The following is a 115,343-nucleotide window of genomic DNA, read 5'->3' on the forward strand; positions in this document are numbered from 1 at the left end:
ATTACGTTATTCCTCTGAAGAGTCAAGAGTTTTTTCAAACTTTTTTCTTTTCTCTTCGCTGTCCTTCGTGGCTGTTGTCAGCTCATCGTCGGTCAGTGGATGCGCATTATAGGGAGTTCCCGGATTAGCGCAAGTGTTTTTTTTAAAATAATTTTCTGTTCGTTCAAAACTCCAACAAGACGTATAAAAACCCCACAGTAAAGTTTAAATATCACTCAATTTTGGCAAAATACGTCGCAAATTCGCTTACTTTATTCCAATCCGTATATTCAATTTCTTTTGTTGGATCAGTTTCGCCTTTAGTCATCTTCATAATTAACTGGATCATGACTCTATCAATCCATTTATAACGAGGATAATAAAGAGCACCGGCAAATACACCTGTTAAGGTTGGCTTCCAAGGCGTCTTATCTAAGAACTTACGTATATAGGAATTAGTCTCTGGTGTATTCTTCTCAGCTTTTCTTGCCGTAAGATTAACGCCAAAGAATGCTGACGGCATATTATTTAACTGTGTAAGATGGCGAGTAATAAATTTATCGAGGACTTTATTAAAATAACCATAGCGGACAGAAGCGCCGACTAAGACTTTACTATAAGCAGACAAATTTAAACTCTGCTGAACAGAGGTTAAATCTCTCACATCACATTCATGACCATGTTGCCTTAATTCATTCGCAATTTGCATCATTATCTTTTTAGTTTGACCATCGGTACTACAATACAGCAATAGTGCGCTCATACATTACTCCTTGTATTAGGTTAATCACGCCAAAACGTTGGGGTAAATAAAACCAATAGTGTGAAAACTTCTAGTCGTCCAAATAGCATTGTCACGACAAGTATCCATTTTGCAGCTGGATTCATTGTCGTGAAGTTGTCAGCGACAATACCTAATCCAGGGCCAAGATTATTTAATGTGGTTGCAATAGCAGAAAATGCAGAAAATTCATCAACACCTGTCGCTATCAACAACATTAAGCTAATAATAAATACCAACGCATAAGCAGAGAAGAATCCCCACACGGCTTCAATAATGCGTTCAGGTAATGCTCGATGACCAAGTTTGATGGTATAAACCGCATTGGGGTGAACAAGACGTTTTAATTCACGATTCCCTTGTAGGAATAAAAGCAAGATACGAATGACTTTCAGCCCCCCACCCGTTGATCCTGCACAGCCACCAATAAATGCCGAGCATAATAATAGAAGAGGTAAAAATGCAGGCCATTGTGCAAAGCTATCCGTGGCAAAACCTGCCGTTGTCGCCATAGAGACAACTTGGAAAAAAGCCTGATTTATAGTTATCCACCCTGTGTCATATACAGAATAAAGCCATAGAATACCGCTACAGATAATGACTAATCCTAATTGAATTGAGATAAACATACGAAATTCAGGATCACGCCAATAGATATTTAAGCTTCTTCCCGTTAATACGGCAAAGTGCAAACCAAAGTTACAACCAGAGATCAAAAGGAATATACCAATAATGATATTAATGGTTGGGCTGTTAAAATAACCGATACTGGCATCGTGAGTAGAAAACCCACCAATTGCAATAGTTGAAAAGCTATGAGAAATAGCATCAAACACATCCATACCTGCAATCCATAATGCTAAGGCACAAATGATGGTTAATAAGACATAGATAAGCCAAAGTGCTTTCGCTGTTTCTGCAATTCGAGGGCGCATTTTATTATCTTTCAATGGCCCTGGCATTTCTGCGCGATATAACTGCATGCCCCCAACACCTAAAAGTGGAAGAATAGCGACAGCTAATACAATGATCCCCATCCCGCCTAACCATTGGAGCATTTGGCGGTAAAACAAAATAGCTTTAGGTAATGAATCTAGCCCCACAAGCGTCGTGGCACCAGTCGTAGTCAGTCCAGAGAAAGACTCAAAAAAGGCATCAGTAATAGAAAGGTGAGGTTGTTCAGAAAAGATAAACGGCAATGCCCCTACACTACCCAGTACCGTCCAAAATAAGACAACAATAAGAAAGCCTTCTTTAGGCTTAAGCTCACTTTTTTTCTGTCGATTGGGGATCCACAGCATTAATCCAATGATCAATGCAACAATAAATGTTTGGCTAAATGCACGCCCTGCACCATCTCGATATATTAATGCGACAATACCGGGAATGATCATCGTGACAGAAAATAAGATAACAAGCAGTCCGACAATACGGGTTATTGAACGAAAATGCATTTAGCGATTTCCTTGGTAGCAAAGATTATTCATTTTTATCTAACGGGATTAATTGCATACTGCCACGACTTATATCTCGTAGTTTAACTTCAACTTCACCGCTATGCACAGCAGGCAATGAAAGTATAAAAGTGACTTTATCAGTATATTCACTTGAAAGTACTTGCCCATGATATTGTTCAACGACTTGTTCAAGTAATGAAACAAGTGAATATTCACACGCTACACAAAAACGCAACTGTGGCACTTTCGTTTTTGTTGGCAAAAGCTTTAATGCTTGTTGAACGCCACTGCCATAAGCCCTAACTAACCCGCCGGTTCCTAATTTGATCCCACCGAAATACCGAACAACCACTGCGGTAACCTCTCCCATTTCACTCCCTAAAAGAGGTGCAAGAATAGGTTTTCCCGCAGTACCTGCTGGCTCACCATCATCAGAAAAACCTAACTGTTGTGAGTCATCGGGTCTTCCTGCAACAAAAGCCCAACAGTGGTGTCGGGCATCAGGAAATTGCTCTTTAATAGACTGGATATAAGCTTTTGCTGCATCAATACCTTCAGTGTGAGCAATAAATGTAATAAAACGACTCTTCTTTATTTCTTCACTGAATTCTACGGTTTCAGCGGGGATCAAATATGCTTTCATCAGGCTAAGTGTAAATCTCTGGTCATATTTTCAATTTTGTTATCGTGGATAATAATATTATCTTCAATACGAATACCACCAAATGGTTTGAAATGTTCAATCAGTTTCCAATTGAAATGAGTACTGTATTTCCCTTCTTTCCAAGGCGCTAGCAGAGAGTCGATAAAGTAAAACCCAGGTTCAATTGTTAATACCATGCTCGGTTCAACAATACGTGTGCAACGTAAAAATGGATACATTGCAGGAGCTGCTAAATGGGTTCCTTTATCATCTTGCATAAAACCAGCCGCATCATGAACTTGCAGACCTAAAGCGTGCCCTAAACCATGAGGTAAAAATGGTGTAGTTAATCCAGCGCTCACCATCTCTTCTTCACTAACACCTTTAACAATGCCGTACTTATTAAGTAATCCAGCAATACGTTGATGCATTTGAACATGATATTCAGTATAACGCACACCTGCTTTCATCGTTGCAATCAACGCTTGTTGTGCATCATTCATATCTTTAACTAAAGAAGTAAATTCATGATTTTCTTTTGCGCTATAAGTACGAGTGATATCGGCTGCGTAACCATTATACTCTGCCCCCGCATCAATAAGGAAACTACGATATTCATCTGGTGATTCATGATCTAACTTTGTGTAATGCAAAACAGCAGCGTGTTCATTTAAGGCGACAATATTGCCATAAGGTACATCGATATCACGATGACCTGTTGCCATTAAATACGCCATATTAATATCAAACTCACTTAATCCAGCTTGGAATGCTTCGCGAGCAGCAATATGTCCGTTGACGGCCATTTTTTGTGCTTCACGCATACAAGCTAATTCATAACCTGTTTTATAGGCACGATAGTAATGATAATAATTAAGAAGAGATTGATTGTTGATATTATCAATACTCACACCTAATGATTCTGCTCGCTGCGTATTTGGGCCAATATAAGCAGTATTTTTATTAATATAAGGTGCAAGCTCTTTTTGAATATCATCAACATTTTTAAGATGAATTAACTCAATTTCATGAGTCCAATAGCTATTTGGTAAAGCTTCAACACTGTGCCAATAGTCAACTGGGGAATAGAACCATAATTTAGGTTTATTAACACCATCCGCTAATAACCAGCAATGTGGTACATCGGTCACAGGTACCCATGCTTTAAAATGCGCATTCACTTTAAAAGGATAATCACTGTCATCAAGGAAAACTCGAATAGGTTCACCAGAATGAATTAATACAGAATCAAGATGGTGTCTGGATAAAGCATCACGAGTACGATTTTGTAGAGTTTTGATATGTTCTTGGTACAGAGAGAGCAATTTTTCCATTATTAATTACCTTATCTTATTCATTGTTAATGATTCAGCTTAACACGCCAACTCTTTTAGTGGCTAACCCCATAACAAAAATAGATTATTACCGATTTATCTCCCTTCTTTTTAACAAACTAAGCAACAACATAAAATTCAATAAGTTGAATAATTTCACTGTGATCACCCTTGCAGTTTTTTAATCAAATATTTGCATTTATTTAACATAGTATTCACACTCTTAATATCTGGTCATACCAGTCTATATATTTAGGGAGAATACAAATGCTCTATCAAAGCGAAAATATTCAAGCCGATTGGGTGAAACAAGGTATTGTTGAACTCATTTTTAACGCCAAAGGTTCTATTAATAAATTAGATACCAAAACGGTTGCGATGCTAAACGAGGCTTTAACGGTATTAGAAGTAATACCAGGCCTAAAAGGCGTTATCTTGCGTTCAGAAAAACCGGCTTTTATTGTCGGTGCTGATATTACTGAGTTTTTATCCCTTTTTGATGCCCCTGAAGAAGAATTATCTCAGTGGCTACATTTCTCTAATCAGATTTTTAGTCGACTTGAAGACTTACCTGTTCCTACCGTTTCCGCGATTAATGGCTATGCACTTGGCGGTGGCTGCGAGTGCGTACTTGCTACTGATTTTCGTATTGCTTCTCCTGATTTACGTATCGGTTTACCAGAAACGAAACTTGGGATCATGCCGGGCTTTGGTGGTTCCGTACGCCTTCCTCGTTTGATTGGTGTTGATAACGCATTAGAAATTATTACTGCGGGTAAAGATGTTGATGCTCAAACAGCACTTCAAAATGGATTAATCCAAGCAATTGTTCCTCTAGAAAATTTAAAAGAAAGTGCTATTTCATTAATTGAGCAAGCAATTGAAGGCAAAATTGATTGGAAAGCGGCACGTCATCCAAAAATAGCACCATTAAGGCTAACAGAACTTGAACATAAAATGTCTTTCAGTGTAGCTAAAGGTATGGTGATGAAAGTGGCTGGCCCTCACTATCCTGCACCTATCACCGCTGTAAAAACTATTGAAAAAGCAGCCTTCCTAAATAGAGATGAGGCACTGGCTCTCGAAACTGAAAACTTTGTTAAGCTCACACGCACTGATGTTGCAAAAGCCTTAGTCGGTATTTTCCTTAATGATCAGTACGTCAAAAATATCACGAAAAAACGTCATGCCGAATTACCTAAACAGGCCGCCGTATTAGGTGCTGGGATCATGGGAGGAGGAATATCCTATCAATCAGCCTTAAAAGGTATTCCTGTTGTAATGAAAGACATTAACCCCAAATCCCTTGAATTGGGTATGAATGAAGCGTTAAGCCTGTTACAAAAACGCCAAGAAAAAGGCCGAATGAGTGCCGTAGATATGGCGAAAACTCTCGCCTCTATTCAACCAACACTAAATTATGCCTCTGTTAGTGATGCGGATGTTGTTGTCGAAGCAGTTGTTGAAAATCCCAAAGTAAAGGCAACTGTGCTTGCAGAAACAGAAGCACTATTAGCTGATAACGCGATCCTTGCTTCCAATACTTCAACCATTCCCATTTCATTACTCGCAAAATCCTTAAAGCGTCCTGAGAATTTCTGTGGAATGCACTTCTTTAACCCTGTTCATCGCATGCCATTAGTTGAAATTATTAAAGGCGAAAAAACCAGTGAAGAAACCATTAATCGGATTGTCAGTTACGCCAGTAAAATGGGCAAAACACCGATTATTGTTAATGATTGTCCCGGCTTCTTTGTAAACCGAGTTCTCTTTCCTTACTTTGCAGGATTCTCTCTCTTACTAAGAGATGGTGCTGATTTTATTGCTGTTGATAAAGTGATGGAAAAGATATTTGGCTGGCCTATGGGACCTGCATACCTACTTGATGTTGTTGGTATTGATACGGCAAATCACGCTCAAGCCGTAATGGCTCAAGGTTTCCCTGATAGAATGGGCGCAATTGAGCGAGATACGATTGCCCTTTTATATGAGCAACAGCGATATGGCCAGAAAAATAATCATGGTTTCTATAATTACTCTGTTGATAAACGAGGTAAAAAACAGAAATCGGTTGATGGTCAAATTCAAACACTTATCCAACAAAATGCAGGCAAAACGCAAGAGTTTAGCCAAGACGCAATTATCGCTCGCATGATGATCCCAATGATCAATGAAGTTATCCGTTGTTTAGATGAAGGTATTATTGCCTCACCAGCAGAAGCTGATATTGCATTAGTTTATGGTTTAGGCTTCCCTCCTTTCCGCGGTGGTGTATTCCGTTACCTTGATACTGTTGGATTAGCGCAATTTGTTGCAGATGCACAGCAATACGCATCATTAGGGCCACTTTATCAAATCCCTGAAAGCTTAAAACAAAAAGCACAACGCAATGAAACCTATTATCCAAAACCCGCAAAAGTAGATGTTAACATCAGAGAACTCGCTTAAGGAGATATGAAATGGAAAAGGTTGTCATAATTGATGGTATTCGTACTCCAATGGGACGCTCAAAAGGTGGTGCATTTCGCCATGTCAGAGCGGAAAACCTCTCTGCTCACCTGATGCAAGCACTACTAAAACGTAATCCTAATATTAATCCTAATGATATCGGCGATGTGATTTGGGGTTGCGTACAACAAACTTTAGAGCAAGGTTTTAATATTGCTCGTAATGCGGCGTTATTGGCTGAACTTCCACACAAGATTCCTGCAGTTACAGTTAACCGGTTATGTGGCTCATCAATGCAAGCACTACATGATGGTGCACGCCAAATTATGTTGGGTGATAGTCAAGTAGCATTAATCGGTGGTGTTGAGCATATGGGTCATGTACCAATGACTTATAATGCGGATTTTAATCCATCACTTAATCTTTCTGTTGCTAAGGCCTCATTTTCAATGGGATTAACAGCAGAAATGCTAGCAAAATCATTCCAAATTTCACGCGAAGAACAAGATAAATTTGCTTATCGCTCGCACCATTTAGCAGCTCTTGCAACACAGCAAGGCTATTTTGATCATGAAATAGTGGCTATCAATGGCCACGATGCAACGGGTAATTTTATCAATGTAAAAAGTGACGAAGTTATTCGTTATAACCCAAGCCTTGAGGAATTAGCGCAACTTAAGCCTGTATTTGATCCCGCGACTGGTTCTGTCACAGCAGGTAATTCATCTGCGGTCTCTGATGGTGCATCCGCCATGTTTATCACCAGTGAACGTTACGCCAAAGAGCATAATTTAAAACCTCGCGCCGTTATTCGTGCTATGGCAGTGACAGGATGTGATCCAGCAATTATGGGTTACGGCCCTGTTCCTGCAACAGAAATTGCGTTGAAAAAAGCAGGATTAACATTAGGTGATATTGATATTTTTGAACTAAATGAAGCTTTTGCAGCACAATCATTAGCTTGCATGAAGAAGATGAATTTACTCGATAGTATCGATGACAAAATTAATCTAAATGGCGGAGCAATTGCCTTAGGACATCCTTTAGGTTGTTCAGGATCTCGAATAACCACTTCATTATTAAATATTATGGAGCGTAAAGATGCGCAATTTGGCTTAGCCACAATGTGTATTGGATTAGGGCAAGGTATTGCAACGATTATAGAACGTGTTTAACTCGGTATCTGTATATCCACGTTCTTATCGTTAGGAAAGTATTCTTTTCGATTGCATGGTTAAAAACCATTTTCCCGCCGTCAGGGGCGGGTTTTTTTTATGGTTTTAAAAACAAAATCGATAATAACGAGGTAAAACGTTATCAGATAAATTCAAAAGCATCGCTAAATAGGCGTGTTTTATCTGCATTGCGTTCATTACAAAAACGATCTCTGGCGATTTTGGCCATTTCAAATCGTCCTGCGATGTAAATATCATATTCTGATAAATCACCAAAATCTTCGCTTATTGCCGTTAATACTGTACCTTTTCGGCCTCGCCATGCTTCATCAGGTTGTTCAACCACGGGGACAACTGTTAAAGAAGTATACAATTCTGATAATTCTTGTAATTCATTAAGATCATAGAGATGAACGCTTTCTCTTCCGCCCCAATAAATCGTAATAGGTCGCTGTGGATTTTCAGCTAGTGCAGCCAATAAAATTGAGTGGGTATAAGAAAATCCGGTACCGCCAGCAATTAATAATAGAGGCCGTTGACTCTCTTTTTGAAACCACGCATTTCCATGAGGGATATCAATGGTAAGCTGCTGTTTTTCTAATATCACATCAAGCACAGCCATCGCATAAAGATTGAGTTCAGACGCACCAATATGAAGTTCAATAAAGTCTTTATTTTCAGGTATAGATGCAATAGAAAAAGGACGTTTATCACGTTCATCCATAACCGCTAAAAGATATTGCCCAGCCTGAAAATCAAATTCGCCATCGGGTAATAGTCTTACCCGATAAACCGTATCTGTCATCGGCTCAACAAGTGAGACTTTACAATTCAGTATTGCCATGTTGTTCCTCTGTTATTATTTAAGAATATCGAGCTGTTCCCAAATAGTATCGACTCGTTGCTTAACTTCATCTGACATCACAATAGGTCTACCCCATTCTCTATCTGTCTCACCCGGCCATTTGTTGGTAGCATCAAGGCCCATTTTTGATCCTAATCCAGAAACAGGTGAAGCGAAATCGAGATAATCAATAGGTGTATTTTCCATCATAATGGTATCTCTCGCAGGATCCATTCTTGTTGTGATTGCCCAAATCACATCTTTCCAATCTCTTGCATTGACATCATCATCGCAAACAATCACAAATTTGGTGTACATAAATTGCCGTAAATAAGACCAAACTCCCATCATTACGCGTTTAGCATGACCTGCATACTGTTTCTTCATTGTCACAACCGCTAAACGGTAAGAACACCCTTCAGGAGGTAGATAAAAATCTACAATTTCAGGAAACTGTTTTTGTAAAATCGGAACAAGTACTTCATTTAACGCAACACCTAATACTGCGGGTTCATCAGGCGGACGTCCGGTATATGTTGAATGATAAATTGCATCTTTACGGCGTGTTAAATGCGTAATGGTAAACACAGGGAAAGAGTCAATCTCATTATAATATCCTGTGTGGTCACCATATGGTCCTTCTGGGGCTAATTCTCCGGGTTCAATGTAACCTTCAAGAATAATTTCAGCACTTGCTGGTACTTCAAGATCATTTGAAAGACATTTTACAACTTCTGATTTATTACCACGCAATAAACCAGCGAATGCATATTCAGATAAGGTATCTGGCACAGGTGTTACCGCACCTAAAATAGTGGCAGGATCTGCCCCTAATGCTACGGAAACTGGGAACCGTTCGCCGGGGTGTTTTTGGCACCACTCTTGAAAATCTAAAGCACCACCACGATGCGATAACCAGCGCATAATCACTTTATTTTTACCCAGCACTTGCTGACGATAAATGCCTAGGTTTTGGCGCTCTTTCAATGGACCGCGAGTCACCGTTAATCCCCAAGTAATCAAAGGCGCCGCATCTTCAGGCCAACAATGCATAACAGGGATCTTTGTTAAATCAACATCATCACCTGTTAAAACCACCTCCTGACAAGGGGCTTTATTCAAGCGTTTTGTTGGCATATTTAAAACTTGCTTAAATTTAGGTAACTTATCAAAGAGATCACGAAAACCTTTCGGAGGATCAGGCTCTTTTAGAAAAGCTAATAGCTTTCCAACCTCGTGTAGGGCTTTAACATCATCTTGCCCCATCCCCATTGCTACACGCTCTGGTGTACCAAATAAGTTACAAAGCACTGGCATATCAAACCCTTTAGGGTTTTCAAACAACAGCGCTGGCCCACCAGCACGTAAAGTTCTGTCCGCTATTTCGGTCATTTCAAGGTAGGGATCTATTTCATAGGTGATACGTTTTAATTCACCTTTTTCTTCTAATAATGAAAGGAAATCTCTTAAATCGCGGTATTTCATCATAATCTTACGAGCCAGTGAGTGAAAGAAAAGAGGGCCAATGCCCTCTTTGAGACGCTATAAGCTAAACGCATAACTCACTAAAATGCAATGCTTTTTATTTAGTAGCGTTCACTATGGTTATAAACAGCGGAATGGAACCCACTCTGAAAGCAATTTAGTATCAAACTGTTCAGGGAATGTTTTTCCATGTTGGAAGATTTTAAAACCTTCATTTTTAGCGCTGTAATAATGTAATTCTTCACCTTGAATATATAAGTAACTACCTTCACGGATAGCCACAACAATCTCTTCAGGGTTAATGGCGCAAAACTCTGCAATACGCTCATCGCGAGTTTCACCCATATGACCACTGATAGAAGCATCAATATAATGTGGGTTAATTTGAACAGGGAATAAACCTAATGAAGGCATAATAACAGAAGAGCGTACTGGCATATCATTAGTGGTACGAATTGTTGGTGTTGCAACGTTACAACCTGCACTCCAACCAATATAAGGAATATTGCGCTCACGTACTGCACGTTGAATTGGAACAACCAATCCTTTTTCATGCAACATTTGGTTTAATAACCAAGTATTACCACCACTGACTAAAATACATTCTGCATTGTTGATTGCATCAACTTCTGAATCAAAATGTTCAATACAAGTAACTTCAATACCTAACACTTCAGATAAATCACGAGCACGTTGATCATGATCGGAACGAATAACGGCATAGGCAATTAATACAGCAGAACGAATACCGCGTTTTTTAATCATGCTATCGATATTATCTTTTGCATAACTTAACCAACGTGGATCCCCGGCAATTTTTCCGTTACTTAATAAAAAAACTTCCATTACAGAACCTCTTTATAATTATAAACAAAATTCTAAGATAATTATCTTGAAAGCTTTTTCTTGTTTTTACCATCACTTTTTTGTCAACTTGTTACCTCTATCCGAGATCCAATTGAAAGTCACAAAAACAAGCCTTTTTATTGCGTATAAACACGGCTTTTTTGTTCTTTTTTCAGTATAAAACCACGTTACTCTATTTTTTATTTAATCCTTGATAGATACTGTTACCTTAATTATAAATTTGCTATCATCACTTAAATTAAATTTAACTAACCTATTGTCTCTATTATGAAAAACTGGCACTTGCTGTATTGTAAACGAGGGCAAATCCCTCGAGCTATCGAACACTTAGAACGTCAGCAAGTGGGCTGTTTTACACCTATGGTAACCATAGAAAAAGTATTAAGAGGAAAGCGCACTACCGTAACAGAACCGCTTTTCCCTAATTACCTTTTCATTGAGTTTGATCCTGAAGTGATCCATACCACGACCATTAACTCAACGCGTGGGGTAAATTCATTTGTTCGCTTTGGGCAATATCCTGTCACTGTTCCACAAGATGTAATTGACACACTGCAAATACCGCAGCTTTCTTCGCTAATTTATAGTGAAGAAAATGTGCCTCATAGTGGTGACAGTGTGTTAATTACAGATGGTATTTTTCAAGGGATCAAAGCCATATACCAAGAGCCAGATGGTGAGGCCCGTTCAATTTTGCTTTTAAATATATTAAATAGTGAAGTGAAAAAATCGGTGGGAAATAAAGAATTTAAAAAAGAGTCGCTCTAGATAAAGTTAACCCAGCAATTGCTGGGTTAATATCATATTATTTTAGAAAATCGTTTCTAAAATTATTTTTGCTGTTCTGCTTCAGTTTCCGCCTCTGCTTCCTCAAGCTCTTCTTCAGGTGCTCTTCTTCCCTTACCTACATAAAAGTGCGATACCATGACACCGATTTCAAACAGTAAGTACATAGGTATTGCGAGTAAGGTTTGAGAGAAAACATCTGGAGGTGTCAATACCATACCTACGACAAAGGAACCCACAAGAATATAAGGACGTTTTTTCTTTAAAGCATCGGGTGTCGTTACGCCGCTCCAGCACAGTAAAATAATCGCAATAGGTACTTCAAAAGCAGCACCAAACGCCATAAAGAGCGTCATCACGAAGCTAAGATATTTACTGATGTCTGGAATAAAGTTAACCCCTTCAGGGGTTGTATTAACAAAGAAGCCAAATGCAAGAGGAAACACAACAAAATAAGCAAACGCCATACCGAGATAGAATAATACTGTACTTGAAACAAGTAATGGCAGCATTAAGCGGCGTTCGTGTTTATACAATGCTGGTGCGATAAAAGCCCATACCTGATAAAGAATAACAGGTACAGAAGCAAAAACGGATACCATGATTGTCAATTTAATCGGAGTCAAAAATGTAGAGGCAACATCTGTCGCACTCATATTTGACCCTTTTGGCAACTTCTCGAGTAATGGAGCCGAGACTAATTGATAGATATCGTTAGAAAAATAAACCAGCGCTAAAAAAACCACAAGAACTGACACCAAGCTATACATCAAACGCTTGCGTAGTTCTATTAAATGGCTGATCAGCGGTTGGGTATCATTTACTGCCATGTTTTAATGCTCACCATTGACCTGATCAGTTGTTTTTTTCTCTAATGTTACTGGTTGAGTAACAGGAACTTCTGTCTTTGTAACACTTTCTGCCACAGGTTTATGGCGATTAGCATCATCATTAACTTCATCAGTTTCAGCAAGTGCGGCTAAATCAGAAGGTGACTGTTCCGTAGAGTCGGTTTTTACAGACTGCTCTTTCGTGGAGTCTGGCGTTGTAGGTGTTTGATAAGTTTGTTTCAAAGACTGTGCAGCCTCTTTTAACTCATCCATGGACGCTTTCAGCTCTGGCGATAGCGTTTGCAAATTCGCTTTCTCTTCAACTTTTTTCAAGCTCTCTTGGAGTTCTTGAAGTTTTAGTTCTTGAGTCAGTTCATTTTGCACATTCGCAGCCAAAGAGCGTAGCGCCCTTACCCAGCCAGCAATTGTTTTTACTGCTACGGGCAAACGTTCTGGCCCCAGAAAAACAAGACCAATCACCATGACCAATAGCAGCTGACTAAAACCAATGTCAAACACGGTTTACACCTGCTCTTTATTTTTGCTCTCAGTTGTAGACTTCTCTTCTGTTGAAGTCTTCTGCGCTAAATTTTTAGTATCAAAATCTGCGTCGTTATTTGTTTTTTCAGCGTTGTTGGTGTCTTTATCTGCAGCTTCGTCACCAATCGCTTTTTTAAAGCCTTTTACTGATGCACCTAAATCTGAGCCCAATGTGCGCAGTTTATTTGTACCAAATAATAAGACAACGATGACAGCGATGATGAGTAATTGCCAAATGCTAATACCGCCCATTTTATGTTCCTCAACTATTTTCGGGGTTATACTTAATAACAGTGCCCATTATATACAACGAATTCAATTTTCGGGAATCCCGAATTCATCTTTTAACTTGCTCAAAGACAAACTTTGATGTGTTTTTATTGTGCATTACCAGATCTAAACCAACCCAAAATCCATGCAAGAAGACCTAAACTGATAAAAACACTGAATAATGTTTTAAAACCAGAAACAAAAAACAGGCTACCGCATAAAAACAGTGTTGTACCTATACCCAATAAAAATAGAGACTGTCTCTGTTTGACTCTTTGCGAACTTATTTGTTCCGTCAATTTGTCTAGCGTTAACTTCATATTTTTATGTTGCTTCAGACTATCATAAACCAACTCTGGTATCTCTGGCATTTTTTCAATCCAGTAAGGTGCTTTGCTCTTTATACCATTCACTAGTGCCGTGATACCAATCTGACTATGTAACCAATCTTCTAAGAAAGGTTTTGCCGTTTTCCATAAATCCAATTGTGGGTATAGCTGGCGACCCAATCCTTCAACATAAAGCAATGTTTTTTGAAGTAAAACTAACTGCGGTTGTACTTCCATATTGAAACGACGAGCTGTATTGAAAAGGTTAAGTAACACATGCCCAAATGAGATCTCAGAAAGTGGTTTTTCAAAAATAGGCTCACACACAGTACGGATCGCAAATTCAAAATCTTCTACATTGGTATCTGCTGGTACCCAGCCTGAATCAACATGTAACTCTGCAACTTTCCGATAATCGCGGTTAAAGAATGCTAAGAAATTCTCAGCTAAATAGCGTTTATCTTCTTTATTTAATGAGCCAACGATACCGCAATCAATACCGATATAATATGGATTTTCAGGGTGATCATAGCTAATAAACACATTACCAGGATGCATATCAGCATGGAAAAAACTGTCTCTAAACACCTGAGTGAAAAAGACTTTTACACCACGCTCTGCAAGAAGCTTCATATTCGTCTTTTGTGCATTCAACGCTTCAATGTCAGAAACGGGAATACCATAAATACGCTCCATTACCATCACATTTTCATGGCAATAATCTGAATACACTTCAGGAATATACAGCATAGAGCTATTTTCAAAATTACGACGTAATTGAATAGCATTAGCCGCTTCACGCAGTAAATTTAGCTCATCGAGTAATGTTTTTTCGTATTCGCGGATCACCTCTTTTGGTCGTAAACGACGACCATCAGGCAAAAACGGTAATAAATTTGCCAAGCGATACATCAAACGAATATCTGCTTTTATCACTGGTTGAATATCAGGGCGAATAACCTTTAGTACCACTTCTTTGCCGTTTTCTTTTAATTTTGCAGTGTGAACCTGCGCAATAGAGGCTGAAGCCAGTGGAGTTTCATCAAAATCATCAAACCATTGGTCGATAGGGCCACCAAATGAGTTTTCGATATATTGTCGTGCTTTCTTACCATCAAAAGGAGCAACTTTGTCTTGCAATAAAGCAAGCTGGTCAGCGATTTGAGGAGGGAAAAGATCACGTCGAGTTGATAACATTTGGCCTAATTTAATCCAAACAGGGCCTAATGTTTGCAATGCGAGTCGTAAGCGTTCACCTAATGGTTTTTCTGGATGTTTATTTTTGATCCAAAATAGTGCTCGGCATCCTAATCTTGCAGGTAAAGTAATTCGGTGTTTAGGAATTAACTCATCAAGCCCATAAGATAAAAATACCTGAATAATATGATAGAGGCGCTTTAACTCACTAAGGAGCATTATTTTTTCTCCAATGTGCCTAACCGTTTTTCCAGCTCGGCTGTTTGCTGTGCAAGTTCTTCTATTTCATCATAAAAATGGATTGTTTCTAATGCACTAGGTGCGGTTTTCCACTCTTCAATTAATGCGTCACGTAAATAATCTTTTTGGTGACTTAAGAGTGAAGAAAATAACTGAACCCCCTTTCCTGCAACAACAGTCAGACTTTGTGCCGCAATATCACCGATATAAGGTGCTAAATATTGCGCGGGGTCCCACTGCGCCATATCCAATAATGCAGACCAATTTTGAACAACCTGCATATCACCATCAATAGTGATATCACCACGGTTAATTAGTTCTGACATTTTTTGACGGTCACGAAGCTTAATCAGGGTTAATAATTTTGTTTTTATCAAACAATCAGTTTCATCATCCCACTGACTTAATACGTCAACTTGTTGTTCACTAAAGACTAAGTAGATGGAACGAGGAAACTCATTGATAGAAAGCGCCAACACTTTGCCCGCAAGACGATTGCGGGCAGGTTTAAGCACATTTTCCTGATATAAAACGTGATTAAGTGCTGTTTCCATTGATGCTGTTAGTAGCGGATACAGTACTTGAGAAGCAATATCATGAGAAAAAGTGGCTTTTTCCATCTCAGAATTTAAATCCTTTGTGTAAGGCAACTATACCTCCGGTCATATTGGTATAGGTAACTTGATCAAATCCGGCTTCTTCCATCATACCTTTTAGTGTTTCTTGGTCTGGATGCATACGAATTGACTCCGTTAAATAACGGTAACTTTCAGCATCATTCACAATCACTTGACCAATTTTTGGTAGGATATGAAAAGAGTAAGCATCATAAATCTTGCTTAAAGGATCAAGAACAGGTTTAGAGAATTCTAGCACCAACAGACGTCCACCTGGCTTTAATACACGGAACATAGAACGTAAAGCTTTCGCTTTATCAGTCACATTACGTAAGCCAAAGGAGATAGTGATGCAGTCAAAATGGTTATCAGGGAAAGGTAACTCTTCAGCATTTGCCTGTACATAGTTAACATTACCCACAATACCGTGATCGCGTAGCTTTTCACGCCCCATTTTCAACATAGAGTCATTGATATCAGCTAAAACAACTTCTCCGTTTTCACCCACAAGACGAGAAAATTTAGCTGTTAAATCACCAGTACCACCAGCAAGGTCAAGGACACGTTGGTTACGTCTAACACCACTTGCTTCAATGGTATAACGTTTCCAAATGCGGTGAACACCAAAAGACATCAAGTCATTCATTAAATCATACTTAGACGCGACAGAGTGAAAAACCCTTGCAACCATGGTTTGTTTATCATCTTTGTCAACGGTTTGGAAACCAAAATCTGTTGTTTCCTTAGTTTGTTGAGTCATATTATTTGCCCGCTAATTAATCAAAATTTAGTAAATTCAGTACTGGTCGTTTTCAGAAATCTTTATCTCTTTATTTTATCAAATCAATCAGATGCTGATTTTTCAATGAGATCATTATCAATCGTTTTTTTTATCTCAACCCCTAAGGATTTAAAGCCTTCCGCTTGACTGATTAGATTTCCACGACCTTCAGAGAGTTTTTTCATCGCTAATAGATAGCCAGACTGCGCTTTTTGAATACTATTTCCTAGCCCTTGCATATCATCAACGAAAAGTCTTAATTTGTCATACATTTTAGCCGCTCTGTCTGCAATTTCTTGCGCATTTTGGCTTTGATATTCATAACGCCACAATGCGGCTATTGTACGCAAAGCAACAAGTAAAGTAGATGGCCCAACTAACATAATATTGTTTTTCAATGCTTCTTCTAGCAAGTCTGGAGAATGACCAATTGCAACAAGATAAGCGGGCTCAATAGGTATAAACATTAAAACATAGTCTAAAGACATTACACCTGGTAGTTTATGATAATCTTTTACACTCAATCCTTTAATATGCGCTTTAATTGAGTTCACATGTGCATAAAGCGCTTGTTTACGTTCACTATCATTATCACTACTAAAATACTTTTCATATGCCACCAGTGACATTTTAGCGTCGATAATAACATCTCTACCATGAGGTAGATGCACAATTACATCAGGTTGATAGCGACTACCATTTTCATGTCGAATACTCACCTGTGTTTCAAATTCGTGACCTTCACGTAATCCTGAAGACTCTAATATACGTGCTAATACCGTCTCACCCCAGTTGCCTTGAACTTTATTATCCCCTTTTAAGGCATTGGTTAAGTTAACGGCTTCTTGCGCCATTTTTACATTCAATTGTTGAAGCTGGCGAATTTCATGAACCAAGGTATGTCGTTCTCTGGCTTCTTGCCCAAAACCATCTTGAACTTGTCGCCGAAAGCTTTCGAGCTGTTCACGAAAGGGGGAAAGTAAGTGCGTCAATCCTTGGCGATTTAACTCTTCAGCTTTACGTCCACTTTGTTCGAAAATACGATTAGCTAAGTTCTCAAACTGCGTTGCAAGCCGTTGCTCACTATTTATTAATAATCGTTGTTTTTCTTCTGCGGATATTCGGCTTTCTTCCCAGCGAGTTGTCACTTCTCTTAATTCAGCTTCTTGAGAAGTAATAATTTCTCGCTGAGCTCGTAATTCTTGCTCTAATTGTTCTATATGTTGTTGTAAAGAAGGGATAATTACCGCTTTTTCTTGGGCGATAGCAAGCTGTGTGTGATTTTCACGTAGCATGGCTTCTTTATCGGATAAACGTTGTTGGATAGACCACCAAACCAGCGCGCCTCCAACAAGTACACCACCTAATAAACCAATGATCCCATATAACAACTGAATATCCACTAAAGTGACCTTTTTACTTTCCAGCGGGCTACGTTAAAACGCATAGGTAATATTGTCTAGCAACAATTTACATCATGGCTTGATTTGCGATAAAGGACGCAGTTATCCCATCCATTTCGCAAGCCATTGCAAACCAAAAGCACCGGGCGCCAAAATGCCAAAAGCCCAAATCATGGCTGATGTTAAATTAGCAATTTGAAAATAACGTTGTGGCATCGCACAAATACCCGCAACTAACGGGACAATTGCACGAAAAGGCCCAAAAAAGCGTCCAATAAACACACCCCAAATTCCCCAGCGATTAAAGAATTGGTGACCTCTAACCAATGTTTGTGGTGAACGTGAAATTGGCCATAAATTTTTCACACCCTCTTTATAGTGAAACCCTACCCAGTACGATACCCAATCACCAAAGAAAGCGCCTAATGCAGCGGCAAGCCAAATCGGCCAAAAAAACAGACCACTCTCACCAATTAAGGCACCTAACCCCAATAAAATAACCGTGGCGGGAATAAGCAAAGAGATAAACGCGAGTGACTCACCGAAAGCAAGAAAGAACACGATCGGAATAGCCCAGAACTCGTGCTCTTTTACAAAGAGAGTGATGGTATGAATAATGTCTTGTACTGTCAAAATAGAGACCTTAAATTCAGTTAACCTAAGTGAAATAAAATATCCTGATTAACCGAATATAAATCACTTCATTATTCTAGAAAATAATTTTGTAAGGCATCTCGGCTAGAAACATCTAAACCGATATCTTTTTCTAGCCAAGTATCCACATTACCGTAATGCTGATTAATACTCGCTAATGCCGTTTGCAGAAACTCTTCTTGTACCGAATAAACATAGGCAAATTTATCAACAATGTTATCACTCATTGTTTTGGCATGTTCTTCTAAAAGATAAGCGCGATAAGGCGCTAATGTTTCATTGGTTAGCAAGTAATCTTCCATTACCACATCTAAAGATGCACCGAGTGCGAATAACACTAAAGCTGAGCCAACACCTGTTCTATCTTTACCTACTGCACAGTGTTGCACTACGCCCCCTTTTTCGGGTTGCGTTAATAACGTAGCTAATTGTTTATAGGCAGGGTTATTAATAGGTAACAATTTATATAGCTGAAACATAAAAGCTTTAGCATCAAATTGCTCGAGTATTTCAGGCGTCAGCTTTTCAAGATTGGCAGAGACTTCTTTAGATAACGGATTGGCAGGAGCATGATAATATTGCGCACCGTCCCAGACACGGTCGGGTTTATCAACAATTTCGCCACTATCACGATAATCAATGATTTGAAAAAGATTTTTATCAATGAGAAGAGATTGGTCTGTATTGGTTAATCTATCCAGCGAGCCAGAGCGGAAGAGCATTCCAGGTTTAATAACACCACCATTACTCAATTTTTTACCGCCTAAATCACGAAAGTTAATTCCGCCGACTAAAGGCAACACCGAAGGATGTGTTTGTAATATATCAGTCATAATGCCTCTTCTCATTGTTGTATTGTTAAGACCTCAAAGACCTTAACAGAAATTAGCGCCTGTTAACACATTAACGTAATGAATTACCATACAAAAAAAGCCCTTAATACTTATGTATTAAGGGCTTTCATATTTGATTAAAAAAGACTTATTTCATTAAAATGCGAGCGGCTTCGATAACGATGCCTAGTGCATTATTTTCAGTTTTCTTCAGTAATTCCGCATCTGGAATTTCTTGTTGAGTACGATTTACGATAACACCCGCAACCATACCTGCACGTAAACCTTGGCTTGCACACATTGTTAATAATGTTGCAGATTCCATTTCATAGTTCATTACGCCCATTTCTTGCCACTCTTTCATAGAGCCTTTGAAACGGCGAACAACGCGGCCTGTATAGGTGTCGTAACGCTCTTGTCCTGGATAGAATGTATCTGAAGATGCAGTAACACCTACGTGTACAGTTGAACCATTGTCTTTAGCGGCTTTGTACAGTGCGTTCATACATTCAAAATCAGAAACAGCTGGGAATTCCATTGGTGCGAAATGTAAGCTTGCGCCATCTAAACGAACCGCAGCAGTAGTGACAAGAATATCACCTACATTGATATGCTCTTGAATTGCACCTGTTGTACCAATACGTAAAAAAGTACGGATACCTAACTGTGCTAATTCTTCAACTGCGATAGAGGTAGATGGACCACCGATACCTGTTGAGCAAACAATGACAGCTTTGCCATCAATTTCGCCACGCCATGACGTGTATTCACGTAAAGAAGCCAGATGAACTGGGTTATCCATTAATTTTGCAATTTTTTCGACACGCTTAGGATCACCTGGAACAATTGCTAAAGTGGCACCCTGTAGGTCATTTTTGGTTAAACCTAAGTGAAATACATCAGACATATCGGACTCCTCAATGGGACAAAACCAATGATCATTAAATTAAAAGTTACTGTATCAGTTTTTTAGACTTTTTTAGTGACCAACATCACTTACGAGACACTAAGCAAAGTAACAATTTCATAAAATTGTGATCGATGTCGCGAAAAACAGCATTAAAAATACATTTTCAGCGAATATATTATCAATATTCGCTGACTTCAATCATTCACGATACTCATACATCCATCCTAATTACTAGTATAGATGCAATAAACACCCTATCAAATATATACTCTTAAAACTCAAAGTATGACGAGTAGCTTTAAAACGCGTACACTACCCGCCCTTAAAATATAAACACCTAATGTGACAAACACATCGTCACTGGAGTAAACATGAGCTTATTTAACCAAATTGCGAGCCTACTAGGTGGCGAAAAAATCAATCAATATAAAACTGTCCTTGAGTGGATTGGATCTCAAGGTGGTATTGAAGGCTTAGTAAAGCAATTTGATACAGCGGGTTTAAGTGAGCTTATTCAATCTTGGATAAGTACCAATACCAATTTACCTATCAGTGCTGAACAAATCGTAGCGGTTTTTTCATCCCCTGTTATTAACGAACTGGCGTCAAAAATTAATTTAAATGCGACTGAAGCTTCTGAAATGGCTGCGCAATACTTACCTAAATTAATTGATAAAGTCACTCCGGATGGCGTTATACCTCAAGATTTAGATTTAGTCAGTGCTGGTATGGATATTTTAAAAGCGAAGATTTTCGGTGGCTAAATAAACAAAGTGTTTTAATGCGTTTTCCCTTACATTTCATAAGAGAAAACGCATCACATTCTTAATAATCAAAGTTGATTACAGCAAACCTTCTTCAATCAACGCTTCATGAAAACGTTGTTTCTCTTCAGGCGTTGCCTGAATGCGCTCTAAAGGCACATCTAAAGCATAAGGGATATTCTGTTGTGGCGAATAAACGGCTAATACATAAGTATTTCCATTTTGCTCAATTACAATAGGAGGTGTTTTCTTATTTCCTGAATAAGCGATACGGATATCTTTACCCTCTAAATTAAGATGATAAGTGGCAATAAATTGCTTATTACTCACAACCATTTTTGCGGGAATAGCTATTAATTTTAAAGGCTGAGTTCCCACTGATAATAATGCTTTTCTTACTTTACTCGTCAGTATTTGACGATAAATAAAAAAGATCACACTAAAACCAAATAAGCCGATAAAAATAATAGAGCTAATTAACCGAAGCCAAACATTATCTATCGCCACATCAACGGTCATTTTACTTAGATCATTTGCATCAACGACGGGTTCAACTAACACATCTTTGGGACCTAAATCTAAAAAAGTAAAATTACGCGAAACTTCATTACCTTTATAACGTAAATCAACACTACAGTTAGTCAGAACAAAGAGTTGCGAGCGACAAGAACCCTTCACCGTAGCATCAACAGGTACTGCATTCTCACTGATCTTATAATCATAAAGAATATTGGGAATTTGATAAGCACTAAATACCGTCATTGCTAGCATGAAAATAACTAAGAATAAGGTGCGAAATAATCCACCGTCTCCTCTTAGTGGAACTAATTTCAAAGATCGAGATGGAAAAGCATCTAATACTTTATCCGAAAGTTTAATGCTAGTTTGCACAATAATTATATCCATAAAAATAGAGAGTTTTCGCAGTATAGCAACTCTAATGAATATCAATAATCAGATTTACTCTAAGTTTTAATGAATACCTTTCTTTTTTATTTTATATAAATTTAGCCTGCTATTTTGACTATGCGACTTATCTAAAGTAACAGGTCAAAAATAACAGGCTAATGAACGATTAATTATTTTATTATATGCTCTGACGCAAATACTTAGCCGCCTCAACCATATTCGCTAATGCTGCGCGTGTTTCAGGCCAGCCTCGTGTTTTTAATCCACAATCTGGATTCACCCATAAACGCTCTGCAGGAATTCGAGATTGCGCTTTTCTTAATAAACCAACGATCCATTCCACATTTGGCACATTAGGTGAATGAATATCGTAAACACCTGGTCCAATTTCATTTGGATAATCAAAGTGTTCAAAGGCTTCTAACAGCTCCATATCTGAACGTGAAGTTTCAATAGTAATAACATCCGCATCCAGTGCCGCAATAGAATCCATGATGTCATTAAACTCGCAATAACACATATGCGTGTGAATTTGTGTTTCATCATCAGCAACAGCGGCACTTAATTTAAAGGCATCAACGGCCCAATCAAGGTAAGCCTGCCACTCATTACGACGCAGTGGTAATCCCTCACGTAAAGCTGGTTCATCAATTTGAATAATACCAATACCCGCTTTCTGTAAATCATCTACTTCATCACGCAGTGCTAACGCAATCTGTTTTGCAATGGTTTCACGCGTCACATCTTCACGAGGGAATGACCAACATAAAATTGTCACTGGCCCTGTTAACATTCCTTTGACTGGTTTTTCCGTTAATGATTGCGCATACGTTGCCCAATCTACAGTAATCGCTTCAGGACGACTAATATCGCCGATAATCACTGGTGGTTTTACACAACGTGAGCCATAACTTTGTACCCAGCCATTCTGTGTAAAGACATAGCCATCAAAATGCTCACCAAAATATTCCACCATGTCGTTACGTTCAGCTTCACCATGAACTAATACATCGAGGCCTAGGTTTTCTTGCTCCGTTATTGCTTGCTTAATATGCTCACTGATATTTGTGCGATAAGCTGCCGTATCAATACGCCCTTTCTTAAAATCTAAACGAACAGTACGAATTTCTGTTGTTTGTGGGAATGAGCCAATCGTAGTGGTTGGCCATAATGGCAGATTAAATCGAGCTCGTTGTACTTCTGCACGTTGAGTATAAGGTGAATTTCTTTCACTATCTTGTGCTTCAATTGCCTGTAAACGAGCTTCAACTGTTGCATTATGCACACGAGTCGAGTGCTGACGTTGACGAATTGGTGCACTGTATTGTGCCAATTGTTCATCATACTCACCGTCTGGCGCATTCAATGCGTTCGCTAATAAAGCCACTTCTTCACACTTCTGAACTGCGAAAGCAAACCAGCTTTTTACTTCATCATCAAGTTTTGTCTCTGCATTTAAATCAATTGGGCTATGCAGTAATGAACAGGATGTTCCGATCCACAAAGGACGTTTATTTTTTAGCGCAATCACTTGCTGATAACGTGTACTTAAATCTGCTTTCCAAACATTTCGACCATTAATGGCACCTAATGACAGTACCCAATCTTTAGGTAACGCTTGGTGTAAATGTTGCAAATCATCTTGCCCAGCTGAAATATCAACATGAAGCCCATTAACAGGTAAATTTTTAATAATATCAAGATGATGAGAAATACCATCAAAATAGGTTGTTAGCAGTAATTTAACTTGCCCCGTTAATGCTTGATAAGCTGTTTGGTATGCATTTTGCCATTCGACAGGTAAATCCAGTACCAGTGCAGGCTCATCAATTTGCACCCACTCAATGCCTTTTTCTTTTAATACAGAAATAACTTGTTGATAGATAGGAAGAATATCTTTTAACAGCGTTAATCTATCAAATTCAGGGCCTTTCACTTTACCTAACCACAAGTAAGTCACAGGACCGAGTAAAACGGGTTTTACTTTATGACCTAGTGCTAATGCTTCATCAACTTCCTCTAGCAATTCTTTCCATGCAAGGGTAAATGACTGACCTTGCTGAAATTCCGGTACGATATAGTGATAGTTAGTATTGAACCATTTCGTCATTTCAGATGCAGCTACAGGTTTACCTGTTGGTGCTCTGCCACGAGCAACTCTAAATAGAGTATCAAGATCAAGCGAACCATCTTCATTACGATGACGAGGTGGTACGTTGCCTAACAATAGGCTTGTACCTAACACTTGGTCATACCAAGCAAAATCGCCGACAGGTAATAATTCAACACCTGCATCTGCCTGCTGTTGCCAATGGCGAGCGCGAAGTGCTTTACCCACTGCAACCAATTCTTCCTGTGAAATCTTGCCTGCCCAATAATTTTCTTGCGCCTTTTTGAGCTCTCTATCTAAGCCAATACGAGGGAAACCGAGTGTGTGATTGCGAATTGTCATAATTAAAATCCTGTTTTTAGCCGTCTAGATGTTTACACATCCATAATCTACAGGTAGTGTATAAATCACAAGCGCAAATTTTTCATCAACAACCTGAAGGTTTCTCATGATAGAAATAAAACATTTAAAAACGATCTTAGCATTGAAGCACACAGGCTCTCTTGCCAATGCAGCAAATCAATTGCATCAAACACAATCGGCTCTTTCACATCAATTTAGTGAATTAGAACATCGCCTTGGTTATCGAATTTTTGTACGTAAAAGCCAACCACTGCGCTTTACTTCACAAGGGGAAGTGCTCGTTAAATTAGCAGAAGAAGTATTGCCTATCGTTCGTAGGGCGATTGAAGCGTGTAATGAGCCGGGTAGTGTGAATTTGAATATTGCTATCGAATGCCATAGTTGTATTCAATGGTTAACGCCTGCATTACAGCAATATCGTCAAACATGGCCTGAAGTGACTGTTGATTTTCATTCGGGAGTGACATTCGATCCACAACCCGCACTATTACAGCGTGAATTAGATGTGGTGCTAACCTCCGATATCTTGGATGATCCTCGTTTACATTACACTCCGTTATTTGACTATGAAGTGAAATTAGTTTTATCGCCAGACCATCCTCTTGCTAATCGCTTACATATTCAGCCACAAGATTTAATTGCAGAAACCCTGTTTATTTATCCCGTACAAAGAGAGCGCTTTGATGTATGGCGCCATTTCTTGCAACCAGCAGGGATCACACCACATTTTAAACACGTCGATAATACGTTGTTATTAATTCAAATGGTTGCAGCCGGTATGGGTATTGCTGCGTTACCTCATTGGGCTGTTGAGAACTTTGAAAAACAAGGATTAGTTGTTACAAAAACATTAGGAGAGGGATTATGGAGCCGGTTATATGCCGCTAACCGTAGTGGAGAGCAACATCAACCGGCAATTCGAGAGTTTATTCGCTTATCAGGTCAGCACGCTGTTAACAATCTTCCTTTTGTAAAGCAGGTCGGCGTATCCAGCGTCGATGGATCCAAAGTGATGCAACAATCAGGCTCGCGCCTATGATGAAACTTGGCCAATCTGGATGTTGTTGCCAAATAGAGAAATTCACTAATAACCCTGCTGGAACCATCATGTTATTCATAATAGCTAAGGTTCCAGCATCTACTTGTGTGGCACCATAGTTCCACATGAAATACCCTATTCCAGAAGCGCCAATCCCTAACCAGAGTAAAACCCCCCATTGTAGCGATGTTGTTGGCATTTTCTGCCAATCGGCAAAAAACAATGCACCAACTAATGAAACCGCAACTGCACCAAGATAAAACCAAGAAAATGCATGATGTTGAGGAATAGGATGTACTTCCATTAACCGTTTATAACCCACCTGACCAATAGCAAAGAAAATATTAGCCAGTTGCACTAATAACAATCCATACCAAAAATCATCACTTAAATGGTCATAGCGAATAATTGCCGCACCTAATACTGCTAATAATGAGCTAAATGCATAACCCCAACGTAATTTCTGACGCTCTAATAAATCATAAATTAGCGTGACATAAAGCGGTGTTAATACAGTAAAAAGTAAAAATTCAGCAACAGTCAAATAGTTATAAGCGTGGAAGACAAACAGATACATAATACCGAGTTGGCAAGCCCCCACGAGCATATAAAGCAAAATCACCTTAAAGCGAATTCCCTTCCAGCGTAAGAAAGGCAAGAAGACCAAAGCCGCCAAAGAAACTCGGATCAAAACAGAGAGCCAGCTATCAACCTGACCCGCGAGATACTCGCCGATCAGGCTAAAAGAGGCCGCCCACAACAGGGTTGTAATAACAAGCAACCACATAATTAATTATCTTTCTCTACTAACAACGCTTCCATTAAATCTAACTCATGCAGCAATAATTGAAGGGTTTCATTACTGATTTTTCGTGTTGCTCTTAGATGGTAAAGCTCACCACGTTCAGCGCGTAAAGCCGTTAGGCGAAAGCGTCTTTCGAGATCTTCTTCTAACATGTTATGAACCATTTCATCTTGATCAGCGGTTCTACGTCTTAGATAACCCGTTACACGCGAAGCAACTTCATTAATTTCTTCAGCATCTAACTGTTCTTCTGTACTTGCTGCTAAGCGCTCTTCCATTTTATTCAGGCTGACAATTGCCACTTCAGCCATCACTTTACGTGCATAACGAACTTCATTTTTGTCAGCTTCTTTGTCGGTTGCTTTCACGCCTTTTAATAGGAAAGGAAGAGAAATAATACCCACTAAAATCGACAGTAAAATAACGCCAGCAGCAATAAAGATAATTTGATAACGCCCCGGGAATGTACTGCCATCGGTTAAAAATAGTGGAATAGATAGCGCACCCGCAAGCGTAATAGCACCACGAACACCAGCAAATGACGATAGCCACAACTCACGCGTTGTATAATTAGCGAAATCGAGTGGGTGCTTTTTCATAAAGATCCTACTAATTTTCTTCATTAGCCATAACCAGGTAAATCGCAGGATCAACAGTGCAAAGTAGATAACGAAAACTGCTGCAAACAACATCCAGACTTCAACTTCAGGGTCAAGATCTGCTTGAATAACAGAGCTGGTCCAGATAATAGGAAGTTGTAAGCCAAGCATGATAAAAACAAGGCCGTTAAAAACAAATTCAAGCATTGACCACACGCTGTCAGCACGTAAACGCATTGCAAGAGGTGCATTGCGAATAACGCCTGATTTACTGATAGTCATACCAGCGGCAACAGCGGCCAAAATACCTGAAAAACCAATATGTTCTGCAATAAGATAAGAGGCAAAAGGCAACAGCAACATAAAGACGATTTGTGTAGCAGGATCGTCTCCACTCCAACGACTCATTAATCGTAGAGATTTACTGTAAAGCAAGGTGACTCCGATACCTGCGAGTAACCCCCCCACAGCAACTTTAAAGAATTCTAGCGTTGCACCGCCAACAGTAAACACCATTGTGCCCATTGCTACAGCAACCGCAAATTTCAAGGCAACCAGACCTGAAGCATCATTCATTAATGCTTCACCTTCTAAAATACCCATTATTCGCTTAGGTATTCGCCCTTTGCCGACAATGGACGAAAGTGCGACCGCATCTGTTGGCGAAAGTACGGCTGCTAATGCAAATGCAGAAATAAGAGGAATACTTGGCATCATCCAATAAATCAGATAACCGATACCAACGACTGTCACCATCACTAAAACAAGCACAAGAATAAAAATCTCACGCCCATTTTGGATAAATTCTCGTGTCGGTGTTTTCCAACCATCAACAAAAAGCAAAGGTGGGATCAATAGAACGAGGAACAATTCAGGATCAAAAGTGACATGTAAACCAAACTGAGGCCATGCCAATAAAGCCCCTATCACAATCTGTATTAATGGTAACGGAACACGAAAGGGAATTAATTTTGTAATAACTCCCGAAACTGAAACCACCAGTATTAAAATTAAAATAGTAAAGAAAATTTCCATGTTACCCTTACATGCCTATTTTTATCCTTGTAATAAGGAAAATCTACCGAAAGATAAAGAAACACATTATGTAAAATTCACGTACCATAGTTTTCTTTATCTATGCTTCTACTATGCTTCTACTATGCTTCTACGCTTATTTTAAACAAATCCCACACAGACTCTGTGAGAATATTTAAAAATTAAGACTAATCGTATCTAACACCGCACATTGTACCCAATTTATTGCTCTTTATTTATTAACGGCATTAATTATAGAAAGCATACGTTTTTTATTTCTCTTTTACAGCTTAAGCAACGTAATAGATCATATAAAAACGTAAAATTTTAAGTCATTAAGTAAAAAATAATAGGTAAATAACACTAACGATTAAATTTGAGAGCGAACACACAATGCTGATGATTATTCAATTGTTCGTAACATCGACATCATAACAACATCACAATATTTACCCTCTCTAAAGGCAGCTTTACGGCGTATACCTTCAACTTCAAAGCCTAACTTCTTATAGAGATGCAAACCTCTTTCGTTATCTGAATACACTTCTAATTCTAATCGTGTGGCAGCTAACCAATTGAAAGCATAATCAATTGCTGTATTGATAAGTAACTTACCGACACCTTTCCCAGAGTATTCAGCGCCAACACCAATACCAAAACTGACAATGTGGCGACGACGAGGATGATTATCGATTATCAGAGCTAAATGTCCCGCAACTTGACCATCAATAGTTGCTACAAAATTAGGAATATTTTGTTCTGTAAATTCGAGTAATCTTTTTTTCCACATTGTGACTGAAGGAAAAGGAAATTGGCAAGTGCAAATATATAAATCAGGATGTGTATATAGCTGTTGAATTGCGACTGCGTCGTCTGGTTCGCCATGGCGAATTTTTATTTTTTGCATATATTCGACCAACTATTTAATTACTAGGTTTAATTTCGACAATAGCGAATAAAAGTAGATAAATAAATAGCAAAAAGGCGGAATAAAAATATATTCCGCCTTTTGTCTTTAAAACCGATTATTCAAATTAAATTGCCCACTCACCCGCATAAAATGCCACTAGAGCAATAGTAATTAATACTGTACCAATATTGAGTTTTCGCCATTCACCTGCAAAGACACGACCAATCACTAAACAGCCGAAACCTAACATAATACCGGTGACGATATTACATGTTAGAACAATAAACACAGCACATACCATGCCTGACATTGCATCAACAAAATCACTGAAATCTAACTTAGTGACATTACCTAGCATCAATAAACCTACATACATTAACGCAGGTGCCGTTGCATAAGCTGGAACTAAATAAGAGAGAGGTGATAAGAAAAGGATCAGTAAAAATAAAATACCTACCACTGTTGCGGTTAATCCTGTTTTACCACCAGCGGCTGTTCCTGCAGCTGATTCAACATAAACCGCAGCAGGAGCCGCACCAATCACACCCGCAAAAATGCTACTGACGGAGTCTGAAGTCAGTGCTTTTCCGCCATTAATAATTTGTCCGCGTTTATCTAATAAGTTTGCTTGACCGGCAACGGCACGGATAGTCCCTGTTGCATCAAAAATCGCAGTCATCACTAACGCAAGAACACTTGGTAAAACTAAAGGCTGTAAGGCACCTTTAATATCCATCGCAAACAATAAAGAAAGCCCATCTTCACCTAATTGAGGCATTTTAAAGATGCCTTGATATTTCACATTAGGATCGAAAATCAGCCCAATAATAGAAATGGCAACAATCACCAATAATACACCACCCGGAACTTTACGTTTTTCTAATCCGAAAATAGCGGCTAATCCTGCAAGTGACATCAGAACAGAAAATGAAGTGAATTTACCCATTGCCACAGGCAAACCATCAAATGGGTTTTTAACGACAAGCCCAACACTATTGGCAGCAATTAAAAGTAAAAATAAACCTATCCCTATTCCTGCACCATGAGCAATACCTGTCGGAATATTTTTTAAGATCCAAGTACGAATGCCGGTTAATGAGAATACGGTGAATAAACACCCCATTAAAAACACGGCACCTAAAGCAACAGGCACAGAGATGTTTTGTCCTAAGACCAAGCTGAAAGCAGTAAATGCGGTTAATGAAATAGCACAACCAATTGCCATAGGAAGATTTGCCCACAATCCCATTAGAAGAGAGCCCAATCCCGCGACTAAACAGGTTGCGATAAAAACCGCGGTATGTGGAAAACCGGCTTGTCCTAACATGCTAGGAACAACAATCACGGAATACACCATCGCCAAAAATGTCGTCAAACCGGCGATCATTTCTTTGCGAACAGTTGTACCGCGAGCTGTAAGTTTAAAATAGCTATCCAGTTTACCTGTGGTTGCTGATTGATTAGCAGACATTACATTCCTCTGACATAAAAACGGTTCACTCTCCAAAAAACGAAAACGATTACGTATAAATTAAAATAACCTCTTATTGATAAAAATCTTAAGAGGGAGTCAAAAGCAAACGTTTGGTTTTTCGTGTGGATTGAGTGAGAGAATTTGACGCAAACGATTATCTGGTGCTTTTAGGGTAAGAATCAAGCAAAAAAATACATTTTTAATAAAAATGTCATAAAAAGATAATTTAAAGTCAGAAAAAAAGGAAAAAGAGGAAAGCAGTTGCCTACTTTCCTCATCATTCTACTTTTGTACAATCATCCAATATCATTCTTATCCCACAGTAGAAGTTAACTTAATTAATTGTTTTTACTAGATTTATTTTAAACAAGATAATAACTAGGTATATTTATCTATTATTAGTAACTTTAATAAGTTGCTTAGATAAATAATACCGCTCGTTCCCTATGTGTGGCGATTAGTGATTTGCAGTATTCGTTATTTTTATCTGAAGATAATGTCATCTTCTACTTCTAACGTTAGATGAATAAGTGTTGTTTTAGCAAACGACTTTCTGTTCAATATAGGCATTTCTAGATTATTCTTAATAAATTTTAAAATAAGTACAATTACGAAACACAATTATAATAATTTATAAAAAACAAAAAGATAAAATATTAATATTTAGAAATCGAGAAAAGGGAGAGTTCCTCTATCGTATTCCTAACACCCTAAATGGAATACGATAGAGAAAAAATGATATTAAGATGAGCTACTATTGAGTGCTTCAACACCGAGGTTCCAACGTTCCATCGTTGATACTAAGAACAAGCCTGTCATGGCAACCAATAAGAATGGTAGCGAAGATGAAGAAATTTCTGACAACGCGCCAGCCAGCAAAGGCCCAGATAAATTACCAATTCCCCATAACATCGCAGCTGACGCATTAGCGACCATCAAGTCATTACCTGAGAAATATTGCCCTATTTGTACTAATGCAATGGTGTATATCGCACCCGCTGTTGCACCCAGCACCAGTAATAAAGGCCAAATCAAAAATGTATGAGACATCGTGATAGGCAATAATAAGCTTGCGAGTAGAGTAACTACACCACAAATTCGATATAACCGTGTCCTGTTCATGTGGTCAGCAAGCCAGCCAAACGGCATTTGCATAATGGCGTCACCGGCTAAAATAGCGCTTATCATCATGGCTGCAATCGCTTCAGTATGTCCCACACTTAGACCATAAATAGGAAACATTGAAAGTACGGTGCCATCAAAAAAAGCAAAAAATACAATACCGCCACAGATTGCGGGTGCAACTTTAACAAAACGAATAATAGAAAAATTCGGCTCTTGCGTATCTTTTGGTAATTTATCTCCTGTTTTCTGATCCATCATTAAAAACAGGACAATAGAGATAATATGAATAAAGACACTAATTAAAATAGGTGTCTTATCTGCAACTCCATATAGCGCAATAATTGAAGGACCTAATAACTGACTAATAGTAAATACCGTGGTATATACCGCTAAAATTCGCCCTCGTTTATTATCAGGTGAAAGCTCATTGATCCACGTTTCGCCTAAACAAATCATCACACCGCTGGCAATGCCAGTGATTAATCGTAAAGGAAATAACAACTCTAGAGGTAAGCTTCCCATTAAGGGTAACAAACTGATTGCAGAAACAATGGTGGCTAATAGCATGGCAAAGCGTTTACCAACCCATTGCACAATACGCCGAGCAAAAGGTGAAACAACTAACATCCCAATAGCTGGCGCTGCAGAAATAAGTCCAATGATAGATTCACTAATACCCGCTAAGTTGAGGCGCAATGCAACCATAGGAATAGTTAATCCGATAACAATCCCGATAACGCCAATACTTACCGTGATAGTTGTTATCGCAAAAACTTCGGATTGGCGATAATTTTGATGTGACATGTTATTTTGTTTCTGTGAATAACAGAAACCTCTGTAATAAAAGGAAGGAGGTTAAATAAAATATTGTTATATTATAGGGGATAAGAAATAGATAAACATGCTTAAAAAGTAACGTTAATCAGAGAAAGATCTCCATTTGACTCACGAAGATCTTTGCCTTTCACAATATTCTCACTTCACCGTCATTTGTCCTACAACGCTTAAGAAAAATAACGGTAGATAAGCACAGCACCCGATACCAATACAATGGCATAAATCACACTCATAAATCGTGCTTTTGACATCTGTAATGTTAAATTTCGTCCTAACCATACACCAGCAAACATAGCTGGTAAGAAAATAGCCGCTAACTTAAGAATATCCAATTGCCAATAAATACCCGCAAATAAAAAAATCACCACCCGCGTTAGTGTACTAAAACCAATCAATGTGGTTTGTGTGATGCGAAACTTATTTTTGTCTGCAATCCTACCTGATAAATAGATCGCATATAAAAAACCACCACTACCAAACAATGCGCTAAATACCCCACCAATTAACCCAAAAGGATAAACCAAGCGTTGAGAAAATTGGCTTTCTTGTTTTTTCCAAAATAGTGCATAGATTGCATAGCAAGTGGCAAAGATACCTAAAAGAAGAGAAAGTAAATCAGGACGTGTGGTTAATAAAATTGTCGCACCGACAAGACTACCAATAATAATAAGCGGAATAAGATAGCGTATCTCTTTAAAATCAGCCTGTTTACCATCCCTTACGACATTCACTATAGCTGCACTTAAATCGATTAATGCCAATAAAGGCACTATCATTGAAAGAGGTAAATAAAGTGCTAATACTGGACCAGCAATTAACGCCGAGCCAAATCCAGCCATACCGAAAATAACGTAAGCAAAAAATAAGGTAAGTAGGCAAATAAAAAGATCAGACCAACTAAGCAAGTCCATCATAACAAACCTTGAATAATTATCATTTATTGAAGGATATTAGCGTAATTACTAAAAATCGAACAGTGATCGTAAGACGATTCACAAAATACAGCAGAAACAGGATCTCATTTTTCCGAATACGGTTAATTAGTGTTATTATCTACTCGGAATGACACTTTTAAACTAACGATATTTTGAATTGGCAATGAACCCACAACCTCCTAAAAAAACGAATGAATACCTTGGTAATAAAGTCAAACAATTAAGACAATCTCGAAACTTGTCACTTAATGAGTTATCAAGAAAATCGGGAATATCCAAGGCTGCATTGTCAAAATTAGAATCAGGTGATTCTAATCCTAGAATCGATACCTTAGAGGCTATCGCGATAGCGCTTGGCTTTCCTTTGGGAGATTTATTTAGTTTTACACGTGAAGAGTACCCTCGTTTAGAACGACATAAACCTATCGTTGGTGATTATGCTCAAGAGTTTAAATTCCGTATTGGTATCGGCAATATTACTGAGATTTGGCATATCGAGATGAAGCATGGCGCGATTATTAATAGCCCTGCTCACGCTGATGGCACTCAAGAACACATCATGGTCTATTCTGGTAAATTAATGATGCGTTTTGATAACGACGAAACGGTTTTATTAGAAACGGGTGATTTTTACGCTTTTCATGGTAATGCCCCCCACTCTTATATTTGTGTAGAAGGACATTTGCGCGCATCTGTGATTATGTCTAGTCCAAATCAACAACATTACCACCATCGTCCTTAATCAATTTATTGCCCTAGCTTTATTACTCACACGATAATTAGTAAATCATTTAACTGGTTTTAATTATCGTGTGAACTTAGCTATCAATACTCCTTCATTTAATGTCTCTGTATTCGCTTCAAGTTGTCTAGAAATTCTCCCTTTATCTAATTTATTTTTCTTTATTTTCAGCTATGTTTTTAATAATGCTATTCGGATAATAAGGAACTTCAATGAGTGGAAATCATGAACATGCGGATGTAAAAACACTACCTGAATCGCGATTATTAATTACATTCGGCTTAACATCATCATTTATGTTAGTCGAATTTATTGGCGGTTATTTAACTGGTAGCTTGGCATTAATTTCCGATGCCATGCATATGATGACGGATGCTTTCGCACTTTTACTTGCACTGATCGCTATTCATGCAGGCAGAAAAGCCGCTGATGTTTTTAGAACTTATGGTTATGCACGCTTTGAAATATTAGCTGCAACCATGAATGCACTTATTTTAATGGCAGTCGCTTTCTATATTTTATATGAAGCCTATAAACGCTTATCTTCGCCTCCTGATATTCAATCTGTTGGTATGCTTATCATTGCGTCAATAGGTCTTGTTGTTAATCTGATTTCAATGAAGTTACTCACCAGTACAAAGGATGAAAGCCTTAATGTAAAAGGGGCATACTTAGAAGTTTGGGCCGATATGCTGGGCTCAATTGGCGTAATTATTGGAGCGGTCATTATTTGGCTTACAGGTTGGGAGCTTGTTGACTCTATTATTGCCGTGTTAATCGGTTTTATGGTTTTCCCTCGAACTTGGATATTACTTAAAGAATGTCTGAATATTTTACTTGAGGGCGTGCCTCGCGGTATCGATCTTATTCAGGTTACTGAAACAATTAATAATAACCCTGATGTTGTGGGCTCTCATGATTTGCATTTATGGGCACTCACACAAAGTAAACTTATTTTAAGTGGGCACATCGTTTATCAACCTAATGCCAATCATGAAGAACTCAGAATTCACCTTGAGCAACAACTTCGTGAGCAATTCCATATCAACCATATTACGTTACAGATGGAATGTGAAGACAGACAACATCTTGAAGAAAATCACCACTAAAACAGAATAAATTTATACACTCATAAAATTCTGGCTCGCTCTTAATGATTAAAGAGAGAGCCAATCTGTATTAATTTAAATAATTTTCCATTTGCTCAAAAACACGTAAATCATCGCTGAATCTCACTTCTTTTACGTCTTCAAGCTTTTCTACCTGACTCACCATCTGCATTAGACGATCATCTTTTTGCACTAATAGCCAAATACGACTTTTATCGCTATTTTTCATCGGTAAACACAAAATACCATCGACGTTAAATGCACGGCGAGCAAATAGCCCACATATATGGGTCATAACACCGGGGTGATTGCGAACAATCAATTCCAGCGCGATAGGTTGTGATTGTTGTGACATAAATTAAGCTCCTATCATCTCAATATTTGCCGCCCCTGGCGGTACCATTGGGAATACTTTTTCATGAATATCAATCATTACATGAATTAAACACGGCCCCGGTTTTTCAATCGCTGCTTTCAGCGCACTCGCAGGATCCGCTTCCTGATTTAAGTCACAGGTATCTAAGCCAAAACCTTGTGCAATACGAATAAAATCGGTTTGATAAGGGTAAGCGGCAGCATAAATGCGCTCTTCAAAAAACAGTGTTTGTTGTTGGTGAACCAATCCTAACGCCTGATTATTTATCAAAATAATTTTGATATCTAATTGGTGCTCAGCCGCCGTAGCAAATTCTTGAATATTCATCATAATGCTACCATCCCCTGAGAAGCAGAGGATTTTTTTATCTGGTTCAGCTAATGCGGCGCCAATTGCTGCTGGCAAACCAAATCCCATCGTACCTAAACCGCCAGACGTTAACCATTGTCGAGGTCGATTTAACGGATACGCTTGTGCTACCCACATCTGATGCTGCCCAACGTCTGTTGTAATAATGGCATCATCATCAACACAATTTGCTGCCGCTAATACGATACCATAACCACTTAAGATGTTTTCAGAGTTTTTCATCTCTAATGGATATTCTTGTTTCAGTGTCGTAACCCGCTCTATCCATCCATTACGTTTGTTTGTATTAATCAATGGTAATAACAGTGATAACACTGATTTCGCATCAGCATGGATCGCAATATCAGGGCGTTTGATCTTACTAATTTCAGCGCGATCGATATCAACATGAATAATTTTGGCATTAGGGCAAAACTTCTCGGCTTTACCAATGGCACGATCGTCAAATCGAGCCCCCAATACAATCAACAGATCGGCTTCTTCTAAAATAAAATTGGTGCTACGAGTCGCATGCATACCCAACATTCCCAAATACAGTGGATGCGAAGGTGGCATTAATCCTAACCCCATTAAAGTCATTGTTGTTGGCAGGTTGTTTTTCTCTGCTAATTCAATTGCTTCTTTACATGCTTCAGAGCTGATGATCCCACCACCTAAATATAAAACAGGGTTCTTAGCCTGATTAATCATCTGCGCTGCTTGTATCACTAAATCAGTATTAAATGCGGGAACTGGATCTTTTTGTGGAATAGGCGGTAACGCTTCTAATGTAATTTTGGCTTGCTGAATATCTTTTGGTACGTCAACCCAAACAGGGCCCGGTCTTCCTGACATCGCTAAACGAAACGCATCACAAATAATTTCAGGTAACTCAGCAATATCACGAACTAAATAGTTATGTTTAGTAATTGGAATAGACATGCCATAAGTATCAACTTCTTGGAAAGCATCAGTCCCTATCATCGCTGAAGATACCTGACCAGTAATACAAACTAAAGGAATGGAATCAAGCTTAGCATCAGCAATTGCTGTTACTAAATTTGTCGCACCCGGTCCACTCGAAGCAATACAAACAGCAGGTTTACCATTTGCACGGGCAATACCTTGTGCAATAAAACCGGCACCTTGTTCATGGCGAGTTAAGATATGTCGAATAGATTTACTTTGGCTCAATGCGTCATACAACGGAAGCGCTGCACCACCAGGGATCCCCGCGACTGTCGTAATGCCTTGCCGTTCCAGTAAATAAACGATTAATTGCGCACCAGTAAACGTTCTACTTGTTGTGGCGTTTTCTTGTTGATCACCCATTTGTATCTGTCCTTTGTTCTAAGCCGGACTTGATGGGCAGGTAGAAAAGAAAAACCCCGCCCGGTTAGTTCGCCGGCGGGGTTTCGAAACTGTGTTGATTCGGACCCGTTACGGCGCTTTGCCGACGACCACCACCACACGCACGACAACCACAGCCGCGATGTGCGCTGTTAGTCGTAGGCTTTGTAGTAGATTAGTGATGATCATGGGTTACCTATCAATTAATTTAATGATGTGTTTACGTGTTATCTATATTTAAAAAAACATAACTTCTACAAATTAACAACCTTTTTTTTCGGTTTATTTTTTATCACCGCTAAAAACGAGAGATAGATCACTTCTAGTGAAAATCAAAAAACAACCCCGATTGCAGCATAAAAAACTAGATTAATTTCACATTACAGAATAACCAAAAATCCATTTAGTAACGTAAACACATCAATTCAATTTTATAAAAAAGCAACTTGAACCAATAACAGTGTTGCTGAAAGTACAAACATAAATATCACCATCGGCATAATAAATTTAAGCCATTTGTTATAGGAGATATCTAGCATTTGCAATGTCGCTAACACCAGCCCTGTAGGCGCTAAGAACAACATAATATATTGTCCCCAGTTATATGCTGATACCACCATATAACGAGGAACACCGACTGCATCGGCTAATGGCGCCATAATTGGCATCGCTAAAACTGCAAGACCTGAAGAGGAAGGAACAATAAAACCTAAACAGATAAAAACAACGAGCTGTGCTAATAAAAAGAGGCTTGGTGGCATTCCTGCAACCATATGAGACATAAACTCAAGGATAGTATCGGCAATTTTACCTTGTTCCATCACAAGATTAACACCGCGTGCTAAACCAATAATTAATGAAACACCAACGAGTTCAGATGCTCCATGAATAAATCCATCAATGGCTGTTTTCTCTTTTAATCCAGAAAGGAAAATTATGATGATAGCGATAGCAAGGAAAAGAGCTGCCATTTGTGGGAACCACCAGCCCATATCCATAACACCCCAAACCATAATAGGAAAAGCAGCAACAAATAAGCAGAGGATCACTTTACGACGCCACGAAAATTCTAATATCTCATTAGGATCGTAATTACTTAAAAAGCGCTGTTTAAAACTCTCGGCATTTTCATAGTTATAAGAGAAAGCCGGATCTTTTTTGAGCTTCTTGCAATACCAATATAAATAAACCAAAACACCAATCGTACCAATGACTAAGCCAATAGTACGAAAGCCGATCCCTTCAATAAAACTGATCCCCGAAGCATTTGATGCAATAACTACTGAGAACGGATTTACAGTTGAAAACCCTGCCCCCATCGAAGAGGCTAGGAAAATAGCCCCGACACACACAATAGCGTCATAACCCAAGATTAAGAATATAGGCACTAATATGGGATAGAAGGCGACAGCTTCTTCTTCAATCCCACAACTTGTCCCGCCTATGGATAATATAATCGTGACGCCAAATACCACTAAAAACTCTTTACCTTTGGTTCGATTTGCCAGTGCTGTTAAACCTGCATTGAATGCGCCAGTTTTATTAACAACCCCAATAAGCCCCCCTAAGACAAGAATGAAAACAATAACATCAGCCCCTTCTATCGTCCCTTTCACCATACTTTCGGTAATATCCATTATCCCTTTGGGTTGCTGTGCTACGCGTTCATAGGTTCCTGGTATCGCTATCGGTTTTTTAATTGTCCCATCCGTGAATTTCTCAATCTCAATAGAGACATTTAAATCATTTAATGTGGCTTGAGTTGCAGGTAACACTTCATGAGAACCATCTATTTTCGCAACCACTAATGATGGCTCTGTTGAGTTATAACTTAATCGTTGATATTCACCAGCCGGAATAATCCACGTTAAGCCAACCACAATTACTGTAATTGCAAATAAAATAGTAAATGCGGTCGGAAACGCAAACTTTTTAAGTTTCATAAGCGCCCTCGACTTAAATAAGAGGTAACTCTGCCAGTAGAAATAATATCTAACTGGCAGTGTTTATTTTTAGAATTAAATTTAGAATGATGATAAATATGATATTAATCAGAAATAATTGTTGTGCCTGTTTTTCCTTCTAAAGCAGATAATGCATTATCTAAAGAAGTAATAATCGCTTGTACACCTTTACCACTCTCCTTTAGAAAATTAAGACAAGCCTCGACTTTAGGTAACATACTTCCTTTAGCAAATTGCCCTTGAGAAATATATTCCTGAGCCAGAGAAAGGGTTAATTTATCTAAATTCATTTGCTCTGGTTTATTAAAATTAATAGCGACTTTATCAACAGCCGTTAATATTAATAAAATATCTGCTTTTAATTCGACAGCTAATTTAGCGCTAGAGTTATCTTTATCAATAACAGCATCAATACCTTCTAATAACTCTCCTTTTCGAATAACGGGAATACCACCTCCGCCAACCGTGATCACCACAATATTGCGTTCAACTAACTGTTTAATAATTGGTGATTCCACAATTTCTAGCGGTTTAGGTGATGGAATAACTCGACGATATCCACGCCCTGCATCTTCCATAAAGTGGAAACCATGCTCTTTTTGGATAGCCTCAGCTTGCTGTTGAGTATAAAACGCGCCAATCGGTTTTGTAGGTGATAAAAAAGCAGGATCGTTTTTATCGACAACCACTTGCGTCACAATGGTCGCACAACCATGATTTTTATTCAGATTTCTCGTACATAATTCATCATTAATAGCCTGTTGTAGATGATAGCCGATATAGCCTTGACTCATGGCACCGCATTCAGCAAATGGCATATAAGGCGTGCCAATGTTCTGTTGCGATGCATAATCCATAGCTAAATTGATCATCCCAACTTGCGGACCATTTCCGTGACCAATAATGACTTGGTAGCCTTTCTCAACCAAATCTACAATCGGCTTTGCGGTTTTCCGCACTATCTGCTTTTGCTCTAGTGGCGTACTGCCCAGTGCATTTCCCCCTAAAGCAATAAATACCTTCTTAGGCATTGTTAACTCCTTGCTTTAGCTTAACGTCGCAAACATAACTGCTTTAATGGTATGCATACGGTTTTCAGCTTGGTCGAAAACTTTTGATTGGCGAGACTCAAAAACACTGTCTGCCACTTCCATTTCACTCAAGCCAAATTTTTGATAAATATCTTCACCAATAGTTGTTAAACGATCATGGAATGAAGGTAAACAGTGTAAGAAAATAGCGTGAGGATTTGCTATTTTCATCATAGATTCATTAACCTGATAAGATTTTAATAAACGAATACGCTCATCCCAAACACTGTCTGGCTCACCCATTGAAACCCAAATATCGGTATAGAGAACATCCGCGTCTTTTGCCCCTTTCTCGATATCTTCTGTCAATGTAATAGAGCCTTCGTTTTCAGTTGCAATTGCACAACATTCCTTCACAAGTTGCTCTTCTGGCATTAAAGATGCTGGGCCACATGCGGTAAAATGTAAGCCTAATTTCGCACAAACTACCATTAAAGAGTTAGCAACGTTATTGCGAGCATCACCAAAGAAAGTCAGCTTAAGCCCTTTTAAATGACCAAAGTTTTCTTCAACTGTCAGCATATCCGCCAACATTTGAGTTGGATGGAATTTATCGGTAAGACCATTCCATACAGGTACTCCTGATTTTGCTGCCAATTCTTCAACTAATGACTGATCAAAACCACGATATTCAATACCATCATAGAAACGCCCTAACACACGCGCAGTATCTTCAATAGACTCTTTTTTCCCCATTTGTGATGAGCCAGGATCAAGATAAGTAACCCCCATTCCTAAATCATAACCCGCAACTTCAAAGGCACAACGTGTACGTGTTGAGGTTTTTTCAAATAATAAAACGATATTTTTACCTTCTAAAGAGCGGTGAGGAATACCTGCCATTTTTAATGATTTAAAATATTTAGAAAGCTTTAATAAATATTGAATTTCAGCTGATGAAAAGTCGAGTAATTTTAAAAAACTTCTACCTTTAATATTAATAGACATAATAATCCTATCTCCTAATTATTCTGATAATAATAGAGTTAAAAAATAGTTTGTTATTTAAAAAAATAGAAAACCTTCCTCAATAACCTAGATTATTAAGAAGTATGCTTTATATTTTTAAAGTATAGAAAGAGAGTTTATCCGTTAAAAACAGAAAAATGGAAGCACTGACGTTGTTTATACATCATAATGTGGGCAATACGTCTAATATGAGGTGTTTTCCTATTATTATTTTCCATAATACTAGTACCTTCACTTATAGGTATTAAATGAGGTTACAGTGAAACATATAGGAATTAACATTAATGTGACTATCATCTCAATTATCTATTTACGATAAAAACCATATATCAGTAAAAATAAATCATCAAAAATACATTCTATTAACACACAAATAAAAATTGGATAATCGTTTTTATATTAATAACGACCTCAATTAAATTAATAAGATAATAGAAAAAAAGCTAATAAAAAATTATTTCTATTTTGCTATTATTTAAATTACGCGTTTATAGTTAACATTAATGATACATTTTAATACTAGAATAATTTAGCTAACATCATCACGGCACTACAAATAATTAAAATCAAAGTTGCATACTGAAAAACCCTGTCAGGCATTCTGATTAATAGCCACTTAGACAGTGGAATAGAGATCAACGAGCCTAAAAATAACAACAGTGCCAAATGAATATCTGTATGCCCATCTTGCATATAGGCGAGTGCTGAAGATCCCGATAACAATGTTGTGGTAAATATAGAGGTACCAATGGCTTGCTTAATAGAGAGGTTGGCATAACGTAGCAATAGCGGTAATACAACGACACCCCCTCCCACCCCTGTCGCACCTAAAATAACACCTGCTGCAATCGCAGGAAGTAATAGTGCTTTTATATTTAAAGGAGCTAACGCTGTATTTTCAACGACAACGGGAGGTAATGAGAAAAACATTCTCTGAACAAAGAGAAAGAGAGAAAAAACAATAGCACTGACAACGAGTGCATTAATTCCCCATTCAACTTGTTGCTGATACTGCTCTAGCGAACCTAAATAATTAACTAAAACACTGGCCAAGAAGGTACTTGGTAGCATTATTCCTAATACAATCATCGCCCTTTTAAAGGGTATATTTCCAAGGCGAAAATGCATATAAGACGAAGTGACTTTCATCAACATGGATAATAAATTAGCCGTTGCCACTGCCATTAACGCATTCATGCCAAAGAAATAGGTCAGTACAGGTAAAACAATAACACCACCACCGACACCCGTCGTACTGATAACTAAACCAATAGCCGCACCCACCGCTAATGTGGTGATAAGTAACATTATTGATTTCCTTGCATAACAGCTTCTCGCCCTTTTAATAAGGCTTTTTCTGCTGACTGACTGGCTAATGTCATATATTTAAAAAACAGCACATCAAAGGCGACCATCTGTAAAACTTGTGGCGTGATCACCCCTAATTGAGAGTGCTGTTCGTCATAAAAATAAGGCAACGTATAATCAGATAATCGCGTTGCTTCATCTTGCCCAAAACGCGTTAATGCCACCGTTAAACAACCTTCATCTTTTGCTGATTTCAGCATTCGATTAATATCCACCGTATTCCCTCTAGCCGTGACAGCAACAGCAATATCATCAGCAGATAAATTAGCGGAATAAGCCAGTTGAGCATGAAGATCTGGGCTAAATAACGTGTTTTTATTTACACGAATTAATTTATGAAAAATATCACTTGCCACAACCGACGATGCGCCAATACCAAACAATACAATACGTTTTGCTGATACCATTTTCTCAGCTAACACATCAATAGTATTGGGATCTAACAAAGCCAATGAATCCAAAATAGCGCTGGTAAACAGATGTCCGGTTTTGGAAATAATTAATTCTGTCGAGTCTGTTTTCGCAAGATTGCCATAAAGAATATCGCCACTACTTTTTTGTTGCTTTTCTTCTGAAAGGTAATCAATTTTGAATTCAGGATAACCACGATATCCCATTTGACGAGAGAAACGGATAACAGAAGCACTACTTACACCTGCTTTAAGTGCCAGATCAGCGGCATTCATACTGGCAATATTTTCACTATTCTCTAATAAATAATGAGCAATACGTTGTTCCGTGCCTTTGCCTTGTATTAGCAAACTTTCAAGCTTTTTGGTCAGTGTCGACATTCTGTTATCCTTTTTATTTCTGACTTATTTCTCTGGATCCGTAAATCCCATTAGCATACTGGCAATAAAACCGACAATCCATGCACCTAATACTGCGATCAGGAATTTAATAATTTGCCCATCACCAACTAACGGAATTAATGATAACCCAGCAGTACCAAATGGAATAATGATCCCAACTTGGAAATATGCCATTAATGCACCACCAGCAGCGCCACCAATACATCCCGCGACAAACGGTTTTCCTAATGGAAGAGAAACACCAAATAATAAAGGCTCACCGACACCAAAAATACCAACAGGTAATGCACCCATTAATGTTTTCTTTAAACGCTGATTTTTAGTGCGTAAGTAAACCCAAAAACAAGAGCCTACTTGCCCCATTCCACCCATAGCTAAAATAGGGAACAGGTAATTTAAACCAAAAGTATTTAAGATTTCGGTATGAATAGGAATTAACCCTTGGTGTAATCCAGTTAAGAGTAAAAATAAGAAACTTCCCCCTAACGCTGCCCCCGTTACAACTGCGCCACCACCTTGATTTAAAAGTGATAATGAAACGCCCTGTGCTAATAACTGATTAAGATAATGACCAATTGGTTGGAATATCATAATCGCCACAAGTGAAGAGACTAAAATAGTCACAAACGGCGTTAAGATAAGATCGAGACTCTCTTTAACAATACTACGAAACCATAACTCTAATTTTGAAGAGAACACTACCACCATTAATACCGCAAAAATACCACCACTGTTTGGCTGTAATTTCTCACCAAATAAAGTGATATCTGCAAGCCCTGGCATGGCTAATAATCCTGCCATTACAGCGCCAATCGAGGTTGATGCTCCCAACTCTTTAGCTGTATTTATCCCAATCATAATAGAGAGATAGGCAAATACCGTACTACCAATTAATTTGAATAATTTAAATAGCTCGGGGAATTGCTCAACTAAGCCTGGTGCGACTAAACGGATAATATTAATTAGCCCCATAATCAAACCGCAACCAATTAAAGCAGGAATTGTCGGAACAAAAATAGCTGCTAATGTATTTAGCATACGGCGAATAGAGAAGCCTTTTTTCACTGGTGTTGGCACAGGCTCACCTTCACTACTTACAGAGCTATTTTGCATACGCTTATTCATAATGGAATAAACTTTTGCTGCTGTTCCCATTCCTACAATCACTTGATGTTGTTCGCCATTAAATACAACACCTTTAACGCCTTCGACTTGTTTTAAAGCATCCGCATCAAATAGCGAGCTATCTTTTAAAATCAATCGAATACGGGTCATACAATGTGTTAGGGTTGCCACATTTTGAAACCCACCAGCGTGTTTTTCTATTTCTATTGCTAACGTGTCGAGATGTTCTATTTTATTAGCCATATATGTGCCTGCTAAAGTTCAGAGTGTTTATTCATATTGGTATTAGTTAAATAGGGCAAGTTGCTGTTGTAGCGAGCGATAAGGATATTGCTGTGTAATTTGATCGACTTGCTCCACACTCAAGTGAAGTTCGTACATTAAAATGGCTTTTCTAGGATGATAATTAACCATTTGTAACAGCGTTCTGGCTCTTTCATTTGAAATTCCACAAACTTCGCTGACAATACCTTCAGCACGACGTTGTAATTTCTCATTACTCGCGATCACATCCACCATCAGGTTTTTATGCACTTTTCCAAGTTTAGTCATTACGCTGGTGCTTAACATACCCAAAATCATTTTTTGAGCTGTGCCACTTTTCATTCTTGTGGAGCCGGTTAACACCTCTGCCCCCACATCTGGCGCAATAGATAAGTCAGCAATTTCACTCATCATACTTTTGCCACGAGTGGTAATGGAGACTGTCAACGCTTTTAGCTTTTTACCATATTGCAAAGCTGCGACAGTAAAGGGGGTACGACCACTTGCAGCAATGCCAATAACCACATCTTTATCACTGACATGACGACGTTGAAGTTCTTCAATTGCCGCTTCTTGGCTATCCTCAATATTTTCAACCGCTTTTAGCATTGCATCATGACCACCAGCAATAATCGCCTGAACTAATGTAGGAGATACACCAAAAGTAGGAGGACATTCCGCACTGTCTAATACCGCCAATCGACCACTTGTTCCTGCGCCGACATAAAAAATACGCCCACCTTTTTGCAAACTTTCGGTAATTTTTTCTACTACTTTAGCAATAACGGGTAATTCTTTTTTAACGGCATTTGCAACAGTCATATCTGCACTATTGATAAGCGTGACCAACTCTAAAGCGCTTAATTCTGAAAACTGTGCTGTTTCTTGATTACTTTCATTTTTGAGACATTCGCTCAATGCATCTTCTTTCATCACAACAACCTCAATGAAACCAAATTTCAATCAAAGCTACATCTTATGAAATTACATTTCAACCATACTCATCATCACTTTGTGAAATCAGTCACATTATAAAACGGGTCATAAAGGATCGATTTTGAACGCTTGTTGGTGAAATTGTGAATAGCATCACGTCGACTTTGGTTATTCTGCCAACTTTTCCGTTTATTGGCAGAATGTTTAACGCATCATGTCGGCCCACTTCTTAAGATAGTTTCAATTTCTATATCACAGGAATTTAGACTATGAGTATCCGATATACCGTTGCTATCGATCTTGGTGCTTCAAGTGGTCGCGTCATGTTAGCAAGCTTTGATAAAGCTCATCAGCAATTATCACTGACTGAGGTTCATCGCTTCACTAATCGTTTTATGATGAATGAAGGTCATACTTGCTGGGATCTAGACTTATTAGAGCAACATATTCGCACTGGCTTATCTTTAATAGAGCAGCAAAATATCGTCATAAGTAGCATCGGTATTGATACTTGGGGCGTTGATTATGTGCTGTTAAATGCACAAGGGGAGCGTGTTGGTCTAAGCTATTCTTATCGTGATAAACGCACTGAAAACGTGATGCAACAGGTGCAAAAAGATCTCAAAACTGAATGGATCTATCAACAAACTGGCATCCAATTTCTTCCTTTTAATACCCTCTATCAACTCAAAGCCATGCAACTTGAAGCACCATCATGGCGAGAGAATGTGGCGCATTTTGTGATGATCCCTGATTATCTGGCCTACCGTTTAACTGGCAAGCTTAATTGTGAATACACCAATGCCACCACATCACAATTAGTCGATATAAAAACGGGAGATTGGAATAAAGCACTGCTTGATTATCTGCAAATTCCTCATCATTGGTTTATGCCTATTAAACAACCCGGAAATACAATTGGTTATTGGCAAAACAGTAAAAATGAGGCAATTCCTGTTATCTCCGTTGCTAGCCATGATACGGCGAGCGCAGTGATTGCTACACCATTAAAAGATCAACAGTGCGCTTATTTAAGTTCAGGAACCTGGTCTTTAATGGGAATTGAACGATCCACACCTTGCGTTTCAACCCAATCTTTATATGCCAATATTACTAATGAAGGTGGTGCTGAAGGTCGTTATCGTGTTCTTAAAAATATTATGGGGCTGTGGCTATTTCAGTCCATTTGTAAAGAACACCACATTACTGATATTGCTGCATTAATTAATGATGTTGAACACATCACACCTTTTACTTATTTAATTAATCCTAATGATGAATGCTTTCTCAATCCAGATTCAATGAGTAAAGCGATCCAAGATTATTGCCAACAACAGGGAAAAATCGCGCCTAGCACACCAGCACAGTTGTCACGCTGTATTTTTGACAGTTTAGCACTGCTTTATCGCTATGTTTTCCTTGAATTACAAACACTTCATTGTACGCAATTAACACAATTACATATTGTTGGCGGAGGTAGCCAAAACGCCCTGCTTAACCAACTTTGTGCCAACACCTGTGGAATTCCCGTTATTACGGGTCCTATCGAAGCCTCAACGCTAGGTAATGTGGGCTTACAACTCATTGCACTAAATGAAATTGAAGATATCGATCATTTTCGCCATTTGATAAGCAACAGTACCACTCACACTACGTTTATGCCTAAAGCGCCACCAAGCGAAAATGTGTGGCAATCATTTTTACAACTTATTGAAACTAAACGCTAAAGATTTTTATACGCGATTTACGGATAAGGAAAGTGCTATGTCTTACATTAAAGAAAGTTATCAACTTGCCAAGCAACGTTTTTCACAAATCGGTGTTGATACAGAAAAAGCTATTCAAGCAATGGAAGCATTGCCTGTATCTATTCATTGCTGGCAAGGTGATGACGTTGCAGGATTTGAACCTTCAAACTCTGCATTAACTGGCGGCATTCAAGCAACGGGGAATTATCCGGGTAAAGCGCGTAATGCCACAGAATTGCGTGCGGATATGGAAAAGGCAATGAGCCTTATTCCTGGTACAAAAAGAGTTAATCTCCATGCTCTTTATTTAGAATCTGATACACCTGTTGAACGCAATGAAATCAAACCAATACATTTTGCCAATTGGGTTGAATGGGCAAAACAACAAAACATTGGGCTAGACTTTAATCCTTCCTTTTTCTCTCACCCTTTAAGCCTTGAAGCCACATTAACGCACGCGAATAAAGAGATCCGTGATTACTGGATTGGTCACGCCAAAGCATGTCGTCGCATATCTGCCTATTTCGGTGAATCACTGAATACTGCTTCGGTGATGAATATCTGGATCCCTGATGGCATGAAAGATACTCCTATCGATCGCTACACCCCAAGACAACGTCTTGTTGAAGCGCTTGATGAAGCTATTAGTGAGAAATTTTCCACTAAGCATCATATTGATGCCGTTGAAAGTAAATTGTTTGGTATTGGTGCTGAGTCTTATACCGCAGGATCTAGTGAGTTTTACCTCGGCTACGCCATTACTCGTCAAACCGCACTTTGTTTAGATGCAGGGCATTTCCATCCAACAGAAGTTATTTCAGACAAAATTTCTGCGGTGATGCCTTACGTTGAACGCTTACTTCTCCATGTGAGTCGCCCCGTCCGTTGGGATAGTGACCACGTTATTTTACTTGATGATGAAACACAGGCGATTGCAAATGAAATCATCAGACATAACTTACAAAACCGTGTTCATATCGGTCTCGATTTCTTTGATGCTTCTATTAACCGTATCGCTGCTTGGGTTATTGGTACACGTAATATGAAAAAAGCCTTGTTACGTGCCTTACTCGAGCCAACCCCAATGTTACGCCAATTAGAAATTGATGGTGATTTCACGGCACGCCTTGCCTTATTGGAAGAGCAAAAAGCACTACCTTGGCAAGCTGTTTGGGACGAATACTGCGAGCGCCAAAATGTTCCTGTAGGCGATAAGTGGTTACAAGAAGTTCGTCATTACGAAAACAATGTTTTATCAAAGAGATAAGGTTAACCCCATGCAAAAAATTATCACATCTCATTTTGTACAAGGCATGATCAAAGCCACCAGTGATATGTGGCTCAAAGGCTGGGATGAACGTAATGGCGGGAATGTCAGCTTACGTTTAACACCAGAAGAAGTCCAACCTTATCAGGGAGACTTTTATTCAACACCACGCTATATCGAAGTCACAGAACCTGTTAAAGAATTAGCAAATCAATACTTTATCGTGACAGGATCAGGTAAGTTTTTTCGCAACGTTGCACTCGATCCCGAAGATACCTTGGGATTGGTAAAAATTGATGAAGAAGGTCAGGGTTACCACATTGTTTGGGGACTGGTTAATGGTGGTGTTCCAACTTCTGAATTTGCAGCCCATTTTCAGTCACATATTACGCGACTAAAAGTCACTGAAGGAAAAAATCGCGTCATTATGCATTGCCATGCGACAAACTTGATTGCACTTAGCTACGTGCTACCGCTCGATAGTGCCACCATTACACGCCAACTTTGGGAAATGAGTACAGAGTGTTTAGTGGTGTTCCCTGATGGTATTGGTGTTTTCCCTTGGATGGTACCAGGAACAGATGGCATTGGACTTGAAACAGCACGACAAATGGAAAGACACGGACTGGTTTTATGGCCATTCCACGGTATTTTTGGCTCAGGACCAACTCTTGATGATGCATTTGGCTTAATTGATACCGCTGAAAAATCAGCTGAAATTCTAGTCAAAGTACTCTCAATGGGCGGTAAAAAGCAGACTATTTCGACCGAAAATCTCATTGCGTTAGCTAAACGCTTTAATGTTTCTCCAATGCGCGAAGCGCTGAAATAACACCCGTTTCTTTGTGGCAAAGCCGTTCCTTTGTCACAAAGAAAAACACAATAATAATGGTATGAGGAAAAACTCATGGGTAGTGGAATTATATTAGGCATTTTCTGGCACTTTGTCGGTGCCGCCTCCGCTGCATGTTTTTACGCACCACTGAAAAAAGTCAAAAGATGGTCATGGGAAACCATGTGGTCTGTGGCTGGAATATTTTCTTGGATAATTTTACCTTGGACAATCAGCTACTTACTACTTCCTGATTTTTGGGCATATTACGCTTCTTTTGGTAGTGAGATCCTGTTACCTGTCTTTTTATTCGGTGCAATGTGGGGAGTGGGAAACATTGGTTATGGTCTGACAATGCGCTATTTGGGAATGTCGATGGGAATTGGGATTGCCATTGGGATAACCTTAATTGTCGGCACATTAATGACACCGATTATTCAAGGTAAATTTGGTGAACTCGTTGCTTCAACGGGAGGAAAACTAACTTTGGCCGGAGTGGCAATTGCCCTCATTGGCGTAGCGATAGTCTCTTATGCAGGGCTTTTAAAAGAGCGGGCAACGGGTGTTCGAGCTGAAGAGTTTGATCTGAAAAAAGGCTTATTATTAGCAGTAATGTGCGGTATTTTTTCTGCTGGCATGTCATTTGCGATGAGTGCAGCCGTTCCTATGCATGAAATTGCATCCCAATTAGGCGTTTCTTCTCTCTATGTGGCTTTGCCAAGCTATGTGGTAATTATGGGGGGTGGTGCATTAATTAATTTAGGCTACTGCTTTAGTCGCCTGATGTGCAAAAAAGATCTCTCTTTCAAACTTGATATTTCTGTCCCTAAAGCACTACTTATTAGCAATATCTTATTTGCCATCTTAGGTGGTGGTATGTGGTATTTCCAATTCTTCTTTTATGCATGGGGTCACGCCAATATTCCAACAGAATACGGCTTTATGAGCTGGATGCTACACATGAGCTTCTATGTCTTATGTGGTGGTATTGTCGGCTTAATATTAAAAGAGTGGAAAGATACTGGAAGAAAACCTGTACGTATTTTATCTCTGGGTTGTTTAGTGATCATTCTTGCTGCCAATATTGTGGGCTTAGGTATGGCCGCATAATAGATCATCAGGGCTAATGTGTATTAGCCCTGATATTTCCTGATAAAAATCTTATCTTAATTAAGAGGTTACCCATGATAAGAAAAGCCTTTGTTATGCAAGTTAATGCCAACGCTCATCAAGAATATCAACAACGACATAACCCGATTTGGCAAGAACTTGAAGCAACATTAAAATCTCATGGTGCTCATAATTACTCCATCTTCCTTGATAAAAAGAGAAACCTACTTTTTGGTTATGTACAAATTGAATCAGAAGCACAATGGAATGCGGTCGCTACGACAGAAATCTGTCAAAAATGGTGGAAATACATGTCTGATGTCATGCCATCAAATCCAGATAACAGCCCTGTAAGCGATGATTTACAAGAAGTGTTCTTTCTTAAATAACCGTCTATTTAGGGTGATATTTAATAATATCGCCCGTCTGGCTTATTTATTGCTATGAAAATTTTGTCGATAATCACTTGCCGTAATATTCATTTTCTTATGAAAAACAGATGAGAAATAATTACTGTCTTCATAACCACATTGCGCAGCAATATCACTAATTAATAAATCTGTTGTTCTTAATAATGTAGCCGCATGGCATAAGCGTAATTGCTGTAAATAGCCGGTAATTGTCATTCCCGTATTCGATTTAAATAATCGATATAAGGAACGAGAAGCGACCTGATGCTCCTGTGCAAATCCGTTTAAAGAAAATGGTGTTGATATACTTTGATTTAATCTTGTAATTAAAATATCAATTAAATGAACAGAACTTACAGGTGAATTATTGAGCTGATAGCGATAACGAGAAATCAGTAAGATAAACTGCAAGAAAAAAGCTTCACATAAGTGAATTGAAAGACTGTCAGGCTTACGACACTCTTTATCTATTTGTTCGATAATAGGAACAAATTGAGATAAACAAGATGGTGGTAATTTCCACTGACGCATCTCTTTTGCTTCTGTTACCAAAGGAAGGTATTGTGATATTTCTTGTTTAAATAACAGTTTTTCAGGTTTATACAAGATATTAACTAGTCTTAACTGATTAACGGCATAATAGCCGTGCCTATCATTGGCATTAATATAAAAAAAATCACCACAAGTTATAGGGTAATCATCCCCATTCCATGTATGAATGCCATTTCCCGAAAAAACCATGACTAATTCATTAAAATCATGATCATGAATAACAAAACTCTCTTGTGATTTTCTTTTTTCTATTGTGATAGTATTCTCATCACAAATAAAATAATTGTTACCTTTTAGGGATAAAATATTGTTATTCATTACCACTCCCAAATGCTAAAAAAAAATATCATTGCTAGATAGCATTCTATGTGCAATAACGTAACGCTCTGGGTGTGACATTGTACTCATTTTTAAAACAGGTAGAAAAATAGGCGCTATCATTAAAACCACAATTCAATGCAATATCAGTAATACGCTCATCCGAGAAACGAATTTTATAATAAGCATCTGATAATCTTAGTTTCATTAAATAATTTTGAGGCGATAACCCCAAATGATTTTTTATGTGCCTATGTAGCGTTCGTAATGAAATATCGTACTTTTCAGCAAGTACTGCCCAATCAACAACCTCAAGATAATTCATATTTAACCAGCGTAATACTTGCATCATTTTTTGTTCGTTACTTCCATCCGTTATAGTATTATATTTTCCCTCTTGCAATGTTACTAATAATTGAAAAAATAAACTCTCTTCTTCAGCAATATCTTTTCCTGTCACCTTACTTAATTTATCAATTATTTTTTGTGACTTAATAAAATTAACTTTATTTAATAACCAATGTGAGCATTTGTCTTTATTATTTACAGGTAGAAACTGACTAATATTATTTAAATATGTAAACTCTGATATAGAGCGATATAACACATTGGTTAAATTTAAGCCTGAGACATTATCAAATAAATGATAATCCTCAGATTTAATATAACAGACTGTTCCCGGACATAACGTATGAGGTTGCCCATTTAAAACATGTAATCCAATTCCTTGGGTGACAATAAATATTTCACTGAAATCATGAGTATGTTCAGGAAATATAGGCTGCGGAACCCTAGGCTCTACCGCAATAGGTTGATTTGGTGCAGAAAAATAATCTTCACTGTATAGTTTCATTTGACACCCTTAAGCATAATTATTATTTACTTTCTCAAATAATTCTTTTATTAAGAAATATTCTTGAAAAATATGGTTGAAAAATAAAAATATAAAATAAAGTCACTTATAAGGTACAAAAACAATAATAATAGCTAATTCTAAGCAGTAAAAAGAAAACTCACCTTTAACATTCAGACAAGAAGCATTTATTTTTGGCAAAAAATTAAAGAAGAACCTCATAAATTAATAAATTTGTGAACTCACAGGCAATTAATAGTGTATTAAAACGTATTTTCTCATTGCTTAATTTAACTGATAGTCCCCTATGTGACTGCTCCCCACCGTAAACTGAACTGCACCCCAAAAGTTGGACTCTTTTAGTCTGAATTAAAGGGTGCTTTTTTATGCTAAATCATCATAACTAGATAATATCCCAAATAGAATTATCCGTTATTTTTTATTTCCTAAAAACTGCCCAAATTCTTCAATGCTTGGATAAGAAGATTGCGTACCTTTTCCGGTAACGCTTAAGCCTGAAAACATAACGGCTTTATTTAATGCTTCTTCAATATTATTGGTGTGAACATAATAATGAGAGAAACAACCAATAAAAGCATCACCCGCTCCACTGGTATCTATTGCATCAACTTCAATAGCAGGAATGTACTTCTCAATTTCGCCATTCATCCATAATGCCCCTTTTTCACCTAATGTAACGATGACATTCTTAAAACCCTTATGTAGTAAAGAACAGGCGGCTTCACGAATTTCATCCATTGTAGTGATTGGCATCCCCGTTAAAATTTCCAGCTCTGTTTCATTTGGAACAAAAAAGTCACAACGAGCAGCAATATCAAGATCTAATTCTTTTGAAGCGGGTGCTGGGTTAAATAACACAGGAATATGGTGTTTGTTACCGAACTCAATAGCGTGATAGACGGTTTCAAGCGGGATTTCTAATTGCAGTACAATTATTTTGCATTTTTTCAGGCTATCTGTCGCTCTATCAATATCTTCTGGCGACAAATGCTGATTAGCACCTTTAACAATTAAAATGCTATTTGATGATTGAGAAGTCACAAAAATAGGTGCAACGCCACTTGTTGTACCCGGTACTTTTTCAACATAGCGTGTATTAATGCCATAAGATCCTAAATTCATGATGGTGTTATCCGCGAAAATGTCATCGCCAACCTTTGTTAACATCATCACTTTTGAATTTAATTTAGCAGCAGCAACCGCTTGATTTGCTCCTTTACCACCACAACCAATCTTAAATGCCGGCGCCTCAAGGGTTTCCCCCTCTTTTGGCATCCTATCTATATAGGTGATCAAATCCACCATATTTGAACCAATCACTGCGATATCCATAGCGCCTCTTACTCTTATGTTAAATTTATAAATGTGAAAATAGTGACATTTTGATAGATATATAACAGTATCATGTTATTTAAATATCATTTGTGATTGTTATCTCGTTAAAACAGCACTAATATGTTGCCAAACTAACATGAATGATAAATAACAATCTTCTTATTAAGGAATATACAATGCGTCCATTAGCTAATTATATCGATCATACCCTTCTTGCTGCAGATACAACTGAAGCACAAATCAAGAAATTGTGTGCTGAAGCAGCTGAACATGGTTTCTTCTCTGTTTGTATTAACACTTCTTACATCCCTTTAGCAAGAACTTGCCTTAAAGGAAGTGATGTAAAAGTATGTTGTGTTATCGACTTCCCATTTGGTGCTGGTTTAACAGCAACAAAAGCATTTGAAGCGGCTGAAGCTATTCGTCAAGGCGCACAAGAAGTCGATATGGTTATCAATATCGGTATGTTAAAAAGCGGTCGTTTAGACTTCGTAAAACAAGATATTGAAGCAGTAAAAGCAGCTTGTGGTAATACAACTCTGAAAGTTATTTTAGAAACTTGCTTATTAACTGACGACGAAGTACGTTTAGTTTGTGAAATATGTCGTGAGATCCGCGTTGATTTTGTGAAAACATCAACAGGATACAGTACAATGGGCGCTACAGAACATCATGTTGCATTAATGCGTAAAACAGTGGGTGATGAAGTGGGCGTGAAAGCATCAGGTGGTGTTCGCGATCGTCAAACAGCATTAAACATGATCAAAGCAGGTGCAACACGTATCGGTGCTAGCGCAAGTGTCGCTATCGCAACAGATTCAGATGCACCTGAATCAAACTACTAATTATTTAGCGTATATTTTCTTGGAGTACGCTATTCGATAACACAAGGATCCTTCGGTGATAGAGACCAAACAGCACGAACGTTTGCGCCGCCTCAGTGAATGCATTAAACGCTCAGGTCGCATACATCTTAAAGATGCCGCGAGGATCCTTGAAGTTTCTGAAATGACAATTAGGCGCGACCTTAGTTCTGACGCCGAAAACCCTTTTCCAATGTCATTATTAGGTGGTTATGTTGTTGCATTAGCCCAGCCTCATTCAGGGTTAATTTCAACATCCTCTGGTATTATTACGCCGGATCAAACCGAAGAACTTCATATTCCTAACCTTGCCGCAGGTATGGTCTCTGATGGCGATGTTCTTTTTTTCGATAATGGACAACTTATTCCTACACTGATTGAGCTGATTCCCGATAACCTGCATTTCACCGGAATTTGTTATTCTCATCGCGTATTTTTGGCATTAAGCCAGAAGAAAAATGCCACCGTATTACTCTGCGGAGGTGAATATCGCCCTAAAAGTGATTCTTTCTATAATCCTACCCAACCTTCTTATCTTGATAGCATTAATCCTAAGAAAGCTTTTATTTCAGCTGAAGGTGTTCATCTCGATTTTGGCGTTACCTGTTATAACATCGACGATCTTTATATGAAGAAAAAAGCGATGGATAAATCTATTCGTAAAATTTTACTCACCAAATATCACTATTTTGATGAAACAGCGACAGGCAATATGGGCGATTTAGCTCAGTTTGATGTTGTGATCACAGATAGAAAATTGACGGATGATTACGAAGATTATTGCCGAAAAAGCTCAGTAAAAGTGATTTATTAATTAATTTAAAATAGAGAGCTAACTAAAATAGATAATAAAAAAAATTTAGCCTTAAATTAAATAAATTACATTTATTCTCTTTTATAAAAACAAAGAAAATTCACGCCACTTTTTGATTGCCAAGGCAAAAAAAAGTGGTTACTATGCCCGCGATTTATTATTTCTCCCCATTTTAATTAACGCAAGGAGGTATCCCATGACAACTACAAATATGAATACTCTTTGCGGACAATCTCAGAAGTAATCCTTTTTTCCTTCTTTTTGCTGTCCGCCAATCAATTTATTTTTTTATCCTTTACATTATATGGATTGGTATATGGACAAGTGTGTTCATTATTTATCTGATAGCGTTTGTTATATCGCATCGGATAATACTTGGATTGAAAGCAAAGCAATCCAACAATTAGAAACAACGGCTCAACTTCCTGATATGGCTTATGTAGCAGGTATGCCAGACCTACATCCAGGTCGCGGTTATCCTATTGGAGCAGCCTTTTTTTCTGTTAATCGTTTTTACCCTGCCTTAGTCGGAAATGATATTGGCTGTGGTATGACACTCTTTCAAACTGAATTTAAAAACAGCAAACTTAACTTAGATAAAGCAGAAAAACAGTTGAGTGAAATGAGTGATATCGCACCTTCAGAATGGTTAGAAGCACATCTACCGACTGAAATGCAAAACCACCCTTTTGCTGGATCTTTAGGCTCTATTGGTGGTGGTAATCACTTTGCTGAATTCCAACAAATTGACCAAGTGCTCAATGAAACGCTTTTCGCTGAAAGTGGTATCAATAAAAAACAGTTATTGCTACTCGTTCACAGCGGATCGAGAGGCTTAGGACAATCTATCTTACGTGCCCATACAGAACAGTTTGGTCATAAAGGGCTGATTACTAACACCGAAGATGCAAATGAATATTTGCAAGCTCACAATAATGCACTTGATTATGCAAAGATTAATCGTCGCCTTATTGGTGAAAGAATGATGCGCCAAATCCGTACTCAAGGTGAAGTTATTTCTGATGTAAATCATAATCTTGTGGAGCCTTGTGAGTTATATGGTCAACAAGGCTGGTTACATCGAAAAGGTGCAACACCGGCACATCACGATATGGTCGTTATTCCAGGTTCACGCGGTGATTATAGCTATATTGTTAAGCCAATTGTGTCTGAATTAAGCCTTCATTCATTACCACATGGTGCAGGCAGAAAATGGATGCGTACCGAGTGTAAAGGCCGTTTATCACACCGTTTTACACCCTTACAACTTTCACGAACTGCATTAGGTAGCCGTATTATTTGTGCCAATAAACAGCTGATTTATGAAGAAGCACCACAATCTTACAAATCAATTGAGACTGTGATTGAAAGTATGGTGAACATTGGATTAGTCGAAGTTATTGCACGTTTAAAACCGGTGATCACCTATAAAACAAGTGGGGAGATGGCGTAATGTTATTACAATTCACCTCCGCACAAGGCCCTGAAGAGTGTTGTTTAGCCGTTGAAAAAGCCTTAAATTACTTTTTGAAATCAACGATAAAACAGCAAGTGAAGGTTACTGTTCTTGAAAAAGAGCCTTCACGTCATGGTTTAAAATCTGCGTTAATTTCTCTTGAAGGTAGTGATGCACAAGCTATCGCACAACAATGGGCAGGTTCAGTGCAATGGCAGTGTGCAAGCACATTACGACCACGACATAAGCGTAAAAACTGGTTTATTGGTGTTGCTTGTTTTGAACAACCTGATGAAATTAATGACAAAGACATTGTCTTTGAAACCATGCGTTCCAATGGCCCCGGTGGACAGCATGTTAACAAAACAGAATCTGCGGTCAGAGCAACACATATTGCCACTGGTATTAGTGTAAAAGTGCAATCAGAGCGTAGTCAGCACGCTAATAAAAAGCTCGCTAAACAACTTATTGCATGGCATTTAGAGGCTTATATGAGGAAGCAACACGCCTCATTAAATAGCCAACGCCATATTGCCCATCACCGAGTTATTCGTGGCGATGCCACACTCTGTTTTAGTGGTAATGACTTTGTTCTAATAAACAAATAATGTTATTAATCTAACAAAAGCAAAGCCACGATTTTTAATCGTGGCTTTTTTAAGACAAAAGTATCCTGCAATAAGATTTTTTAAATTAAAAAATCAATAAAGCGTATAGTGAGTTTTAATAAATAAATCTTACAGTTAATACATTTATTTTATTTAATTAATCTTATTTCTTTTAATAACATCACACTTATTTAAATATAAACGTTATCAATACTGATTAATTAAACGGGTGCTGGTGTATTTCTCATTTTAACAGTGAACGTCACAACAGCAGAGGCAACCAATGCAATTATCATAAACATAAATGCACTGTCATAACTACCGCCACTGGCTTTAATTAAGAATCCCATCACCGGTGCGGAAACCACACCCGCCATTTGCCCACCGAAGTTAACAATTCCTGAAGCACGGCCCATGATTTTATTCGGGATAGTATCCATTAAAATACCCCAGAACATTGCCATGGCGAAGAACATAAATAATGCTGAAATACACTGATATACAACAGCCATATCGGCACTTTCAACGGTATATGTCATATATAAGAAGCCTGCTGCAATCACTGCGGTAACCATATATAACCATTTACGCTGTGATTTACATTTATCAGAAACATAACCCCCTAATAATGTACCACCAGCACCAAATAAGAATGGAATAGCCGCCATTACCCCGGTTTTAGCCAAAGAGAATTCACGAACAGTAATTAAATAACTTGGTAACCATGTTGAAAATCCCCAGAAGGTAATATCAAACAGAAACCAAATCGCTGCCATTTGCCACAATACTGGCATCTTTAAAACGTCTTTAAAAGGTACCGCTTCAACAGGTTTATCCGTTAATGTACCATCTGCCGCTAATTCATCGAGATCTTGCTGAGTAATACTTGGATGATCTTTTGGATTATCACGAGTGAAGAAGTAAATACCTGCAGCAATTAATAAACCCGGAATACCTAAAACAATAAACACCATATGCCAGCCAAAAGCACCGATAATACTCGCTGCAACAATGACAGCTAATGCTGGCCCTAAGGTATTTACTGTTGATTGAATTGCCGTTGCACGACCACGCTCTTTAGATGGGAAATAAGTTGAGATCATTTTCCAAGAGGCAGAGGGAAAACAGCCTTCACCAATACCAAATAAGAATCGCACGGCAAGCATTAACGGTAATGTAAACACCATACCCGTTAAGCTGGTGAATACTGACCACCATGCAATACCGATCGCCATGATTTTACGCGCACCGAAGCGGTCAGCTAAGAAACCACCTGGGATTTGGAATGCCGCATAACCGACAAAAAACGCACTGATTATTAAGCCTTGTTGGGTGGTATCAAGATTAAGATCACGTCCAATAAAGGGTAATGAAACACTCATTACCATTCTATCTAAGAATGAAAGTAACCATGCTAACCAAATTAAGGATAAAACGGTATAACGAGCTTTCCATGTTTTCTTCTGATGAAGGTCTGGAATAATATTTGAACTCATTTTCCTGTTCCTCAGGTAAGGGGAAACCATCACGGTTGAATAACAACCGTGATAAACAGAGATAAGGTTTAACGTTTAAGAGCGCTATTGTGCGGCTATGCTCTTAAAACATGACCGCTACAAGCGTAACTTTCGACCCCATTAATTAATGCGATACGACCATTGACCATTACCAAGTCGATCCCTTCTGGGTATTGGTTTGGTTTAACAAACGTACCTTTATCAATAATGGTTTCAGGATCAAACATCACAATATCTGCGGCATATCCCTCTTTAATTAAGCCTCTGTCGGTTAATCGAAGGACTTCGGCAGGTTTACCTGTCATTTTGCGGATAGCTTGTTCCCAAGTGAGACATTTTTCTTCTCTGACGTATTTCCCTAAAACACGAGGGAATGCACCGAATACACGGGGATGAGGCTTACCTGCACCCATTAACCCATCAGTACATACGTTTTGTTCAGGACGACATAAGAATTTGATAACGTGTTCTTCTGTACCGTAAAAATCCACCATTCCTACCGCATTTTCTTCTTCATATAGCAGATCGAAAGTTGCGTTGTACGGATCTTTACCTCTCAATTCCCCTAGCTCTACAAGGCTAAGGCCAACGGCATCTTGGTTTTTTTCTGTTTTAGAACTAGTGACATAAATATTTTCTAACCCTGCGAAATCAATAAAGTTATCCCAACCCGGAATGCCTTTTTCGATATCTTCAATCATCTTTTTACGCAATTCAGGAGAAGCTAAGCGCTCTAATAATTTTTCTGTACCTCCTGCGTGAACCCAAGGCGGTAAGATCACCCCAAGCATGGTACTACCAGCTACATACGGATATTGGTCAAAAGAGATACGGATGCCCTCTTTTTGTGCTTGATCTAACATACCAAGCATTTCATCGATTAATCCCCAGTTTTTCTTACCACAAACTTTCATATGGGAAATATGCAACCAAACACCGGATGCTTTAGCAATATCAATAAGCTCTTGAGTCGATTGAATAATATCGTCAGCTTCACTGCGCTGGTGAACGACAAAAATACCATTGTGTTTTGCTGTCACCTTACAAAGTTCGATCATTTCAGCCGTATCACCAAAGGCACAAGGCATATAAATCAATCCTGTTGATAAACCAAATGCACCAGCTTTTAATTCACGCTCTAAGATCTCACACATCTTAGCGACATCTTCACGAGTAGAAGGATTACCTTCTAATCCCATCGCTTCCATTCGGATGTTGCCATGAGGAACAAGGTAAGCAAGATTCGTTGCAGAGCCTCTAGCTTCCAACATACCTAAGTAACCTTCGGTATTCTTAAAATGCCAATCAATACTGTCAGAATCACCATCTAAACCTGCAATATTCTTGCGCCATGCTGAAATATATTGTTCTGGCAATGGTGCTAACGCGACACCATCTTGCCCTAACAATTCAGTAGTGATCCCTTGGCGAATTTTGGCGGATAAAGCAGGATTAAGCAGAGCAGACAAATCAGAGTGAGTATGCGTATCAATAAAACCGGGACAAACTATTTTCCCTGTTGCATCAATAATCTGATCATTTGTTTTTGCATCAAACTGGCCGATTTTTATTATTTTTCCTTCATTAACCACAACATCAGCTTGAAATGCACTTGCCCCTGTTCCATCAATAACAGTGGCGTTTTTAAATATTGTTTTCATTCTGTTATTTCTCCAAAGAGCATCTGACTGTTTTGTCAGATACTCTTCTAGTAAGGATTTATTTCGTAAGAATTAAAGGTGGTAAAGGCTATTCATAATGCTGTAGTAACCGCTCGCAGCACCTGTTAGTTGTTCAATTTCGATATATTCATCAATGGTGTGCGCCAAGTTTTCTCGGGATGGACCAAAACCAATGGTTTTAATACCCGCTTCACCTGCATAGTGACTACCGTTAGTACAGAAAGAGTATTGTGTGACTGTAGGGTTAAAGCCCGATTCATGCAGCCCTTTTAAAACGCTTTGTACATAAGGATCGCTCTCTTCTAATACCCAACCAGGGAAGAAACGTTCACCTTCAATAGTGGCTCCGGTGTAACATTTTTCAGTACCGTAGGCATAAGAGACTTTAGCTTTAAAATCAGCATCTTGAGAAGAAAGTTCATCAATCGCTTTTTGTAATGGTGCAAGCACTTGCTCTTTAGTTTCACCCACTAATAAACGGCGATCGTAAGTGGCACGACAATACTCAGGTACAACCGAAGCGCCAGGATAAGGTGATGATTTAATATCCGTTAGTTCTAAGATCCCTTTTCCTAATACAGGATGAACCGATGGCGTTAATGTTCTGATCTTCTCGATCAGTTTTGCCATTTTATAAACAGAGTTGATCCCAGCATCTGGATTAGCGGAGTGAGCGGGTTTACCAAAAGTTTCAACAACAATTTCAGCACGACCACGTTGCCCAATCTTGAGGTTTAATTCGGAAGCTTCACCAATCACCACATAGTCTGGTTTATAGCGCTCAGAAACGAGTCTTGCGGCAACACCTTCAAAACACTCTTCATGCACAATACAAGAGACATAAATGCGGCCAGCAAAGTTACGCTGATTATCTTGACCATAAAAACCTATCGCCGAAATCATAGCAGCGACAGCACCTTTCATATCACTGGTGCCACGGCCATAAATCTTGCCGTCTTTTATTTCTGCACCATAAGGCTTTTCTTTCCAGTCACGCTCACTAACCGGTACGGTGTCGATATGACCATCAAAAACAAGGGTTTTCCCTGGATGTTGACCTATAATTCCGCCAATGATATTGCCGTATTTATCAATATGAATATCGTCAAAATCATAGTTTTTCATCATCTCTTCTATGACCTTAACAACGTTACCTTCTTCACCTGAATAGCTTTTTTGTTTGATTAATAATTGGCAATTCTTAATAACTTCATCAAATCGGTTTGCTGATAACATACTGTTCACTCCAAAAGACTTATTTGTTTTTTAAAATTGTTTGAAGCTAGGCAACTCACCATCCCACACGATATCGCGATAACGTTCAGGATCGGTGTCACCTTCAGTGCTTATCACAAGCACTCTTGCATTTTCATCTAATCCCAGCTCTTCTTTCGCGCTCTGATAAACAGGCGATTGCATCAAAATAGAGAGCAAACCTGTTGTCACTGCGCCAGATTCACCAGAAATGATATGCGGATCACCGGGTAAAGGGTTCCCTAAAATCCGCATTCCCCTAGTCGCGACGGCATCAGGGCAAGAGAAAAATGCCGCTGAATAATCGCGTAATAAATTCCAACCAATACTATTCGCTTCACCACAAGCAAGCCCTGCCATCACAGTTTGTAGATCCCCACCAACAGGAATAGCATCCGCTTTACCTGATACCGCAGATTGATATAAGCAATCAGCAATACGCGCTTCAGCCACAATCACTTTCGGTGCTTGTTTACCATAAGCCGCAGTTACCATGCCTTGTACCATACCCGCAAAAGAGCCTACACCGGCTTGCACAAAAATATGCGTCGGAGGTACTTCATGTAATTGCGCGAGAGATTCCAGCATTAAAGTGCCGTAGCCTTGCATGATCCAAAGTGGGATCTCTTCATAACCATCCCACGCAGTATCTTGAACCACTATCCAGCCGTATTTTTCAGCCATTTCAGCCGTCATTCTCACTGCATCGTCATAGTTCATATCAACGATTTCAGCGACGGCACCTTCACGTAAAATGGCATCCAAACGTTCTTGCGATGATCCTTTTGGCATATAGACCACAGCTTTTTGCTTTAACTGTCTTGCCATCCAAGCAACACCGCGTCCATGATTCCCGTCAGTGGTTGTCGCAAAAGTTACGCCATTTAACTTTTTCCTGATCTCATCACTGATCATTACCTCATAAGGTAATTCACTTATGTCCATTTCGAGGAAATCAGCAATATGGCGTGCCATCGCATAAGCACCACCTAACGCTTTAAATGCTTTTAAACCAAAACGGAAAGACTCGTCTTTGAGATATAACTCACCAACCCCTAAGGTTTTGGCTAACTGGGGTAAATGAAATAACGGTGTAGGTGCGTATCCTGGAATAGTTCTGTGAAAATCTAACGCTTTGGCTAACTCTTCATAACGAAAAGGGACAAGCTCAGCGGTTGGTTTTCGCGTAAATGAACTTTGGTTAATCAGGTACTGCAATTGCTCCTGCATGGAATTACCTCTTAATCACACTTTAAAATTCGCGATAACCCAATATCGCGATTAATCGGAATACATAGGGTTATCCCCTATATCGCAATATGTATGCCAACTCACTCAAAAAGCATTGAATAAAAACATAACAATTTGATTTTAAATATTTTTATTGTTTTAACGATTAAGAGATGAAATTAATGGTGCAGAAAAGCTGTGATCTAGGCGGTTTTATTTAAGTGATAAATTATCAATAATAATAAACTGTGTGAGCTTTATACAAAAATCACATAACAAACTAATAAATAACAACTAAATTTAACGCCATAAACAGGTGGTGATAATTTATTATCAAAATTGATAATTTTAAGGTGAGAATATGATGCACTCATTACTCAGTACCCTACAAGATGAAATCAGTAAGTACACTGATGCCATTGCCGGTATCACCGGTACCGATGTTGAAATTATTGATAACAACTTAATTCGTATTGCTGGTACAGGTCGTTATCGCTATATGCTCAATCAAGACGTCTCCAGTAATGGGTATATTTATCGCCATGTACTACAGGTTCAAAAAACCATTCTGATTGAAGATCCAAAAGAGAACGATCTCTGCCAACTCTGTCAAAATCGCTTAACTTGTACCGAAGAGCTTGATCTAAATGCGCCAATTTTTCTTAATAATCAAGTTATTGGTGTCATTGGTATTATCTGTTCTAACCGAGAACAAAAAAAATTCCTGATGAAACAAAAGCAGGCTTTTATTACCTTTATAGAACAATTTTCAGAGATGATCTCAAGCCGTGTTTTTGAATGCCTTGAAAGGCTTAGAGAGCAAGAACGATTTGGTACTTTCCGTAACTTGATTGATGTAATGGATAGAGGTGTTATTGCGATCGATAGCCAAGGCAAAATTTGGCACGCCAATCTTTCTGCTTTACGCTTTTTTGATTGTGAATTGATTGGTCAATCTCTCGATATCCAGATGACAGGCGATATTCTTTATGGCGATGAAGAAGCATGGTTGGTATTAAACCAACAACGCTATCATGTTCTGTGTAAAAAAATCACATTTTCATCGGTTGATAATGACCAACTCAGCATGGTTATCTTTCATGATGCTCGTGATTATATGACACAAGTAAATACCCTCTCTGTTGATGAAAATCCCCACTCCCCTTTAATTGGCAACTCACAAAATATGCTTCAATTAAAAAGCATGTTAAGCAAAGTCGCCGTTAGTCACGCCAGCGTACTTATCACCGGAGAAAGCGGTTCAGGTAAAGAAGTGGTTGCTTACACTATTCACCAACAAAGCCTACGCACAAAACAACCTTTTATTACCATTAACTGTGCAGCTATCCCAGAACAATTACTGGAAAGTGAGCTCTTTGGTTATGTACGTGGTGCATTTAGTGGCGCTGATCCTAAAGGGCGTATTGGTAAATTTGAATTAGCGCATGGTGGAAGCCTATTCCTAGATGAAATTGGGGATATGCCTTTGCATCTACAAGCCAAGCTTTTACGCGTACTTCAAGAAAAAAGCATTACTCGTGTTGGCTCTAATAATATGATCAATATTGATGTGAGGATCATTGCCGCCACCAATAAAGATCTGCGTGAAATGGTAAATAAAGGACAATTTCGTGAAGATCTGTTTTATCGCCTGAATGTTGTTCCGATCCACACTCCCGCATTACGTGATCATCGGGAAGACATCGCAGAGCTTGCGCAATTTTTTGCCGACGATTTAGCATTAACCTATCAGCGACCTGTAGCGAAGATCCCCAACTCTATTATTAACTACTTATATTCCTATGATTGGCCCGGCAATATCAGAGAGCTACGCAATGTGATTGAGTATATGTATGTTATGCAAGGCGATACCGTTGATTTAAACCTCAGCCACCTTCCTCCTTATCTGCTAGAAAAAACAAAAACGATAAATAATAAAAATGAATACCTATTGGAACCTATAACAGAGAACAAAAAAAATAACGAGGAACCATCTCAATTAAATAAAGAAAAACATAATTTAAAAATAAAGAGACACCGATTAGAACATCAAACAATCATGCAAGTATTAGATAAAACTGGACATACTCTTGATGGGAAGAAAAAAGCTGCAGAAATATTAGGAATAAGTATTGCCACGCTATATAGAAGAATAAATAATTCGCAATAACGATAACTACCTATCTTTATTTTAATTCATCAATTTTTGACTTTCGTTTTTAGATTGATATTTCATAAGTTTTTACTTATATATATACGAAAAATTACTCTATATACTTAATTATTTGAATTTTTGTAATTTTACTATGTAAAATTACTCCGTATTTGTAACTAAATATATTATCAATAAAATAAACTTAAACTATCTTATCGTGACACCATCGTTTTACACCAGAGTAAGCAAATGAAAACATTAAGTTTTTTTCTTTAATTTTATTATAATATTAACAAATACTTTATTTTTCATAAGAAAATTTTGTAACACTCTTTATAAGACATCATTCAATAAAATCACTAAACTCCTTTCCACTCAAAGCCAATGTAGATATCATAAAGTAATCAGTATTAATTAAAACACGATACATTCAGCTAAATATGAATTTTATCTAATTAATTTATACTAACAAGCTATTTTATAAAAGATTATATCTTGTTATTTAATTTATCTTTTTAAAGCTCTTGTATATTCGGATGCTTTTACTAGATTTATAGTTGGTAATAGTAAGTTAATCTATAAATTAAATAGCATTTAATCTGTTTTCATTAAGAAAACAACTACTATTTATATAAATCTATAGAGATCACAAAATGACTATTTCGACAAAAAAACGACTTCCAATCGCTCTATTTTTTTCCGTAATAACAGCAAGTAGTGGTGCATTAGCAGCAGAAACACAGACAGGTACTTTAACTTTTAAAGGATTAATATATTCCTCTTCTTGCAGTATCGATATTAACGATACTAACTCTCCAAATGCGAACATACTAATGGGTCGTTACCCTACTAGTGCATTTGATGGAAAAGATTCTGAAGTGGGTGGTGAAAATGGTAATGGCAAAATTGAGATTACCTTAGAAAATTGCCCACCAGTAGGAAAAGTGACACTAAAATTAAATGGTAAAGCGGATAGTAGTTCTGACCAAACTTTAGCATTAGATAATCCAACTAGCTCAGATACAGCTAAAAATATAGGTATTCGTATTTACAACATTAAAGATATGAGTAAACCATTAGTTATTAATGGAAGCAAAACTGAATCCATTGATGTCGAAGGCGCTGATACATCTTGGAATGTAGAGTTTGTTGCTAAATATATCAGTACTGCCAGCACTGTTAGCCCAGGTCAAGCAGATGCAACTCTAAACTATACCATTACTTATCAATAATAATTTAAGCGTAGGCTAAAGCTTTAGCCTACGCTCTTATATAAAGGTTGTGTTTATATGTCTTTTAAAAACGTATTTTTAGGGTTAGGGTTGCTATTAAGTACCGTAACCTCAAGCTTTGCAGGTTTTGGCTTAGAGACAACTCGTGTTATTTATAATGAACAAAGTAATAATGAAGGCTTTGTAGCTTTTAATACTGATAAAGACACAAATTATTTATTACAATCTTGGATTGAAGATCTTAACGGTGAAGTTACCCAAAATTTTGTTATCACTCCCCCTTTATTAAAACTTGTTGCACAGCAAAAAAACACATTACAAGTCACTAAAAATATTACATTACCAAATGATATTGAGTCGATGTATTGGATTAACGTTAAATTTGTAGCCCCAAGCAATGAGAATTTAGAAAATGTTTTACGTTATTCCATGACAAATAAAATAAAATTAATTTATCGCCCGCAATTACTCAGTAATATAAATATTGAAGATGAAGTAAAAAAGCTTAAATGGTCATTAAAAAATGGCAATATGGTGGTTACTAATAATACCCCTTTCTTCGTAAATATTGGAAAAATAGTTCTTAACAATAATGAGATCCAAGATAATCCTGGTTATTTACCTCCAAAATCTGAAACCATTATAAAAATCAATAAAGTACAAAGTAGTCAGAATAAGATCCAACTCATTTATATTGATGATTTTGGTAAAGGCGTTCCAGTTGATTTTACATTATAACTGAGAGATTTATTTCAATATGAAAATGGAAAAGGGTTATTATTTTAATAAATCTTCACTCTATTTATTTTTAGTTGGAGGTTTAATTACCTCTCTAAATTCTTCAGCAGATGATTATTATCCACCTAACCTGTTGAATATTGAAGGTCATTTACAACAGGTAACAAATGAAGATCTGAGTGTGTTTAGGGAGTCCTCTATTGCTCCAGGCTATTATCATATCGATTTTTTTATTAATAAAAATCGTATTTTCAATCGTGAGGTTGAATTTGCGTTAATGGATAACTCAGAAAATAAAAAGAATCTAGTCCCTTTATTAACCGCTGATGAATGGTATCAAGCAGGTGTTGATATTCCCAGTGAATTAATTAAAAAAGATGAAAAGTTTATTAACATTAGTCTGATTGAACACTCTATTGGTATGCTAGATTTAAATAGAAACCAGTATGTGCTGACTTTACCGCAAAAATATATTAATAAGAATAGACTCCAACTGAACGAAATTAATAATTGGGATTCGGGTATTCCTGCAGCTTTGGTTAACTATTCATTTTCATCATTTAATCGTCGCAGTAACGGTGAAACAAACAATAGTTATTATGGCAATATCCAAAGCCAAATTAATGTTGATGCATGGCGTTTTTATAATTATTCGACATGGGCAAGAAATGAGAATGGTGAAAATAAATGGAATACATTAAGTAATGTTCTTTCTAGAGATATTTATGCTCTAAAAAGTGAATTACAGGTTGGTGATCTTTACAGTTCATCTCAGTTATTTGACTCAGTTAAATATCGTGGGTTGAAGTTAATGACAGATCGCCTAATGACACCTTACCAAAATAGAACCTATGCACCGAGTATTGTCGGTATTGCTAACTCTGAATCTATTGTTAGCATTATGCAAAATGGACAAGTTATCTACAAGAAGAGTGTACCAGCGGGACCTTTTAATATAATCGATTATTCTCCTATGAGTAGTGGAGGAAATCTATATATTAATGTTAAAGGATCTGATGGTTCTGAAAAGAATTTTATTGTGCCTTTTTCTTCTATCGCTAGCTTAGAACGAAAAGGTGAAATAAAATATAGTTTTTCAACAGGAAAATACGATAGCCATAATGCTGGTGATGGTACTTATTTAACTCAAGCTGAAGCTTTTTATGGTTTAACCGATTATGTCACACTCTATAGTGGTTTATTCGTTGCCGAAAAGTATCACTCTTTTGGTTTAGGAAGCGGGATCAATATTGGTAGTTATGGTGCAATTACAGCTGATTGGCTCTATGCAAAATCAACCGTTAATCATGATAACTCTTTAAACGGTAATGCCTTTAGAGTTAATTATTCTAAAAATATTGAACTAACCAATACAAATATTTCTGTAGTAGGCTATCGCCATTTTGATGCTAATTTTCTTAACTTCAACGATGCGATGGAATATAAAGATAAAGAATATAAAACACATGAGGGACTAAAAAATGAATATACTATGTCAATTAGCCAACCATTATTTTCAAATACTTCCTCAATAAATTTAAATTCTATTATCTATAAGTATGCTGACGGAAAAAATATCAGCTCTTACAATGTTGGATTTAATAGCTCTATAAATAAAGTTAATTACAGTATTTATTATACTTATTACGAAGGTAATCGATATAAAAATAGCGATAAGAACACCTACGACTTGAGTATGAATATCAGTATTCCATTAACATGGAATGAAAATTATGTGTGGGCAAATTACGCTGTCTCGACCAATAATAACGACCAAACCTTACATACCGCACGTTTAAGCGGAACTTATGGTGAGAAAAATCAAGCCAGCTGGGATGTTTATCAAGGCTATGGCAATAAAGGCATTAATTATAGTGGCGGACTAAATAGCTCTTATAAAACCTCGTCAGCTATTATCAATGCGGGTTACTCATATTCAAAAGATAGACAGAATTTTAACTATGGTCTTAGCGGTGCTTTAGTTGCAACACAATATGGTGCAGTACTAACACCATCATTACAACAGACTAACGCTTTAATTCTCACTAAAGATACAGCTGATATTGAAGTTATTAATGGTCAATCAGTGAAAACAAACAGCCGTGGCTTAGCTATTGTTTCAGGAATGTCACCTTATCAAAAAAATAATATTAGCATTGATACTAAATCTATCCCTGCTGATACCGAAATTAGCAACAATATTATCAGCAATATGATCCCAACTAAGGGGGCATTAATTCTTGCTGATTTTGATGCTAAAAAAGGGTTCAAATTCTTTCTTACATTACAACCAATTAATAATAGTACGATCCCTATGGGTGCAAAAGCTGAAATAGAAAATGCAGATGATCAATTAGTCGCAAACTTTAATCAGCTTTATTTTGTTGCTGAAAAACCTGACGGTAAGATTAAAATTTCATGGAAGATGAATGGTGAAGAAAAAGTCTGTCATGCTTCCTATACTACAAATAATAAAATCCCCAATAATGGCTTGTATATTTTAAATACTGAGTGTAAATAAGGCAATAACATGAAAAAACAAAAAAATAGCTCAAATAATTTATTATTTTTAATTTTTACACTAGGTTTATTTTCAATACCATTTTATAGCCAAGCCGCCCCCACATGTGATGGGCGCGGGGGTGGTATTAATCATGGAACAATGGATGCTAGGGGGGGCACCATAAATTTAAGTGGCTTTATTAAAAAAAATCAAGAAGTGGCCCGGTTTGGGTTCAAACGAGATGGAGGTAATACCGCGGTTGCAACTTGTCCTGATGGTGCTGAAGCTTTTGCTTACGCAACATACAGTGAAAGTAGTGGAATTATTGCAAGTTATTATGGTGATATTGATGGAAGACCCGCTTATTACTTTACAAGACCACCTAATACTTATGATGATTATGTTTATGTCTTAATTGAAAATAGATCAGGAGCTTCATTTAGAAGCCAACCAGGGCAAGAATTCCCTGTAATGGATAGCGAGCTAAATACTCGAGATGCAACGGTTATCATCTATTCTAATAAAGATAACCCTAAATCAAAAAGTTATCATACTCAATATATTGGATCGATATTAGTTGACCGCTTTAATCCTAGTGGTGGTACAACAGCCGTAGGCTTTAGTTATCGTGTAACAGTCAATATTGTTAGTGCTCCAACATCATGCAGCGCTGAAAATACTAACCTTATTATGAATCTTCCCAGAATATCGACCTCTGCATTTCCTAAAATAGGTTTTCCAACTGAACAGGCTTATGCTGAAGATCATCTAAAAATTAATTGTACTGGTAACGTTTCTGCCAAGATAAAACTTATGGCAAATAATACCGCAAGCTATGAAGGGCAAGAATCAGTTATTAAAGCGGATAATGAAGGCAGCCAAGATAATGCAAAAGGTATCGGCTTTGTTGTCACATCGCCATTAAGCAATGATACACGTTTAGTGAATAATCAATTTGTTAAGCTGGCTGATTTAACTAATGGCTCTACCAATGTACCATTAAAAGCAGAGTATTTTCGTTATGGTAATGAAGTAAAACCGGGCAAAGTAAATGCCTCTGCAAACTTTGTGTTGGAGTTTAATTAATAAAATACACGATAAGCAAACCAAGTTAAAAATTAAACTCACAGATTAATAACGTCATTAAATTAGATTTAATGGCGTTTTTTTATTAGCAATACAGTAAACAAGTTATTAATTAGATATAATATTCTAACTAATGCTGATAGTTATAAAAATATAATCAATCATAAAAATAAGTAACAAAATGATTTTAAAGGAAATTAATTGTCGTGAAAAAATTCATTCTACTTTTCAGTCTTTTTTTCTCTGGATCTTTAAGTGCCTCTTCCATCGATAATAGCCCTATAATAAATTTTGTAGAAAAAACCCAAAAATCAGTTAGTGCTAATTTTCATAATTCAGAAAGCTATAAAGGTAAAGAGTGCATGATTAAGGTGACACTATCTAATGATGGGGAATTATTTTCAGCTGTTGTAGATGGTAGAAATGAAAAAAATGATCAAGCACTTTGTGATGCTGGAATTGAAATTATTAAAGAGACAACATTTACTGCACCTCCAGAAGATAAGAGGATCAGCAATAAAAATACGTTTTATCTTGAGTTTAGGCCGTAGATTATGAGTAATAATGGTTGATGCAGCGACAATAATATTTTTGATATATCAAATAGTTATAGTGAATCAATATTTCTTATTAAAAATGGAGAGATGAAGTTTAAAAAATAACGATTTTCATGATATTACAGTCTATAAAAAGATGTTATTACGATCTCTGTATTTAGCTTATCCTTAGAGATTATGTATTTAGGTAAAAAATCGACAAGGTTTATAATGTCACGATAAACTAATCAATAACTTACTCATTTTTCTTTATTACTATGATTATTAGACGATTATTTTTTATATTAATTTTTTCTTTACTAACTTCATGCGGTTTTTCAGGCAATAAAATAACTTATTTTCCTGATAATGAGATATTAAATGACGCTATGGTTGGAGTACCTTATTCTCAAAAGATTACTATATTAGGAGGATCTGTTATTGGTGGTGTGCACAGAAATATTGGTTTTATCTCACCCAATAATTCAGGCCTTTTCCTTCGTAATTGTGAACGCCCGAGATCTTCTACCGCAGGTAATACTGGCACTATGACGCGTGATTATAATTGCGTAGAAATATATGGAACACCGACAAATGCTGGAACAATAAAAGTCACTATTGGTGGTGCTACATATCCAAGTATGATTATTGCCTCAAAAGAATTTAGTAGGGATTATATTGTTAATGTGGGTTTCTCCGAATAAGAAATTGTTGAAATGTAGAAGTAGAATTATCGTAACATGTTGTGCTTTATCGATATAAATAACCCTACTAAGTTTTTGTATACTTAAATTTATACTCAGTGTTTTGGATCTTGGAAAGTGTATTATTTGATGAATATATTAAATAAGGCCGTCGTCTTAATACCCCATTTAGTTTAAATATTAATATTATATAAAAATAATCGCCAACTACTCTTATTTATTGTCATTAGTCAAAATTGTTAAAATAACTTGTCAATCACCCATCTCTAGTCAAAAATAATATTTAACTTGAGTAAGAATAAAGGGACTTACTATGCCGATAGGCTATTTTTTACGAGTTGGCGATAAAACAACCTGTGGTGGTCAGATTTTAACGGGTGATGATACCTTTCAATTTTATGGTAGATCAGCTGCACGTCAAGGTGACATAGTAACCTATGGTAAACACTCAGGAACATATAACATACTGGGTGGAATTAGCAATGTATGGGGTAGTGGTCGAATGATGGCGGGAACTTTGGATAGCTTTAGCTCCTGCCCATGTAAGGCTAGATTAATAAATCTCCATCACAGATTGCTACAGTAAAGAAGATGAACCGATGTCTCGCGTATATAATCTTGTAGCACAAGATAAACCTATAGCTCCACAACAACACTTTAATAGTTCGCAATCTACATATAATGGGTATGCTATAGGAGTGTGCGATAGAGCTGATGAGCAGCTATCGGATGGAGTCTACGTTTGGACTGAAAGAGTAGAGGCTGGACACTCTTATATTTCAATTCACAAAGATAACCAAGATAACCATATTCATGTTTTTACTTATGGTCGATTCGGGCATACAGGTACTGCTGGCGTCGCTGGCGATGGTATTCTTATATATTTACAAGGTGAGGATGCTAGAAATTATTTTAGGCATGAGCTGTACAAAATGAATGCTCGTGTTTTTTCAATAAACGATGCAGATGTTGAAAAAACATATCAACATTTCTATTCATTATGGATAAATGGCACAAAACCAACATGGCTACCCCAAAATGCGGGGGAAGCAACAAAAAACTACGGTCATGTAATCGACGTCTATGACTTAAGTTCAAGCAATTGTACAACCCATACAGTCCATGGATTGAAGGCTGGGGGATCAAAAATATTCAATAGCAGTTATACCCCAACTAGAACCCAATATCCCATAGAAAGAGAAGAATCTTTTGTTATCCCTTTATCGCTAGAAGATTACTTGGATAGTAAAAAACACGATTTTTCTTCACTGACTATTATTAAAATGACCGGCGTGTTTAAAGAAAAATATCCTAATATTAATAGCGGAAAACCCACTGAAAAAGGGGTTAAGCAATCTGGCTATGAAGCAGGAACCCAAAGCTTATCAACCGTAGGCTCGTCTGGTATTTCATCTGAAGGATCCGGAGGTATTTTTGGTAGCACGTTTGATGCAGAGGCCCCTGATGAAAGCTAAAAGTATAGTAAAGTGGGCCTTAACGGTATTTATTATAATTACGAATTATTTAATTCTTTTTTTATTAAATATGGGATATGCGGTTACTAAAAAATACCAACTTGATCAACCTTGGTCAGACCAACTAACGCCCCAAGGGCTACAAGAAATTGCAGATATGTTAACTCAATCAAATGAATTGATTTCTACTTTTGCAATGCTGAGCTTTCCCACTAGTCTATTGCTAATAGTCATTATTCATAAGGTCTTAAAGTAGCATTTAAGTGCAACATATCACGCTACGGGATCCGGTTTTAGCTCTGTTACCTCAGTAGTGTATCAGGGCTTCGCTCAATATCAGGCAGGATTATCTAACAACCATCTGCTTTTAGAAGTGTACACCGATAAACACTGGTGCACACTTATAGTTAAACCATTCACAATAAAATTTATTAAAAATATCAGTTATTTAACTACTATATTTATATAGAAGTGAACAGTATAAACAGTTATATAAAAGTATTTAAAACCTAATTACGCATCTAGATAATCAGCCCACCATTGCAACATAAGCCAGTGCTCATCTAAATGATGTGATGTGTGCAAATAAGCCACTTTAACATTATTTCTTTCCAAATGGCTAAGCTGTCTCTCGATAACGTCATCCGTCCAAAGCCCAGCCCCTCCCATAACGCCATGAGCCATTGTTCTAAAACCAGGTCCATAAACTTCTGTTTTCATGTCATAGCACATCACACGTAATGCATTGTTTACCGTGTTTTCACTCATTGGTTTTCTAGGATTATGATCACCGATAAAGATCAGGTCATGATTACAGCTGAATTGATAGAATTATTTTAAGAGCTCAATGGATTATCTGCTTAAAATCACTAAATGAAGAGTACGCATTTTTGATCCGCGATGAGAGTATTTAAACTCCTTTTATCATTTCACGTTCAGCAGGATATGCCTTGATTACGTTTACTACAGAGTTTCCAACCGTTAAAAATAGTTTCATAGAAAGAATGGAGATTGGTTATAAGTAACTATTGGTTCTTAAAACCATTTAATGGCCTTTTGAATTTAACCTAGTAATAATCAATGAATAATGTATTAATAGTTTTATGATTTACTATAGGCAATAGTTATATTAAGTGAATGACGAGATAAGTAAAAATCACTATGTGTACTCAAAAAACGCTACAACATAAAGTTTCTAATATCTCAATATGGCGTAAAGGCGATCAAAGAGCTCCTCATAAACCATTATTACTCCTCTTAACACTTTCCGAGTACCGAAAAGGACATGATCGACTATTTAATTATGGAAATGAGATTCATCAACAGCTATTAGAACTACTTGTTAACTTTGGCCCATCTCGCCGAGAACATTACCCTAATATGCCCTTTTGGCGATTAGCGCGTGATGGATTTTGGGATTTAGAGTCGCATGAAGAATGGCCCTTACAAAAAAATAATAAACAACCATCAAAAAATGAGCTCATCAAGCAAAATGTGTTAGGTGGATTTAATCAAGAAAGTTATCAACTCCTTCTGCATAAACCAAGTCTAATCGATAAATTGGCACAACAAATTTTAAGTGAGCACTTTCCTGAAAATGTTCAAGATATCATAGCTAATCGCCTCGATTTCCCTCTACAAGAAATTCGCAAAAACCGTAACCCAGCCTTTAGAAAAAATATTCTTCGAGCCTACAATTATCAATGCGCTATATGTGGCTATAATCTACGTTATGATAGTGCTGTCGTTGGCTTAGAAGCAGCTCATATTAAATGGAAACAGTTTGGGGGGCCATGTACTACGGATAATGGAATTGCATTGTGTGCATTACACCATTCTGCATTTGATATGGGAGCTATCAGTATTGATGATAGTATGAAATTACTCGTTTCTAATGGAGTTAATGGCAGCCAAATGGTAGAGCAACTATTTTGGCAGTTTGCAAATAAACTAATATACTTGCCTAAAAACCCCTTAGAATATCCCAATGATACATTTATCAATTGGCATCAAGAACAGGTCTTTAAACAATAAATATGTATTATGTAGATAATCCATCATTCATATTTCAAGTTTTAAATTCAATTAAGATTGTAGTCTTAAAAAGCCGATAAATATAAGATCAGCGATATTAATATGAGTAAACTGATACGGTAACCACAAACATAAAGATCACTATGCTTCAGCAAAAATACAATGTGTGTCAACATAATAATTGAAATAAACTGCACTACTATAAATTATAGTTTGGTTATAATGTGATATTAAGAGGTCATCATGCTAGCTTTTCGTAATACGTTGCTTTTCCTTTTCTCTACGGGATTACTTTCTCCCATTGCTCTCGCCGATAACTATACTGTGACAGTTTTTCAATGTGTCAATAAAAGCCAAAAAAGTTAATATTAGTCTTGTAAATGGAGAATATGTCTATCAGTTTGGTAAGCTCAATCAAGGACCTGACATAACCCTCACGAAAAAACCTGATCAATTAGAGGGACGCTATTTAACTCCGAAAGGAGACAATGGTACAGCCCAAATATATGAAATGGATTTTCGAAATGGTAATTATACTTACACCATTTCCTCTTCTTATTTTGATTCAAAACACGAAGCACAAGTAGATGTGTACCAAAAAGATAAATTAATCACTACGATAAATTGCTTACCTAATACTGTTGTCGATAATCTTAGAGAGCATATTTTTGATTTGCCAAATAGCAATTAGCTTTTTGTAGAGACGTTCAGGTATTATTTCACCATCACTTGCACAAGCTGAATGTCTTTACCAGACTAGCCATTTATCGGGATAATGTGTTATCCCCCATTAAAAATAGCCATTAATTGATGGTGACAAATATATACTTTCCGAATATTGACAGCACACCAGCTATCCTTTCGGTGTGCTTATACCACTTAATTTATACCTGAATTATTATCCGATTAAGCTGATATCCATCTCTATGCTGAAGCATTTTCTACTCAACAAGTACGTGTAGATTAGAGATCACTCATTTGTCAAAAAAACGATGAACCTTTTTAACCCATTCAATAACCTATTAAATATCCTAAATTATGTCCTAAACTAATGTGGCTGTACTAGTATGATTTGATGTTGAGTTTTCAGTTTGATTAGCCCTAATACAAGTCGACAACTTTTCAGGCATAAAACGCTCGGCGAACTTCATTGGGCATTTTATAATTTAATGATAAGTGCGGTCGTTTTTCATTATAGAGCTAGATTGATTCTTCTATTAAATTTCTTGCTTGTTCCTGATTACTTGGTTTTATCAGTAAATTGTCCACTTCCCCTAAAATAAGACAGCTATAATTAGATTTTCTGCCTAAAATTTGCAGAGGTCATGATGAAAAAAGCCCGTTTTACTGAAACTCAAATCGTTAATATTTTAAAACTTGCTGATTCTGGCATGAAAGTGGAAGATATTTGCCGCCAAAATGGGATCAGTAACGCCACTTATTATAATTGAAAATCAAAGTATGGTGGCATGGAAGCTAATGATGTTAAACGATTAAAAGAACTTGAAGATGAGAACGCGAAACTGAAAAAGCTCTTTGCCGAAGTTAGCCTTGAAAACCATGCAATGAAGGAGCTTTTCACAAAAAAGGGTTGGTAGTGGCTGAAAAGAAATCCTGCACTCAATCATTAAAAGAGGCGGGCTTATCAGTCATTAAAGCGTGTAAACTCACATCGCTACCTCGCGCTTCGTTTTATCGGAAGACTCAAAATTGGCGAGAGAAAGATAAAATCGTCATCGATGCCATACAATCCGTTTTAACGAAATCGCCACAATCAGGATTCTGGAAATGTTATTTCCGACTGAGATTTCAAGGCTATCCTTTTAATCATAAACGAGTTTATCGCGTTTATTGTCGATTAGGATTGAATCTGAAACGACGGGTTAAAAAAGTACTTCCGAAGCGTGAAAAAAGACCATTAGTGATTGAAAAAGTCCCAAATATTCAATGGGCATTGGATTTTATGCACGACAGTTTATATTGCGGCAAACGCTTTAGAACCCTCAACATTATTGATGAAGGAACGCGTGAATGCTTGGCGATTGAGATTGATACATCATTGCCTGCGGAACGCCTCATCAGGGTGCTTGAGCGTTTAAAAGCTGAAAGAGGGTTACCAAAGCAGATCCGAGTCGATAATGGGCCTGAACTTATTTCAGTTAACTTATTGAATTACTGTGAAGATAACCAAATATCGCTATGCCATATTCAACCGGGAAAACCGCAACAAAATGGGTTTATCGAACGTTTTAATGTCTCGTTTCGACGTGAATTTTTAAATGCATATTTATTTGAATCGTTAAGCCAAGTGCGAGAATTAGCATGGTTTTGGCAGCAAGATTATAACCAAAATCGAACTCACGAAAGTTTAAATCACCTCCCACCGGAGGCCTATCGTCAACAGTTAGAAAACTCTAATTTGGTGTGTCTCAATTAAAGGGGAGTGGACACTTCTGCAAGTGAAATATCAGGATAAACACTCAGCGCTAACAATTTGAACCGTTGGTACAACTATTATCGAATCGAGAGGTACCAAAACACTTATACCAATAACATGCAACAGCAGGTACTTGATGTGAGTTAATTTTAGTATAGAGAGGAAGACTAAGTGGAAGGGAAATACCCCGCAAACCATAAATTTCAGGCATAAAAAAAGACGCTTTTAGCGTCTGATTTTTGGTGCGAAGGCCGGACTCGCAAACAAAGACTAACAACATGAAATTTAAATAATATATTTTTAGTGTTTATTTTTATACCCGTAAATGTACCCAGTTAACTCATCTAATAAACGAATAAGGATGAGAGACACTATTAGCCAAACTGGCATACAAAAAATTAATTACCTCTAACATAAATTGCTATTAGCTCTACTACTTCAACTTGATATTTAGCCAAATAGGCGATTTATACACCACATCAGAATTACTATTCTCTTTGTATAAGATCATTTATTTCCATTTCTAATTGACGCAAGGATAAAAGCATTTCTTCACGCTCTTTATATAACTCATCAAAATCTATCACAACGCGCTTTTCATCTTTTCTTACATATCGAGGTACGTTCAAGTTATAGTCATTTTCACTGCATATTTCATCTATATTAGCTAGATAGGAAAAATTATCAATCTCAGTTCTATTTATATAACACTTTGATATTTTTTTAATAACATCGCTAGTTATCGTGTTGCTCCTTCTTCCTATTTTCCCCAAGTCAGTGGCATCAATAAATATAATATCAGAGTTCTTTTTATTTTTTTTAAAAATCAGAATGGCAGTTGGAATACTTGTCCCTGAAAGCAGTTTATCTGGAAGCCCTATTACTGCATCTAATAAATTTTGTTCTACTAGATTTTTCCTTATAATTAGTTCCTGCCCTCCACGAAATAGTACTCCGAGGGGGACTAAAACAGCGGCTCTTCCTGTTGTATCTTTTAATGTAGAAATTATATGTAAAATAAATGCATAATCACCTTTAGCTTGAGGAGGCAGCCCTAACTTAAAACGTTCATACACATCTAATAATAAATCACTATCCTTCCAACCTTTAAAATTAAATGGCGGATTAGAAGCAACAACGTCAAACTTCATTAAATTATTATCAGATTCTATAAATTTAGGATTAGATATAACATCTCCCCATTCTATTCGGCTAGTTAACTCATTATGTAAAAACATATTTATTTTCGCAATAGCCCAACTAGATCTATTAATTTCCTGACCAAATAATTCATAGTTACTTGATTTATAAGACTCTTGTATTTTCTCCCCTAAAGTGATTAAAAGTGAGCCTGAACCACAGGTAGGGTCACATATTTTTTCCCTTGGCTTAGGTTGTAGCAGTTCTGCAATTAATAAAGATATACATTTAGGCGTAGAAATATCTAAATTTCTTCTTGAAAAGTCGGATGAGAACTTCTCAAAAAGAAAGTCACAAGCCAATCTTATCTTATGACTATTATCATAACTAAAGCTCATTTCTGGTTGTGAAAATATAGTGAGCAACTCATAGAGAATTGAACCTCTTTCTAATTCCCCACCCAAATATATAGAATCAAATTGTATAGACTCAAATAAGCCTTCATCACTATGTTTATTAACTGAGTTAATAGCCTTCTCAATCAATTTTAATGAGTTATCTATTTCTTTACCCAGATCCAGTGTTGAATATGTATTTTTATTATAAATATGATAAAAACTCGCTTCATCTGGGATTTTAGAAATAACATCTCTCATTAAAAAATTATTTCCAGCACAGTTCTCTTTTAAGTCTGAGACATATTTCAATAATAGTATCGAAAATATATAATCCTGATAAGTAGAATTTCCAATTTTTTCTTTTAAAAAATCACAAGCATACCAAAGAGATTTTTTAAACATTGTCATTTGAAGCATATTTTTATTTCCTTTCATTAATGATGTTTTGACAAATACCATCAAATAAAACATCACCATTTTGTATCAATGTATTGTAAATTTTTTTCTGTTTGTTCCAATTTTTATTTATTTTACTAATCTTAATTTGCTCTGCAATTCTTGGAAGTATTATATTTATCTTAGATAGCATTTTTAAACTAATCTTACTAATACTAGTACCTTCACTTATACTTCGAATATATTGGCTTCCAGACGTTGAGTTTATATACCAATGCAAATAATGTGGCACTATAAAATGTTCATTGCATCTGATGACAGCTATTTGGTTAGATGTAATAATTGGTTTGTCTTTTATATCATCTATAATTCCAGCTGAAAAAACAGGACCTCGTAAACGCAGCACAATATCATTGGGGTAAAGATAATGCTTCTCTGTATTACCCTCAGGCATAACAGGAGTTAAAGATTCAAAATTCAAGATCCCATTTGGTTCAATATCTTTAGTCTGAATAAGATAACAAGAACCTTGTTCCTCTCCAACATCTTGTATCGCTGATTTAAACGGCATGCCTAAACGAATCTCGGCAATACTATCTAATGTCATAATTCTATCCATAAAATCAGTTAGAGGGATTACTCCCCCTTTCCTCCAAAAGTTTTAAACACAATCGAGTGTTTCAAATTAGTATCTCCTATGTGTAAATCTAAATCCATTTGCAACGAAAAAATAGGAAGCGTAGACATCAAAATGGAGATGCACATTCCTCCAATTTTCTTTTTCATTGACTTTCTAGGTAGAGACTGGGTATCATTATCTTTCATTTGATTAAAGCCTTATAGTAATTAGTTTGGTTAAAGTATAAGAATAATCAACCGTTGCACTTGCTGATTATTTATCACATCATCGAAGTAGTAGCGCCCTACTACACACCGATGATGTGACTATAACAGGATTAGGTCTTGATATGCAATAGTAGCTGCGTACTATTTACAGAGTAATTTTCAAGTTATTCTCTATCCTAAAGCTAACCACTTGATTTAATTGGCTATTTAATAAAATTTCTATCATGTATGATTTATCCATTCCGATAAATTAATTATTAAAGCTCAAAGTAATAATAATTTAAGTCTTTTAACAAAGAATTTTTTAATACAAAAACAACAAAAAATAAATTAGTAATAAGTTGATTTTAAATATCCTGTTACTTTATACAGTGTATCCTCCTTAAAAATATTCACACATCTTTTCTGTCATCACCCACAATGCCTTATTCAATTTGATATCCCCATCAATACCATTCACAGAACGAGTGCGAGCTCGTTTACCTTTAGCGTTCCTTCCCAATAATCCTCCCTTGATTAAATTCTCCTGCAAGCGTTGGTATACCGTCCACAGATCATCTTTCTTGTCTTCCCAGCGACGTGGCTGTAATACTTGTTCTTCCGTAATAGGCTGATGTTCCTCACCAAAGCGATATATCAACGCCGCTTGTGCCAAAGCTTGCTGTGCTGGTGGCGGTAACAATAATGACTGCATCTGTTCACGTTTTTCAGCTACCGTATCAAACGTTTCCAGTACTTCATAAGCCCCTTCAATCACCTTGCTTACCACATCACCTTTGTGAGGCACTCGCACTTCACCAAAGGTATCACCGCAAACCAAACCATTCTGACATACTGCTCTAAATAAGCCCGGTAACATTTGATAACTGCTTGAGCCATCATGACTATTTAAGAGAATAATTTCAGGCACTTGTATTCCTGTAATTTGGTCATGACGACGTAGGCGTAACATGTGCTTAGTATGCTCTCGACGGCTGGCATCACGTACACGGGATTGACAGGCAAAGAAAGGATAAAAACCTTCTTTTTGAAGGCTATCGAGTAAGGTAATGGTTGGGATGTAAGTATATCGGTCACTTCTGGATTCATGTTTTTCTTCAGAGAAAACACTCGGTACAGTACGGAATAATTCTTCAATAGTTAACGGGCGGTCACGACGGATCACATTCGCCGCACCAAAGCGAGAGGCTAAACGAGTCATAGGAATTCCTTTAAAATTAATTAAATAAGATAAGTTAAAATAGAAGAGTAAATTTAGAGGGAATTAATCGATTAAATGAAAGATGGCAGAACTTTCAGGATGTTGAATAGCGTAGTCACGAAGTTGGTAGAAATGCTCAACCAATAACTCACTTTCTGTCCTAAATGACCATTGGCTATACAGCATCAAGCAAACAGCTACTCCAGCCGCTTCAGGGCTTAGTACCGCTTCATTGCCATTGTGCATATTGAACAGCGTTAATGTTTCATGATCCAAGTCAGGATAAATAAATACGCCACCGTTGGGTAAGGTGCAGTATTCCCAATAGCCGCCTGTGTACTCATCACAGAACTGCCCCATAATAGTAAATATTACTACTTCAAACGTGGCGAAGCCTTTAACAGTGCCAAAGTGGCTTTGCCAAAAATCTAACCTTTCTGATAGCGCAACTCTATTGGCTTGAATATGTTCAGAGCTATCATTAAATAACATTGTTGAGTTCATCATATATTTCCTTCAAATAAAGATAAATAAGCTTGTCGGTTACCCGACAAGCTTATTCATTGAAATAGAAAAGAGTTAAATCTAGGAATGAGTATGTGAAAATAAATACATCAGATTGGTAGATGAGTTATGAGCGAATATCTCTCCACTCTTTTGAACAAGACACACTTGAGCCTTTCACTATGCATTGACTAAACAACACATTACCGACATAAGGTTGAGACTTAAGCGCCCTACCATTTCGTTTGATAATGACTGTTTTGTACTTGTATCATAAATATCAAGGCCACAAAGATAATTATGAGAGTCATACTACCCGCAGGAATTAACAGCTCTAATCTCCCCTATACGATAGTAAGTTCTTTCCTCCCCACTACAACTTTTATAGAGAACTATAATCCCAAATACGGAAAACAATATTATTAAGGTTTTTGAATACTCTTTTAATTTATTTAGTACATTTGAAAACACCATAGTTATATTCCATTAATTAATATAAAGAAAAATAGATATTAATAATCAATACATTTCATTGTTCGTTGAAAACTATCGAAATAAGGTAATCCTTGAATAAAATTATCTTCCTGTGATAACTGACAGATATCTTGTCGTCGACAACTCATTATTTCTGTAATGTGAACAGTTTGGATCTTATCCAAAGGAATAACGACTAATCTCAGTACAATGCACGCAATGAGATACCAATGGGCACCTTGAAGAACTAGCCGATAAGGTGTGAGTTGTAGCCATTCGCTATCTGTCTGCTGGATACGAATATCAACGGTTGACGTAATCGCAGCAATAATGCAATAAAAACATTCAGCGTTGGTGGGGTGAGTCTCAATGGAAGTATGCCAAGCTAAGCAAGGGTAATGAATATCACTATTAGGCAGGTGATTTACCGCCTTACGTGTTAACCCCAGAAAATAACGAGATAGTCCTACTTTTTGTAGAAAAGTAAAAATATCGGGTGGGCGCCAAGCTATTAAACGTCCAGATAAACGATATCCCTCTTTATCTGAAACTAAATCAATATGAGATAATCGCTGATTAAAATCTCGTTGAAGAGTTCTTTCTGACACACCAAATTCATCAGAGAGTGCTTTTAGAGATAATGTTTCTCCCGTTAATAACCGACTAATGATTAGTGATAACCGCATAGCTAAGCGGTCATGGCGAGCTTCATTTCTCTGCCTATCCCTCATCTCCTGTGCCATATCAAACAAGCCTCAGTATAAGAAAGGCATCAGACAAGTTATGTCGTAATTTAAAATTAAATGAAAAGATTTTTCAGAAATTAAAATTGCTAATATATTGATTTATAATTATATTAAATCTATTCACTTCAAATTTTTTAAGAACGACACACCCTGTCGAGTCACATTGAACGATATATGTACAAAACATACTATTTGAAGGAAATTTGCTTTATTTTAATAACGCTAAAATAACCATCGCCATAATGAAGTTACAGCATCAACTAAGATGTCTTTTGTTTTCACTAATACGGTTTTTAATAACGTTGATAATGAAAGTTCAAGAATTAATGAATCAACAGTTTCTGTAACACTTTGGCTAAAATTCTGTCGAGCAATATATTCAACAGACTCAGTTCGATATTCCCGTTGCAGCTGACTAACGACACTGCTACTAGCGTGTGAAGGTAATGCTGATATCAATACTTCAGCAAACAAATTCAATTGATAAGATTCTTTCGCTGAAATAGCAATAACAGGATGGAGAGGTGAAAAAATACGCTGAACAATGGCAACTTTCTGTTGCAGATTCTGATATTGCATAGCTGAAGGTTTACAATGCTTTGTATCCCATTCTCGACAAGGTTCAATTTTGTCTGCTTGATTTAAAACAAAAAGAAACTGTGTTTTATCATAACCACATTGCTCTGTTAGAAATCGATACGTAATTTCATCAGATAACCATGCTCGTTCATCTGCCCTCAATACCCAAATAATCAAATCAAGTCTAGGTAACAGTTGTTTATATTGAACCTGATAAACCTCATCGCTTGCGATACTTTCACCAATACCCGGTAAATCTACGAAAGTTAATGTTCGTGTGCTTAACTGCATTTCAAAATATTTAGCTTCATGTGTACCACTGTGAATATCACTCACTGGGGAAATATTGGCTTGAAATAAAGCATTACATAGACTGGATTTACCGACACCTGTTTTACCCATTAAACCAATGATAGGAGAATAGTGAATTAGGGTATTTAATTTACTTTCTATATAAGCGTGTAGATATGAGAGGGATTGAGGAAGTACTTTAGTTAATGTGGTAGAAATAAGGTTTGATGTTGACATAAATTAATTATCTCCTTGTGTAATAACAAAGAGATAATATAGATTTCATTTTATATGAAATTTAAATTTATCGTATAAATATTAAATTCTCTTCAATTTTTCTACACTTACTACAATGTTATCTGAATTTAATTCTACCAACATGTTATCTTTATATTTACTCTTAATATATTCATCTATTAAACAAGGATCTAAAGGTGATTTAAGTACCGGGCAAAAATATCCACCATACTGAGTGTGAATAAAACAAAAGCTTTCATTAAATAAATTTTTTTATAAAGATTAAATGGTATAAAAATATCTCTATATCTTAAATATCTGACTTTTAAAAAATCAAAGAATAAAAATCCTTTTATGCTAAAATCAATAAAGAAACGACTCCAATGTATTGTAATATTAAAATTTAATATTTCTTCATTATTTATCTCATCTTCTCCAAAGATATCAGTGCTATGAATATTTACTATTACTTTTTTAAATACAATCAAACTAAAAACTTTTTCTTTTTCTTTTTCTTTTTCTTTTAAGAAGATAGCTTTTTTTAACTCTTCCTTTAAAAGATCATGTAGATATTTATTGTTTTTTATCTTTGAAATATATTCATCAGTCTTATTTTTATAAGATCTTATTTTTTCAAAATCATTACCAATGATATGTTTTGATGGTATTTTTATTTTTAGTGGAGATATATCTCTTACACTTCGTATTCTCATTAATTGAATAGCAATTGAAATGTAATCTGATTTTTCTTCATCTTCCTTATTTTCATTTTTATATTTCTCCTCTAGTGCCAAGTTAATTAAATCTGTATTTGAAATACCATATACTTCTTTTTTTCATTTAAATAATTAATAATTTTTTGATCTTTAATAGCAATCAATTTTCTCGTTATTTTTTTATTCATACATCCTCATCACTACAATCATAATAAACCATTAATTGATATATAATATTACAAAGCATATGTTTCAAATATTTATAAACATCAACTAGACTACCAATCTTGTAAATATGATGCAAATAGTATAAGAATTTGAAGTAACAACGTCAGAGTAAAACAAACGAGAGAATCCCAATAAATAGGGTATCCCATACGGATAAAAGTATGTTGGTATAGTATTATATATATATCTAACATACCTACAGATAGGCTATTACATCGCAATGTAGCATTAGAATTATATTACTACCCTTAGTTTAAAGATAACGATAATGAAACGAATAAAAAAATAACAATCTAGAAATAATAAATTAATACGCATCTCTACAACCTATGAAATCTCATGATTAAAAGGTGCGTACATGAAAATAAATGTTCATTTAATTAATCAAAAAACGACCTCGGTAAACTTAGAAATCAAAGATAAGATAATTAAGACGTTAGACTCTGTGTTAGAACAATCTTCCAGAATTTTTATCGTTAGGATAGATCTAAGGTTTCCTCTAAAGGTTAAACATAAAAATGACTCCCGTGTTATATCTCGATTCTTTGAATCATTAAAATCAAAGCTAAAAGCTCACGAAAAACGGAACAAAAAAGATAAAAAAAGAATATATCCTAATAAACTAAAATATGTTTGGGTCAGAGAAATTGGTCCTATTAATAAAAATCAGCATTATCATTGTGTCTTATTTTTTAATAAAGATGCTTTCTTTTCTCTCGGTAGGTTTGAAGATACATATAACCTTTACTCAATGATTAACTCAGCTTGGTTTAGCGCAATAGGTATTGATAGAATTACTTCAGGCTTAGTCCATTATGTGCCTTTTGAAATAAAGTATTTAAATAAAAAAGACCCAGAGTTTAAAGAAAAAAAGAATAAATGGATTGATTTTTTAACCTATTTAGCTAAGGACTTTAGTAAACCTTATAACGATGGGCATAGAGTGGTGGGATGCAGTCGATAATTAATTACTGGAGATGGAATGTCATGAACAGAAGTGATATCAATTTTATTTATTGAATATCACTTCTGACTTTATCCATTAAAGACAGGATTATTCATCATGACAAGTTCAATGCCTTCACCTATATCTCTTCTTGATAATCAGTTTATTGATATGAAATTCATAACGCAATTAACAGGTCTAACAGACAAATGGTTTTATAAATTAATTCAAGATGGTGAATTTCCAAAACCAATTAAATTAGGGCGTAGCTCTCGCTGGTTAAAGAGCGAGGTTGAAAATTGGCTACAGGCACGTATTGATGAATCTAGAGGAACTAACTCAACCCTTGAATCATAAGGCGCTATAGCGAGTAGTCGTTCATTTTCCACAACACCAATTACGCACCAACTCACTCTAAATCACACCAGACGCGATTGAACGCGTTCTAGGCAATGTTGCGCTCTATACATACGAACCTTACTCGATATGCATGCAGCCTGTGCTCGGTGGTCTTCTGAGTTTTAGATATTCAGAACATTTAGTTTGAATTTTACAGAAGGATTACACCCATGCTTAAATTACATGAAGTCAAAATGGCGCTGGCTCTGACACAAAATAATCGCTTCGCCGGAGCCACCCAAGAACCGAGTCATTCACGAGAAAGCTATTACTGTCCTCACTACAGTGAGCCCGTCACACCGCACAAGACACCGGCGGAGTCATGGTTTACCCATTCATAGCCCCAGACGTCAGAACATTGTCCACTGGTCATCGGTAAGCTCAAGAGCTTAGAATATAAGGCACGGCTTAGCACATATGTTCGGTCAGTTTCACCAATTTTAAAGGTCACGGATTGGTTTTGTGTACAGTGTCGTGAATACTTTACATGCAATCAAAAATGTTGCCCAAAATGTGATGAGGGGATTTGGTGTATTCCTGCGGGGAATGTGACGGATGAACATAAACCTAAAGTAACAGAGTAATATTCCATAAAGGAATAAATTCTAAATTAATGTACTATCAGACTTCAAGAATTTGTTTCCTAAATTCATAGCAAATCTTATGGCTAACATAAGCTTCCATGACTCCTATAGGCTCGCAATAATGGCGATAAATAACAGGGTATTCTAATTCGCCAATAAATAAACCTGTTCCTCCTTGCTCTATTTTTTATAACATGAGCTGATATTAGTTTGCGTTACTCTCCAGAGAACACAAATGTATTGTAATGAATAACCACGAAAACAGTGTTCTATCCTTGATAATCCACAAAATGTGATTTACTCCATCGCATCAGTTGCTTGTTATGTTAATCTAATAATGTTTAATATTTATTAAGTATTATATTTAAACCTTATACTAAATTCTAATTAACGAGAGGTTTGTTGTGAGTAAATCAGAATACATTTATCTAATTAAATGTACTTCTTGGCTAACTAAATTTCTGACCCACCGAGGATTGAAAATAACAGATAGCCGACCGTTATTTGAATACCATGCAACCTGTGATGAGTATGAAGAATTAAAGCGGTTACTCTGCGGTGTCGGACTGGTTGACGGATTTAAAAACGATAAAAGTTACGCAGCATGCTTTACATTATTTTGCGCAGAATGGTATCGAAGGGAATACGAACGAATTCATGGCTGGAGTTGGGAGCCTATCTATAAAGCTCTTGGTTTATCTCTATCCTCTTCGGAACTGAGTCATATTGTACCAAAAGGCCTTGAAGACTACTGGGGACGCCCTGTTCGCTTCTATGATTCAGAACGGCGTAACTTTTTAGGATCTCTATTTAGTGAAGGTGGCCTACCCTTCAAGCTCTTGAAAGAATCAGATAGCCGTTTCCACTCTGTGTTTTCTCAAATTCTTAATCAGTACGGCCAATCTTATTCATCAGGATATTCATCTTTATCTTTAGTGCAAGTAGTTGTCGATAAGTCACAGCTTCCAACTGCTTTCAAGGAAGACACCTCAGTTGAACTTATTAATTGTATGGCTGAGCAGCTTATCTCTCTTGTTCAGGCTTACGAACTCAGTAATCACTCAGAGCCCGTCAAAGAACTTGACCGTGTTCATCCTAAATGGCGGGATAGTTTCCCAATGCCTCTAGATGATGAAACTGGCACCAGCTTTCTTAATGGTCTTTTGCGCACCGCCACTGTTGAAACTAAGCCTCGATTACAAAAAAATAAAACAACTAGCTGTAATTTCGTTTGGTCAGAACAACACCCTGATGAGATTCATGCACATATTTTCCTTCCTAATGAGTTAATGTTTGCTATTTCAAGTGAGCCATCAACGACTCGTTTTGAACTCTCTGTTTATGAAGATGATGAAGAAGTAGCCAGTCTGGGGCCCGCATATGCTAGCCTAGAAAAAATGCAGGCGACAGTGAGGCTTCGCAAGAGCGAAATTCATTTTGTCAGACAGCAACCAACTTCCAGCTTATCATTAGTAGCTCGAGCCGGAGGCATCATTGTCGGCAAGATCAAGTTGGATGGAGGTGAAATTGCAGTTGGAGATATTCCTTTAACATTCGTATGTGATAAAAGTGGCTGGTTATTACAAGGTCAAGCTTCCTGTAGTGTACGTAAAAGTGACGTGCTCATCATTCTTCCTACAGAAGGTCATCTAGCTTCGAATCATGATGATTGTTTTTCTAATACTCAAGCGCTGGGATATCCTACTTTGTCTATAAAAGGACGTCAGGACGTCATTTTCGAAGGTAATGAAACGTACCGAATTCAAACCGGTCGAGAACAGGCTAAACATTCCTATTTAACTTTACAGGGTAATCAGTTCGCTTGGCCATGCAGTCCCTATGAAACATTTGTTGGTATCCCTAAAGTCATTCACAAATTTGCCGTAGCACAGAGTAGTCGTTATGAACGTTTCCTAAGTGGAAAAAATATTGACGAATGTGATTTACATGAAACGATGGGGGCGCATTATATTTCGATTCGAAATGAAAATAATGAAACCCTATTACGCCGAAAGATAGGGGTTTTGCCTTCAGATTTTCAACTAGAAATTAAAAGCAGAGAACAGACAAACGAGGGTGTAATAATTATTTCTACCCAACACTCTTGTTGGTATAGATTAAAAGATAAAGAGCTCGAAGTTGGACGCAAAAAATCAGTAAATAAAACGGAAATAATGATTAAAGCGGAGGGGGTTCCGCCAACCTCTTTAGTATTACAGGTTACGCCTAATCTTGCTGGCAATCCCATTGAAATTATTCTACCTTTCCCGACTAAGGGCTGCCTAGTTCTAGATGTTAATGGCCAACTCCTACCTAAAAATATAACTATTAATGACCTGTTGGGAACCAGAGCATTCCTCTTTGGACGAAATGGCGAACCAGCAAGATTCCGCCTTGAACTACGCTTAATCTCCAGAGCGAGACAGCAAGCGTTGCATGAGTGGTGTTATACCGCAGGCGAACGTCCAGTTGAACTCAATTTGTATAGTCTAAGAGAGCATATTGAGAACTTACTATCTCTGGCAACTGGCATTGACCAAGTTGTGGAAATGCGTATAGATGGCTCTGGAAGTATACATACCTGGCAAATTCGGCGATATAAATACAGCCTTAACTACGATTATGAAAGGCAGGTTCTTTTTAGCAACTCAATGACTACTCGCTCTGGGCAGATCCCATCACCAGTCATCATGCTGCTAAGTGAACCGGAAAGAAAACCTATTTCTCTCACTTCACGAATGAGCGAAGGTGTACCTGTTGGTGAATTTGAGCTGAGTTCGGTAATACAGAAGAATGGGCCTTGGTTGGTAATTCCTAGAAAAGGCGAAGAAACTGCATTTCGACCATGTTTTATTCGCGGCGAGCCCCCCTTACAAACTGAAGTTAACGCCATCCAATCTATGCAAAAAGCGACACAGCTTTTTAACCCTCGTTCAGACGTGAATACAATCACGTTGGTTCTCGATCAAATGGCTAGTAGCCCTGCGCATTCAGGCTGGCAGTTTCTACGAAGTTTATATGAACAGTACGGATATTTACCTCTGGCTACCTTCGAAATATGGAGAGCGCTTGTTCAACATCCTCAAGCGTTAGCAATGTCGTTGTTTAAATTTGAAATGTCTGGTGAATATCTCAACCGCATTGAAAATGAATTTCCTATTTTCTGGGAATTTTTACCCATTCTTGAGATTAAAAGCGCAGCAGAAAGATTTCTGACCTTCCTAGCCCATAAAGGGGCACCGGAAAAAATGCAGAAAAAATTGCTGAATAAAATGTATCAGCAATTGGGGACTATTTTTCCTACCTATGCCAATGAAGTGCAGGAGTGGTTAAGTTTAGGTAAACAACCACGTTCAATACCTCATTCGATGATGAGAGAAATTGTTCAGAGTTGGTATCAGGATCTTCTGCGTGAGCATAGTGAATCACGTTGGCCTGAATATGGTGGTTCTCATCTTTACAACTGGATCCTGTCGCAAACAGACTCTGCAATTGATGTCTCTCCCGATACAGAATACCGCTATTCCGTTGCCTGGTTACCCGTATTTTCTGCTGCTGTCGCCAGTGGTAAAACAACATTTGAAAGTGTTTTTGGCAATGAACCAAGTGCCATTTTTTTCTTAAGGCAAGTCAGAGATTTTGATTCTCGTTGGTTTAACGCCATTTTTCAATACAGCTTATTGCATAATCTTGCCGAAAAATAAAAAGGGACAAGAATGACTACACGCTATTTTTCTTCACTCATTGAACAATCACTCTCTCGCTCAACAGAAGCGACACTTAGCATCATGGGAGTTACAAATCCTCAACTCCGGGATCATCTTGCCCAGCAGATGGGGGCTGATTGTGGTACAGCTGGTTCTTTCCTTGCATCTCCAGTATTTGAACAAACATTTGGCTGGGAAGAATCAACCTACACCATGAGAATGCTAGCTACAGAGAAATCATTGCTAAGCAAAAAGGTTGTTGACTCTCTGGATAGTGAAAAAAATGGGCGATATCGTTTTGGCGCTAATTGGAAACCTTTTACTCATCAGTTGGCTAGTTGGGAATCATTACTTGAGAAAAAACATTCGGTTGTTGTCACCAGTGGGACAGGCTCCGGTAAAACAGAATGCTTTATGGTGCCAGTTCTAGAGGACCTTTATCGTGAGTTACACAATCGCGGCAATCAACCGCTAGTAGGGGTAAGAGCGCTATTCCTCTATCCACTAAATGCTCTGATCAATTCGCAACGAGAACGTCTAGACGCATGGACCAGTGGATTTGGTTCAGGGATTCGATACTGCCTATATAACGGTAACACAGAAGAATTGCATGCCTCGGTAAAAAGCGAGCAGGCAAACAAGCCTAATGAAGTTTTATCACGAGAGAAAATGCGCGAAGAGCCAGCACCAATACTAGTAACAAACGGTACCATGCTGGAATACATGATGGTTCGTCAGGTTGATGCTCCAATAATTCAGCAATCAAAAGCAGAAAAATCGCTACGCTGGATAATTTTAGATGAAGCGCATACCTATGTAGGGTCTCAAGCCGCCGAGCTTGCCCTACAACTTCGTCGTGTAATGACTGCGTTCGGTGTCACGCCTGATGATATTCGTTTTATTGCAACGTCAGCCACCATTGCAGGAAGCGATTCAGAAAAGCAGTTAAAAAAATTCTTATCAGAACTCTCAGGAATACCACAGGAACGTATAGATGTCTTGGGAGGTAATCGCGTTATTCCTGAACTTGATGCATGCAAAAATTATCCGGCCACACTTGATGATCTTGAGCAAATACTAGACTCCGATAACGAAGGAACTAGCCTTGAACGTTATAGTGCATTAACACATTCCCCTGAAGCTCGCTATATACGCGAGATGCTTGTTAACCAACCTCGTCCAGTGAAACTAGATGTAATGACGAAACGCCTAAACGAGCTGACAAAGAATCATTACACGCAACAAGAAATTTTACGCTGGATAGATCTCTGTACGGGCACTAGCCCCAATAAACAAGATCCTGCTTTTCTCAAAGTAAGAGCACATATTTTTCAACGTAATACCCAAGGCATATGGGCCTGTGCAGATAAACATTGTTCAGCAAAGCATAACACTGCACTGGAAGAAAACTGGCCTTTTGGCTACGTGTATGTGAATCAACGACAAAACTGCCAGTGTGGTAGCCCTGTTTTTGAGCTTGCGTTCTGTAATGAGTGTAACGAACCACATCTGTTGGCGAAGGATAAAAAAGGTAAGCTCGTACAATGGGATAATAAAGGTGGAGATGAATTTTCGCTTCATGATGATATCCCAGATGACTTTGAAACATCGGAAGAAAAAATTCAAAAAGAACATGTATTTCAGGCTCCGCAAATTATTGCGCCGGAATGCAATACTGAGGCCGGATATATAATTCAGCGACTCGATCGTAATACTCGGAGCATTGGCGTTGTTCATAAAGACAGCCTTCCTTTGGCAATGAACGAAAATGAACAAATTTGTAGCGCTAGCAATTGTGGCTATAAAGGAGGAAAAGGTCAGTCTCCCTTTAGACGTGCTTTGCTGGGAGGGCCTTTTTATGTCACGAATATTGTGCCAACAGTATTGGAATACTGCCAGGATTTTGCCAACGATGAAGGTAAAGAGGGAGTTGGTCCACTATCATTACCCGGACGAGGGCGACGACTGATTACCTTTACCGATAGCCGCCAAGGAACGGCAAGGATGGCAGTAAGGATGCAGCAAGAAGCTGAACGTAGTCGTTTGCGCGGTAGTGTGGTGGAGATACTTTCCTGGCATCAGAGAAAACAGACTATAAATACTCCTAATGCACAGGCTGATATAACGAAACTGGTAGAGAAAGCTAAACAAGCCAGAGATGAGGCAAAAGACTTTCGTGACTGGGGGATGCCAGAAGAGGCAATTCACTCGGAAGAAACAGCGGAACGCATTGAACAAGCTATAAAAAAAGCAACAGGCGGAATAGTTAATACCATTTTAACTTCGCTGACCTGGCAAGAGATGATTAATGAGCTTAAAGATAAGGCAGATATCAAAGGCTCGATTCTGCAATACAACCACTATCTTAAACCTGAGATTTTTACTAAAAACAGTGGACCGCTAAAACTTTCAGAGATGCTGCTATTTCGTGAATTTATGCGCCGTCCGAAACGAACCAACAGCCTTGAAACACAAGGGCTGGTGCAGATTAGTTATCAAGGATTGGAAAAGCTACATAAACTCCCTGCCCACTGGCAGGAACAAGATCTAACGCTGGATGACTGGCGTGATTTTCTGAAAGTCGCACTGGATTTTTATGTCAGAGAAAACAACTTCATTCAACTGGATTTAGAACTGAAGAACTGGATTGGTAGCCGTTTCTCTGCAAAATTTGTACGCAATCCTGAATCAAAAGATCCTGACGATAACCAAGTCAAATGTTGGCCCCAAATCCGTCACGGTAATACTACCCATCGTTTGGTTAAGTTACTAATACTTGGAGCAAAATTCAGTACCATAAATACAATTACTATCGATATAGTTAACGCATGGTTGAAAGAGGCCTGGCTCCAATTAACCGGCCCTCTAGCTGTGTTAAAACCTGACGGTAACCGTTTTTACTTACCGAAAGAGCACCTAACATTCTCCTTGATCCAAAAGGCAAGTATTTGCCCTGTTACCAATAAATTATTGGATACCACTTTTAAAGGACTCACTCCTTACCTACCTAGACACATCCAGTTTGAACACCTAACAAATGCACAATATAGCGCCTATATGACACAGGAAGTGACACTACCTGAAGTCTGGAAACACGATCATTCACAGTTGGATTATGCCGAAGGGTTAGCACAAGTTCGAGAATGGGTAGCGCAAGATCCACTTGTGGATCATCTACGCTCACAAAACATCTGGACGGACATTAACGACCGCGTGGTAGAGGGCGGCTTTTACTACCGTACTGCTGAGCATTCAGCACAGCAATCAGCTGATCGCCTACAAAGTTACGAAAAGATGTTTAAAAACGGCCAGCTTAACGTCCTTAACTGTTCCACCACTATGGAAATGGGTGTGGATATTGGTGGTATTTCCGCGGTAGTGATGAATAACGTCCCTCCCCATCCGGCAAACTATTTACAACGTGCGGGACGAGCAGGACGTAGTAAAGAATCCCGCGCAATCTCCTATACGCTGTGTAAAGGGAACCCTCACGACCAACAGGTTTTCGCCAATCCACTCTGGCCGTTTGAGACTGTGATCCCCGCACCGATGGTAGCAATGAACTCAGAACGTTTAGTACAACGCCACGTTAATTCCCTATTACTGTCAGAATATTTATGTCATGTAATGGGAGAAACTGAGAAAGAAAAAACCAGTCTGAATAGCGAATGGTTCTTTGGTGAAGAGTTTGAGCAATCTGTATGTAACAGTTTTAAAATTTGGCTTGAGCGCCCTACCCTTAAAATTGATGATGCGCTTGAGCGTCTAGTAAACGGTACCGCGCTACATGGTGCACGAGCAGAATTATTGCGAGAAAAAACTTTCCATGCAATTACAGGATTACAAAAGCGTTGGCTAGAAATTTACCACGATCTAGAGAAACAGAAAAAGGAATCACAGCCAAATACTCCATATCGTAAGCGCTTGGAGCTTGAGAAAAAACGGCATTGTGATGAATACCTGTTGCGCGACCTGGCAGCGCGAACCTTCCTACCTGGCTATGGTTTCCCAACAGATGTTGTGAACTTTGATAACTTCACTATGGAAGACTATATCCGCGAAAAAACACATAAAAGTCGTAACAAGAGTGACCGTGAAGATAACGTTTCACGTTATAAAGGACTGCCTTCACGCAACTTGTCTGTTGCTATTCGTGAATATGCGCCAGGAGCAGAAATCATTCTGGATGGACGAGTGTTCCGTTCTGCTGGAGTGTCACTGCACTGGCACAATATCAATGCTGATACTAATGAAACCCAACGACTAGATCGTGCCTGGCGGTGCCAGAAATGCGGTACGTTAGGCTATGAAGAAGGTATTGGTAGCTCTATAGAATTATTCTGCACTAATGACGACTGCGGAGAGCGAATCACTCGTGACAATACTCGTCAAGTACTGCAGCCCGCAGGGTTTGTCACAGATGCTTATGATTCGGTAACGAACAACATCGAAACGATGAAGTTTATCCCAGTAGTTCCGGCCTGGGTATTTGTTAAGGCTGAGCGCTTGCCGCTACCAAACCCAGAGATGGGCTTTATGGCATCAGGCGCTAATGGGCATGTATTCCAGCAGAGCATGGGCGAAGGTGAGCATGGTTATGCACTGTGCCTGAGCTGCGGTCGTGCGGAATCAATGATAAGCGAAAAAGAGGTGCCAAAATCAATGGAGGCGCATTACCCGCCGCGCCCAGGAAAAACCGATCGTGACAGCCAGAATCAGAGGGTTATTTGTCCTGGTTCTACTGCATTAAATACAAACGTCACATTAGGTGCATTAGCTCATACTGACGTATTTGAACTGATTTTACGTCGCCCGCAGGACGGTGGGTATATTCCAGATGGCTCAGAGGAAGGACGTATTGTTGCTATGACGCTGGCTGTTGCGCTGCGTCGGGCACTCGCAGGTGCACTGGGTATTTCTGCAACTGAGTTGGGCTATGCGGTGCGTCCTGTCAGGTTAGAGAGCGAGGGATCAGTACTGGCCGTTCAGCTTTACGACGTCATTAGTGGCGGTGCGGGATTCGCTTCCAGTGCACCATTACATATCGAAGCGATACTGCAGGGAATGGCCAAACAGCTAAAGTGCACCCACTGCGATACCGCCTGTAGCGATTGTTTACTCGATTCGCAAACGCGCCACGATCATGACCTTCTGGATCGCAAAGCTGCACTAGCCTGGCTGGGGGATAATTTTAGCCACTATATTGGTTTGCCAGACGAGGAAAAATTCTCGCTACCCGATGCACAGTATTGCCCTGGTACCATCGAAGATGCTGTACGCCGTGCAATTAACGAAGGTGCTGATAAACTTACGCTGTGGATGAATGGGTCTATTAATGAGTGGGATTTATATGCCCGCCAGTTCCGCTCGGCAATTCTGAACTACCGGCTAAAAGACAATGTCGCGGTTGAGATTGTCATTTCAAAGGGTATTGATGATCAGGAAGTGTTGCACGAACTGGCGCAGTTTGCTGCTATTGGGGTGAGGTTGTACCATGCAGAACAGGAAGTGTCATTCCCCATTGTGGCGCAGATCGCTTTCACTGAGCGTGTCATAACACTAGTATCACGCAGTCAGCATGCAACGATACCTGGTCCACACTGGCATCAGAGTGGTGAACTGGTGGTTCGCAGTCAATGCTATAACCCTGCCGAACTACGTGAGTTTATACTGCCAGAACTTACAGCAAACTTCAGTGACTTGGTGAAAGACCTTCAAATTCATAAAGAGCTGAATAGCCCATTTTCACAGTTTGGCCAACGTTTCTGGGATATGCTTTCTAACAGCCATGAAAAAGCACAAAACCTGATGAAGATAAATCAAATTACACATATTCACTATACCGACCGCTATCTGCAAAACCCGGTTGCACTGGCGTTGCTGAGCTCTTTACTTAAGCCATTGAAAAAATTAATGACCAACGATGCAAAAGTAACAATTGATACCTTATTCAAAAACAAAGATCGCCCAGGAAATCGACCGTTCCACGACTGGATGAGTGAAGTTGATTTTCAGGATTTTGCTGATCAGTGGTTTGCTGCATCAATGGGTAAGACGGCTGATATAACGGTGTTCAACTACTCGCGAGATATTCCACATCATCGTAAGTTGGTGGTGAATTTTGACAATGGCCAGATGCTGAAGATCCGCTTTGATCAGGGAATGGGCTACTGGCGTATCGACTTCCCATATGCTTGGCGCAGCTTTGACTTCAATGATGATGTAACTTCTCAGCTCCACAAAATGGCGAAAGCTTGTATAGAAGGAAAAGTGATTAACAGTGAGGAAAACTGGTCAACGGATGTAGTCGTTGAAGTGATGGAACCTTAAGGGGTAAACGCTCCTGACACATTGTCGGGAGCGTTTACCGGTTATGCCTTTTTACGTGAGACTTTTTTACTACTACTGTCAGCGCGTTCGGATTTGATCTTTTCCAGCAACGCAGCTGCACTGTTTTCACCGCTAATCAGGTCCGGATTTTCTGCGCGCCATTGAGTGGTCAACTCACCGCGAAATGTCTTCAACAGAATAGACTGGGTGAGGTTGTTGACGCGGGTCAAGGCGTTGTTGACCTGTTTTTCGATGGTATCGGCATAAGCAAAGAGTTGCTCAACGCGGCGGACGATTTCTTGTTGTTCTGAGATAGGTGGTAGATGTATTGGCATTTTTTTCATAGAACCAACGTTAAAATGCTGCTGGGCTATACCTACACGATTCTCTGATACATTTGCTTTCGCAACATTAGAATTCATAAAAATACAGCCAAAAGATGAGTTCAGTTTTTCTGAAGGGCGTGCAATTACAAGGTCAGAACAATTTGCCACTGGCAATGAATTAGGTATTACACAAGTGGTACCCGGTGCACCTGATCTAACAATGGCTAGATCTCCGGGTGTTAAACGAGATTTGAAAATTTCTTTGTGGAAAGATTCTGTAATATATAATAAATTTTTATCCGAAAATTTAAATTCCCTTACATTTTGAGATCTTAAGAAAGGAATACCTTCACTTTGATACCTATCAAGCATTTTTCCTACATAGCCGACAGTGATCTCAGTACAAATATTTTCGAAAAAAGTATTTTCCCATTTAGAGAAATTGGTACCTTGTTCATTTCTCCAGCTTTCAGTCAGTTTTCCGCTTATAGCTGCTGCCAGAATCGCTTGGCGAAAACGTTTCAAGATTTGAGGAATTTGCTCAAGACGTGCTTTAGTGCTGTCTACCTGTGCCAACAGGATATCGAGTTTTTCGGCAATGATTTTTTGTTCAGCAAGTGGAGGTAATGGAATTTGAACTTTTTCTAAGCCTTGCTTTGTAATTTGAGGTTGTGCAGAGCCTGAGATTGTATCTTGCAACCCCCTTGCCTGAAGTGAATATTTTAAATATTTAATGTTTAAGTAGTTTGTTGGCCGGTTATCTAATGCCATCGCGTTACCATTAATATATGATAACGGCTCTGATATATGTAGGTTTCCACACGTTGCCCCACGACAAGTAATCATAAGTGTCGCTGATTCGTGAGTATATTTATTGTAAAAACCTATTTTTCCATTCGCGCCATAGACTATGTAACCATCATCAGTTAATTCTTTGGTTGGAATTGTTTTCCATTGCTTAGGTGAAACTAGATCAACTAAAAATGGAGTTTCCCATTCAGAAGGCAATGTTCCGGAAATATATCCTAAAGACATTGTTTCACCTCACTAAATGCTTCATTCAGCAACTGGCGCTGTGCATCGGCCACATCATCCGCACCTAACTCACGCATCAACGCATCCAGCTCGCCCAGCACCTGTACCAGTTCGGTCATCGCTTCTGCCGCTAACACATCCGGCTCAGGCAAGTTATCGGCATCGATGCTGTCCTTATTCTTTAGCCAAGAAATATCCAGTGAATCAGATTTGGCGGTACGGATCCACTTGCGGTTGAACTTACGCCAACGGCTGGTGGCTAGGTGCTGGTCGGTATTTTTGTTCTCTTCGCTGTCGGCGACTTCGCTCTCTTCGGCATTAAAGCTCCAATCCCCCTCAGTGCGTGAGCTTAAGCCATACGGGTCTTCTCCGTAGACGGTTTCAAACGGCTGTAGGTGCTGCTCGGTAAATGGCGTACGCTTGCCAAAGCTTGGCATATTAGTACGCAAGTCATACACCCAGACGTCGTCAGTACAGTTCTTATCCTGGTTAGGATTTGCCACTGTACCTTTAGTAAAGAACAGAACATTGGTTTTTACGCCCTGCGCATAAAAAATACCGGTCGGTAGACGTAAAATGGTGTGCAGATGGCACTTGTCCATCAGGTCACGACGGATATCAGTACCCTTACCACCTTCAAACAACACGTTATCTGGCACAATCACTGCAGCACGGCCGCCAGGATGCAGCGTTTCGATAATGTGCTGCATAAAGCACAGCTGTTTGTTGCTGGTTGGATGAACAAAGGTACGGGTAATATTGGTGCCCGCCGCACTACCAAATGGGGGGTTGGTGGCGACAATGTGTGCTTTTGGCAGATTTTCGCCGTCACTGCCTAGCGTGTTACCCAATCGAATAGCACCACCATGATCGAGATTGCCTTCAATATCGTGCAACAGACAGTTCATCAGCGCCAGACGTCGGGTACCCGGCACCAGCTCAAGGCCGATAAAGGCACGGTGAATTTGGAAATCCTGAGTATCGCCATCAAGATCGTCCAGATCGTTAGTTTGTGATTTTACGTAGCGGTCAGCTTCAATCAAAAAGCCCGCCGTGCCCGCCGCTGGATCCTGGACAATTTCACGTGGCTGTGGCTTCAGCAGATGAATGATAGTTTTAATCAGCGGCCGTGGAGTGAAGTACTGACCTGCACCGGATTTGGTTTCGTTGGCATTTTTCTGCAACAGCCCTTCGTACATATCGCCGAAGTCATCGCGAGATTTGCCATCACAGCCGTTATACCAGTCTAGCGAGTCCATATAGCTAACCAGTTCAGTCAGCTGTTTCGGATGCTCAATGGTGGTACTGACATTATGGAATACCGCCTGTACCAGTTTTTTCTCATCTGTACCTAGTTGAACCAGTAGGTTACGGTAAAAATGCATCTGATCCTGACCAATACGGGATTTTAGGTTATCCCAACGGTAACCTTCTGGCAGATATTCCGCTTCCTGGCCGGTCTCTTTACACATTTTAAGAAATAGCAGCGAGGCGAGTTCATTGACATAGTTTTGATAAGAAACGCCGCCATCGCGCAAGTTGTCACAAAGTTTCCATAACTTAGCAACCAGATCGTTATTATTCATGTTTAATTTCCTAAAAAGCAGCGGCCCTCATTTAGGACCGCAAAAGATTTAATTGCCGTAGATGATAACGCGTCAAGCCAGCTGGTCCCAAATGTAATCACTAAATTTGCCCAGCACGCTGTCGAGACCATCATCAAAATTGCGTTGCAACATCACCTTACCGCCGTAACGGTGGAAATTACCGGTTTTAAACACATCGTCATCAAGCACGACTTTCTCTTTCAATGCGGTAGCTAAACGGTCGAGCCAAGCCTTCTGTTCACTGTTCCAGTCGTTTTCACTTTTAATTCGTTCCAAAGCATGATCGACTCGTTCATCAAACGGCTTTAACGCATCACCGACAGCTGCACGACGAATATGACCAATAAGTCTTGCGGCGATATCCTCATTGCGTATTTCTTTCCACGCGCTACGTAATGACGATTCTTCGAAGTGCTGGCGGTCAAACCATTCTTGTAGCTCAACAAGCCCTTTGCGGGTGAGATCCCTTGGGTGATTGATGACAGCCTGAAGCGCAGGCTGAGCATTAGGGGCTAGTTTGGCTCGTTCGACCAGTTCATCAAACGCGTCCAGAAAGTCCTGCGGTGTGTCATAATCACCGTACAAGGATTTCACACTGATCACCTCGTCATCAATATCGAGGAAGATAGGCGCATCGCGCAGAGCATTAATATCAGCCTTCAATTTTTCCAACCGAGAGATAAATCCCGGTAGCTTATTAAATACTTCTGCACTCCACTGTGGCCCTTTTTCACGCAAGCGCATTCCCAGGCTACCGAAACCGACTCCAGCGGCATCCTGACAGAGTTCATCCAGTCGGCGGATCTGCTTATCCACTGATTCACTTCGGTCACGGTTATACATTGCCAGACTGATAATACGCTGCAGTTTGGCGATCAACTGTTCATGGCTGTGCTCGGCGTAGCTGCGACCGTCCGCTTCGGTAATTTTGTATGTTTCGGAGTCAGTGATTTCGTTGACCAGCGTTTTCAGTTCCACCTTCGGGCGGATCACCACCGGACGCATCGTGTCTACACTTTCCAGCGTGCTATAGATGTCCACACAGTCGAAAATCTTGAAGCTGGTTTTACCCACCGCCGGGCAAAGACGAGTAGCACGGCCTTTCATTTGCTCGTAGAGGATGCGACTTTTTACCTTGCGCAGGAACACGATGTTGCAGATCGACGGAATATCTACGCCAGTGCTCAGCAAATCAACCGTGACAACAATATTTGGCAAACGCTCTTTATTGAAGCGTGTGATCATCGTTTGCACTTTCTTCGGATCTTTGTCAGCGTCGCCGGTGATCTTGATGATTGCATCATGTTCCAACTGCGGGTACTGTTTTTTAAATGCTATACGTAGTTCTTCTACTACCATATCTGCATGGCTATTGGTGACACAGAAGATCAATGTTTTTTGTTGACCCGTCGGGTCCAAATATTTAGTCAGCTCACCGCAAACTGCACGGTTAAAAGCAGGGATAAGCAGACCTCGGTTAAAATCTGCAACTTCAAAATCCTGATCGTCTGCCAGTGTGTCGTTGATCACTTCACCTTGCGGGTTCAGACGCTCCACTTGTTCACCTTTCGCTAAATACACACCATCCTGGGCATTGCGGGTAGTAATTTTAATCGGCGGGTCCTGATCGATAAGATAACCATCGATCACAGCAGTACGGTAGGTATAGCGATAAACCGGTTCGCCGAAGATATCAACTGTATGTATGGCTGGGGTGGCGGTAAGGGCAATTTTTACTGCATCGAAATGGTCGAGAATACGACGATAGGCCGATACATAATCTAGCTGACTGCGGAACTGCAGTTCACCTTCAGTTTGTTCCTTATCAAGAACGTAACCACGATGCGCTTCGTCCACCACGATGCAGTCATAACGTCCCACCGGCATCGGTTCGTCTGACTGTAGAGTTCGTTTAACCAGTGATTGGACTGTAGCAACATGAATTTTAGTGCTGTCTTCAGGGAATTTATCCGTCAGACCTTTGATGTCGAAAATACTGTTAAAAGTGTCTCCGTTGATACGTGTATCTTCAAATGCCCCCAGAGCCTGTTCACCGAGTGAGCGGCGGTCAACAAGAAACAACACCCGCTTAAAGCGCTGGGACTGGATCAGACGAAACATCAACGCAATAGCAGTACGAGTTTTCCCAGTACCGGTTGCCATGGCCAGAAGAATTTCTTGTTGCCCTGCAACAATCGCGTTCTCTACCGCGCGAACAGCATCTTCCTGATAGTAGCGAAGCCCCAATTCGCTCATACTCGGATTATCAGCAAACCATTGATTTTGCTTCTGTGGATCGCAGCCCAACATGGCCATAAGTTCTTCTGGCTGATGCCACTCTGGTAGGGCTTTGGGCATATTGGCTTGATGACGAACATCACGATACCAAATGCCACTTTTTGTTTTTATTGCCGCTCGGTATTCACGCCCATTGGTCGAATAGCAGAAGGGAATTTTGAATCGCTGACTACCGCTGCTGTCCTTCCAACTAACTTCATACTCTGGAACTGCTTCGCGAACCTCATCAAGTGAATTGTTCTCAAGTAGTACTTTACGCAAGTTGGCATTATCAAAGTATTTACTGTAACGATAGGATTCAGGAAGTTTGCCAGAAACATCAATATTTTTACGTTTGGCTTCAATGACGGCAATAGGTTTGAGTCCGACAAACAATACATAATCTGCAAAGCCTGGATCACCATTTTCATCTTTACCGGTTGGCCACTCAGCAATCGCCTTATTTACACCAAGCTCAGGGCGGGCACCTTTAGAAAAGCGTAATGTTTTACTGTCAGCCTGCCATTTAGCTTTACGCAGTTGAGCGTCGATCAGGAAACGACTTTCCTCTTCACTCAGATCCAGTGTGCGTTTTGTTGCCTGGTTGGTTATCTCTTTATGATAAGCCTTCCGTTCCTGCTCCGTTTGCTTCGCCAGCTCTGCATTTTTTGCCGCTAACTGTGCTTCTAGGGCGGAAACACGCGCTTTGGACTGCTCTTCTGTTTCATGCTGTTTGCCTTCAAGAATGGCAATATAGCCGTTCAGCGCAATCATTTTTTGCTGTTGCGCATTTATCTCGACCTGGCTTTGTACTTTTTCTTTTGCCTGTTGCTCCAGTTGCTGCTTGAGAATCAAAACTTCCTGATGATAGAGACTCTCACCCCTTTCAGGCAGAACAAATACTGGAAGCGCGAAGTCATAATCTTTAGTTACCAGACGGTAATACCAAACACTCAAACGAAAACCAAGCCGTAGGCACATCTGTGCATCATCAAGATCATTATGGTATTCATGGACCGCTTGGTTACCGATGCGGCGTAGCTTATGGAAAATCGAGAGTATGCTGTCATCAACAAAAGGAATTTTACCCAGTTCACGCAGCAGGTCGTGCTGGTTATCGCAAGGAGGTATATCCAATAACATACCCAGGTGTTTGGCTGTAGCTTCGCCAAACATGCGCATTTTTATAAGTGTGGTGTTAGGGTCGTCTGGGTAGTTATTTTCTGCTGCACAGGCAATAGCGTAAATGAAGTCATTAACGCCTTTCAGGAAATCGAAGTTGGATTTATTCATGCGCCTTCCATGTTCTGCTTAGTATCACAGGAAGCAAAGCAGTTAAGTCAAACTGTTAGAAAACAAAGATAAAGATATCTTATCATTCACCGATTACTCGAGCAATTATAGAAATTTGTAGGCTGAGTTATGCTCCTACAAATATCACAATTAGCAAAAAGTAAGGCATGCCAGATGCATGCCTTACTGTATCCCTTTTAATCAGCCAGAACTCAACTTAGCAAAATCAAACGGACTTACCGCTTTCCCCCTATTCGCATCCAAATAATCAGCCCACCATTGCACCATCAAGCGTCTTTCCTCAATATGCTCCGCCTTATGAATATAAGCAGCTCTTACTGAGTTGCGTTCTTGGTGGCTCATTTGTCGTTCTACCGCATCCTTCGACCATAGCCCTGACTCAATCAACGAGCTACACGCCATCGTTCTGAAACCATGCCCACACACTTCCGTCTTTGTGTCATAGCCCATCACTCGTAATGCGTTGTTTACCGTATTTTCACTCATCGGTTTTCTAGGGTTGTGATCGCCGATAAAGATCAGCTCGTGGTTGCCACTGAATTGATAAATCTGTTTTAAGATCTCAATGGCTTGTTGGCTTAAAGGGACTAAGTGAGTAGTACGCATTTTTGATCCACGATGGGAGTGTTTAACCCCTTCTATCGCTTCGCGTTCAGCGGGGATCGTCCACATAGCATTTTCAAAATCGATTTCATCCCAACGAGCAAAGCGCAGTTCACTAGAACGAATGAAAACTAACAAGGTAAGTTTAACTGCAAGTTTAGTTAAAGGCCTTCCCTTATAATCATCGATGCGTTGTAAGAACTCAGGTAAGCGTTTAAGTTCTAATGCCGCTCTGTGAACTCGTTTACCTGTCGCAACTGCACCCGCCATATCTTGCGCGGGGTTATAATCGATTAAACCGCTTTGTACTACGTAACGCATAATGGCTGTCACACGCTGTTGTAAACGTGCCGCAACCTCAAGACGTCCAAAGATCTCTACGGCTTTAATGGGTTCGAGTAGATCGCGAGTTTTCAGTTCAGCAATATTGCGTTTACCAATAGCAGCAAAGATATTGTCCTCAAGGCTTTTGGGGACTCGATGGCTATGGCCTTCTGACCGCTTCTTATTCGTTGCGTGCCAATCGCGAGCAACTCTCTCAAATGTATCAAATTCTTTTTGTTGCTCTTCTTTCACTTATTTGCATTTTTCATTGGGATCAAAACCATTAGCAATTAACTTTCTCTCTGGCATCTGCAAGTGAAATATCAGGGTAAACATCCAGCACCAACATTTTGAGCCGTTGGTACAAACTATTATCGAATCGAGAAATACCAAAACGCTTATACCCACAACATGCAACAGCAGATACTTGATGTGAGTTGATTTTAGTATAGCGAGGAAGGCTAAGTGGAGGGGTAACACCCCACAAACCATAAATTTCAGGCATAAAAAAAGACGCTTTTAGCGTCTGATTTTTGGTGCCGAAGGCCGGACTCGAACCGGCACACCCGAAGGCGGTTGATTTTGAATCAACTGCGTCTACCAATTTCGCCACTCCGGCACTGAAGTGTGTCTGGAAAACCTGTCCATTATACTTGCGTGAACAACCCTCGCAACAATTATTGTTAGTTTTCAGTTTGATTGGCGAAAAAAAGTGCATTTAGGGTTTATTGTTATCATAAAACACGATTTATAGGTTACATCAAGGTATCTATCGTTAATGCTTTAATCGTGTTGTATCAATAAATCAATTATCTTGTATCTAAATTTATTTATTATCTTATTTCTATTTTTTATTTCTTATTACTTCTTCTTTTTAAGATCACTCCATCATTATATAAATTCATTAAAACTAATTTAACTAAACAATATATTTTAAATTATATAACGATAAATAAAAAAAGGATCAAAACTTGGGTTAGTGTTTTGATCCAACAGTACTGCTAATAGAGGGCTTAATTTTATTTTAATGACTATAAGTTATTTTTATCATGTCATTGCCCTTTTCTTCCCTGGTGTGAGGAAGAAGGTAGTTATGTTTTATTAATATAATTTACTTCTTTATCTATACTACATATTATTGATATAAAGGATTTACTACTTTAACAAGGTAATTCTTACTACTACATAGGAAATTACTATTTAACACAAAGGTACTTATTTACTGCTTTAACGAAGGTACTGCTATCTAATATAAAGGTACTTATTTACTACTTTAACGAAGGTATTGCTATCTAATATAAAGGTACTTATTTACTGCTTTAATGAAGGTGCTACTATTTAATATAATGGTGTTGAAATATTACTACTAATATATAACTTATTTATTATTAAAGAGGCTATTTGATAATATGCCTTCTTATTACTTCACTCTATTATTGCTGTGTTATCTTTGCTCTGTAACTCTTATATTCTCAGTCTCTCGACTTGATGAAGCTATAATAAATTTAATTTCACAATCCCACAATCAGTAAATTATTACAAAATATGACACACTCTTATATTATCTTTATAAAATTTCAATAAAAAATCAAAAAACAATAAATATCAGAATAATAAACTGTAAAAGTAATAAATATAAGACTATAACACCGTTCGTTAACATTTTCTTGATATACATATCCTAACTTAATAATAAAGAAAAGCTAATAATAGGGTTAAAAACTAAGGTAAACCGAGAGAAATTGTAACTTAACGGTAATACTTACCTCATTTTTAGAGGAGAAATATGAGGGGAATGTCTTTTTATGATGCAATTTTTCTTCACTATCTTTTTCTTAGAGACAATTTGACACATTTGATGTCAACTTTTTGATAACTGACTATTGCACTGATAGACATTCTTATTTCTGATAATATAATCAAAATTTGGTTTAAAACTGATTAGAAGGCGGTGTTATGGGCATTGTTGGCTGGATTATAACGGGCATATTTGTTGGTATTATCTTAGGTGCCGTATTAAAAATGATAAAGAAAAAATAGCGCGATAAGAAAGGCACCAAATTAAAACATAAATAATCTTATGTTGATCGCATTCCTTTCACCTCACTGACTTCTGTTGAAAGTAAAAATGAAAAAACATTTTCTAAAGTATCTTATGATCCCTGTCGCTTTACTGACATTGAATGCGTGTAGCCAACGTTCGTCATTACCACCAGCGACACAACCGTCTATGTTAAATCAACAGAACAATGTGCCTGAACTGACGCAATGGCCTACAGCATTAAGCCCTAATGTACGTAATGCAAGTGCGTTGTTTGATAAATACGCTTCACAGATTTATCAAAAAAGTAATCCTCAAGGCATGGTTATTGTCATGATCAATAACTCTCAAACCTTGAACCGTTCTTTTGGGACGACAACACCTGAAAGTCGCAATACACCATCAATGAACTCACTGATCCGTATCGCTTCTATCACAAAGCTGATGACCAGTGAAGTGATGTTAAAGTTACAAGATGATGGAAAATTATTAGTCACCGATCCACTACAAAAATACAGCTACTACGGCGTAAATATCCCATTAGTTAGCGCTCAATCCCCTATCCGTCTTTATCATTTAGCAAGCCATACTAGTGGCTTCCCACGAGAACAACCTGGAGGAAAATGGGGAAGGCCTGTTTTTATATGGCCAACACATGGTGACCGCTGGAACTGGTTGAAAAAAGCAACGTTGACATCAACAGCTGGGGATCAAGCCGCTTATTCAAACCTAGCTTACGATCTATTAGCGGATGCCTTAGTGAAAGCATCTGGTAAAAGTTATCCTCAACTTTTACAACAATATGTCACTCGACCTGCGGGTATGACTAGCACCACGTTGACGCCGACTCCAGAACAATGCCAACGACTATTAGTAGGATATAAACCAAGCCCATGCTCTGACACCATTGCAGCAGCCGGAAGTGGCGGTGTGTACTCAACACCAGCCGATATGCAACGTTGGATGCAAGGCTTTTTGAGTTCTCATAATGCCATGCGAAAAGCAACGGCAAGTAAAGAGCAGTCTGTCTACTTTCCTCGTAATCGACTCTCTTCAATAGAAGGTATGGACGTTGCAGGTCGTGCTGATGGTGTAGGTTTAGGCTGGGTTTATATGGCTCCAACCAATGGCGTTCCAGCGATTTACCAAAAAACTGGCGGCGGCGGTGGCTTTAATACTTATATGGCAACCATTCCCGAATTAAATATCGGTGTATTTGTGGTGATCACCCGTAAACCTAACGGCACTAAATTTAGTGAAGTCACTCAGGGGACTAATGCTCTTGTTCGTGCTCTAGCAAAAGATTTTTATCAGTGATCGCAATCCAATAACGATAAAAAAAGCGCCTTGTAAGGCGCTTTTTGTTTTTCTTGGCTGATATTACTTAGCGGTTACGCTTCATCAATAACCATAAACTTAATGTTAGGAAGAGTATTCCCGGTACTAATGCTGCAATCACTGCCGGTATGCCATAAACCAGACTTAATCGCCCTGAAACCTCATTGACGATATAGAATAAGAAGCCAAAAGAGATACCCGTTAAGACTCTTAATCCCATTGGTACTGTACGTAATGGGCCAAAAATAAATGACAATGCCATCAACATCATTACTGCAACAGAGACTGGAGCAAAGATTTTTTTCCAAAAGTTCAGCTCATAGTTTGCTGATTCTTGCCCACTCTGTTTTAAATATTTAACGTACTGATAGAGTCCGCTGATCGATAATGCATCCGGATCTAACGCCACAACACTTAATTTTTCTGGCGTTAATCGAGTTGGCCACTCAAGTGATACCTGTTTTTTACCTGTAATCTTTTGTGGATCAGTTAAATCAGATTGATCAACCTGTTTCAACATCCACGTTTTTTTATCCACATCATAGATTGCACTTGATGCATAACGTACTGTTTCTAATTTTCTATCATTACTAAAATTATACAGAGTGATACCTTGCATCTCATTTTGGCTCTTTATTCTGTTGATATGAATAAATTGATTGCCATCTTTAGCCCACATACCACGGTTAGTAGAAACTAAAGAATTACCCATGATTTTTTCAGCGCGATAGTTACGTGCGTATTGCTCACCTTGTGGTGCGCCCCATTCACCAATCAGTACGGTTAACAGTACTAACGGGATCGCGGTTTTCATCACAGAGCCTGCAATTTGCAAACGGGTAAACCCTGAAGCTTGCATCACCACTAGCTCACTACGTGTTGCCAATGCACCTAATCCTAATAATGCGCCGAGTAACGCAGCCATGGGGAAAAAGATCTGCACATCTTTAAGGATATTTAAAATGGCGTAAATACCCGCATCCAGTGTGGTGAAATCCCCTTGTCCTACTTTACGGAGTTGATCAACAAATTTGATAATGCCGGAGAGTGAAACCAGCAAAAATAACGTCATCAAAATTGACTGTAAAATAGTACGCCCGATATATTTATCTAATACACCAAACATCAGGCAACTCCTTTCTTAAAGCGAGCACGGAATTTACGCATAGGCAAGGTATCCCAAACATTCAATAAGATAGCCAAGGCAAGATAAACGCCATTAACACTCCACATTGCAATTAGCGGATCCAGTTTTCCTTTTTCACCATTAGAGTGCAATGAACTTTGTAATAAGAAGAACACCAAATAAAGCAGCATGGCAGGTAGCATACTTAATACACGGCCTTGGCGCGGGTTTACCTCACTTAAAGGTACGACCATCACAGCCATAATGACAACAGAGAAAATCAAGGTTAAGCGCCAATGGAATTCAGCAATAGACTCTGTTTCATTAGAATGCCAAAGCTCAGTCATCGTTTTTTGTTCTACACGGTTACTGCTAATAGTAGATTCACGGTGCCCAATAACAGCTTGGTAGTCATTAAAATCAGTAATACGAAAATCACGTAATACAGCCGTACCTTCATAGCGAGTTCCCTCACTTAATACGACTATCTGATTCCCGTTAGGTAATTCTTTGGTATAACCTTTATCTGCCACTACGACAGAAGGACGCTGATCTTGCGTTGGACGCAACTGTGCAAGGAACACATCTTGGAATTGATTTCCTTTTACACTACCAAGATAGAGCACCATATTGCGGTCACTGGACATTTTAAATTGCCCTTCCATCAATGCAGCTAAACTTGGGTTTGCTTTAGCATCCTCAAGGACTTGCTCTTGATGTACCGAAGACCAAGGAATCAGCCAAATGACATTTCCTGCGGCTAATGCGCTGGTCAGTAGTGAGAGCAACAGTGCAGCTTGCACTAATGCTTTCTTACCTATCCCGCACGCATTCATGACGGTTATCTCACTTTCAACATAAAGTTTGCTGTAAGTCATCAGAAGGCCAAGAAAAAGGCTTAATGGAAGAATAAGCTGTGCCATCTCAGGAATTCCCAGCCACAGCAGAGAAATCACGAGGTTTGTAGGAATGTTACCTTCAACAGCAGCCCCTAAAATTTCAACCAGTTTCTGGCTAAAGAAGATAAGCATCAAAATAAATAAGATGGCTATCTGACTTTTAAGGGTTTCCCGAGCTAAATATCGAATTATAATCACGCTAGTTATGCCTGTGAAAACTTGTCTTTTTGCAGGAAAATCGCTAACTTCGTTGTATATCTATCATTTGTGCATCTCAGTTAGACATTCTTGCAGCCCAAATGATATCAAAACATGCTATAAACAGGTTCCCAATAAGAACAAGCTTATAAGTTAGCTAAATTAGTTGTGTTCAATTAATGCATTTAGCTTAACATAAAAAGTAAACTTTCTATGGGGTAGATTAATGCGGATCACTATTCTAAACGATACTTTCCGTTTTTGTCTTTAATATTCAGGAGAACGCATGGAGTTTAATGTAAAAAGCGGCAGCCCAGAGAAACAACGCAGCGCTTGTATTATCGTGGGGGTGTTTGAGCCTCGTCGTTTATCTCCGATCGCGGAGCAACTTGATAAAATCAGTGATGGCTATATCAGCGCCCTGTTACGCAGAGGTGAACTGGAAGGCAAAGTCGGACAATCATTGCTGTTACATCATGTACCAAATGTTCTCTCTGAGCGCGTTTTACTGATTGGTTGCGGTAAAGAGCGTGAATTGGATGAACGCCAGTATAAACAGATCATTCAAAAAACCATTAACACTCTCAATGAAACTGGCTCGATGGAAGCTGTATGCTTTCTGACTGAGTTGCATGTTAAAGGTCGTAATAATTACTGGAAAGTACGTCAAGCGGTTGAGACTGCAAAAGACTGCCTCTATACCTTTGATCAACTGAAAAGCAATAAAACAGAATTACGTCGTCCATTGCGTAAAATGGTCTTTAATGTACCTACTCGTCGTGAACTCCCAAGTGGTGAACGCGCAATTGCACACGGTTTAGCCATCGCATCAGGTATTAAGGCATGTAAAGATTTAGCTAACATGCCACCTAATATTTGTAATGCCGCTTATTTAGCGTCTCAAGCTCGTCAATTAGCAGACTCATCTTCAAATGTATCTACGCGTGTTATTGGCGAAGAACAAATGAAAGAGCTCAATATGAATGCTTACCTCGCGGTAGGACAAGGCTCTCAAAATGAATCTTTAATGTCGATTATCGAATATAAAGGCAATAAAGATCCTGAAGCACGCCCAATCGTATTAGTAGGTAAAGGACTGACATTCGACTCTGGTGGTATTTCTATCAAACCTGCTGATGGCATGGATGAGATGAAATACGACATGTGTGGTGCAGCAACGGTTTACGGTGTGATGCGTGTTGTGGCTGAACTCCAGTTGCCAATCAACGTTATTGGCGTACTTGCAGGCTGTGAAAACATGCCGGGTGGAAAAGCGTATCGCCCTGGTGATATTTTAACAACCATGTCAGGCCAAACCGTTGAAGTATTAAATACTGATGCTGAAGGCCGTTTAGTGCTGTGTGATACGTTAACTTATGTTGAGCGCTTCGAGCCTGAATTAGTTGTCGATATCGCAACATTAACAGGCGCTTGTATGGTGGCTTTAGGTCATCACTACAGCGGATTAATGTCTAATCATAATCCGTTAGCACATGAGTTAATGAATGCATCAGAGCAAGCAGGTGATCGCGCTTGGCGTTTACCATTAGGCGATGAGTTCTATGAACAAATCGAATCTAATTTTGCTGACTTAGCAAATACAGGTGGCCGTTTAGGTGGTGCAATTACTGCCGGTTGTTTCTTAGCGCGTTTTGCGACTAAATATAACTGGGCTCACTTGGATATTGCAGGTACCGCATGGCGTTCTGGCAAAGCAAAAGGCGCAACAGGCCGTCCTGTTTCTTTATTGTCTCAGTTCTTACTCAATCGCGCGGGTTTGAATAGCGACGATTAATACCGCATAATTATCAGGGTTAAGGTATTACCCTATTATTATGGTAAATAGAGCAGACTCCAAGAAGGGTATTGCAACGCAATACCCTTCTGTTATCGGGATATCATGAAAAACGCCACGTTTTATTTAATGGAACACCCATCAATACACGAAGATTTACAGGCTCATGAGTGGCTTGCCTGTCAACTTACCGCTGAACATTGGCGATTAGGCAAACGTATTTTGTTGGTTTGTGAGTCTCAGGCTCAAGCTGAATTGCTTGATGAGGCATTATGGACAAGAGAACCTCATCAGTTTGTTCCTCATAATCTTGCAGGTGAAGGCCCTCGTTATGGCTCTCCTGTTGAATTATGTTGGCCTGGAAAACGTGGTAATGCACCTCGTGATCTCTTGATTAATTTGCAATCGCAATTCGTAGACTTTGCCACAGCTTTCCATGAAGTGATAGACTTTGTACCTATTGATGAACAATTGAAACAGTTGGCGCGTGAACGATATAAAATTTATCGTAGCGTCGGCTTTACTTTGACAATGGCTACGCCGCCAACCTATTGAATACGTAAAGAATATGGAAAATAAATCCGCACCAAAAGAGCCATCGCTCGACACAACATATAATCCAGCAGAGATTGAACAACCTCTGTATCAGCATTGGGAAAAAAACGGCTACTTTAAAGCCAATGGCGATACAACGAAAGAAAGCTTCTGTATCGTGATCCCACCGCCAAACGTTACGGGTAGCCTACATATGGGCCATGCTTTCCAGCAGACCATCATGGATACCATGATCCGTTACCAGCGCATGCAAGGTAAAAATACCTTATGGCAGTCAGGTACTGACCATGCGGGCATCGCGACTCAAATGGTCGTTGAGCGTAAAATTGCTGCTGAAGAAGGTAAAAATCGTCATGACTATGGTCGTGATGCATTTATCGACAAAATCTGGGAATGGAAAGCGGAATCAGGCGGTAACATTTCTAACCAAATGCGTCGTTTAGGTAACTCTGTTGATTGGGAACGTGAACGTTTCACAATGGATGAAGGGTTATCTAAAGCGGTTAAAGAAGCTTTTGTTCGCTTACATAAAGAAGATCTCATCTACCGTGGTAAACGCCTTGTAAACTGGGATCCTAAATTACACACGGCGATTTCTGATCTTGAAGTTGAAAACCGTGAAGTTAAAGGATCTATGTGGCATTTGCGTTATCCTCTAGCGGATGGGGCAAAAACAGCTGAAGGTAAAGATTACCTGATTGTTGCAACAACACGTCCTGAAACCATGTTAGGTGATACTGGTGTTGCTGTTAACCCTGAAGATCCTCGCTATAAAGATTTAATTGGTAAAGAAATTATTCTACCAATCGTTAACCGTCGTATCCCTATTTTAGCGGACGAACACGCTGATATGGAAAAAGGGACTGGTTGCGTAAAAATCACCCCTGCTCACGACTTTAATGACTATGAAGTTGGACGTCGTCATCAATTACCAATGATTAATATCATGGATTTTGACGGCAATATCCGAGTCAGCGCAGAAGTATTAGACACCAACGGTGTTGAATCTGACGTTTACAGCACTGAAATTCCAGAAGCCTACCAAGGTATGGAACGCTTTGCTGCACGTAAAGCAATGGTCGCTGAATTTGAACGTCTAGGTTTATTAGAAGAGATCAAACCTCACGATTTAACCGTACCTTACGGCGACCGTGGTGGCGTGGTTATCGAACCTTTATTAACAGACCAATGGTATGTTCGCGCAGCACCTTTAGCGAAACCTGCCGTTGAAGCAGTTAAAAATGGTGATATCCAATTTGTACCAAAACAATACGAAAACATGTACTTCTCATGGATGAATGATATCCAGGATTGGTGTATTTCTCGTCAACTGTGGTGGGGTCACCGTATCCCTGCTTGGTATGACAACCAAGGCAACGTTTATGTTGGTCGTGACGAAGAAGAAGTTCGTCGTGAAAACAATATCGCTGCTGATGTCGCATTACGCCAAGATGATGACGTACTGGATACGTGGTTCTCATCTGCACTGTGGACATTCTCAACATTAGGCTGGCCTGAAAACACAGAAGCACTAAAAACATTCCATCCAACGAATGTATTAGTCAGTGGATTCGATATTATTTTCTTCTGGATCGCCCGCATGATCATGATGACCATGCACTTTATCAAAGATGAAGACGGTAAACCGCAA

The 115,343-nt window shown here is 38.4% G+C and carries 92 protein-coding genes, 1 tRNA gene and 3 pseudogenes (1 of these 96 running past the window's edge); 39 read left to right on the plus strand and 57 right to left on the minus strand.

The window, feature by feature from the left end:
- Window positions 1–211: 211 nt before the first annotated feature.
- From hemG to pepQ, 4 genes are read right to left on the minus strand one after another with little or no spacing between them, the layout of a single operon-like run.
- Window positions 212–742 (minus strand): menaquinone-dependent protoporphyrinogen IX dehydrogenase, encoded by a 531-nt coding sequence (gene hemG / locus DK857_RS07710; RefSeq protein ID WP_109394547.1) that lies wholly within the window; start codon window positions 740–742, stop codon window positions 212–214.
- A gap of 20 nt (window positions 743–762) precedes the next feature.
- The gene (gene trkH / locus DK857_RS07715) at window positions 763–2,214 is read right to left on the minus strand and encodes a Trk system potassium transporter TrkH (RefSeq protein ID WP_109394548.1); all 1,452 of its coding nucleotides are present in this window, start codon (window positions 2,212–2,214) and stop codon (window positions 763–765) included.
- A 25-nt stretch (window positions 2,215–2,239) separates the two neighbouring features.
- A complete protein-coding gene (locus DK857_RS07720; RefSeq protein WP_109401906.1) occupies window positions 2,240–2,860 on the minus strand; it encodes an IMPACT family protein in 621 nt (206 codons plus the stop codon).
- Complete coding sequence (gene pepQ, locus DK857_RS07725) at window positions 2,860–4,194, minus strand: Xaa-Pro dipeptidase (RefSeq protein ID WP_109401907.1); 1,335 nt, start codon at window positions 4,192–4,194, stop codon at window positions 2,860–2,862. The genes DK857_RS07720 and pepQ overlap by 1 nt, the downstream gene beginning before the upstream one ends.
- 267 nt (window positions 4,195–4,461) lie before the next feature.
- Between pepQ and fadB the strand changes: the two genes are divergently transcribed.
- Complete coding sequence (gene fadB / locus DK857_RS07730; protein ID WP_109401908.1) at window positions 4,462–6,642, plus strand: fatty acid oxidation complex subunit alpha FadB; 2,181 nt, start codon at window positions 4,462–4,464, stop codon at window positions 6,640–6,642.
- Between the two features lie 11 nt (window positions 6,643–6,653).
- Window positions 6,654–7,817 (plus strand): acetyl-CoA C-acyltransferase FadA, encoded by a 1,164-nt coding sequence (gene fadA / locus DK857_RS07735; RefSeq protein ID WP_109401909.1) that lies wholly within the window; start codon window positions 6,654–6,656, stop codon window positions 7,815–7,817.
- Window positions 7,818–7,959: 142 nt separating this feature from the next.
- Here the strand turns inward: fadA and fre are convergent, their stop codons facing one another.
- From fre to pepE, 3 genes are all read right to left on the minus strand, one after another.
- Window positions 7,960–8,661: an NAD(P)H-flavin reductase gene (fre, locus tag DK857_RS07740; RefSeq protein WP_109394558.1), complete on the minus strand. Its 702-nt coding sequence runs from the start codon at window positions 8,659–8,661 to the stop codon at window positions 7,960–7,962.
- A 15-nt stretch (window positions 8,662–8,676) separates the two neighbouring features.
- Complete coding sequence (ubiD, locus tag DK857_RS07745; protein ID WP_109401910.1) at window positions 8,677–10,146, minus strand: 4-hydroxy-3-polyprenylbenzoate decarboxylase; 1,470 nt, start codon at window positions 10,144–10,146, stop codon at window positions 8,677–8,679.
- A gap of 120 nt (window positions 10,147–10,266) precedes the next feature.
- A complete protein-coding gene (gene pepE / locus DK857_RS07750; RefSeq protein ID WP_023583493.1) occupies window positions 10,267–10,992 on the minus strand; it encodes a dipeptidase PepE in 726 nt (241 codons plus the stop codon).
- A 288-nt stretch (window positions 10,993–11,280) separates the two neighbouring features.
- Here pepE and rfaH point away from each other — a divergent pair, with 288 nt between their 5' ends.
- Window positions 11,281–11,781: a transcription/translation regulatory transformer protein RfaH gene (gene rfaH / locus DK857_RS07755; protein ID WP_109401911.1), complete on the plus strand. Its 501-nt coding sequence runs from the start codon at window positions 11,281–11,283 to the stop codon at window positions 11,779–11,781.
- Between the two features lie 62 nt (window positions 11,782–11,843).
- Here the strand turns inward: rfaH and tatC are convergent, their stop codons facing one another.
- The 10 genes from tatC to udp all read right to left on the minus strand — a co-directional run bounded on the left by tatC (window position 11,844) and on the right by udp (window position 20,400).
- The gene (tatC, locus tag DK857_RS07760; RefSeq protein WP_109401912.1) at window positions 11,844–12,629 is read right to left on the minus strand and encodes a Sec-independent protein translocase subunit TatC; all 786 of its coding nucleotides are present in this window, start codon (window positions 12,627–12,629) and stop codon (window positions 11,844–11,846) included.
- Between the two features lie 3 nt (window positions 12,630–12,632).
- Window positions 12,633–13,148 carry a Sec-independent protein translocase protein TatB gene (gene tatB / locus DK857_RS07765; RefSeq protein ID WP_109394564.1) on the minus strand — a complete coding sequence of 172 codons (516 nt, stop codon included), beginning with the start codon at window positions 13,146–13,148 and terminating at the stop codon, window positions 12,633–12,635.
- 3 nt (window positions 13,149–13,151) lie between these two features.
- Window positions 13,152–13,421: a twin-arginine translocase TatA/TatE family subunit gene (tatA, locus tag DK857_RS07770; RefSeq protein WP_006535549.1), complete on the minus strand. Its 270-nt coding sequence runs from the start codon at window positions 13,419–13,421 to the stop codon at window positions 13,152–13,154.
- Window positions 13,422–13,546: 125 nt separating this feature from the next.
- The gene (gene ubiB, locus DK857_RS07775; RefSeq protein ID WP_023583497.1) at window positions 13,547–15,184 is read right to left on the minus strand and encodes a ubiquinone biosynthesis regulatory protein kinase UbiB; all 1,638 of its coding nucleotides are present in this window, start codon (window positions 15,182–15,184) and stop codon (window positions 13,547–13,549) included.
- The gene (locus tag DK857_RS07780) at window positions 15,184–15,825 is read right to left on the minus strand and encodes a ubiquinone biosynthesis accessory factor UbiJ (RefSeq protein ID WP_109401913.1); all 642 of its coding nucleotides are present in this window, start codon (window positions 15,823–15,825) and stop codon (window positions 15,184–15,186) included. Before DK857_RS07780 ends, ubiB begins: the two co-directional genes overlap by 1 nt.
- 1 nt (window position 15,826) lies before the next feature.
- Window positions 15,827–16,582: a bifunctional demethylmenaquinone methyltransferase/2-methoxy-6-polyprenyl-1,4-benzoquinol methylase UbiE gene (ubiE, locus tag DK857_RS07785; RefSeq protein WP_075672293.1), complete on the minus strand. Its 756-nt coding sequence runs from the start codon at window positions 16,580–16,582 to the stop codon at window positions 15,827–15,829.
- Window positions 16,583–16,665: 83 nt separating this feature from the next.
- A complete protein-coding gene (gene rmuC / locus DK857_RS07790; RefSeq protein ID WP_109401914.1) occupies window positions 16,666–18,006 on the minus strand; it encodes a DNA recombination protein RmuC in 1,341 nt (446 codons plus the stop codon).
- A 102-nt stretch (window positions 18,007–18,108) separates the two neighbouring features.
- Window positions 18,109–18,639 carry a DedA family protein gene (locus DK857_RS07795; protein ID WP_109394567.1) on the minus strand — a complete coding sequence of 177 codons (531 nt, stop codon included), beginning with the start codon at window positions 18,637–18,639 and terminating at the stop codon, window positions 18,109–18,111.
- Window positions 18,640–18,710: 71 nt separating this feature from the next.
- Complete coding sequence (locus tag DK857_RS07800) at window positions 18,711–19,493, minus strand: tyrosine-protein phosphatase (protein ID WP_109401915.1); 783 nt, start codon at window positions 19,491–19,493, stop codon at window positions 18,711–18,713.
- Between the two features lie 148 nt (window positions 19,494–19,641).
- The gene (udp, locus tag DK857_RS07805; RefSeq protein ID WP_023583501.1) at window positions 19,642–20,400 is read right to left on the minus strand and encodes a uridine phosphorylase; all 759 of its coding nucleotides are present in this window, start codon (window positions 20,398–20,400) and stop codon (window positions 19,642–19,644) included.
- A gap of 374 nt (window positions 20,401–20,774) precedes the next feature.
- Here udp and DK857_RS07810 point away from each other — a divergent pair, with 374 nt between their 5' ends.
- On the plus strand, window positions 20,775–21,167 hold the full coding sequence (locus DK857_RS07810; RefSeq protein WP_109394569.1) for a YidB family protein: 393 nt from the start codon (window positions 20,775–20,777) through the stop codon (window positions 21,165–21,167).
- A gap of 78 nt (window positions 21,168–21,245) precedes the next feature.
- On the opposite strand, the gene DK857_RS07815 is transcribed toward DK857_RS07810, so the two are convergent.
- Both DK857_RS07815 and metE read right to left on the minus strand, forming a co-directional pair.
- Window positions 21,246–22,073 carry a hypothetical protein gene (locus DK857_RS07815; protein WP_109401916.1) on the minus strand — a complete coding sequence of 276 codons (828 nt, stop codon included), beginning with the start codon at window positions 22,071–22,073 and terminating at the stop codon, window positions 21,246–21,248.
- A 181-nt stretch (window positions 22,074–22,254) separates the two neighbouring features.
- Window positions 22,255–24,528, minus strand: a complete 2,274-nt coding sequence (gene metE, locus DK857_RS07820; RefSeq protein ID WP_109401917.1) for a 5-methyltetrahydropteroyltriglutamate--homocysteine S-methyltransferase — start codon at window positions 24,526–24,528, stop codon at window positions 22,255–22,257.
- Window positions 24,529–24,634: 106 nt separating this feature from the next.
- Between metE and metR the strand changes: the two genes are divergently transcribed.
- Window positions 24,635–25,588, plus strand: a complete 954-nt coding sequence (metR, locus tag DK857_RS07825; RefSeq protein ID WP_075672279.1) for an HTH-type transcriptional regulator MetR — start codon at window positions 24,635–24,637, stop codon at window positions 25,586–25,588.
- Here metR and DK857_RS07830 read toward each other — a convergent pair.
- The 6 genes from DK857_RS07830 to DK857_RS07855 form a co-directional block, all read right to left on the minus strand.
- The gene (locus DK857_RS07830) at window positions 25,503–26,375 is read right to left on the minus strand and encodes a carboxylate/amino acid/amine transporter (protein ID WP_109394575.1); all 873 of its coding nucleotides are present in this window, start codon (window positions 26,373–26,375) and stop codon (window positions 25,503–25,505) included. The genes metR and DK857_RS07830 overlap by 86 nt on opposite strands.
- 2 nt (window positions 26,376–26,377) lie before the next feature.
- On the minus strand, window positions 26,378–28,027 hold the full coding sequence (locus DK857_RS07835) for a Na+/H+ antiporter (protein WP_099660254.1): 1,650 nt from the start codon (window positions 28,025–28,027) through the stop codon (window positions 26,378–26,380).
- A 403-nt stretch (window positions 28,028–28,430) separates the two neighbouring features.
- Window positions 28,431–28,934, minus strand: a complete 504-nt coding sequence (locus DK857_RS07840; protein WP_109401918.1) for a GNAT family N-acetyltransferase — start codon at window positions 28,932–28,934, stop codon at window positions 28,431–28,433.
- A gap of 127 nt (window positions 28,935–29,061) precedes the next feature.
- Window positions 29,062–30,408: an NCS2 family permease gene (locus tag DK857_RS07845; RefSeq protein WP_109401919.1), complete on the minus strand. Its 1,347-nt coding sequence runs from the start codon at window positions 30,406–30,408 to the stop codon at window positions 29,062–29,064.
- Window positions 30,409–31,152: 744 nt separating this feature from the next.
- On the minus strand, window positions 31,153–32,340 hold the full coding sequence (locus DK857_RS07850; protein WP_109394577.1) for an MFS transporter: 1,188 nt from the start codon (window positions 32,338–32,340) through the stop codon (window positions 31,153–31,155).
- A 200-nt stretch (window positions 32,341–32,540) separates the two neighbouring features.
- A complete protein-coding gene (locus tag DK857_RS07855; RefSeq protein ID WP_109401920.1) occupies window positions 32,541–33,287 on the minus strand; it encodes a sulfite exporter TauE/SafE family protein in 747 nt (248 codons plus the stop codon).
- Window positions 33,288–33,471: 184 nt separating this feature from the next.
- On the opposite strand from DK857_RS07855, the gene DK857_RS07860 reads away from it, so the two are divergent.
- Window positions 33,472–34,050: a helix-turn-helix domain-containing protein gene (locus DK857_RS07860; RefSeq protein ID WP_069368071.1), complete on the plus strand. Its 579-nt coding sequence runs from the start codon at window positions 33,472–33,474 to the stop codon at window positions 34,048–34,050.
- A gap of 212 nt (window positions 34,051–34,262) precedes the next feature.
- A complete protein-coding gene (locus tag DK857_RS07865; protein ID WP_109401921.1) occupies window positions 34,263–35,159 on the plus strand; it encodes a cation diffusion facilitator family transporter in 897 nt (298 codons plus the stop codon).
- A 70-nt stretch (window positions 35,160–35,229) separates the two neighbouring features.
- Here DK857_RS07865 and ilvN read toward each other — a convergent pair whose 3' ends face one another.
- Window positions 35,230–35,514 (minus strand): acetolactate synthase small subunit, encoded by a 285-nt coding sequence (gene ilvN, locus DK857_RS07870; RefSeq protein WP_098941305.1) that lies wholly within the window; start codon window positions 35,512–35,514, stop codon window positions 35,230–35,232.
- A 3-nt stretch (window positions 35,515–35,517) separates the two neighbouring features.
- Window positions 35,518–37,215, minus strand: coding sequence for an acetolactate synthase large subunit (gene ilvB / locus DK857_RS07875; protein WP_109401922.1), 1,698 nt, complete (start codon window positions 37,213–37,215; stop codon window positions 35,518–35,520).
- Window positions 37,216–37,306: 91 nt separating this feature from the next.
- On the opposite strand from ilvB, the gene DK857_RS19645 reads away from it, so the two are divergent.
- The gene (locus DK857_RS19645) at window positions 37,307–37,474 is read left to right on the plus strand and encodes a hypothetical protein (protein ID WP_231039869.1); all 168 of its coding nucleotides are present in this window, start codon (window positions 37,307–37,309) and stop codon (window positions 37,472–37,474) included.
- 190 nt (window positions 37,475–37,664) lie between these two features.
- Here the strand turns inward: DK857_RS19645 and DK857_RS07885 are convergent, their stop codons facing one another.
- The 8 genes from DK857_RS07885 to murQ all read right to left on the minus strand — a co-directional run bounded on the left by DK857_RS07885 (window position 37,665) and on the right by murQ (window position 45,759).
- Window positions 37,665–39,176, minus strand: coding sequence for a YfcC family protein (locus DK857_RS07885; protein ID WP_109401923.1), 1,512 nt, complete (start codon window positions 39,174–39,176; stop codon window positions 37,665–37,667).
- 104 nt (window positions 39,177–39,280) lie between these two features.
- Entirely contained in the window at window positions 39,281–40,228 is a 948-nt protein-coding gene (arcC, locus tag DK857_RS07890; protein ID WP_109401924.1) for a carbamate kinase, read from the minus strand.
- A gap of 15 nt (window positions 40,229–40,243) precedes the next feature.
- Window positions 40,244–41,236 (minus strand): ornithine carbamoyltransferase, encoded by a 993-nt coding sequence (gene argF, locus DK857_RS07895; RefSeq protein WP_109401925.1) that lies wholly within the window; start codon window positions 41,234–41,236, stop codon window positions 40,244–40,246.
- A gap of 137 nt (window positions 41,237–41,373) precedes the next feature.
- Window positions 41,374–41,475 carry a leader peptide SpeFL gene (speFL, locus tag DK857_RS19575; protein ID WP_109372621.1) on the minus strand — a complete coding sequence of 34 codons (102 nt, stop codon included), beginning with the start codon at window positions 41,473–41,475 and terminating at the stop codon, window positions 41,374–41,376.
- Window positions 41,476–41,776: 301 nt separating this feature from the next.
- A complete protein-coding gene (locus DK857_RS07905) occupies window positions 41,777–42,565 on the minus strand; it encodes a sulfite exporter TauE/SafE family protein (RefSeq protein WP_109401926.1) in 789 nt (262 codons plus the stop codon).
- On the minus strand, window positions 42,565–43,416 hold the full coding sequence (locus DK857_RS07910; RefSeq protein ID WP_109401927.1) for a MurR/RpiR family transcriptional regulator: 852 nt from the start codon (window positions 43,414–43,416) through the stop codon (window positions 42,565–42,567). Before DK857_RS07910 ends, DK857_RS07905 begins: the two co-directional genes overlap by 1 nt.
- A gap of 24 nt (window positions 43,417–43,440) precedes the next feature.
- Window positions 43,441–44,805: a PTS transporter subunit EIIC gene (locus DK857_RS07915; protein WP_109401928.1), complete on the minus strand. Its 1,365-nt coding sequence runs from the start codon at window positions 44,803–44,805 to the stop codon at window positions 43,441–43,443.
- A 42-nt stretch (window positions 44,806–44,847) separates the two neighbouring features.
- A complete protein-coding gene (gene murQ / locus DK857_RS07920; RefSeq protein WP_109401929.1) occupies window positions 44,848–45,759 on the minus strand; it encodes an N-acetylmuramic acid 6-phosphate etherase in 912 nt (303 codons plus the stop codon).
- A gap of 272 nt (window positions 45,760–46,031) precedes the next feature.
- On the opposite strand from murQ, the gene rhaB reads away from it, so the two are divergent.
- From rhaB to rhaM, 5 genes are all read left to right on the plus strand, one after another.
- A complete protein-coding gene (gene rhaB, locus DK857_RS07925; protein WP_109401930.1) occupies window positions 46,032–47,489 on the plus strand; it encodes a rhamnulokinase in 1,458 nt (485 codons plus the stop codon).
- A 37-nt stretch (window positions 47,490–47,526) separates the two neighbouring features.
- On the plus strand, window positions 47,527–48,777 hold the full coding sequence (locus tag DK857_RS07930) for an L-rhamnose isomerase (protein ID WP_109401931.1): 1,251 nt from the start codon (window positions 47,527–47,529) through the stop codon (window positions 48,775–48,777).
- A 10-nt stretch (window positions 48,778–48,787) separates the two neighbouring features.
- The gene (gene rhaD / locus DK857_RS07935; protein ID WP_109402005.1) at window positions 48,788–49,609 is read left to right on the plus strand and encodes a rhamnulose-1-phosphate aldolase; all 822 of its coding nucleotides are present in this window, start codon (window positions 48,788–48,790) and stop codon (window positions 49,607–49,609) included.
- Between the two features lie 75 nt (window positions 49,610–49,684).
- Entirely contained in the window at window positions 49,685–50,719 is a 1,035-nt protein-coding gene (rhaT, locus tag DK857_RS07940) for an L-rhamnose/proton symporter RhaT (RefSeq protein ID WP_109401932.1), read from the plus strand.
- A gap of 74 nt (window positions 50,720–50,793) precedes the next feature.
- On the plus strand, window positions 50,794–51,108 hold the full coding sequence (gene rhaM / locus DK857_RS07945; protein ID WP_109401933.1) for an L-rhamnose mutarotase: 315 nt from the start codon (window positions 50,794–50,796) through the stop codon (window positions 51,106–51,108).
- Between the two features lie 42 nt (window positions 51,109–51,150).
- Here the strand turns inward: rhaM and DK857_RS07950 are convergent, their stop codons facing one another.
- The 3 genes from DK857_RS07950 to rbsK form a co-directional block, all read right to left on the minus strand.
- Entirely contained in the window at window positions 51,151–51,999 is an 849-nt protein-coding gene (locus DK857_RS07950; protein ID WP_109401934.1) for a helix-turn-helix domain-containing protein, read from the minus strand.
- A 46-nt stretch (window positions 52,000–52,045) separates the two neighbouring features.
- Window positions 52,046–52,852, minus strand: a complete 807-nt coding sequence (gene rhaS / locus DK857_RS07955; RefSeq protein WP_109401935.1) for an HTH-type transcriptional activator RhaS — start codon at window positions 52,850–52,852, stop codon at window positions 52,046–52,048.
- Between the two features lie 432 nt (window positions 52,853–53,284).
- Window positions 53,285–54,205 carry a ribokinase gene (gene rbsK, locus DK857_RS07960; RefSeq protein ID WP_109401936.1) on the minus strand — a complete coding sequence of 307 codons (921 nt, stop codon included), beginning with the start codon at window positions 54,203–54,205 and terminating at the stop codon, window positions 53,285–53,287.
- Window positions 54,206–54,384: 179 nt separating this feature from the next.
- Here rbsK and deoC point away from each other — a divergent pair, with 179 nt between their 5' ends.
- From deoC to prfH, 4 genes are all read left to right on the plus strand, one after another.
- Entirely contained in the window at window positions 54,385–55,053 is a 669-nt protein-coding gene (gene deoC / locus DK857_RS07965) for a deoxyribose-phosphate aldolase (protein ID WP_109394593.1), read from the plus strand.
- 55 nt (window positions 55,054–55,108) lie between these two features.
- Entirely contained in the window at window positions 55,109–55,885 is a 777-nt protein-coding gene (locus tag DK857_RS07970; protein WP_109394595.1) for a DeoR family transcriptional regulator, read from the plus strand.
- A 316-nt stretch (window positions 55,886–56,201) separates the two neighbouring features.
- The gene (locus tag DK857_RS07975) at window positions 56,202–57,338 is read left to right on the plus strand and encodes an RNA ligase RtcB family protein (protein WP_109394596.1); all 1,137 of its coding nucleotides are present in this window, start codon (window positions 56,202–56,204) and stop codon (window positions 57,336–57,338) included.
- A complete protein-coding gene (gene prfH, locus DK857_RS07980) occupies window positions 57,338–57,949 on the plus strand; it encodes a peptide chain release factor H (protein WP_109401937.1) in 612 nt (203 codons plus the stop codon). Before DK857_RS07975 ends, prfH begins: the two co-directional genes overlap by 1 nt.
- A 221-nt stretch (window positions 57,950–58,170) precedes the next feature.
- Here the strand turns inward: prfH and DK857_RS07985 are convergent, their stop codons facing one another.
- The 4 genes from DK857_RS07985 to dpaL form a co-directional block, all read right to left on the minus strand.
- Window positions 58,171–59,445 carry an MFS transporter gene (locus DK857_RS07985; RefSeq protein WP_109394600.1) on the minus strand — a complete coding sequence of 425 codons (1,275 nt, stop codon included), beginning with the start codon at window positions 59,443–59,445 and terminating at the stop codon, window positions 58,171–58,173.
- A 95-nt stretch (window positions 59,446–59,540) separates the two neighbouring features.
- Entirely contained in the window at window positions 59,541–61,127 is a 1,587-nt protein-coding gene (locus DK857_RS07990; RefSeq protein WP_109401938.1) for an N-acyl-D-amino-acid deacylase family protein, read from the minus strand.
- Window positions 61,128–61,199: 72 nt separating this feature from the next.
- On the minus strand, window positions 61,200–62,384 hold the full coding sequence (locus tag DK857_RS07995) for a YgeY family selenium metabolism-linked hydrolase (protein ID WP_109401939.1): 1,185 nt from the start codon (window positions 62,382–62,384) through the stop codon (window positions 61,200–61,202).
- A 30-nt stretch (window positions 62,385–62,414) separates the two neighbouring features.
- Window positions 62,415–63,632, minus strand: a complete 1,218-nt coding sequence (gene dpaL / locus DK857_RS08000) for a diaminopropionate ammonia-lyase (protein ID WP_109394606.1) — start codon at window positions 63,630–63,632, stop codon at window positions 62,415–62,417.
- A gap of 361 nt (window positions 63,633–63,993) precedes the next feature.
- Between dpaL and DK857_RS08005 the strand changes: the two genes are divergently transcribed.
- The 10 genes from DK857_RS08005 (at window position 63,994) to DK857_RS08045 (ending at window position 74,317) form a co-directional block, all read left to right on the plus strand.
- The gene (locus DK857_RS08005; protein ID WP_269205440.1) at window positions 63,994–65,802 is read left to right on the plus strand and encodes a sigma-54 interaction domain-containing protein; all 1,809 of its coding nucleotides are present in this window, start codon (window positions 63,994–63,996) and stop codon (window positions 65,800–65,802) included.
- A 638-nt stretch (window positions 65,803–66,440) separates the two neighbouring features.
- Complete coding sequence (locus tag DK857_RS08010) at window positions 66,441–67,019, plus strand: fimbrial protein (protein ID WP_109401940.1); 579 nt, start codon at window positions 66,441–66,443, stop codon at window positions 67,017–67,019.
- A gap of 57 nt (window positions 67,020–67,076) precedes the next feature.
- Complete coding sequence (locus tag DK857_RS08015) at window positions 67,077–67,757, plus strand: fimbrial biogenesis chaperone (protein ID WP_109394612.1); 681 nt, start codon at window positions 67,077–67,079, stop codon at window positions 67,755–67,757.
- Window positions 67,758–67,776: 19 nt separating this feature from the next.
- Entirely contained in the window at window positions 67,777–70,278 is a 2,502-nt protein-coding gene (locus DK857_RS08020) for a fimbria/pilus outer membrane usher protein (RefSeq protein WP_227003138.1), read from the plus strand.
- A 9-nt stretch (window positions 70,279–70,287) separates the two neighbouring features.
- Window positions 70,288–71,346 carry a fimbrial protein gene (locus DK857_RS08025; protein ID WP_109401941.1) on the plus strand — a complete coding sequence of 353 codons (1,059 nt, stop codon included), beginning with the start codon at window positions 70,288–70,290 and terminating at the stop codon, window positions 71,344–71,346.
- A 206-nt stretch (window positions 71,347–71,552) separates the two neighbouring features.
- Window positions 71,553–71,897 (plus strand): cell envelope integrity TolA C-terminal domain-containing protein, encoded by a 345-nt coding sequence (locus DK857_RS08030; RefSeq protein ID WP_157957600.1) that lies wholly within the window; start codon window positions 71,553–71,555, stop codon window positions 71,895–71,897.
- A gap of 374 nt (window positions 71,898–72,271) precedes the next feature.
- Window positions 72,272–72,586 (plus strand): hypothetical protein, encoded by a 315-nt coding sequence (locus tag DK857_RS08035; RefSeq protein ID WP_109401943.1) that lies wholly within the window; start codon window positions 72,272–72,274, stop codon window positions 72,584–72,586.
- Window positions 72,587–72,899: 313 nt separating this feature from the next.
- The gene (locus tag DK857_RS19345) at window positions 72,900–73,172 is read left to right on the plus strand and encodes a PAAR domain-containing protein (protein WP_227003139.1); all 273 of its coding nucleotides are present in this window, start codon (window positions 72,900–72,902) and stop codon (window positions 73,170–73,172) included.
- Between the two features lie 13 nt (window positions 73,173–73,185).
- Window positions 73,186–74,061: a hypothetical protein gene (locus DK857_RS19225; protein WP_167394833.1), complete on the plus strand. Its 876-nt coding sequence runs from the start codon at window positions 73,186–73,188 to the stop codon at window positions 74,059–74,061.
- Complete coding sequence (locus tag DK857_RS08045) at window positions 74,051–74,317, plus strand: hypothetical protein (protein WP_109401944.1); 267 nt, start codon at window positions 74,051–74,053, stop codon at window positions 74,315–74,317. The genes DK857_RS19225 and DK857_RS08045 overlap by 11 nt, the downstream gene beginning before the upstream one ends.
- 257 nt (window positions 74,318–74,574) lie before the next feature.
- Here DK857_RS08045 and DK857_RS08050 read toward each other — a convergent pair.
- Window positions 74,575–75,007: pseudogene (locus tag DK857_RS08050) on the minus strand (tyrosine-type recombinase/integrase); the annotation flags it as partial.
- 215 nt (window positions 75,008–75,222) lie between these two features.
- Between DK857_RS08050 and DK857_RS08055 the strand changes: the two are divergent.
- The 3 genes and pseudogenes from DK857_RS08055 to DK857_RS08065 all read left to right on the plus strand — a co-directional run bounded on the left by DK857_RS08055 (window position 75,223) and on the right by DK857_RS08065 (window position 78,532).
- Window positions 75,223–76,095: a phosphorothioated DNA-binding restriction endonuclease gene (locus tag DK857_RS08055; protein WP_109401945.1), complete on the plus strand. Its 873-nt coding sequence runs from the start codon at window positions 75,223–75,225 to the stop codon at window positions 76,093–76,095.
- Between the two features lie 340 nt (window positions 76,096–76,435).
- On the plus strand, window positions 76,436–76,786 hold the full coding sequence (locus DK857_RS08060) for a hypothetical protein (RefSeq protein ID WP_227003140.1): 351 nt from the start codon (window positions 76,436–76,438) through the stop codon (window positions 76,784–76,786).
- A gap of 637 nt (window positions 76,787–77,423) precedes the next feature.
- Window positions 77,424–78,532 (plus strand): annotated as a pseudogene (locus tag DK857_RS08065) (IS3 family transposase).
- Window positions 78,533–79,020: 488 nt separating this feature from the next.
- On the opposite strand, the gene DK857_RS08070 reads toward DK857_RS08065, so the two are convergent.
- From DK857_RS08070 to DK857_RS08105, 7 genes are all read right to left on the minus strand, one after another.
- The gene (locus DK857_RS08070; RefSeq protein WP_227003142.1) at window positions 79,021–80,529 is read right to left on the minus strand and encodes an N-6 DNA methylase; all 1,509 of its coding nucleotides are present in this window, start codon (window positions 80,527–80,529) and stop codon (window positions 79,021–79,023) included.
- Window positions 80,492–81,073, minus strand: a complete 582-nt coding sequence (locus DK857_RS08075) for a restriction endonuclease subunit S (RefSeq protein ID WP_227003141.1) — start codon at window positions 81,071–81,073, stop codon at window positions 80,492–80,494. Before DK857_RS08075 ends, DK857_RS08070 begins: the two co-directional genes overlap by 38 nt.
- A 621-nt stretch (window positions 81,074–81,694) precedes the next feature.
- Window positions 81,695–82,513: a DUF932 domain-containing protein gene (locus tag DK857_RS08085; RefSeq protein ID WP_109401948.1), complete on the minus strand. Its 819-nt coding sequence runs from the start codon at window positions 82,511–82,513 to the stop codon at window positions 81,695–81,697.
- Window positions 82,514–82,576: 63 nt separating this feature from the next.
- Complete coding sequence (locus DK857_RS08090; protein WP_227003143.1) at window positions 82,577–83,005, minus strand: antirestriction protein; 429 nt, start codon at window positions 83,003–83,005, stop codon at window positions 82,577–82,579.
- A gap of 524 nt (window positions 83,006–83,529) precedes the next feature.
- Window positions 83,530–84,234: a helix-turn-helix transcriptional regulator gene (locus DK857_RS08095; RefSeq protein WP_109401950.1), complete on the minus strand. Its 705-nt coding sequence runs from the start codon at window positions 84,232–84,234 to the stop codon at window positions 83,530–83,532.
- A gap of 225 nt (window positions 84,235–84,459) precedes the next feature.
- Window positions 84,460–85,344 carry a GTPase family protein gene (locus DK857_RS08100; RefSeq protein WP_109401951.1) on the minus strand — a complete coding sequence of 295 codons (885 nt, stop codon included), beginning with the start codon at window positions 85,342–85,344 and terminating at the stop codon, window positions 84,460–84,462.
- A gap of 191 nt (window positions 85,345–85,535) precedes the next feature.
- Complete coding sequence (locus tag DK857_RS08105; protein ID WP_109401952.1) at window positions 85,536–86,138, minus strand: hypothetical protein; 603 nt, start codon at window positions 86,136–86,138, stop codon at window positions 85,536–85,538.
- A 508-nt stretch (window positions 86,139–86,646) separates the two neighbouring features.
- On the opposite strand from DK857_RS08105, the gene DK857_RS08110 reads away from it, so the two are divergent.
- The 5 genes from DK857_RS08110 (at window position 86,647) to DK857_RS08130 (ending at window position 98,254) form a co-directional block, all read left to right on the plus strand.
- Complete coding sequence (locus DK857_RS08110) at window positions 86,647–87,252, plus strand: inovirus Gp2 family protein (RefSeq protein ID WP_109401953.1); 606 nt, start codon at window positions 86,647–86,649, stop codon at window positions 87,250–87,252.
- A gap of 99 nt (window positions 87,253–87,351) precedes the next feature.
- On the plus strand, window positions 87,352–87,591 hold the full coding sequence (locus DK857_RS08115; RefSeq protein ID WP_109401954.1) for a helix-turn-helix transcriptional regulator: 240 nt from the start codon (window positions 87,352–87,354) through the stop codon (window positions 87,589–87,591).
- A 479-nt stretch (window positions 87,592–88,070) separates the two neighbouring features.
- Window positions 88,071–88,217, plus strand: coding sequence for a putative zinc ribbon protein (locus DK857_RS19580; RefSeq protein ID WP_425375642.1), 147 nt, complete (start codon window positions 88,071–88,073; stop codon window positions 88,215–88,217).
- 404 nt (window positions 88,218–88,621) lie between these two features.
- Window positions 88,622–91,921, plus strand: a complete 3,300-nt coding sequence (locus DK857_RS08125; protein WP_109401955.1) for an STY4851/ECs_5259 family protein — start codon at window positions 88,622–88,624, stop codon at window positions 91,919–91,921.
- Window positions 91,922–91,933: 12 nt separating this feature from the next.
- On the plus strand, window positions 91,934–98,254 hold the full coding sequence (locus tag DK857_RS08130; protein ID WP_109401956.1) for a DEAD/DEAH box helicase: 6,321 nt from the start codon (window positions 91,934–91,936) through the stop codon (window positions 98,252–98,254).
- A gap of 41 nt (window positions 98,255–98,295) precedes the next feature.
- Here DK857_RS08130 and DK857_RS08135 read toward each other — a convergent pair whose 3' ends face one another.
- The 5 genes and pseudogenes from DK857_RS08135 to DK857_RS08155 all read right to left on the minus strand — a co-directional run bounded on the left by DK857_RS08135 (window position 98,296) and on the right by DK857_RS08155 (window position 106,359).
- Window positions 98,296–99,615, minus strand: coding sequence for a restriction endonuclease subunit S (locus DK857_RS08135; protein ID WP_109401957.1), 1,320 nt, complete (start codon window positions 99,613–99,615; stop codon window positions 98,296–98,298).
- On the minus strand, window positions 99,606–101,201 hold the full coding sequence (locus DK857_RS08140) for an N-6 DNA methylase (RefSeq protein ID WP_109401958.1): 1,596 nt from the start codon (window positions 101,199–101,201) through the stop codon (window positions 99,606–99,608). Before DK857_RS08140 ends, DK857_RS08135 begins: the two co-directional genes overlap by 10 nt.
- A 72-nt stretch (window positions 101,202–101,273) precedes the next feature.
- Complete coding sequence (hsdR, locus tag DK857_RS08145; RefSeq protein WP_109401959.1) at window positions 101,274–104,792, minus strand: type I restriction-modification system endonuclease; 3,519 nt, start codon at window positions 104,790–104,792, stop codon at window positions 101,274–101,276.
- 201 nt (window positions 104,793–104,993) lie between these two features.
- Window positions 104,994–106,092, minus strand: a pseudogene (locus DK857_RS08150) (tyrosine-type recombinase/integrase); the annotation flags it as partial.
- A 182-nt stretch (window positions 106,093–106,274) separates the two neighbouring features.
- Window positions 106,275–106,359, minus strand: a tRNA-Leu gene (locus DK857_RS08155).
- A 1,509-nt stretch (window positions 106,360–107,868) separates the two neighbouring features.
- Between DK857_RS08155 and ampH the strand changes: the two genes are divergently transcribed.
- Window positions 107,869–109,098, plus strand: coding sequence for a D-alanyl-D-alanine-carboxypeptidase/endopeptidase AmpH (gene ampH / locus DK857_RS08160; RefSeq protein WP_109401960.1), 1,230 nt, complete (start codon window positions 107,869–107,871; stop codon window positions 109,096–109,098).
- A gap of 67 nt (window positions 109,099–109,165) precedes the next feature.
- Here the strand turns inward: ampH and lptG are convergent, their stop codons facing one another.
- Together lptG and lptF are read right to left on the minus strand one after the other, a co-directional pair.
- Window positions 109,166–110,245: an LPS export ABC transporter permease LptG gene (gene lptG / locus DK857_RS08165; protein ID WP_109394624.1), complete on the minus strand. Its 1,080-nt coding sequence runs from the start codon at window positions 110,243–110,245 to the stop codon at window positions 109,166–109,168.
- The gene (gene lptF / locus DK857_RS08170) at window positions 110,245–111,342 is read right to left on the minus strand and encodes an LPS export ABC transporter permease LptF (protein WP_088493952.1); all 1,098 of its coding nucleotides are present in this window, start codon (window positions 111,340–111,342) and stop codon (window positions 110,245–110,247) included. Before lptF ends, lptG begins: the two co-directional genes overlap by 1 nt.
- 286 nt (window positions 111,343–111,628) lie before the next feature.
- Here lptF and pepA point away from each other — a divergent pair, with 286 nt between their 5' ends.
- From pepA to DK857_RS08185, 3 genes are all read left to right on the plus strand, one after another.
- Complete coding sequence (gene pepA, locus DK857_RS08175) at window positions 111,629–113,137, plus strand: leucyl aminopeptidase (protein ID WP_088493953.1); 1,509 nt, start codon at window positions 111,629–111,631, stop codon at window positions 113,135–113,137.
- A 105-nt stretch (window positions 113,138–113,242) separates the two neighbouring features.
- Entirely contained in the window at window positions 113,243–113,692 is a 450-nt protein-coding gene (locus DK857_RS08180; protein ID WP_109401961.1) for a DNA polymerase III subunit chi, read from the plus strand.
- A gap of 13 nt (window positions 113,693–113,705) precedes the next feature.
- On the plus strand, window positions 113,706–115,343 hold the 5' portion of the coding sequence (locus DK857_RS08185) for a valine--tRNA ligase (RefSeq protein ID WP_109401962.1). 1,251 nt of this gene lie beyond the right edge of the window; 1,638 of the gene's 2,889 nt are visible here — the first part of the coding sequence; its start codon is at window positions 113,706–113,708; its stop codon lies beyond the right edge, outside the window.

The organism is Proteus terrae, from assembly GCF_003144325.1.
GTDB classification, from domain to species: domain Bacteria; phylum Pseudomonadota; class Gammaproteobacteria; order Enterobacterales; family Enterobacteriaceae; genus Proteus; species Proteus terrae.

Coding starts and splice junctions, on each gene's coding strand:
- DK857_RS07850 (WP_109394577.1), bottom strand. CDS start 32,340: ATGTCACATCAAAATTATCGCCAATCCGAAGTTTTTGCGATAACAACT.
- DK857_RS07840 (WP_109401918.1), bottom strand. CDS start 28,934: ATGCAAAAAATAAAAATTCGCCATGGCGAACCAGACGACGCAGTCGCA.
- ampH (WP_109401960.1), top strand. CDS start 107,869: ATGAAAAAACATTTTCTAAAGTATCTTATGATCCCTGTCGCTTTACTG.
- ubiB (WP_023583497.1), bottom strand. CDS start 15,184: ATGCTCCTTAGTGAGTTAAAGCGCCTCTATCATATTATTCAGGTATTT.
- DK857_RS07855 (WP_109401920.1), bottom strand. CDS start 33,287: ATGATGGACTTGCTTAGTTGGTCTGATCTTTTTATTTGCCTACTTACC.
- DK857_RS07835 (WP_099660254.1), bottom strand. CDS start 28,027: ATGGAAATTTTCTTTACTATTTTAATTTTAATACTGGTGGTTTCAGTT.
- ubiD (WP_109401910.1), bottom strand. CDS start 10,146: ATGAAATACCGCGATTTAAGAGATTTCCTTTCATTATTAGAAGAAAAA.
- DK857_RS07990 (WP_109401938.1), bottom strand. CDS start 61,127: ATGAAAACAATATTTAAAAACGCCACTGTTATTGATGGAACAGGGGCA.
- lptG (WP_109394624.1), bottom strand. CDS start 110,245: ATGTTTGGTGTATTAGATAAATATATCGGGCGTACTATTTTACAGTCA.
- DK857_RS08095 (WP_109401950.1), bottom strand. CDS start 84,234: ATGGCACAGGAGATGAGGGATAGGCAGAGAAATGAAGCTCGCCATGAC.
- DK857_RS07845 (WP_109401919.1), bottom strand. CDS start 30,408: ATGTCTGCTAATCAATCAGCAACCACAGGTAAACTGGATAGCTATTTT.
- rhaB (WP_109401930.1), top strand. CDS start 46,032: ATGAGTATCCGATATACCGTTGCTATCGATCTTGGTGCTTCAAGTGGT.
- hemG (WP_109394547.1), bottom strand. CDS start 742: ATGAGCGCACTATTGCTGTATTGTAGTACCGATGGTCAAACTAAAAAG.
- DK857_RS08020 (WP_227003138.1), top strand. CDS start 67,777: ATGAAAATGGAAAAGGGTTATTATTTTAATAAATCTTCACTCTATTTA.
- DK857_RS07930 (WP_109401931.1), top strand. CDS start 47,527: ATGTCTTACATTAAAGAAAGTTATCAACTTGCCAAGCAACGTTTTTCA.
- metR (WP_075672279.1), top strand. CDS start 24,635: ATGATAGAAATAAAACATTTAAAAACGATCTTAGCATTGAAGCACACA.
- DK857_RS08035 (WP_109401943.1), top strand. CDS start 72,272: ATGGTTGGAGTACCTTATTCTCAAAAGATTACTATATTAGGAGGATCT.
- DK857_RS08045 (WP_109401944.1), top strand. CDS start 74,051: ATGAAAGCTAAAAGTATAGTAAAGTGGGCCTTAACGGTATTTATTATA.
- prfH (WP_109401937.1), top strand. CDS start 57,338: ATGTTATTACAATTCACCTCCGCACAAGGCCCTGAAGAGTGTTGTTTA.
- DK857_RS07800 (WP_109401915.1), bottom strand. CDS start 19,493: ATGACTGATATATTACAAACACATCCTTCGGTGTTGCCTTTAGTCGGC.
- DK857_RS07865 (WP_109401921.1), top strand. CDS start 34,263: ATGAGTGGAAATCATGAACATGCGGATGTAAAAACACTACCTGAATCG.
- DK857_RS08075 (WP_227003141.1), bottom strand. CDS start 81,073: ATGACATTAGATAGTATTGCCGAGATTCGTTTAGGCATGCCGTTTAAA.
- rhaS (WP_109401935.1), bottom strand. CDS start 52,852: ATGAAACTATACAGTGAAGATTATTTTTCTGCACCAAATCAACCTATT.
- DK857_RS08025 (WP_109401941.1), top strand. CDS start 70,288: ATGAAAAAACAAAAAAATAGCTCAAATAATTTATTATTTTTAATTTTT.
- DK857_RS07905 (WP_109401926.1), bottom strand. CDS start 42,565: ATGTTACTTATCACCACATTAGCGGTGGGTGCGGCTATTGGTTTAGTT.
- DK857_RS07995 (WP_109401939.1), bottom strand. CDS start 62,384: ATGTTATCAGCAAACCGATTTGATGAAGTTATTAAGAATTGCCAATTA.
- DK857_RS08180 (WP_109401961.1), top strand. CDS start 113,243: ATGAAAAACGCCACGTTTTATTTAATGGAACACCCATCAATACACGAA.
- DK857_RS08110 (WP_109401953.1), top strand. CDS start 86,647: ATGAAAATAAATGTTCATTTAATTAATCAAAAAACGACCTCGGTAAAC.
- fadB (WP_109401908.1), top strand. CDS start 4,462: ATGCTCTATCAAAGCGAAAATATTCAAGCCGATTGGGTGAAACAAGGT.
- tatA (WP_006535549.1), bottom strand. CDS start 13,421: ATGGGCGGTATTAGCATTTGGCAATTACTCATCATCGCTGTCATCGTT.
- arcC (WP_109401924.1), bottom strand. CDS start 40,228: ATGCCTAAGAAGGTATTTATTGCTTTAGGGGGAAATGCACTGGGCAGT.
- DK857_RS07860 (WP_069368071.1), top strand. CDS start 33,472: ATGAACCCACAACCTCCTAAAAAAACGAATGAATACCTTGGTAATAAA.
- trkH (WP_109394548.1), bottom strand. CDS start 2,214: ATGCATTTTCGTTCAATAACCCGTATTGTCGGACTGCTTGTTATCTTA.
- fre (WP_109394558.1), bottom strand. CDS start 8,661: ATGGCAATACTGAATTGTAAAGTCTCACTTGTTGAGCCGATGACAGAT.
- pepE (WP_023583493.1), bottom strand. CDS start 10,992: ATGGAAGTTTTTTTATTAAGTAACGGAAAAATTGCCGGGGATCCACGT.
- DK857_RS08100 (WP_109401951.1), bottom strand. CDS start 85,344: ATGTCAACATCAAACCTTATTTCTACCACATTAACTAAAGTACTTCCT.
- DK857_RS07720 (WP_109401906.1), bottom strand. CDS start 2,860: ATGAAAGCATATTTGATCCCCGCTGAAACCGTAGAATTCAGTGAAGAA.
- DK857_RS07810 (WP_109394569.1), top strand. CDS start 20,775: ATGAGCTTATTTAACCAAATTGCGAGCCTACTAGGTGGCGAAAAAATC.
- DK857_RS08130 (WP_109401956.1), top strand. CDS start 91,934: ATGACTACACGCTATTTTTCTTCACTCATTGAACAATCACTCTCTCGC.
- DK857_RS07780 (WP_109401913.1), bottom strand. CDS start 15,825: ATGGAAAAAGCCACTTTTTCTCATGATATTGCTTCTCAAGTACTGTAT.
- rbsK (WP_109401936.1), bottom strand. CDS start 54,205: ATGGATATCGCAGTGATTGGTTCAAATATGGTGGATTTGATCACCTAT.
- metE (WP_109401917.1), bottom strand. CDS start 24,528: ATGACAATTCGCAATCACACACTCGGTTTCCCTCGTATTGGCTTAGAT.
- DK857_RS07830 (WP_109394575.1), bottom strand. CDS start 26,375: ATGTGGTTGCTTGTTATTACAACCCTGTTGTGGGCGGCCTCTTTTAGC.
- DK857_RS08070 (WP_227003142.1), bottom strand. CDS start 80,529: ATGGTATTTGTCAAAACATCATTAATGAAAGGAAATAAAAATATGCTT.
- rhaM (WP_109401933.1), top strand. CDS start 50,794: ATGATAAGAAAAGCCTTTGTTATGCAAGTTAATGCCAACGCTCATCAA.
- rfaH (WP_109401911.1), top strand. CDS start 11,281: ATGAAAAACTGGCACTTGCTGTATTGTAAACGAGGGCAAATCCCTCGA.
- DK857_RS08115 (WP_109401954.1), top strand. CDS start 87,352: ATGACAAGTTCAATGCCTTCACCTATATCTCTTCTTGATAATCAGTTT.
- DK857_RS08055 (WP_109401945.1), top strand. CDS start 75,223: ATGTGTACTCAAAAAACGCTACAACATAAAGTTTCTAATATCTCAATA.
- DK857_RS19345 (WP_227003139.1), top strand. CDS start 72,900: ATGCCGATAGGCTATTTTTTACGAGTTGGCGATAAAACAACCTGTGGT.
- rhaD (WP_109402005.1), top strand. CDS start 48,788: ATGCAAAAAATTATCACATCTCATTTTGTACAAGGCATGATCAAAGCC.
- DK857_RS08090 (WP_227003143.1), bottom strand. CDS start 83,005: ATGTTATTTAATGATAGCTCTGAACATATTCAAGCCAATAGAGTTGCG.
- pepA (WP_088493953.1), top strand. CDS start 111,629: ATGGAGTTTAATGTAAAAAGCGGCAGCCCAGAGAAACAACGCAGCGCT.
- DK857_RS08140 (WP_109401958.1), bottom strand. CDS start 101,201: ATGAATAATAACGATCTGGTTGCTAAGTTATGGAAACTTTGTGACAAC.
- rhaT (WP_109401932.1), top strand. CDS start 49,685: ATGGGTAGTGGAATTATATTAGGCATTTTCTGGCACTTTGTCGGTGCC.
- ilvB (WP_109401922.1), bottom strand. CDS start 37,215: ATGGGTGATCAACAAGAAAACGCCACAACAAGTAGAACGTTTACTGGT.
- DK857_RS08085 (WP_109401948.1), bottom strand. CDS start 82,513: ATGACTCGTTTAGCCTCTCGCTTTGGTGCGGCGAATGTGATCCGTCGT.
- DK857_RS07910 (WP_109401927.1), bottom strand. CDS start 43,416: ATGTCGACACTGACCAAAAAGCTTGAAAGTTTGCTAATACAAGGCAAA.
- argF (WP_109401925.1), bottom strand. CDS start 41,236: ATGTCTATTAATATTAAAGGTAGAAGTTTTTTAAAATTACTCGACTTT.
- DK857_RS19225 (WP_167394833.1), top strand. CDS start 73,186: ATGTCTCGCGTATATAATCTTGTAGCACAAGATAAACCTATAGCTCCA.
- murQ (WP_109401929.1), bottom strand. CDS start 45,759: ATGAAAGAAGATGCATTGAGCGAATGTCTCAAAAATGAAAGTAATCAA.
- deoC (WP_109394593.1), top strand. CDS start 54,385: ATGCGTCCATTAGCTAATTATATCGATCATACCCTTCTTGCTGCAGAT.
- ubiE (WP_075672293.1), bottom strand. CDS start 16,582: ATGACTCAACAAACTAAGGAAACAACAGATTTTGGTTTCCAAACCGTT.
- DK857_RS08005 (WP_269205440.1), top strand. CDS start 63,994: ATGATGCACTCATTACTCAGTACCCTACAAGATGAAATCAGTAAGTAC.
- DK857_RS07915 (WP_109401928.1), bottom strand. CDS start 44,805: ATGGCTAATAAAATAGAACATCTCGACACGTTAGCAATAGAAATAGAA.
- DK857_RS07975 (WP_109394596.1), top strand. CDS start 56,202: ATGGACAAGTGTGTTCATTATTTATCTGATAGCGTTTGTTATATCGCA.
- DK857_RS08135 (WP_109401957.1), bottom strand. CDS start 99,615: ATGTCTTTAGGATATATTTCCGGAACATTGCCTTCTGAATGGGAAACT.
- DK857_RS07950 (WP_109401934.1), bottom strand. CDS start 51,999: ATGAATAACAATATTTTATCCCTAAAAGGTAACAATTATTTTATTTGT.
- tatC (WP_109401912.1), bottom strand. CDS start 12,629: ATGGCAGTAAATGATACCCAACCGCTGATCAGCCATTTAATAGAACTA.
- hsdR (WP_109401959.1), bottom strand. CDS start 104,792: ATGAATAAATCCAACTTCGATTTCCTGAAAGGCGTTAATGACTTCATT.
- udp (WP_023583501.1), bottom strand. CDS start 20,400: ATGTCTGATGTATTTCACTTAGGTTTAACCAAAAATGACCTACAGGGT.
- DK857_RS07815 (WP_109401916.1), bottom strand. CDS start 22,073: ATGGATATAATTATTGTGCAAACTAGCATTAAACTTTCGGATAAAGTA.
- speFL (WP_109372621.1), bottom strand. CDS start 41,475: ATGGAAAATAATAATAGGAAAACACCTCATATTAGACGTATTGCCCAC.
- ilvN (WP_098941305.1), bottom strand. CDS start 35,514: ATGTCACAACAATCACAACCTATCGCGCTGGAATTGATTGTTCGCAAT.
- fadA (WP_109401909.1), top strand. CDS start 6,654: ATGGAAAAGGTTGTCATAATTGATGGTATTCGTACTCCAATGGGACGC.
- dpaL (WP_109394606.1), bottom strand. CDS start 63,632: ATGCAGGAGCAATTGCAGTACCTGATTAACCAAAGTTCATTTACGCGA.
- DK857_RS07985 (WP_109394600.1), bottom strand. CDS start 59,445: ATGAGTTCAAATATTATTCCAGACCTTCATCAGAAGAAAACATGGAAA.
- DK857_RS08010 (WP_109401940.1), top strand. CDS start 66,441: ATGACTATTTCGACAAAAAAACGACTTCCAATCGCTCTATTTTTTTCC.
- pepQ (WP_109401907.1), bottom strand. CDS start 4,194: ATGGAAAAATTGCTCTCTCTGTACCAAGAACATATCAAAACTCTACAA.
- DK857_RS08015 (WP_109394612.1), top strand. CDS start 67,077: ATGTCTTTTAAAAACGTATTTTTAGGGTTAGGGTTGCTATTAAGTACC.
- DK857_RS07885 (WP_109401923.1), bottom strand. CDS start 39,176: ATGAAACTTAAAAAGTTTGCGTTTCCGACCGCATTTACTATTTTATTT.